This window comes from Pseudomonas morbosilactucae (assembly GCF_023241665.1).
Taxonomy (GTDB): Bacteria; Pseudomonadota; Gammaproteobacteria; order Pseudomonadales; family Pseudomonadaceae; genus Aquipseudomonas; species Aquipseudomonas morbosilactucae.
In genome coordinates, this window is sequence record NZ_JALQCX010000003.1 from 1 (window position 1) to 102,820 (window position 102,820).

The window sequence follows — 102,820 nt, forward strand, 5'->3', positions numbered from 1 at the left end:
TGGCCAACCGTCTTAAAGCCTTCCTTGCCGACGAAAGCGGCGTGACCGCCATCGAATACGGCATTCTCGCTGCCGCCATGGCCGCTGCTATCGGCGTGATCTTCGGCTCTGAAGGGGTGTTCGTGACTGCCCTCAAGGAACGCTTCGCCACCATCGCCGACCAGATCACCAACACCAACAACCCCGGCAGCACCAAGTAAGCGCAGCACGGCGGAGATCAGTCATGCCTTCGACCCTCGCCATGCTCGTGCTGGTGCCTGCCCTGAGCTGGGTCATCTGCAGCGACCTGCTGTACCGGCGCATTCACAACACCCTGATCCTGACCCTGATCGCGCTGTGGCTGGCATTGCCGCTGATGGCGCTGCTGGGCCAGGGCCCTTGGGCGGCGTTGCAGCAGGGGCAGATTGTCCATGAAGTGTCCGGTTCCCTGACTGGCGCCGTGCTGGTGCTGCTGGTGGGCTACGGCCTGTTCAGCCTGGGCCGGGTCGGTGCCGGCGACGTCAAGCTGATGGCCGTGATGTGCCTGTGGATCGACTGCGACGACCTGATGGCGTTCCTGATCGTCACCGCCCTGGCCGGCGGCATGCTGGCCCTGGCGCTGCCCGCCCTGACCCTGGTGGAAAACGCCTGCGCCCAGGGCTGGTTGAAACTCGGCCTGCGCTACCCGCGGCTGAACATTCCAGTGCCCACCGTGCTGACAGCGGAGCGCCCACAAGGCATTCCCTACGGCCTGGCCATCGCCAGCGGCGCCTTCTACACCCTGCTCTTCCCTATTCACTCCTGACCCAGGGCCGACCCCATGAAAACCCCTTCCATTCTTCTGCTCGCCGGTGCCCTGGTAGTGGCCGGCGGTGCCGCGCTGCTGGCCCGTGCCCTGCTGGCCACGCCGCCGGCCCCGGTGGTGGTGCAGGTCGCGCCGCCCGTCGAAGTCGCCCCGCCCAAGCAGGCGATCCTGGTGACCTCGCGAGACCTCAAGCCTGGCGAATTCCTCGACTACAGCGCCGTGCAGTGGCTTGAGGTCGACACCCAGCATTCGCCGCTGCTGTACTTCCTGCGGGACCAGGACAGCGTGGACCTGGTGCTCGGTGCCACCGTGCGCCAGCCCATCGCCCAGGGCCAGCCCCTGCTCAACAACCTGGTGGTCCACGCCGGCGAGCCCGGTTTCGTCGCCGCGGTGCTCAAGCCCGGCATGCGCGCCATTGCCGTGCCGACCAACGCCGTGGCCAGCAACTCCGGCCTGGTGTCCGCCGGCGACCGGGTCGATGTGATCCTCAGCCTCAACCGCTCCCAGGAAGAAAACCGCGGCGGCGTGTCGTCCGGCAGCTTGCCGCCGGTGGCCTCCCAGACCTTGCTCCGTGATGTGCGGGTGCTGGCCTTGAACAACGTGGCCCGCAGTGACTTGCGCCTGCGCGAAAGCGCCGCTGACCAGGCGGCGAAAAAGAAGCAGCGCCGCGATAACGAGTTCTACGAAACCGTGACCCTCGAAGTGCCGCCGCAACAGGCTGAACGCCTGGCCGTCGCCCGCGAGATCGGCACCTTGCAACTGGTCTTGCGCGGCCTGGCCGAACCCAGCAGCGGCCACCCCCTGGATGGCAACCGCCAAGCCACCACCCTGCATGACGCCACCAGCATCTACAACTCGCTGGGCCGACCGGTACACACCTACCAAGGCAAGGACATGCAAGTGGTCAAGGTCAAACAGTAACGCTTTCACCCCTATTCACCGCCAGCACAGAACTGGCCGCACTCGCCCACTCGGAACCCAACACAATGAAGTTCGCCTCGAAGACTCCGGCGTTGACGCTGGCGTGCGCCCTGAGCGCCAGTACGGCCTGGCCGCTGATCGCCCTTGCTGAAGAACCCGTCCAGGATTACCCCGAAGACCAGATCATCGGCCCGGTCCATGAAGACGTGGCCCCCACCCCGGAAGCGGAGTTCTACAGCCCGCCGGTCAAACGCCCGAAACTGCCGGCCAAGCTGACCCAGGTCAAAGAGACCGAAGACATCCAGCTGTTGGTCAAGCAAGGCCGCCTGTTGCAACTGCCCCGTGCCGCCGCCAAGGTGCTGGTGGCCGATCCTCGGGTCGCCAGCTTCCAGATGCCGTCCAGCAGCAGCGTGTTCCTGTTTGCCGAAGGCGCCGGCACCACCACCCTGTACGCCCTTGACGACAACGACGACGTGATCGTGGCGATCCGCCTGGTGGCCAACCATGACCTGGCGGCCCTGAGCCAACAGATCAACAACGAAATCCCCGGGGCCCACGTGGAATTTGGCCCCTCCTCGGGCAACGGCCTGATCGTGCGTGGCCAGGTGCGGACCCCGCAACAGGCCAAGCAAGTGATCAGCAGCGTCCAGGCCTACCTGGGTTCCAGCGACGACAAGAACGGCGGCCAGGGCGGCGGCGGTGGCGGTGCGGGCGGCGGTGACGCGCCTCCGCCACGGGTGATCAACCAGCTCAAGGTCGAGCTCTCGGCCCAGGTCAACATCAGCGTGCGCATCGTCGAGGTGTCCCGCAGCCTGAGCAGCGAACTGGGCATGAACTGGGAAGCCACCCTGAAGAACAACAACTACTTCTTCAGCAATGCCAGCAGCCTGTTCACCGCCACCAACACCGGCATCACCCCGTTGCGCACCGCCACCAATGCGGTGGCCGGCGGCTCCCATACCCGGGGCTCGACCAGCGTCGCCGGCTTGCTCACCGCGCTGTCCGAAGACGGCCTGGCCACGGTGCTGGCGGAACCCAACCTGACCGCCATGTCCGGTGAGACCGCCGGTTTCGCCGCCGGCGGCGAGGTGCCGATCGTGATCATCACCAACAACAACGTGAGCATCGAATACAAGCAATACGGGGTCATCATGCGCATGACCCCCACCCTGCTCTCGCCCAACCGCATCAGCCTGCACGTGGCCCCGGAAGTCAGCGACCTCTCCGACGAGGGCGCCGTGACCCTGGAAGGCAACGTGATCCCGGCGTTCAAAGTGCGCCGCGCCGACACCACCGTGGAACTGGCCAGCGGCCAGAGTTTCGCCCTGGCCGGCATGCTGCGCAGCAACATCAACCAGAGCATCAGCGGGGTTCCCGGGCTCAAGGACATCCCCGGCCTGGGCCGCCTGTTCGAGACCGAGAAAAACGATCAGGCCGACACCGAGCTGGTGATCATCGCCACCGCCTACGTGGTCGAGCCCACCAGCCCTGGCGACTTGCAGGTCCCTGGCCGCGGCATTCGCGCCCTGGACACCCAACTGCCAAGCCAGGCATCCGCCGGCTACCTGTACTGAGTCACGGAGAGATGCCCATGCCTGCGATCAAACCCCTTCTGCCCCTGCTGGCCGCCACCCTGTTGCTCGGCGGCTGCGACCACCAGGTGCACAACCTCCGCGAAAGCCGTTTCGCCCCTTACGTCCAGGCCCAGGACGCGGTGGTCAAACCCTCGGCGCTGATGGCCGCGTTGCACGCCAGCGACAGCGGCAGCCTGACCCCGGACTCCCTGGCCAACCTCAACACCTTGCTGCGCAGCCAGGGCCGCCTGCGTAACCAGACCCTGACCCTGCGCCCCTTCACCCCCGCCGGGGAAACCCTGGCCCGGCGCCTGGCCAGTGTGCTGCAGGAACTCGGCACCCCGGCCCACCAGGTGATCCTGGCGCCGGTGCAACTGAGCGCCGCCGGGGGCAACAACGAAGACCTGCAGGTGGTCTCCGAAGCCATGGTGGTCAGCGTGCCCGACTGCGCGGTCGCCGATGGCGGCAACTGGACGGTCAAGCCGTTCCAGGCCACCGGCACCCTGGGCTGCGCCAACCGCGCCAACATCGCGCGCATGGTCGCCGACCCACGCGACCTGACCCGGGCCCAGGCCCTGGACAGCGGCGACGGCACCGCCGCAGTCAACAGTGTGACCCGCTACTACGACGACGAGCCGCGCGAGCTGCTCGACATCGACTTCAGCAAAAACTGACCCCCGGGAGCCTCGCCATGAACGACCATTCGGTACCCCTGTCGAAGACCCCCGGCCAGCTGCCGGAACTGATGCTGTTCGCCTCCACCGCCGAGCAAGCCAAACTCTACGGCGAGCACCTGGCGCGCCTCGGCTACCTGGCCGAACGGGCCCTGCCCGGTGGCATTGCCGCGGCCATCCAGTGGACCCGCACGCACCCGGTTCCGGCGCTGTTGCTGGTGGATCTGGACGGCGAAGCCCTGCCCTTGCAGGCCATCAACGAGCTCAACCAGAGCTGTGATCCGGCGTGCCAGATCATCGCCCTGGGCAGCCGCCAGGACGTCAACCTGTACCGCACCCTGCTGCACCACGGCCTGTTCGACTACCTGATCAAGCCCGTACCTCTGGATCAATTGGCCGACACCCTGACCCGTGCCGCCGGCAGCGAACAGGAAATGCCTGCCCGCACCGGGCGCACCATCGCCGTCACCGGCGCCGCTGGCGGCAGCGGCACCAGCACCGTGGTCAGCGGCCTGGCCCGGCTGCTCTCGGAACAGCGCCACACCCATTGCGCGGTGGTGGACTTCGACCGCGGCAACGGCGACCAGGCCTTGCTTCTGGGCTACGAAGGCGAAGCCGGCCTGGCCGCGGTGCTGGGCAGCGAGGAAATCGACACGCGCTTCCTGCAACGCTCCATGGGCCAGATCAACGAACGCCTGTTCCTGCTGGCCCAGGAAGCCCAACTGCACGCCCAGCCGGAACTGTCCATCGAGCAGTTGCTGAACCTGGGGGGCAACCTCTGCCACATGTTCAACCAGGTGCTCTGGGACTTGCCCGCCGGGCGCCCGCAAGGTGCCCTGGAAGTGCTGGCCAATGCCCAGACGCGGATCATCCTCACCGACCTCAACGTGCAGGACGCGCGCAACACCCTGCGCCTGCTGCGGGAGATCGGCGACGAGAGTTCCGGCCAGCAATTGCTGCTGGTGGCCAACCCGTCGCGTCAGCCCCAGGCCGGCATCGTCGAGCGTCGGCAATTCGAAGATTTCGTCGGCCGCCCCTTCGACCTGGTCCTGCCCCATGCGGGCAACGCCTTGAGCCAGAGCCTGCTGCGCGGGCCCTTGCGCCTGGACAGCACGCCGGGGTTCCAGGTCGCCCTGCTGGAGCTGGCCGACCTGGCCTGCGGGCGCCAGCCCGACAAGCGGGGCACCGCGCCCCTGAGCATCATCAACCGCTTGAAGCACGCCCTGGGGCGCAGCCGTTCAGCGGCCTGAGTCAAGGAAACCAGCATGCTCATCCGTCAACCGAAAAAGCCCCAGGCACGGCCCGCGCCAAGCCCGGCGGCACAAGCCCCAAGCCAGCAGGAAGTGCGCGCCACCAGCGTCCAGCGCAACCCGACGAGCAAGGCCATGGACCCCGCCGCCGCGCACAATCGGCGGCTGATCCGCAGCCAGCTGTACGATCAGATCGACCCGCTGAAAGCCGCCAGCCTGGGCCGCGACAAACTGCGGATACAGATCGAGTCGGTGATCCGCCGCATCTGCGACGACAGCCGCCTGCAGCTGTCGCGCCAGGAAGAAGAAAGCATCGCCGAGGAGATGCTCAACGAAATGGTCGGCATCGGGCCGATCCAGCCGCTGTTGGCCGACGACTCGGTGAACGACATCCTGGTCAACGGTGCAGGCCAAGTGTTCGTCGAGCGCTTCGGCAAGTTGGAGCTGTCACCGATCACCTTTATCGATGAAGAGCATGTGTTCAACACCGCCCAGCGCATTGCAGCGGCCGTGGGCCGGCGCATCGACGAAAGCCACCCAATGGTCGATGCGCGCCTGGCCGACGGCAGCCGGGTCAACGTCATCACCTACCCGCTGGCCATCGACGGCACCACCATCTCGATCCGTAAGTTCATGCGCCGCAACATGTCCCTGGAAATCCTCGCCGAGCGCGGGGCCATGTCCATGGAAATGGCCGAGGTGCTGCAACGGGCCATGCTGGCCAAGCTCAACATCATCGTGTCCGGCGGCACCGGCGCGGGCAAGACCACCCTGCTCAACGCCCTGTCGCAAAAGATCAGCGACGCCGACCGCATCATCACCATCGAAGACGCCGCCGAACTGCAACTGCAACAGGTCCACGTGGTACGCCTGGAAACCCGACCGGTCAGCGCCGAAGGCACCGGCAAGGTCGACCAGCGCGACCTGGTGCGCAACGCCCTGCGGATGCGCCCGGACCGCATCATCCTCGGCGAGGTGCGGGGCGGTGAAAGCTTCGACATGCTCCAGGCCATGAACACCGGCCACGACGGTTCGCTGTGCACCGTGCACTCCAACACCCCGCGCGACGCCATCATGCGGATGGAGAACATGGTGATGATGGCCAGCATGCAACTGCCCCTGGAAGCCATCCGCCGGCAGATCGCCAGTGCGGTGAACCTTATCGTGCAGATCGAGCGGATGCGCGACGGCGCCCGGCGCGTGGTCTCCATCACCGAGATCTGCGGCATGGAAAACGACGTGATCCAGACCCAGGAACTGTTCGGCTTCAAGACCAGCAGCGTCGACGCCAAGGGCCACCTGATCGGCCAGTTCGTCGCCAGCGGCCAGCGCCCGCAGTTCTACACCAGCCACGCTCACCTGTTCGAAGGGCAGCACTGATGGACGCCCTTCTCGATCTGTTCACCCTGCTGGTGTTTGCCCTGGTGCTGCTGGTGTTCTTCATCGCCCGCAGCCTCAACGGCCGGCGCCGACGCGAGCAGGACACGGCGCTGCGCATGAGCCAGCTCAAGACCCTGCTGGAAGACCGCGACACCACCAGCGCCAAGCCGAGCGGCGCGCTGGGCGACGCCCAGGACGTGCTGCGCCAACTGGAAAACCCGCCCCTGGGCACGCTGCCGCTGGTGGGCCCGGCCTTTGCCCGTCTGTGGCTCAACCTGCGGGTGCTGGGCTGGCACAAGACCCTGCGCATGCGCCTGACCCTGCTAGGCATGGCCAGCCTGATGATTGCCGTGCTGCTGGGCCGCGACACGCCGATGCCGTTGCTGTTCGGCAGCCTGTTCGGTCTGCTGGCGTTCTTCGGCATCGGCAACCTGCTGTACCGCAGTGCCCTGGCCAAGCACCTCAAGGAGCTCAAGCTGAGCCTGCCCCAGGCCATCGATGCCATCACCCGCACCGCACGTGCCGGGGTGCCCATCAGTAACGCCTTTACCCTGGTGGCGGAAAACATTCCCGGGCCCCTGGCCGTGGAGTTCGCCCTGATCGACAACTGGCTGCGCCTGGGGGTGCCGCTGCGCCAGGTGATGCAGGACTCGACCCTGCGCGTACCGCTCAACGAGTACCGCTTCTTCGCGGTGATCCTGATCATCAACCAGGAAGCCGGTGGGCGCCTCGGGGAAACCCTCGACCGCTTGTCCGCAACCCTGCGTGAGCGCCACGAGCTGCAACTGAAGATCCAGGCCAAGACCTCGGAAGCCCGCGCCTCGGCGAAAATCGTCGGAGCCCTGGTGCCGCTGTCCCTGGGCTACATGTACCTCAACTCGCCCAAGGACTTTCACTTCCTGCTCAACGATCCCACCGGCAACAGCGTGCTGTTCTACGCCTTTGGCAGCGTCACCCTGGGCCTGCTGATCACCCACCTGATGGTAAGGAGAGTGCTATGAGCCTGCTGGACGATCCCCTGGCCCAGGCCGCCCTCGGCCTGCTGTTGTGCGGGCTGGGCATGGCCCTGATCGGCCTGTACCAGCGGCAGCGCCCGGCGGGCCTGGCCCTGCGCCTGGGCGGCAAACCCGCCGCCGAAGCCCAGGCCAAGGGCGACGACAACATCCTCCGCGGCCAGGGCTTGCAACTCTCGCCGCGCCTGCAAGCGCTGCTGCTGCCCATCGCCCAACTGGGCAATGGCCTGGCCGGCACCGCCAGCGACCGTGCGCAGTTGCAGCGCCTGCTGTCCATGGCCGGCTTTCGCAGCCGCGAAGCCCTCGGCCTGCTGATGAGCGGCAAGTACGCCCTGGGCCTGTCGTTGCTGCTGGGGGTGCTGTTCGGGGTCCTGGAGCCGGGTTCGCGCATGAGCCTCAACGGCATTGCCGGCGGCCTGATCGCATTGTTTGTCGGCACCACCCTGCCGGAGCTCTGGCTCAAGGTGCGTGCCGCCAAGCGCGGCGGCCGCCTGGACCGTAGCCTGCCGGACGCCCTCGACCTGATGGTGATCTGCGCCGAGGCCGGCCTGCCCTTGGGCCGGGTGCTGCAAGTGGTGGCCAAGGAAATGAGCCTGTCCGCCGTGGAGATGGCCGACGAGCTGCGCTACACCCAGGCCGAATTGCAGATCCTCAGCGACCGCCCCAAGGCCCTGCTCAACCTGGCCGAACGCACCGGGGTGCGCAGCATTGAAACCATGGTCGCGACCCTGATCCAGGCCGAGCGCTACGGTACGCCCCTGTCCCAGGCCCTGCGAACCATCGCGGATGAAAGCCGCAAGACCCTGATCCTCAATCTCGAAGAAAAGGCCGGCAAGCTGCCGGCCCAACTCAGCGTGCCGCTGATGACCCTGATCCTGCCGCCGATCATCGCAATGATGGGCGCCCCGGCCATGGTGCGGATTGTCCGCCTGCTGGGCAGTTGAACCCCTTTTTTCCTTTTTCGGAGCCCGAATACCATGCCTCGTTACCTGCCCTCCCTGCTCTTGCTTGGCCTGCTCACCCTCGGCGGCTGCAGCAGCCTGCCGGCCCTCGGCCCAGCGGACAACGGCGTTGCCGCCCTCACCGGCAAAGAAGCCAAGGAAGCCCTGCGCCTGGCCCGGGTCCTGCGGGACAACGGGCGCCTCAGCGGGGCCTATGAAATCTACGAGCGCATGGACCAGCGTCAGCAACTCAAGGGCGTGTACCTGATTGAGTTCGCCAGCGTCGCGGCCCAGGTCCGCTCGCCCCGGGAAACTTTCGCCCTGTACAACCGCGCCCGCGAAGAACTGGGCGGCAACCTGCAAGCCATGGCCACCCCCCAGCGCCTGGCCCTGTGCAGCGGCCTGGCCCGATCACGCCTGGCCATGGGCGGCGCGGAACTGGCCGCGCGGGACTTCCAGTGCGCCCTGGACGTCGAGCCGAACAACCCGCAGAACCTGAACGGTCTGGGGGTTGCCCTGAACATCCAGGGGCAGAACCAAGCCGCCCGCGAAGCCTTTGAAAAAGCCCTGGCCATCGACCCGGCCAATGCCGCCGCCACCAACAACCTGGCCTTGAGCTGGCTGGCCAGCGGCGACAGCGCCCGGGCCATCGGCCTGCTCAACCAGCCCCGGGAAGACCGCGAAGCCTCGCTGCAGTTGAACCTGGCCCTGGCCTACGTGCTCGACGGCCACGACGACACCGCGCGCCGGGTGCTCCTGCAAACCCTCGACCCGAGCTACGCCGAGCCGATCCTGCGGGACTTCCAGGCCACCCGTGAACGCATTGCCAACGGCGCGCCCCTGGCCAGTGAGCTGCTGGCCGCCAGCCAGCGCCCGCTGGCCCTGGCCGAGCACAACTGAGCCCCGCCCATGCCCGCACCTTCAAGCCTTTCACCCCTGCGTCGCCTGTGGCGCGACCAGCAGGCCGTCACCGCCACCGAAACCGCGTTCATCCTGCCGGTGCTGCTGTTCGCGGTGATGATCCTTTTCGAGCTGGCGCGCATCGCCATGATGATCGGCATCGGCAGCCTGGCCCTGGAACACGCGGTGCAGGATTTCCGCCGTGAAAAAAGCTTCTACCAGAAGAGCCCCGACCTCCTGCAGGCCGACATCGAGACCCGCATGCTGGAGTACAGCTACGGCTTTCTGACCGAGGACAACCTGGAGATCGATGTCCTGCCGTTCGACAACCTGCACCTGTTCGGCCAGGACCGTAAAGAGGCCACGCCCGCGGAGAAGGAGCAGCAAGCCCAGAGTTTCAAGTCGCCGCCGATCCTCAGCGTGACCGTGGACCTGACCCAGACCTTTATCACCCCGTTGCCAGCCCTGTTCGGCCTGGGCAACGGTTTCCAGTACCAATACCGCCACCTGCTCGGCAACCTGCCCAGCGAAGACCCCAGCGAGGACGACGCCTGATGCGCAACCTGCCCCGCCGCCAACGCGGCAACGCCCTGCTGGAAACGGCGCTGGTCATGCCCCTGCTGGTGGGCACCGCTCTGGTCAGCGCCGACCTGTACAACGTCAGTCAGGCCCGGGCTACATGGAGCAGTCGGCCCACAACGTCGCCTCGGTGCTGGCCGCCCAGCCGACCCTGGACGCCGACGGCCTCGACGCCCTGGTGCGCCAGGCCGCTTCGCCCAAGGTCCTGGGGGACTACGAGATGGTCATCAGCAAGGTCTCCCTGGACCGCAGCATGACCTGGAAGCCCCTGCAACGGGGCAGCGTCACCGGCATCTGTCCCAGCTACAGCCAGGGCCGGCAGTACGTCGGCGGCCTGCCCGAGGAAGAGACCCAGGACGCCGACAAAGACGAAGACGGCGTCAGCCAGCGTTCGGTGATCGTCGTGCAACTGTGCCGCAACAGCAGCGCGCTGCTGCTGGGCAGCGCCTTGCTGATGGATAAAGAGATGGAGGCCCTGGCCTTCAGCCGCATGCTCTATGACGAGCCCGAACTGGATAAACAGCTGTCCCGGGAAGCCGGCATTGAGGCCGAAGAAAAGGACGACGCCGGTTAAGGCCTTTATTAAGGCTTCTTAACTGGTGCGCGGGCGGCATCTGACTTTTACTGCGGACCCTCGCCGCCGTTGCCGCCAGAGCCTGTCATGCCCGCCAAACCCGTGGTTGCCCCTGTCCCCGCCGAACCCCTGCCCGCCGCCCCCAGTCGCGGCCTGAAACGCCTGGCCTATGTCGTGCTGGCCTACGCCAGCCTGGGCTGCGGCATCCTCGGGCTGTTCGTCCCGGGGCTGCCCACCACCGAATTCATCCTGCTCAGCGCCTGGGCCGCCAGTCGCGGTTCACCGCGCCTGAATCGCTGGCTGCTGCAACACCGGGTGTTCGGCACATTGCTGCGCAACTGGCGCGACGGCGGGGTCATCGAGCGCAAGAACAAACTCTACGCCAGCCTCAGCATGCTGCTGTGCCTCGGCCTGCTGCTGTGGCACGCACCGCCCTTGTGGCTGTTGCTCCTGGCCGGCGGCGGTATGGCGGTGGGTGCGGGCTGGATCTGGTCGCGCCCGGAGCGCCGGGCCGGCTGCTGAGGCGTATTAAGCATTCTTAATGAACCGGCGATTGCCTGATATTGGGAATTATTCTTATCTTTGCCGCCACCTGCCGAGCAGCGGATGCCCCTCCCGCTCGGCCTGATCCCCCGGCAACGATGAGCCCCGTCATGACATTCCCGCTTTCCCGGTTACCCGTCCAACTGCTGCGCCAGCTGCACGCCTGCGCCGGCCAGCAACGGGTGCCGCTGCTGCTGTTGCTGGTCAACGCGGGCCTGGCCTACGAGGGCCTGTACATCCCCTACGACACGCTGCTGCCGAGCAAACAGCCATGACGCGCCGCTACCAGCGTCTGGTGGCCGGCCTGCGCCGCCAGGCCGCGCGCCTGGCGGTCGAAGAGCACGGCGGCGTGGCACCGTTCATGGTCCTGGCCATTGGCGGCGCCCTGCTCGCCACCGCCTACGCCATCGACCTGGCGCGCATGACCAACAACGCTGCGCAAATCAAGCGTGCCACCGACGCCGCCGCCATCGCCATCGGCAACCAATTGCTGATGGACAGCCGCAGCACCCCCGAGCAACTGAGCAAAATGGCCTGGGGTTATGTGCAGAACAACCTGGGCATGGACAGCGACCTGTTTGAGCAGATCACCTACGACTCGATGAAAGTCACCCGCGGTGGTGGCGGTGACAGCCCGGTGACTCTGCGCGTGGACATCAACCTCCAGGCCCAAGCCGCGCTGATCGGCGGCGGTGCCGTGCAACAGCAGGTGCATTCGACCTCGGAAGTGCTGTCACGGCCCACCGAAGTGGCGCTGATCCTGCCCACCACCCTCTCCGAAACCGAGCCCGACCTCGCCGCCCTGCGCCGCCTGGGCAAGTCCCTGGCGGACAACCTGCTAGGGGAAGACGGCGAGCAGGACGAGAGCAACAAAGTCTGGCTGTCACTGATCCCCTACAGCCAGGCGGTGAATGTCTACGACGCCAAGGACCCGCAGCGGATCAACCGCTGGGCCGCCCCCGGGGCGTTGAACCCGGTGGAACTGCGCAGCCTGTTCCGCACCGGCTACGCCAGCCTGGCCGACCGGCGCATACCCGATCGCCGGGCCAACCTGCTGTGCATGTACCGCGGCCTGGGCCTGGGTCAGAACTACTACTGGGACCAACCGCCCGAAGGCCAATTCAAGGTCTACTACCGCCACGACCTGCCAGAGAACGGCAGCCCCGGTGCGCCGGCCATTTCCTGGCGCGGGCCCAATCCGGACTTCGGCCAGGCCGACGGCGTGGTGGACACCCGCTGGATGGTCGCCGACAAAGGCTGCCCGAATGCCGCCCTGCTGCCCCTGACCCAGGACCGGGAGAAAATCGACCAGCGCCTGGATCAACTCTCCACCCGCTTCAACACCAACTACGCGATCGCCATGGGCTGGGCCGCCATGTCCCTGTCACCGAACATGCGCGGCCTCAATGGCTGGGGCGACAGCGAGCGCCCCCTGGATTTCAACCAGGACGGCAACGCCGACAACGTCAAGATCATTGTCATGCTGGCCAACACCACCGGTAACTGGTTCGACACCGACGCGTACAACAGCGAAGTCGGCCAGGCCATCGACGGCCAGAGCAACACCACCTCGGCCAACGATGTGGCCGGTCGGCGCTTCCAGCGGCTGTGCGACAGCTTTCGCGAGCGCAACCTGAAGTTCTATTTCATCGGCGTGCGCCCCGGCGACCCCAAGGATTTCGGCCGCCAGCTGTTCGACAAGGTCGCCAGCCCCGGCCTGCGCATCTGCACCAACGGTGAACAGAACATGGTCTTCGCCGACGCCGAGAACTTCGCCGACGGCGAACGCGAGATCAACGGTTTGCTCCAGGACATCGCCGACAAGATCAAACACGAGCGCTACGCCCGCCTGATCGAGTGATTGCCCCGCTTCTTCCATTCGCCTGCCCGCCCCCTTCAACAAAGGATTCCGCCATGACTGCGCCCACTCGCTCCAACCGCCCGCGCCTTTCGACCCTGGCCCTGGCCCTCGAACCACGGATGATGTTCGATGCGGCGGCAGTCGCCACCGGCGCCGAAACCGCGGCCCAGGCCGAAGCCCAGCAAACCGGCAACCAGGCGCCGACCCTCAGCGCCGACGCCAGCCACGCCACCTATACGGTGGGCCAGTCGGACGCCACCGGGGTCGAGGTGTTCAAGAACACCAGCGCCTCGACCGTGGACAGCGGCCAGGCCTTCGACACCCTGGTGATCACCGTGGACAGCAGCAACAGCCAGGAAGCCCTGGTGATTGATGGCAAGACCATCCAGCTGACCAGCGAACTCAGTGGCGTCACCGAAAATAACGCTTACTCCTATCAGGTCAGCACGTCGGGCGGCCAGACCACGGTGTCGCTCTTCCTCTCCTCGTCCGACGCCAACAGCGCCGCCGACCTCAAGACGCTGGTCGACGGCATCCGCTACAAGGCCCTGGACACCAGCATCGACAGCGCGCGCGGACCATCACCCTGAGCAGCCTCAAGGACGACGGCGGCACCGCCGATGGCGGTACAGACACCACCGCGCTCAACCTCAGCTCCAGCATCAACCTGGTCAACGACACCAACCGCCCGCCGGTGCTGGTGGACGCCGGGGTGCCCGACCTGGCCCAGGCGCAAAACATCAAGGACCTGGGCACCAGCAAGGAAGTGGTGTACTCCGCCGACGGCAAGCACCTGTATGCCGCCGGCGCCAACGGCACCCTGGTGACCTTCGCCGTGGACGAACACGGCAACCTGACCACCGAACAGGTGCTGAAGAACGTCACCGACCTGGGCACCCTCAACGACCTGACCCTGAGCGCCGACGGCAAGTCGCTGTACGCCTTGTCCGGCAGCAAGATCATCACCCTCAATGTCGCCGGCGACGGCCAGCTCAGCTACGCCGCCAGCACCTCCGCCGGTGGCAACCTGATCAGCCTGGCACTGTCCGAGGACGGCAAGCAGCTCTATGTCACCAACCAGTACGACGGCCTGGCGGTGTTCGAACGCAACACCGAGACCGGGGCCCTGGGCACCACCGCCGTGCAGCGCCTCAATGAAGGCGCCCTGGGCGGGGGCCGTTCGCGCACCGTGCTCAGCGTGGGCGACTACGTGTACGTGGTCTCCAACACCAGCGTGGTGACCCTGGAACGGGGCAGCGACGGCAAGCTCACCAAGCTCCTCGACGGCACCCTCAGCGTGGGCATCAGCAGCAGTACGCCGACCACCCTGACCGCCTCCGCCGACGGCCGTTTCGTCTACCTCAGTGACGCCAGCAACGGCGTGATCAAGGTGCTCGAATTGCGTGACAGCAGCGACGGCAAGGAACTGGTGCTGGTGGACAGCACCCTGCTCGGCGGGGTCAGCAGCCTGGCCCTGTCCAGCGACGGCCAGCGCTTGTTCGCCACGTCCAGCAGCGGCGGCACCCTGAGCGTGTACCGGGTCGGCAGCGACGGCCGCCTGACCCTCACCGGCACCCTCAGCGACGTGCCCGGCGCCGTCACCGTCAGTACCTCCCCCGATGGCCAGTCGGTGGTGGTAGGCGGCACCGGCCTGAACCGCTTCAGCGACGTGCAGACCTACATCAGCGGCAGTGACAGCACAGTCGCCAGCGGCGTGACCCTGAGCGACGTCAACCTCGACAAACTCAACGCCGGCCAGGGCAACTACCAGGGCGCCAGCGTCACCCTCGAACGTACCGGTGGTGCCTCCAGCGACGACAGCTTTGGTTTCAAGACCGGCAGCGGCCTGAGCCTGTCCGGCGACAAGGTGCTGAAGAACGGCGTGGAAATCGGCACCTTCAACCAGAGTGGCGGCACCCTCACGATCACCTTCAGCACCCAGCTCACCAGCGCCGAGGCCAATGCCGTGCTGCACCAGGTGACCTACCACAACAGCACCTCGCCCGACGGCACCCTGATCAGCCTGAACCTGGTGGCCAACGACGGCGAACTGAACAGCCAGGCCCTGGTCCTGACCTTGCTGCTGAGCAATAACAGTGCGCCGACCCTGACCACCACCGTGGTCAGCCACACCCCCTACGACACCGCCACGGTGCAGACCCCACTGTTCAGCGACACCGCGGTGAACACCGGTGAAGTCGGGCAAACCATCCTGTCCCTGGACCTCAAGGTCAGCGGCCTGGTAAACCCGGCCAACGAATTCCTGATAGTCGACGGCACCCGCATCGACCTGTCCCAGTCCGGCAGCGGCACCACGGCCAGCGGTTACAGCTACAGCTATGTGCGCGACGGCAGCACTGCCACCCTGCACATCAGCCGCGACAGCGGCATCAGCAGCACCGCCGTGCAGAACCTGGTCAACGGCATCGCCTACGTCAATGACAGCGCCAGCGCGGTCAGCGGCAGCCGCACCTTCACCCTGGCCACCCTGCGCGACGACGGCGGCACCGCCAACGGCAGCAGCGACAGCCGCGACCTGAACATCAGCACCACCCTGGCCATCGCCGTGAACAACGCGCCCCAGGCCCAGGTCGACGTCAGCGTGGACACCAACCTCTACTACTTCAACGGCAGCCTCAGCGGCTACACCGACTACGTCAGCGGCGTGACCCTGTCCAGCGACGGCAAGACCCTGCTGGTGATCGGCAACAGCGGCAGCAACACCAGCGGCATCAGCTACCTGCGGGTCTACAGCCGCGACCCGCTGACCGGCGCCCTGAGCCTGACCCAGAGTTTTACCCAAGGCAGCGTGGACAACCCGGACACGGTGGCCATCGAAGTCAACGGCCTGAACACCATCAGCACCGTCACGGTTTCCGCGGACGGCAGCCTGGTCTACGTGGCCGGCTACAGCACCGCCAACTCGGTGACCAGCGCCAGCCTGCTGCTGTTCAAGCGTGACGCCAACGGCACCCTGACCTTCGATTCGGTGGCGGCCAGCGGCACCAGCGGCCTCAATGCACCGATCAGCGAAATCGTGCTGTCCGCCGACGGTCAATCGCTGTACACCATCAACGGCGTCAACCCCCACGACGTCAGCACCGGCAAGAGCGAAGTGGCGATGTTCAGCCGCGACCCGAACAGCGGCGCCCTGACCTTTATCGGCTCCTATGTCGGCGGCAGCGCGGCCCTGGGGCTCAACGTGCCCACCGGCATCGTGGTGTCCGGCGATGGCCGGTCGGTGTACATCAGCAACGCCAGCAGCGCCATGATCACCGTGCTCTCCCGGGACCCGGCCAGCGGCGTCCTGACCTACGTCAGCGCGATCACCCAGGCCAGCATCGCCGCCAGCGCCGACGCGGCCAACCAGCCCACCGACCTGCGCTACCTGCAGAACCTGCAAGACATCGTGATTTCGCCCGACAACAACTTCGTCTACGTGTCCTCGGGCAGCTACGCCTTTGTCTCGATCTTCCAACGCCAGGCCGACGGCAGCCTCAGCTACGTCGGCTCGGTGGACACCTACAACACTAAATACTCCAACTCCCTGGCCCTGCGGGAAATGGCCCTGTCTGCCGACGGTAAGACCCTGTACGTCAGCACCTACGGCGGCCAGTCGCTGTTGGTGTTCAGCCGCGACCTCAGCACCGGCAAGCTGACCTTCGTCGAGAACCTCAAGGGCAACAAGAACTACAACCACCTGACGGTCAGCAGCGACGGCCTCAACCTGTACACCGGCACCTCCAGCTTCATCAGCGGCCTGGACATCTTCTCGGCCAAGGCAACGGCGACTACAGCGAACAACAGCCGACGGTCTTCGCCGAACACCTGGACTTTTCCGACATCGACCTCGATGCCCTCGACAACTACCAGGGCGCGAGCATCACCGTGGTGCGCAACGGCGGCGCCAACAGCAACGACCTGTTCGGCTTCAGCACCGGCAATGGCCTGAGCCTGGAAGGCGGCCAGATCCTCCTCGACAACCAGCCGATCGCCGAGGTCAGCAACAGCGGCGGCACCCTCAAGGTGACCTTCAGCGCCGAGGTCACACAGGAGCAGGTCAACCAGGTCCTGCATCAGCTCACCTACGCCAACGGCGCCGACAGCCAGCCGGCCCGGGTCGACCTGCAAATCAGCTTCAGCGACGGCAGCAAAAGCGTCAGCAGCGGCCTGACCCTGCTGCTCAACCAAGCCCCGGAGGTTGGCAACCCGGGCTACAGCCTGCCGGCCGCCACCGGCAACAGCCCCTACACCGTGACCCTGCCCAGCGACCTGTTCAGCGACGCCGAGGGCGACAGCCTGACCTGGGACCTCAGCGGCCTGCCCACCGGGCTGAGCTTCGACGCCGCCACCCTGACCCTGTCCGGCACCCCATCAGGGTTGGGTGTGGGCGAGCATCTGCTGACCCTGAGCGTGGTCGACAGCCTGGGCAATGCCACCGAACGACAGATCAGCCTGCAGGTCACCGCCGACCCCAGCCAGGTGCCGAGCCTGGGTGGCGACTCCAGTTCCCTGGAGTACGGCGGCAACACCGATGGCAACGTCCCCGGCAGCGACGGCAGCGTGCTGGCCGGGGCCAAGGACACGGTGGTGTCCGGGGACGGCAAGTACCTCTACGTGGTGAGCATTTCGCCGGACGGCCCGTCCTCGGTGAGCGTCTTCAGCCGCGCCGCCGACGGCAGCCTGACCTGGGTCCAGAGCCTGTCCGACAGTGCCATCGCCGGCCTGGCCGGCGCCCTGAAAGTCGTGGTCAGCGCCGACCAGAAATCCCTCTATGTGATCGGCAGCGACGCCAACAGCCTGCTGGTATTCAGCCGTGACAGCGACAGCGGCCAACTGACCCTGCGCTCGACACTGGCCGGCCCGGCCGACAGCAGCATCACCGCCGTCGCCAGCCACGGCGACCAGGTCTATGTGGCCAGCGGCGACAGCGTGCGGGTCTACCAGCAACAGAGCGACGGCCAACTGACCCTGCTGCGCACCTATCAGGACGGCGTCGGCGGCATCGACGGCCTGCAAGGGGTGCAGCACCTGCTGGTGTCCGCCGACGGTCGCTTCCTGTTTATCGGCGCCTCGGGCGACAACAGCATCGCCACGGCCATGGCCATCAACAACGACGGCAGCCTGACCCTGATCAACACCCTGGTGGGCGGCAGCGCCGACAGCACTTTCTTCATCCAGGCCTTGAGCGTATCGGCCGACGGCAAGACCCTCTACGCCCTGAACAACGATACCCAGCAGACCCTGGAAATCCTCGCCATCGGCGCCGACGGGCGCTTGAGCCTGGTCAGCAGCCTGGCGCTGGACGGCAGCGTCACCGACATCCAGGTGGCCGCCGACGGCAGCGCGGTGTTCGTGATCGGCAGCGAGATTCAGGTGTTCAAACGCGACAGCGGCGGCCAACTGACCCTGCAAGGCAGCTTCGACCGCTGGGACAACCCCTGGGGCATCGGCTTTGCCGACCTCACCAGCGTGTCCCTGAGCCCGGACGGCAAGCAGCTGTACATCAGCGGCTCGGTGGACTGGAACGAAACCTTGCTGGTGCTCAACATCGGCCTGCCGGAAGTCACCTACACCGAAGGCGACGCCGCCATCGCCCTGTTGCCCAGCGGCACCCTGAGCGACCCGCAACTGGATGCGGCCGGCGACTACAACGGCGCCAGCCTGACCATCGGTCGCGACGGCGGCAGCAACGCTGCCGACACCTACGGGTTCATCGCCGACAACGGCCTGACTCTGAGCAACGGGCAGATCTTCAAGAACGGTGTGGCGATCGCCAACTTCGTGGACAACAACGGTGTGCTGACGGTGACCTTTATTGCCGCCACCAGCCCGGCGGATGCGCGCAACGTGCTGCGCCAGATCGCTTACCGCAACAGCAGCCAGGACCCCACCGCCCAGGGCGCCGGGCCGAAGTTCGCGATCCAGCTCAACGACGGCGACAACAACAGCGCCAGCGTGCGGGTCAAGGTCAACCTGGTGGGGGTCAACGATCCGGCGATCCTCGACAGCACCGTGCTCAACCCGACCCTGGCCGAGGACAACGAGTTCGTCAGCCTGTTCAAGGACACGCAGATCGACACCATCGAGGCCGAGCAGAAAATCTGGCACGTGGTGCTGACCCTGGACGCCGCCAACGCCCACGACTTGCTGCGGGTCGGCGGCGACAAGATCGTCCTCGACAGTGCCACCAGCGGCACCGCCCAGACCGCCAGCGGCCTGAGCTACAGCGTGTCCATCAGCGGCGGCGTGACCACCGTGACCCTGTACCTGATGCGTTCCGCCGAGCAGACCGCGGCCCTGATCGACGGCATCGGCTACAACAACAGCGGCAGCGGCCTGAGCGGCACCCGCACCATCGGCCTGAGCATCAATGAATACACCGATGGCCAGAGCGGCGAGACCCGCACCCCCCTGGCCGAGTCGGTCAAGGTCACCCTGACCGGCCCCAGCGAGCCCAACAGCCCACCGGTGCTGGACGGCGGCGCCACTGTGGACTACACCGAGCGCAGCGAACCGGTGCTGATCGCCCCGGGCGTCGTGGTCCAGGACGCGCAGATGGACCGTTTCAACAACGGCCTGGGCAACTACAACGGCGCCACCCTGACCATCACCCTGGGCAGCGGCAGCACCCACCTCGACCACCTGGGCTTCAACGCCGGCAACGGCCTGACCCTCAATGGCACCGCGCTGCAGAAAGACGGCGTGACCATCGGCCAGTTGAGCAACGCCGACGGCGTGCTGAGCATTCGCTTCAACGACGACGCCGGGACCATTCCCACCACCGCCGACGTGCAGAACGCCCTGCGCCAGATCACCTACGCCAACGACAGCCACACCCCGGTCGCCAACGTCGCCATCAGCGTGATCCTTGCCGACCGCAGCCTGGCTTCCAGCACCCTCGACCTGACCATCACCATCACCGCGATCAACGACCTGCCCGTGCTGACCCAGGACCCACTGCTGTCCCAGGGCGACCTGGCGATCCTGCAGAACCTGACCCAGGTCCCGGGGCTGGGAGCCCTGACCCAGGTCAGCCTCTCCACGGACGGGCGCAGCGTCTACGTCAGCGATGGCAGCGGCGCCATCGCCCAACTGTCCCGGGACCCGCTGACCGGCCAACTGAGCTACGTGAAAACCCTGGCTGCCACCGGCCTGGAGTCGATCCAGCAACTGCTGGTGTCCCAGGACGGCAGCCAGGTCTACGCGGTAGGCGGCAGTGGCGAGAACGTCATTGTGGTGCTGCAGCGCGACCCGGCCACCGGAGCCTTGAGTGTCGGCCAGAGCCTGATCAACGAGGACAGCAACAACTATTCGCTGTTCAACCCCATCAGCCTGCAGGAGTCGGCAGACGGCAAGCACCTGTACCTGCTCACCGACAATGGCATCACCGTGCTCAACCGCAGCAACGGCCAGTTGAGCTACCTGGAGAACCTGGGCAACGACGCCTGGTCCGCGCCTTACCAGCACCAACCGGTGGCCCTGGTGGTGGCCGGCGACTATGTGTTCGTGGTCACCGACCCGGCCTCAAGCAACTTCGCCAACACCCTGATCGCCTACAAGCGCGGGGCTGATGGCAGCCTGAGCGTGGCCGGCTATGTGCGCGACACGCAAACCGACAGCGGCGGCAAGACCGTGTCCATGGCCGATCCGAAACACCTGGCGGCCTCCGCCGACGGGCAACTGATCTACGTGGCCGGGACGAATTCGGTGCAGGTGCTGCGCTTCAACGCTGCCGACGGCAGCTTCACCGACCTGGGGATCCTCGCCAGCGGCCTGGGCAACGTCAGCGACATGGCCCTGTCGGCCGACGGCCAGTTGCTCTACGTCAGCAGCAGCGACGGCAGCTTGCAGCGCTACAGCACCGCCAACCAGCAACTGACCCTGGTGGACACCCTGCGCGGCAGCGATGCAGCGGCCCTGGTCAACGCCGGGCAGATCAGCCTCAGCAACGACGGCGGCGTGGTGGTGCTGGGAATCGGCCTGGCCGTGCTGCAAGCCGAGGCCATGGACCCGGTGCAGTACGAATTGGGCGCCGAGCCGGTGCCCTTTGCCGACCACCTGACCCTGTCCGACGCCGAGTTGGACGCGGCCAACAACGGCGCCGGCGACTATCAGGGGGCGAGCATCAGCGTCAGCCGCAGCCCGGTGCCGTCCAGCGACGACCACTTCGGTTTTGTCGATGGCAACGGCATTCGCCTGGTGGACGGCCAGTTGCTGCGCGGCAATGAGGTGATCGGCACCTTCGTCGACAACGGCGGCCAACTGACCCTGACCTTCAGCGCCAGCGTCAGCACCCTGGAAGCCCGCACGATCCTGCGCCAACTGACCTACGCCAACAGCGCCGAGGATGTACCCAGCGTCAGCCTGAGCCTGAGCGTGGTGCTCAATGACGGCCAGGTCGACAGCCCCGCCCAGGCGGTGGCCCTGGACGTGCACGGCGTCGAACCCAACCTGCCACCGGTGGTCAGCCCCGGCAACTATGTGCCGCCGAGCGCGGTGGTCGGCCAGCCGTATCAGGTGGTACTGCCGGCCAACCTGTTCAGCGACCCCAATGGCGACCCGCTGACCCTGAGCCTGGACAACCTGCCCGACGGCCTGAGCTTCGACTCGGCCACCCGCACCCTGTCCGGCACCCTGGAGAGCGTCGGCCGCCTGACCCTGACCCTGGTGGCCACGGATCCGTCGGGGGACAGCGTGTCCCGCGAGCTGACCCTCAACGTCAAGGCTGTCGCCGTGACCAGCAGCGCTGTCGACAGCACCACCCCGGTGGTACCGCGCGACGGCCAGGGTTGGAGCGCCCCAGCCCCTGTGGCCGGGCGCGACCAATCGATGGGCGGCTTTGCCCCGACCCCGGTGTGGAGCAGCCCGCTGTCCAGCGGCAGCGCCAGTACCAGCGCCAACTGGCTGGGCCTGGGCAGCCTCAATGGCCTGCCGGACGATCAGGACCTGAGCGGCCTCAATCGCGGCCTGTCGTCACTGGAGGACTACAGCGGTCGCCTGGTGCGCCTGAACGATGATTCAAGCAGTGGCCTGAGCGCCACCCGCAGCAGCCTCGGCGCCCTGCTGAGCGTCGAGCAAGGCAGCCTGCTGACCCGTTTCCAGTTGCCCGACGGCTTGTTCAGCCACGCCGGCGGACCACTGGAAATCAGCCTGCACCAGGCCAACGGCCAGCCCCTGCCCGGCTGGATTCGCTTCGATGGGCGCAGTGGCCTGATCCAGGTCGAAAGCCGGCAACTGGCGGAACTGCAACGCTTGCAGCTGCGGCTGGTGGCCCGTGATGCCGCCGGGCATCGGGTGGAAATCCCGGTGCGCCTGCAGGTCAGCGAGGATGGCGCCGCCACCCTCCAGGCCAGCCCCGCCGAAGCGCCGGCCAGCGAGAGCCAGGCCGCGAGCCAGGCGGCCCTCGACAGCCATCTGCAAGCCAGTGGCCAGAGCGGCGTGTTGGCGCGCGGCCAGGCACTGTTGCAAGCACTGTTCGGCACGGCCTCGGGCGACGATAAAAACGCCGCCTGAGCCCCCGCCCCGCCTACGCCCGGGTTCATTAAGGATTCTTAATGAACCCGGGATTGCCCGATAGTGAGAATTATTCTTATCTTTGCCGCCACTCGGCCCAGCCACGCCAAGAGGGCGGCCCGCTCCAGCCTTTTTTCAGGGGAATACATGTGATCAAGCAGCAACCGCCCGTCACCGCCAAACGCCTGCCGCTGCGCCTCGCCGTCGGCCTGGCCGCGTTCACCTTGAGTGCCTGCGCGGTGAAGCCGGAACCGGTGAGCCTGGACCAGCAGATGGCCCAGGCCAGCGCCGACCGGGCCTCGATGTTCGACGGCCAGGAGCCGGTGACCCGCCCCATCAGCCTCGAAGAAGCCATGGCCCGGGCGGTCAAGTACAACCTGCAACAACGCCTGGGGCTGATGGAACGCGCCCTGGAAGACAACCTGTTGGACGTACAGAACCTCGACATGCTGCCCAAGCTCGCCGCCCGCGCCGGCTGGCGTGGCCGGGACAACATCTCGGCTTCCTCCAGCCAGTCGATCCGCACCGGCAACCAGTCCCTGGAGCCGTCCACCAGCCAGGACCGCGGCACCCGCAGCGCCGACCTGCAAATGTCCTGGAACGTGCTGGACTTCGGTCTCGGCTACTTCAGTGCCAAGGCCCAGGCCAACAAGAGCCTGGCCGCCGAGGAGCGTCGTCGGCGGATCGTCGCCGACATCATTGCCCAGGTACGCAGCGCCTACTGGGAAGCCGCCACCGCCGAACGCCTGAAGCCGGACGTGCAACGGGCCCTGGTGGAAGCCCGCGGGGCGCTGGCCCATGCCCGGCAGACCGAGCAGCAACGCCTGCTGGCGCCGCTGGACGCCCTGCGTTTCCAGAAAGGCCTGCTGGAAATGGTCCGCCAACTGGAGGCCGTGGACGGTGAACTGGCCAATGCCAAATCCCGCCTGGCGGCGCTGATGAACCTGCCACCGGCCAGCGACTATCGCCTGGTCCTGCCCAGCGAGCAGCAGTTGAACCAGCCGACCCTGGCTTACCGCCTGGATGACCTGGAAGCCATGGCCATGGTCAAGCGTCCGGAAGTGCGTGAAGAGAGCTACCTGGCGCGCAACGCCGTGCTGGAGACCCGCTCCGCCCTGCTGCGCCTGTTGCCCGGGGCTTCGCTGTTCGTCGGCACCAATTACGACAGCAACAGCTACACGGTGAACAACCACTGGGCCGACGCCGGTGTCCAGGTCAGCTGGAACCTGATGAGCGTGCTCTCCTACCCGGCCATCGTCCGCGCTGGCGAAGCCCGCTCGGCCGTCGCCGATGTGCGCCGCCAGGCCCTGCGTATGGCGGTGCTGACCCAGGTCAACGTGGCCTGGCAGCAGTACCAGCAAGCCAGCGTGCTGTTCGACCGTTCCAATGAGTTGCAACGCATCCAGCGCGGCATCCTGACCCAGACCGAAAGCGCGGTGCAAAGCGACGCCCAAACCCTGGTGGAACGGGTGCGTACGCGCACCGAGACCGTGCTTGCCACACGCATTCGCGACCGCAGCTATGCCCAACTGCAGAGCGCCTACGGCGCGGTGTACCAGGCCGCCGGCCTCGACCCGCTGCCCGAGCGCCTGAGTGGCGACAGCATCGCCAGCCTGAGCCAGGCGATCCTCGACAACAGCCTGGCCCTGGCCCAAGGCAAGGCACCGGTGCCGCCCCTGCCCGCCAGCCAGCCGCGCCCTGTCGCCAGTGTGTTCCCGGTGGCCCAACCGTCGCGCCCGGTGAGCGCCCCGGTGCAACAGGTGGACCTGTGGAACAGCCTCGGTTCCCTGCAAGGCGCGCCCCTGCTGCCAGTGGCCGCACCGACCCGCCAACGTTGACCTTCACCCCGGCCGGCCCTGAACGGCCGGGGTTCTGCCGTTATTCCCGAGATCCACTCCAGCATGCCTAGCCTTCGCCTTATCGCCCCGCCCCTGTGCCTGTTGCTGGCCGTCGCCAGCGCCACGGCCCAGGCCGAAGAACCCGCGCCCCTGGCGCCACCGCCCAGCCTGGGCAGCAGCCTGGTGGACAGCCAGCCGCAACTGCGGGTGCAGCTCAGCGCCAGCCGGCGCACGGTGCTGTCCAGCGAACTGTCGGGGAAGATTCTCGAACTCAACGTCAAGGAAGGCGCGAGCTTCACCAAGGGCCAGCGCCTGGTGACCTTCGACTGCGCCGTGCACCGCGCGCAATTGACCCACTCGGTGGCCGCCGAGGCTGCCGCGAGTAAAAAGCTCGAAGTCGCCAAGCGCCTCGACAAGCTGCAATCGATCAGCGTTTCCGACCTGTCCCAGGCCCAGGCCGAAGCCAACATGGCCCGGGCCCAAAGCGGCGTGGGCCAGGTCATGGTGCAGCGCTGCGCGATCAACGCACCGTTTTCCGGGCGGGTGGCCGAACGCAAGGCGCAGCCTGGGGAATACGTGGCCGAAGGCAAAGAGCTGCTGGCGATCTATGACGACAGCGCCTTTGAAGTGGAACTGATCGTACCCTCGCGCTGGATGGCCTGGCTCAAGCCCGGCCACCCGTTCAAGGTGCGCCTGGAAGAAACCGCCGGTGAATACCCCGCCGAAGTCACCCGCCTGGGCTCGGTGATCGACCCCATCAGCCAGTCGATCAAGGTCTTCGCGCGCATCACCAACAACGACCCGCACCTGCTGCCGGGCATGAGCGGCAACGCCCTGTTGACGCCACCCGACGCCCCCCAATCATGAGTGCCGCCCAGCCCCTGCCGGCCAACAATGTGCTGGCCGAGCTGCTGCAACTGGAGCAGCGCCTACGGGCCGCCGCCAGCTTCGAAGAGCTGGGTTTTATCCTGGTCAACGACAGCCGCCTGCTGCTGGACTATCGCCAGGCGCTGCTCTGGCGCTGCGACGAACAGCGCCTGCAAGCCCTGTCCGGCCTGGCCCTGGTGGAGCGCGATGCGCCCTTCAGCACCTGGCTCAACGGCCTGTGCCGGCAATGGCAGGCGGCGGATAACGCGCAGTCGATCAACGCCATCGACAGCCGCGACCTGGCCGCCGCCGACGCGCCGCTGTGGGCCGAACACTTTCCCCGGCTGCTGCTGTGGTTACCGATCAAGGGCCGCGACGGCCAATTGCTGGGGGCCTTGCTGCTGGCCCGGGAGCAAGCCCTGAGCAATGCCCAGCAGCAGTTGCTGACGTTGTGGCTGGACGCTGCCGGGCATGCCTGGCAGGCCTTGCTCAAACCGGCCAGCGGCGCCCTGGGGAGACCCGCCCTGAACCGGCGCAACCTGCTGATCGGCCTGGGCCTGCTCCTGGCCCTGCTGCTGGTGCCGATTCGCCAGTCGGTGCTGGCCCCGGCGGAGATCGTCGCCCTGCACCCCAGCGTGCTGCGCGCACCCATGCAAGGGGTGGTGGAGCGCATCCTGGTGCAGCCCAACCAGGCGGTCAGCGCCGGCCAGGCCCTGGTGCAACTGGACGCCCGCGAACTGCAAAGCCGCCTGGAGGCCTCGCGCCAGGCGTTGTCCATCAGCGACGCCGAGTTCCGCCAGGCCCAGCAGCAAGCCCTCAGCGACGAGCGCAGCAAGGCCAGCCTGGCGGTGTTGCAAGGCCGTCGCGAACAGGCCCTGAGCGACGTCGCCTACCTGCAGGAAAACCTCAAACGCACCCTGATCACGGCACCCCGCGCCGGGGTCGCGGTGTTCGACGACCCCAGCGATTGGATCGGCCGCCCGGTGTCCCTGGGCGAGCGCATCATGTCGGTGGCCGAACCGCAGCAGGCGCAGCTGGAAATCCAATTGCCGGTGGGCGACGCCATCGAGCTGGCGCCCGGTGCCCAGACTTTGCTGTTTCTCAACACCGACCCTTCGGCGCCGCTGCCGGCGACCTTGCAGCGCCTGTCCTATCGCGCCAGCCCCAGCGCCGACGGCAGCATGGCCTATCGCCTCAAGGCCGAGTTCGATGAAACCGACCCACGGATCCGCGTCGGCCTCAAGGGCACGGCCAAGGTCTATGCCGGTCGCGCCAGCCTGATCTACTACCTGCTGCGCCGGCCCCTGGCCACCGCGCGCATCTGGCTGGCCCTGTGAGCGCAGCGCCAAGCCTGCCGGCCCTGCGCCAGGAACTGCTGCTGCACGACGGCCCGCAACACCGCGACGGCTCGCCCTCCTGGACCCTGGAAGACCCGGCCCGGGGGCAGTTCTTTCGCCTGGGCTGGGTCGAGGTGGAGATCCTCGGCCGCTGGGGCCTGGGCCAGCCCGAGGCGATTGCCCAGGCCATCAGCCAGTCCACCACCCTGGAGGTGGAGAAGGACGACGTCGAGCAGTTCAAGGGCTTCCTGCACAGCAACCAGCTGTTGCAGTGCCAGGGCCAGGAGGACAACGCCCGACTGGCGCGGATCGCCGCCGGGCAGAAAACCGGCTGGGGCCGCTGGCTACTGAAAAACTACCTGTTCGTGCGCATCCCACTGCTGCGCCCAGACCGTTTTCTGGAGCGCAGCCTGCCCTGGGTCGAGCCCTTCTACAGCCGGCGCTTTCTCCAGCTGACCCTGGGCGCCGGCCTGCTGGGCCTGTTCCTGGTGGCCCGGCAATGGGACAGTTTCCTGCACACTTTCCTGCACTTCTTCACCCTGGAAGGCGCGGCCCTGGCCGGCCTGACCCTGTTTCTGACCAAGGTCCTGCACGAGCTGGGGCACGCCTACACCTGCAAGCGTTTTGGCGGACGGGTGGCGACCATGGGCGTGGCCCTGCTGGTGATGTGGCCCGTGCTCTACACCGACACTTCGGGGGCCTGGCGCCTGCGCCGACAGCAGCAGCGCCTGGCCATCGGCGCCGCCGGCATGCTCACCGAACTGGCACTGGCGGCCTGGGCCACCCTGCTCTGGAGTTTCTTGCCGGACGGCATGTTGCGCAGCGCAGCGTTCATGCTCGCCACCACCACCTGGATCCTCACCCTGGCGATCAACCTCAGCCCCTTCATGCGCTTTGACGGCTACTTCCTGCTGTCGGACCTGCTGGAGGTGCCGAACCTGCAACAACGGGCCTTCCGCCTGACCCGCTGGCGCGTGCGCGAATGGCTGTTCGCCTTTGACGAGCCGCGCCCGGAGCGCTTCGAACCCTGGCTGGAACGGACATTGGTGGCGTACTCCATCGGCACCTGGATCTACCGCTTCTTCCTGTTCCTGGGGATCGCCCTGCTGGTCTACCACTTCGCCTTCAAGCTGCTGGGCATCGCCCTGTTCGTGGTGGAAATCCTCTACTTCCTGCTGATGCCCATCGTCAACGAACTGCGCGAGTGGTACGCCCGGCGCAAGGACTACCGAATGAATCGCCATAGCCTGAGCACCCTGCTCGTCGTCGCCGGCCTGCTATTGCTGGCGTGCATTCCCTGGAGCGGCAGCGTGCATGCCCCGGCGTTGCTGCGGGCCGAACAGCAGGCCGTGCTGTATGTGCCGGTGGCGGCACGCCTGGAGCGCATCGAGGTGACGCCAGGGCAATCGGTCAAGGCCGGCCAGGCGTTGTTCCGCCTCGACGCCCCGGACCTGCGCCAGGAACTGCAAAGCCTCGACCGGCGGATCCTGACCCTGCAATGGCAGAACAGCTTCCAGGTGCTCAACCGGGAAACCGCGGCCAACCTGCTGGTGGTGCGCCAGGAACTGGCCGCCGCCCAGGAACGCCAGCGCCTGTTGCGCCAGCAGATGCAGCAACTCACGGTGTACGCGGCCTTCGACGGGGTGCTGGCGGACCTGGCCGAACCCCTGGAGCCTGGAGAATGGCTGGCCGCCGGTGAATGGCTGGGCACCTTGGTCGGCACGCAAGGAGCGCGGGTCGAAGCCTTTGTCGAAGAGCAGGACCTGGCACGTCTGGAGCCCGGCAGCCGCGCGCGCTTCTACCCGGAAAGCCTGTCCCGCGCGCCCGTCGACCTGCGCCTGGAAAGCCTCGGGCAAACCGCCGTGCGACGCCTGACCTCGACCCCGGAGCTGGCGTCGGTGTACCAGGGGGCGATTGCCGCGACCCTGGATCACGAACGGGTGCCGCAGCCGGAGAAAGCCCTGTACCGTGCTCTGCTACGCCCGGACCCGAACACCCCGAGCCCGACCCTCAGCCTGCGCGGCACCGTGCTGCTGGAGGGGCAGGCACAAAGCCTGGCGATGCGCGTCTGGCGCAGTGTGCTGGCCATCCTGATTCGCGAATCGGCGTTTTGAGCGGCGCGACCCTCACGCCAACATGAAGCCTTCTTAATGGTTTGGCGATTGTCCGCAAGGCGCGGCTGTCGCCATCATGAACCCCTCTTTTTGATCAGCGCTGCGGAGCCGTTTTCCATGACCACGCCCACCCTTGAGGCCCCGGAATTGTCCCGGGCCAAACGCCTGAAAGCCGCCACCCGTCGCGACCACGACAGCGTCGACAGCCTGGTGATGCAAGCCCGGCCCTTTGAAAGCCGTGAACGCTACGCCCAATTCCTGCGTTTGCAGCACGGTTTCCATGGCGCCATTGATGCCCTGTACCACGACCCCGAGCTGAACCGCCGGCTGCCCGGCCTGGCACAACTGCCGCGCTTCGAAGCGGTCAAGCGCGACCTCAGCGACCTCGGCCTCGAGGTGCCGGCCAGCCCGGCTCCGGCACCGGTCAACGGGCCCTTCGAAGCCCTTGGCTGGCTGTACTGCAGCGAAGGCTCGAACCTCGGTGCGGCCTTCCTGTTCAAGGAAACCCAGCAACTGGGCCTGGACCAGGACCAGGGCGCCAGCCACCTCGCCGCCCACCCGGACGGCGCGGCCTGCACTGGCGGCAATTCGTCGCCCTGCTCGACAGCCAGGAGCTGAACGAACAGCAGGAACGCCAGGCCATCCAGGGCGCCATCGACGCCTTCGATTTCTACCGCGACACCCTGCGTCGGATCTTCTACTGACGCCTGTCAGTCGACAAAGGCCAGGCTCGCCCGGGCTCCGCGCACGCCCTGCAAGGCCTGCCCGGCCCGGGGCAGCAGGTAGCTGAAGAAGAACCCCGCCGTTTCCCACTTCAGCGACCGTTGCGGATCATCCGCCGCCAGCGCCCCGGCCACCCGCGCACTGCGGGCCCAGGCAAAGGCCAGCAAGGCCTGGGCACACAGGCCGAGAAAGTCGCCCGCCGCCCGATAGGGGTACTCGGGGTCTTGCCGGGTGTATTCGGCGACCTCGGCGTACAGCGGCCGCAACTGCCCACAAAGCTCCGCCAACTGCCCGGCAAAGCCTGCACACTCGGGCCAGTCACTGCCCTCCACAGCTTCCTGCTCCAACACCTCCAGCAACAGCCCAAAGGCCCGGCCCTGGTCCCCCAAAACCTTGCGCAGCAGCAAGTCATTGGCCTGAATTTCGTTGCTGCCTTCGTAAATCATGGCGATGCGGCTATCACGCAAGGTCTGTTCGATGGCGAACTCGCTGACGTAGCCGTAACCACCAAAGACCTGCAAGGCCTTGCTCGCCAGGACAAAGCCCTGCTCGGTGAAAAACGCCTTGATCACCGGAGTCAGCAGTTCACTCAACTGCCCGGCACGCTCACGGGCTTGCGCCTCGGCACCGTGCTCGGCCTCATCCAGCAGGTGCGCGGCCCAATAGCCGATGGCGCGCATGCCTTCGCTGAGGGCGCGCAACTCCAGCAAGGTGCGGCGCATGGCCGGGTGAAAGTGGATCGGGTCGGCCGCCTCGGCCGCCACCCCTGAAGGACGGAGCGGCGCACGCATCTGCCGGCGCTCCCGGGCATAGCTGGCAGCGTTTTGCCAGGCCGCCTCGGCATGCCCCAGACCTTGTAGGCCGACATGCAAACGCGCCGAATTCATCATCACGAACATCGCCGCCAAACCGCGATTGACCTCGCCGATCAACCAGCCCCGGGCCCCTTCGAACACCAGGGAACAGGTGGCGCTGCCCTTGATCCCCAGCTTGTGTTCGAGGCCGTCGCAGGTCACGCCGTTGGCCTCGCCCTGCTCCCCGAGCTTGGGCACCAGGAACAGGGAAATACCCCGGCTGCCAGCAGGCGCCCCCGGCACCCGAGCCAGCACCAGATGGACAATATTCGCCGTCAGGTCGTGCTCGCCGCCGGAGATAAACAGCTTGTTGCCCGTAAGCCGATAACTGCCATCGTCCCGGGGTTCGGCACGGCAACGCAGCAGGCCGACATCACTGCCGGCCTGGGGCTCGGTCAGGCACATGGTGGGCAGGGTTTCGCCACTGACGATCCCCGGCAGATAACGCGCTTGCAGCCACGGCGCACCGTGGCTCTTGAGGCACAGGTAGGCGCCGTGGGCGATGCCGGTGTACATGGCCCAGCCGTGGTTGCTGGCGTAGAGCATTTCTTGCAGCGCCGCGTCCAGCACCTGGGGCAGGCCCTGGCCACCCAGGGCTTCGGCACAGGCCAGGGCCGGCCAGCCGCCTTCGACATAGGCCCGATAGGCCTCGGCAAAACCGTCCGGGGTGCTGACCCGGCCCTCGCTCAAACGGCAACCCTGGCGGTCGCCGCTGGCGTTCAAGGGCGCCAGCACGCCGCTGCTGAAACGCCCGGCCTCCTCCAGCACCTGCAGCGCCAGGGGCAGGTCCAGGCTGTCGAAGGCCGGGCTGCGGCCCCAGGCCTCGGGGGCCTGCAACCAGTGTTCAAGGACAAATTGCATATCGCGCAGGGGCGCCTGATAGCTCCACATGGGCAACCTCATCGACGGGTAGATAGGGAATGAAACAGCGCCGGGCCCGCCACGTGGGACGGGGCCGACCCTTCAGCCGCGCCAGGCCGGGTTCTCGATCAACAAGGCCATGCCCTGGCCGCCGCCGACACAGGCAGCGGCGATGCCGTAGCGCAGGTTGTCCTCGCGCAACTGCCGGGCCAGGGTCAGCACCAGGCGCAAGCCGCTAGCGGCCAAGGGGTGGCCGAGGGCGATGGAACCGCCACGCGGGTTAAGCCGATCGAGGTCCAATTCCAGGGCCTGGGCCACGGCCAGCACCTGAGCGGATTGCGCCTCGTTGATTTCCACCCGGCCGATATCGCCCAGGCTCAGGCCGCTGCGCTGCAACAGCAACTGGATCGCCGGGGCCGGGCCGATGCCCATGAACTCCGGTGCCACGCCCACTACTGCGCTGGCCAGCAGATGCGCCAACACCGGGCGGCGGGCTGAAGACGCGCGCCCGACCAGGGCCGCCGCCGCACCATCGACCACCGCGCAGCTGTTGCCGGCGGTCTGCACCCCGCCCTCATGCACCGCCCGCAGGCGCGCCAGGGCGGCCATGTCCGTGGGCCGGGGGTGACTGTCGACACTCACCGCGTCCACGCCCCGTGGCAGGCGGATGCCCCGCGAGGCATAGCCCGGCAACTCGAACGTCTGCGCCTTGACCGCCACCAGTTCCGGGGCGAACCAGCCGTCGGCCTGGGCCTTGAGGGCCCGCTGATGACTGTCCAGGGCGTATTGGTCCACCGCCGCGCGGCTCAGCCCATGGCGCCGCGCCAGGTTGTCGGCGGTGGTGATCATGTCCACGGCAGGCGCCGGATCGTAGAGCGCCTCCCAGAGAAAGTCCTTGAACTCCACACCCGCCCCCAGGCGAAAACCGCCGCGGTGGGTGTAGGCGGCAATCGGGTTGCGCGACATCGACTCGGCAGCCACACACAGCGCCAGTTGCACGCCGTCATCCAGTTGCCTGGCGGCCTGGCGCAGGAGTTCGAAACCGGTGGCGCAGATGCGCTGCACCCCCAATGCCGGAACCCCCTGCGCCACGCCACTGTAAAGGCCGATATGCCGCGGTAGCAGGTAAGCGTCGAAACTGGCCTGGGCCATGGAGCCGGCGAGCACGCTGTCCACGCCGGCCGGGTCCAGGGCGGCCCGGGCCAGGACCTCGCGCCCGACCTTGATCCCCAAGTCGATGGGCGACACCTGGGCCAGCGCCCCGCCCAGGTCGACCCAGGGCGTGCGCACGGCGTCCAGCAGTGCGGCATCGGCGAAGGCCGAGTACTGGCCGCCCGGGTTCATGGCCGTGGCCCGGCACGCAGGATCGACGGCTCCAGGCCGCGATACAGCGCCTCGACTTTGTCCGCGCGCCACTGCAACACCGCCCGCTGGTTGATCGATCCCTTGTCGGTGATCTCGCCACGGTCGATGGACGCCGGCTCGTCGAGCAAGGCAATCCATTCCAGGCGGCTGGCGTTGCCATTGGCATCGCGATTCAGGCGTTGCAGCCACTCGGCGAACCACTGGCGCACCGGCACGCTGGCCAGAACCTGGGCATCGCTGGCCTCGGCTCCAAGGCCCGACAGGCGTCGGCACTCGAACAGCCGTGGGAACACCAGGGCGCCCAGGCATTCACGGTCCGGCGCCGCGACCACCAGGTCCTGCACATAGGGCGAACCTTCCAGCACCGCGCGATTACGCAGCGGGCCGACACTGACAAACACCCCGGAAGACAGTTTGAAGTCCTCGGCAATGCGCCCGTCGAACATCAGGCCCAGCTGTGGGTCCCGGGGGTCGGCGAGCTTCAGGGCATCGCCGGAGCAGTAGAAACCCTGCTCGTCGAACACCTCAGCGGTCTGCTGCGGCGCACGCCAGTAGCCGGGCATGATGTGCGGCCCGCGAAAACGCCCTTCGAGCTTGCCGTCCACCGGCACCAGGCGCACTTCGCAGCCCGGCGCAGGCAGACCGATGTAACCGGCCATGGACAACGGCCCGGTGGTGAAGGTGCACGACGGCGAGGCTTCGGTCATGCCCAGCCCGGCCATCATGCGGATGCGTTCACCACAGTGCTGTTCGGCGACCCGATCGAGGCGGTCCCAGATGCTCTGGGACAGGCCGGCGGCAGCGAAGAAGAACAGGCTGATCCGGGCAAAAAAGCGCTCCCGCAGCTCGGCGTCCTGCTCCAGGGCATTGACCAACTCTTCCCAGCCTTTGGGCACGGTGAGGTACGCGGTGGGCGACACCTCCTTGAGGTTGCGCAGGGTTTCGGCGAAGCCCTGGGCCGTGGGCTTGCCGTCGTCCAGGTAAAAGGTCCCGCCGTTGTAGAGCACGATGCCGACGTTGTGGCTGCCGCCAAAGGTGTGGTTCCACGGCAGCCAGTCCACCAGCACCGGCGGTGCTTCACCGAACACCGGGAAGGTCTGCAACAGCATCTGCTGGTTGGCGCAGAGCATGCGCTGGGTGGTGACCACCGCCTTGGGCAGCTTGGTCGAGCCCGAGGTGAAGAGGAACTTGGCGATGCTGTCCGGGCCGGTGGCGGCAAAGGCCGCTTCCGCCTCGGCCGCACCGGGTTGTTCGAGCAGGCTGGCGAAACTGGCCTGGGTGCGCCCGGCGATCTGCCCGCGCAGGGTAATCAACGGCGTCTCGGCCGGCAGCACTGCGTTGATCGCACGCTCGAAGGCGGCCGCCTCGCTGACGTAGACCAGCCCCGGCTGCAACAGATCGCAGACATGGCGCAGCTTGGCGAAATCCTGGGACAGCAGCGAATAGGCCGGCGACACCGGGCAATAGGGAATCCCGGCGTACATGGCGCCCAGGGCCATCTGCAGGTGTTCGATGTCATTGCCCGAGAGCAAGGCCAGGGGCCGTTCTGCGGACAAGCCGTAACTCAACAGGCTTTGGGCAATGGCGCGGACACTGTCGAGCATCTCGGCGTAACTGACCCGGCGCCAGTCACCGTCGGCCTGGCGGGCAGCAATAAAAGTCTGTTGCGGGCGCACCTGGGCCCAATGCAGCAAGCGGTCCAGCAGGCGCTTGGGCAATTCACCCAAGGCTTCCTGGGAGCGCATGTGCAACACGCCCTGCTCTTCGGTGACCTCGACCGTCGCGCGACCGATGGACACCTGGCGATAGCGCGGGGCGCTGGCCGGGGTGTGGGATGGCGATCTGAATTCGGAACTCACGTGCTTGTCCTCCATCAAGGCACGCCGGCGCCAAGCCGCACGGGGCGACGGGCTGTCCTGGCGTGGCAGCCGGTGGCTGCAGCCTTGTTATTGTTATTTCTGCCTTGCACGGGGGCGACGGGCTATTTAGCCAGCCCGTGCCCAACGCGGCGACGCCTGCTCAGATCGGGTAATGCCGTGGGCCGTTCTGCAACGTCACCCAGCGCAACTGAGTGAAGTGCTCGATGGACGCCTTGCCGCCAAAACTGCCGTAACCACTGGACTTGACGCCGCCAAAAGGCATTTGCGCCTCGTCGTGCACGGTGGGGCCGTTGATGTGGCAGATGCCCGACTCGACCCGCTGCGCCAACGCCAGGGCCCGTCCGGTGTCACGGCTGAAGATCGCCGCCGACAGGCCGAACTCGGAATCGTTGGCCAGGCGCAGCAGCTCTTCATCACCCTCGCCACGCAGCACCACTGCCACCGGGCCGAAGGACTCTTCGCGGTACAGGCGCATCTCTGGGGTCACGCCGTCCAGCAGAGTCGCTTGCAGGATGCTGCCAGCCAACTGCCCGCCAGCCACCAGGATTGCGCCTTTGCCGACGGCATCGTCGATCAGCAACTTGATCCGCTCACCGGCGTGGCTGTCCACCAGGGAACCCAGCACCGAGCCTTCGGCGTTGGGGTTACCGGCGGGCAAGGTGGCGATTTTCGCCGCCAGCTTGGCGACAAAGGCATCGGCCACCTGGGCATCGACGATCAGGCGCTCGGTGGACATGCAAATCTGCCCCTGATTGAAGTAAGCGCCAAAAGCCGCGGCCTCCACGGCCGCGTCCAGATCGGCGTCCGCTAGCACCAGGAACGGCGCCTTGCCCCCCAGCTCCAGCAGGGCTGGTTTCAGGTGGCGGGCCGAGAGTTCACCGACAATCCGCCCGACATGGGTCGAGCCGGTGAAGTTGACCCGGCGCACTGCCGGGTTGGCGATCAGCCGCTCGACAATCGCCGGGGCGTCCTTGGGGTCGTTGCTGATGACGTTGACCACGCCGTCACCCAGGCCGGCGTCTTGCAGCACCTGGCCGATCAGGCGGTGCACCGCCGGGCTCAATTCCGACGCCTTGAGCACCACCGTATTGCCACAGGCCAGGGGCATGGCGATGGCACGGGTGGCAAGGATCACCGGGGCGTTCCACGGGGCGATACCCAGCACCACACCGCAGGGTTGGCGCAGGGCCATGGCAAAGCTGCCCGGCACATCGGAAGGAATGACTTCGCCATTGATCTGGGTGGTCATGGAGGCCGCTTCACGCAGCATGTTGGCCGCCAAATGCACGTTGAAGCCATACCAGTTGGCCATGGCGCCGGTCTCGCCGGCGGCGGCGATGAATTCGCCGCTGCGGGCCTGCAATTGTTCGGCGGCACGCAACAAACGGGTGCGCCGCTCATTGGGCGCCAAGGCGGCCCAGGCGGGGAACGCCGCTTGCGCAGCGGCCACCGCGGCATCGGCATCGTCCAGGGTGGCCGCGGCGACCCGCGACACCACTTCACCGGTCACCGGGTTACGCCGTTCAAAGGTTCGACCGTCGCGGGCGGGGCACGACTGGCCGCCGATCAACAGGGGCACGTCCAGCATGGTGATTCCTCTTTATTGTCTTTATCGGGAATTCGTTCGAGGGGCTCACAGTAGCGCCAAGGCACGGGGGCGAACAGCCGGCGCCCCTCGAGGTTCACCGGCGCGCCCCGCTCGGTCTCAGCGCTTGTAGGCCTGCAAGCCGGGCTTGATGCTCTTGTCGTCGAGGAACTGCTTCATGCCCTGTTCGCGACCGCCTTCGGTGTCCAGCAAACGCGACTGATCGAGCTTGGCGTACAGGTAGTCTTCGTTCTGCTCCCAGGTCAGCTCGCGGCAGCGCTTGAAGCCGTGCTTGGCGGCACGCAGCACCACCGGGTTTTTCTCCAGCAGGTTGCGCGCCAGGTCGATGGTCACGTCCCGCAGTTGGGCCAGAGGCACGCTCTCGTTGACCAGGCCCATCTCGGCGGCTTTCTGCCCGCCAAAGGTCTTGCCGGTCATGATGTAGTACAGCGACTGGCGGTGGCCCACGGTGTCGGCCATGGCCTTGCTCACCAGGTTGCCCGGCGGGATGCCCCAGTTGATTTCCGACAGGCCGAAAGTGGCCTCGTCGGCGCAGATCGCCAGGTCGCAAGCCACCAGCGGGCTGAAACCGCCACCGAAGCACCAGCCGTTGACCATGGCGATGGTGGGCTTGGCGTACATGCGCAGCAGTTTCCACTGCCACTGGGAGGCTTCGCGGCGGATTTTTTCCTGGAGGATTTCCGGGCCGGCGTCGACTTCACGGAAGTATTCCTTGAGGTCCATGCCCGCGGTCCAGGATTCACCGGCACCGGTCAGCACCAGCACGCCGGCGTCCGCGTCCTGCTCCAGGGTTTCCAGCACGTCGATCATTTCCCGGTTCAGGGTCGGGCTCATGGCGTTGCGTTTTTCCGGGCGATTGAGGATCACCCAGGCAATGCCTTCCTCGAGTTCGACTTTGACGGTGCTCCAGCGGCCTTCGTATTTGCTCATGGTGTGTGCTCTCTTGTTCTTGGCTTGACGATGGGTAAAAACTAAACCGGCGAATTAGTTATGTCAATTAACTATTAATCAAATTAACCAAATATTTTCAGCCACCGGATCACGTGAAGAGCAGATGGATGTGCGACAAGCCGTAGCTATCGCCGAGCAACCTCGGCAAACTAGATAGCCTTGTTAACCGCCCACCTGAGGATTACCCCCGCAATGGCCAAGTCTCCAAGCTCGTCGCCCCCACCGAAGCCCTCGCCGTCGCCGTCGCCGCCGACACCCAGGCGCCGCTGGACTCCGCGCTGGACGACCTGATCGGCTACGCCATGCGCCGGGCCCAACTGAAGCTGTTCCAGAACCTCATCAGCCGCCTGTCCGCCCACGACCTGCGCCCCGCACAGTTCTCGGCCCTGGCGATCATCGAGCAGAACCCGGGGCTGATGCAGGCGGACCTGGCCCGGGCGCTGGCCATCGAGCCGCCCCAGGTGGTGCCGCTGCTGAACAAACTGGAAGAACGGGCGCTGGCGGTCCGCGTGCGCTGCAAGCCGGACAAACGCTCCTACGGGATTTTCCTCAGCAAGACCGGCGAGACCCTGCTCAAGGAACTCAAACAGATCGCCGCCCAGAGCGACCTGGACGCCACGGCCGCCCTCGACGAGCAAGAGCGCGAGCAACTGCTGCGGCTGTTGAAGAAGGTCTATCAGGACTGAAGCGCGAGGCCGGCACGCCCCTGACGGAGCGGCCGGCCCCCTGCCTTACCAGATCGGCAGGCTGTAGGTCACCAGGAAACGGGTCTGGTTTTCATCGCGAAAGGCCGCACCGGCCGGGAAGTCATTGCGGTAGATCGACTTGCGCGCCACCAGCCCGACGTTTTTCAGCGGGCCACTCTGCACCACATACCCCAACTCCATCTGGAACTCCCGCTCCTTGCGGTCCTCGGCGTTCAACGACGCCAGCTCGATGTGATCGCCGCGCACATAGCGCAGGCGGCTCTTGAGCCCGGGCACCCCGGCGGCGGCAAAGTCGTAGTCGTAGATGGCCTGCCAGGTGCGCTCCTTGGCGTTGAGAAAGTCCGAACTCATGGTCAGTTCGCTCATGCCCATCAACTCGGTGCCGGACACATAAGGCGTGGCCGTGTCACCGCTGGCGTGCATGTAGCCCAGGCTCAGCCGGTGGCCGCCGAAGCGGTAGCCGAACAGCGCGGAGAGGTTGCGGTTGTCCACCTTGCCGGCCTTGGCGCTGCCGTCCTCGTCACTGAAAAAGCTGCGCAAGTCGGTGGTCAGCACGCCGTCGCCGAGCTTGAGGTTATGCAGCAGGGCCAGGGTGTTCTGCTGGTACAGATCCGCCACTTCAGCGTGGTAGGCGCGCAGGCTGAGGTCCGGGTTTACCTGGTAATCCCCCCCCAGGTAGGCCATGTGCGAGGTGGTCGCCGTGGCCTTGAAACGCCCGTTGGGCGAGGCAATGCTCATGGGCTGGTAGTCGGTGGAATCGCGCTTGTTGATGCGGTCGATGTAGCCGGCGTTGAGGGTCAGCCCTTCGATGTCCTTGGAACTGAGGATGGTCCCGCGAAAGGTCTGGGGCAGCAGGCGTGAGGGGCTGGCAAAGGCAAACGGCAGGAAGATCGACACGTCGCCGGTCTTTACCGTGGTCTGGGCCAGGCGCACCTTGGCGGTCAGGCCCAGGCGCGAGTATTCGTCGGCGGCGCGCTTATCGCTCTTGCCCACCGGCAGCAACTCGGTGCCGCTGCGGTCCGGCGAGGAGTCCAGCTTGAGCCCCATCAGCCCCCGGGCATCAAGACCAAACCCCAGGGTGCCCTCGGTGTAGCCCGATTCCATGTTGAAGATAAAACCCTGGGCCCATTCCCGGGCGGCGGTCTTGGCGCCATCGTCCTTGTAGTCACGGTCCAGGTAGTAATTGCGCAGCGTCAGGGTGCCGTGGCTGTCATCGATAAAGCCGGCGGCCAGCAACTGCGGGGAACACAGGCTCAAGCCGAGCAAGGCCAGGCAAGGGGCGCGTAGAGGGATGGCGAAGGGCGCCGCGAGGGCGTCCTGAGGGAGTCTTGGCATGTTCGATGTCCATTTATTGTTGTTGTTTTTCGCTCGGTCCCGGCCTGGGTCGGGCCGATCCGTGTACAGAGAATGGAAACAGCCGGGGGATGTCGTCAATCGCCAGTAGCCGATAATCGAACATTAATATTGTTATCTATTTAACAAATATATTTCATACAGATACTCAACCTACTGATTTACATGGGTTTAACACGCAATATTAGACATCAAATAGATTCTGTTCTTTTTTTAGTTATCTTTGTTAATCTTAATTTCGACCTGTCACGGCGCCCGTTCGCCCCAGGCCCAGCACCACAACAAAAACAATAACGAGGTTCCGCCATGGATCACCCATCACGTCGTACGACGCTGACTATCGCTTTGTGTTTTATCGTCGCGCTGATCGAAGGTTTTGACCTGCAAGCCGCCGGCACGGCGCCGCGGGCCTGCGCCAGACCTTTGCCCTGGACCCGAAAATGATGGGCTGGGTGTTCAGCGCCGGGATCATCGGCCTGCTCCCCGGGGCCTTCTTCGGCGGCTGGATCGCCGACCGTATCGGACGCAAGAAAATCCTCGTGGGCGCCGTGTTGCTGTTTGGCGTGTTCTCCCTATGCACCGCCTATGTCGGCAGCTACTCGGGCCTGTTGCTGGTGCGCTTCATGACCGGCCTGGGCCTGGGCGCCGCCCTGCCCAACCTGATCGCCCTGTGCGCCGAAGCGGTGGGCGAGCAACGCCGCGGCACTGCCATCAGCATCATGTACGCCGGGGTGCCCCTGGGCGGTGCCCTGGCTGCCGTGGTGGCCATGCTGTTCACCGATCATTGGCAAGCGACCTTCATCATCGGCGGCCTCGCGCCCCTGCTGGTGGCGCCGCTGATGATCCTGCTGCTGCCCGAGTCCAGCGCCTTTCGCCAGCAACAGGGCAACCCCGGCGTGGCCCGCAGTTCCACCGGCCAGGCGCTGTTCGGCGAAGGCCGGGCACGCACCACGCTGGCGTTGTGGATGAGCTACTTCTTCACCCTGACCGTGATGTACATGCTGCTCAACTGGCTGCCGTCGCTGCTGCTGGAGCAAGGCTTCAGCAAGCCCCAGGCGGGCATGGTGCAGATGTTGTTCAACATCGGCGGCACCCTGGGCTCATTGCTGGGCGGCCTGCTGCTGGACCGCTGCAACGCCATCAAGGTGGTGCTGTTCGTTTACGCCGGCCTGCTCGCCGCCCTGGCCGGGGTCGGGCTGTCGGTGGGTATTGTGCCGATGGCCAGCGCAGGCTTTGCCGCCGGCCTGTTCGTCATGGCCGCGCAACTGGTGCTGTACGCCCTGGCACCACCGTCCTACCCCACCGCTGTGCGGGCTACCGGGGTGGGCGCGGCAGTCGCCATCGGCCGCCTGGGTTCGGTGGCCGGGCCCCTGGCGGCCGGGCAAATCCTCGCGGCGGGCGCCGGCACCACCGGCGTGCTGCTGGCCACCTCCCCCGGCCTGGTCATCGCCGCCCTGGCCGTGATCACCGTGATTGCCCAGCCACAGGCCAGTCGTCCGGCCAGCGCCAACACCACCGGCTGATCCTCAGCCCCGCAGTCCCTGCCCAGGCCCGAAGGGTGCCTGGCGCACGGCCTGGGTCAACGCTCCCTGCTCCAACTGGGCAAAGGTGCGGCGCAATAGCCACCCGGCCAACCAGTCGGGCATCAGGCGCATGCTCAGGTTACGCAGGTGCCAACTGCGTCGGGTCAGCGGCACATACCAACCGGCCATGCGTGGGGCCAGGGCCTGGAGGATGTCGATGTCCGGGCGCAGGCGTGCGTCGTAACGGGCCAGGGCCGCGGGGTCGTAGCTGCGGCTCAGTTCCTCGGCCAGCAGCCAGGCGCCGGTCAAGGCCATGCTCGCACCCCGACCCGAGGCCAGGGTCAGGCAATGGGCGGCGTCCCCCAGCAATACCAGGCGCCCCTGATGCCAACGCGGCAAATGCACTTGCATCAGGTGGTCCAGGTAAAACTCCTCGGGCTGGGCGGCCAGGGCCTGCTGGATGTCCTCATGGGCATGGGCAAAGGTCTCGCGCAACCACTGCGAACGCTGCGCCCGAGGAACCCGCTGCAGCGCTTCGCTGCGCCAGACAAACAACGCCGCCAACAGGTCGCTGCGCATGCGGTACAACTCAACCGTGTAGCCGGGTTCGGAGAACGACACGTGACGCTCACCGGCGCAGGCCTGGACGCCTTGCAGGGTGAAGGCGGCCGCGCTGTAGCCCAGGGAGCGCAGGCACTGTTGGTCGCTGGCGAAGTAGCGCTGGCGCAGGCTGGAGAAACAGCCGTCTGCCGCCACCACAAAATCGAATCGCTGGCATTGCCCGTCGCTGAACTGCACCTCGACCCCGTCGTCCCGCTGTTCGAGTTGCTGCACCTGGGTGCCGAAATGAATCGGCACCTCATCCGCCAGTGCCCGATGCAGGGCCAACACCAGATCGTCCCGGCACACGGGCAGCAGGTTGGTCTGGCGCAGGTGACGACGGTGATCGATCAGCAGCACATCGCGGCCATGCCGATCACGAAACTGGGTACGTCCCAACTCCACGCCCTTGGCCGCCAGCCCCTCGACGATGCCCATGCGCTCGGCCACCTGGTAACCGCTGCCGCCCAGGCTCAAGACAAAACCGTCGCAGCGCAGGTCCTCGGCCTTTTCCACGATCATGGGCACAAAACCCCGTCGCTTGAGCCACCAGGCCGTGGCCAGGCCGGCGATGCCGGCACCCTGAACAAGGATCTTCGCTGCCACTCTCTACGCTCCCGTCGGGCCCTCGGCCCTGCTGCCTGATCAAGGGCGCCAGCCTGCAACAGCGGCGACGATGAGGCGCGCGCGATCAGGTTCGGGACGCGCGTGATCAGCGCTTTTAATGATAAGAATTATCATTTAGCATGGCGCGCAAGGAGCCCTCCCGCCCATGTCCATCAATCAGTATTTCGCCGACCACCCGCTCGCCCCCTGCTTCGCCAACCTCGCCGATGAGGAGCTGGATATACGGGTCCTGGACCTGTATCAGCCGGAGCAATGCCGGATCCAGGCCAGCAGCCAGCCCTCGCTGTCCATCAGCTATTACGCTGAAGGTGGCGGCTGGCGGCAGTTCGCCGATACCCCATTGATGCTCCTGGGCCCGGACACCTGCTGCCTCTACCACGGCACCGTAGCGGTCAGCGGCGAAGGCGTGTTGCCGGCCAACACCCGGGTGCGCGGGGTCAATATCAGTTTTGCCCCGCAAGTGCTGAGCCGTATCGGCCTGGACCAGACGTGGCTGGAACAGACCGGCCCCTGGGAACGCCAGGCCTCCAGCGATGGCCAGGCGCGCCTGGTGCAGTTTCGCGCCCCGGCGGTGCTGCGCAGGGTCGGCCTGGCGATGCTGGAATGCCCGCTGCAGGGTGTGGCCCGAGAGATCTTCCTGCGCGGCAAGGCCTTTGAAATGCTCGGCGAGATGGTCGGCTACCTGCAAAGCGACCAGAGCCAGCAGAGCCTCGGTGCCCGCGATCGGCAGCGCATCGAACAGGCCTATGCCCTGCTCAAGCAACAACCCGCCGAACCCTGGACCCTGGACGCCCTGGCCAATGCCGTGGCGCTGAACGTCGGCAAACTCAAGTCGGGGTTCCGCCAGCTGTACGGCAAAGGGGCCTATGCCCTGCTCCAGGACCTGCGCATGCAGCAGGCCGCCGAGCGCCTGCAAGCCGGTGCGCGGGTGGTGGATGCGGCCCTGGAGGTCGGCTATTCGAACCCCAGCCACTTCGCCAAGCTGTTTCGCCGTCACCACGGCATCGCTCCCAAGGATTACCGCGACAGCCTGGACCTGGGCCCCGCGCCGACGCCGCAGTCACACACCCAACACCTGAGAATCGGCCGCAACTGATAATCACTATCAACAAATCCACCGATCGCGCGCATGGGCACCCTGATCACGCGCGCAAGCACAACGCCATGTCGCGACCATCTGGCCATTCCAATTCCCTCAGGGTCATTCCATGCAACGTACTCTTCTCAGCCTGGCCGTCGTGCTCGCCTTCATCCCCGCTGCCTGGGCCGACAACGCCCTGACCCTGCCGGAGCTGCAAGTCACCGCTGGCAAGCGCCAGCAGAGCCTGGGCCAGACCGACCTGGCGCTGTCGGTGGCCAATGCCGCCGACCTGGAGCAGGCCAATGTCTACCGCAGCGACGAGCTGGAGCGGGTGTTTCCCGAGCTGCTGGTGCGTGACACCGGCGCCGACCTGTTCCCCAGCCTGAGCCTGCGCGGCATCTCGTCCTCGGACCCGTACAACGCCCCGGTGGGCATCTACGTGGATGGTGTGCCCCAGTACCTGGGCACCTTCAACCAGCAGTTGCTGGACATCCAGCACATCGAATTGCTCAAGGGCCCGCAAGGTACCCTGTACGGTCGCAACGCCCATGCCGGCGCCTTGAGCATCATCACCCGCCAGCCGGACGACACCCCCAGCGCCACCCTGCAAAGCCGCGTCAGCAACCTGCACCAGCAAGTGGCCGCCAGTGGCTCGGCGCCCCTGGTGAGCGAGCGTCTCTTTGTGCAGGGGGCGATCTACCACGACGACACCGACGGCGAACTGACCCGGAGCGAGCACCACGGTGACAGCGACAATGGCGGCGGCCGCGTGGCCCTGCTGTTTACCCCCAACGACGACCTGAGCCTGCGCCTGGCCTATGCCCGGGACCGGCTGACCGCCTACAACGAGCAGTACCTGGCCGACGCCACCTATGAACAACGCCGGGCCAGCGTGCCGCTGCAAGAGTCGGTGTATGTACGCCGGGTCGAAAGCAGCAGCGCGACCCTGGACTGGAGCCTCAACGACGCGTGGCGCCTGACCTCCATCAGCGCCCTGCAGAACTACCGGCACGAGCGACTGTTTGGCGACCTGGGCTTTCTCTGGCCGGAAACCCAGCGCACCCTGAGCCAGGAACTGCGCCTGTCGACCCAGGGCCAAGGGCGCGCCTGGGACCTGGTCAGCGGCCTCTACTGGCAGAACAGCAAAAGCCACTCGCAACGCGAACCTGACAGCAGCGCGCCGCTGTTCGGCAACTACGGCGCGGCCGACAGCCGCATCGACACCACCGAGAAGGCCGTGTTCGGCGAATTCACCTGGCACCTGGCGCCACGTTGGGACCTGACCCTGGGCGCCCGCCACAGCCAGGAGCAGGCCGAGACCCGTTACCAGCAGCAAGACGCCGCTTTCACCCCGGGCTTCAGCTTCCGTGGCCACGACACCTTCACCAGCACCACGCCGAAAATCGCCCTGGGCTTCCAGGCTACGCCGGACGCGCGCCTGTATACCTCCCTGAGCAAAGGCTTCAAGGCCGGCGGCTACAACCGCATCGGCGCGGTCACCGCAGACGCGGTGGCCTATTCCCCGGAGAAGTCGCTGAACATGGAACTGGGGGTCAAGGCCAGCCTGCTGGACAAGCGGGTGTGGCTGAACGCTGCGCTGTACCGCATCGACATCGACGATGTGCAGCAATTCATCGGCGACGCCGGCACCGGCACCCAATCCCTGAGCAACATCGGCAAGGCCCGCAGCGAAGGCGCCGAACTGTCCCTGGACTGGCAGGCCAGCGACGCGACCCGCTTGCGCCTGGCCGGCACCCTGAACCGTAACCGCCTGCTGGACTCAACGCGCCAGGGCAACCACCTGGCCTTTACCCCGCAACGCACCTTGCGGGTTTCGGCCGAGCACAGCCTGTACTTCGACACCCTGGGCGAACTGCGCCCCAGCGTCGGCCTGAGCTACACCGGCCAGCACTACTTCGACGTCGACAACCAGGTCTCGCAAGGCGGCTATAGCCTGCTGGACGCACGCCTGGCCTGGCTGCCCACGCCGGACCTGGAGCTGGCCCTGTACGGCAACAACCTGGGCAACAAGGACTACCGCACCTATGCCTATCAGTCCGCGCCCGGGGTGCAGTTCGCCCAACCGGGCAACAGCCGCGAACTGGGCCTGAGCGCCAAGGTGAGCTTCTGATATGCGCCGCTACCTGCCCTATTGGTGCTACTACCTGCACCAAGGCATGCTCACCGCCCTGATGCTCCAGGGGGTGGTGGCGTACTTCCGCCACCAGGGCCTGGACCTGGCCAGCTTGAGCCTGCTGTCGCTGTGCTTTGTGCCCTGGATCGGCAAGTTCCTCTGGGCGCCCTGGTGCGAGCGGCACTGCCTGGCCCTGCGGGGCAACCCCTACCTGGGCAGCCTGGTGCTGCTGCAACTGGGCATGGCCTTGGTGCTGCTGGTGATCAGCCGCCTGGCCCCGGAACATTCGCTGTACCCGATTCTCGCCGCCTTGATGCTGCTGGCCCTGCTGTCGGCGAGCCACGATGTGTACGCCGATGCCATCACCATCACCACCTGCGCTGCCCACGAACGCCCGCTGGCCAATGCCGCCCAAGTGGGCGGCAGCTACCTGGGGGTGCTGCTGGGTTCCTTGGCCTTTCTCTACCTGGCCCAACGCTGGGGCTGGCGCGGCGGTTTTATCGGCATGGCCTTGGTGTCGTTGCTGCTGCTCGTGCCCCTGGGCCTGCTGCCCACCAGCCGCAACCCGCGCCCGCCACTGGCGACGGCGCGCCTCGACCGCAGCAGTTTCAGCAGCCTGTGGCCGGCCCTGTGCCTGACCGCAATCTACTACCTGGCGATGCGCGGCCTGATGGCCATCCAGGCGGTGCTGCTGCTCGATCGCGGCCTGGACCTGGACAGCCTGGGGCTGGTCACTACCCTGTACAGCACCATATGCAGCGCCCTGGGCATTGCCCTGGGCAGCTGGCTTGCACGGCGCTTCAGCCCCCAGCGCAGCCTGCTGCTGCCGATGCGGGTGCACGCCATGTTGGCAGTGCTTGCCGCATTCAGCGCCAACAGCCTGCCGTTGCACCTGTGGCTGGCGCTGTTTGCCCTGGTCAACGTCGCGGCGGCCATGGGCTTCGTCACCCTCTACAACCTGCTGATGGGCCAGGTCCGGCCGCACCAACCGGCCTCGGATTACGCCCTGCTGCAATCCACCGACGCCGCCGTGGCCATGCTCGCGTCCCTGGCGGCCTTGCAGATCGCCCATCACCTCGGTTATCCGCGGCTGCTGGAACTGCTGGCCGGCATTGCCTGCCTGTGCCTGTGGCCGGCCTATCGCCTGTGCCGACGCTTGACCGCCGCCCCGTCGAGCCCGTGAATATCGGCGTCACCTGAGGCGTAAAGACGGAACGAGAAGCAGCGGTGGCGTGATGCAGGGCGGGTTACTGGGAATCACCCGCCCACAGCCAATTCCACAGCCCCGGTAGGTGCACGCTTTGCCCGCTGTTGCGCACGGTGCGGGCCATGGCGGCGCGTTGCAGTTGGGCGGTGTCGTCGTAGAAGGGTTTGGCGGCGGTGGTCACGCCGGTGGCACGGGCACTGTCCATAAGGATCTGCAAATACTCCTGCAGATGCCGGGCGGTGTAGCGGTTCAGGTCATGAAAGGTCACCACCACTGGAATCACCCCGTCCACCTCCGGCAAGGCGCCGACGGCGATCTGCTCGCGCACCTCGGACAGTTGCCGCAGCAGGTTGGCGCGGCGGCGCGGGCTGGCGGTGATGCCCCAGACCTTGCCGTCATTGGCACTCAAGTCGGTCAGCAACACGTGCAGCCCATGGCGCTGGTAGGCGGCAAAGGTGCGCTTGTCGTAATTCCAGAACGGCGGGCGCAGCAGGCTCGGCGGCGCGCCGGTGATCGCTGCAAGGTCGCCAGTGCCATCGCTCAGCGACTGTTCGAGTTGCTGCGGGTTCAAGGAGCGGTGGTTGCTGTGCCACGGGGTGGCGGTGTGGAACCCCAACAGGTGCCCGTCCGCATGTTCCCGGGCCATCAGTGCCCGCCCGATTTCGCTGCCACCGGCACGCGGGGCGCGGGTCTGGAGGAAAAACACCGCCTTGATCCCCGGCAACAAGGGGTTGTGCGCCAGGTCGTTGAGAACCGACTCGGTCGGGTTGAACAGGCTGGAGGCGCTGGGGCCATCATCGAAGGTCAGCAAAAAACGGATCGGCGGTTGCGCCTGCAAGCGTTGCTGGGTTTGCGCGGTCAACTCGATCGGCGCGCTGATGCAACCGCCCAGGCCCACGGCGATGGCCAATGCCCCTAACAGGGCGACAAGGTGTTTCATGGTGGTGGCGTCAATCCGGAGCGAGTACGACACCCGATGCAACGCCGGCGTGGCGTTGTGGCCCGGACGGGTGCCAGGTCGGCACCCTGCTCCGTCGCTCGCGACGGTCACTCAAGGTGCGGTATCACTCTCTCCTTGAGCGGGGCCAACAGTGTATGTGTGCAATGACGCTTGAGCCCCAGGGCCCAATGAGCAAGCCCTGCGCGAGCGATAGGACTGGCGCCCGGGCCCGGAGTTCAACGGGCCCGGGCACTCATTCAAACCCGGCCAGCAGGCCCGGCTGTATAAATTTCCTACAAGGCTTACAGAATCATCTGACTTGCCTCTCCAGCCCCTCAACGACATAGTCTCGCGGGCCTCAATGGCGGCTGTACGCGGGGGATCCTTGGATCTGCCCAGGTGGCTAGGCGAGGCGGTTCGCCTACCTGCGTACAGCGCCACCCTACAGCTTCACCACACCGCGATATGGGAGTCCGCCCGCGGTTCGGTGCCACCGCACAGCACGCCGCTGACCGGGTCGCGCAGGATGATCTGCCCGCGGCCGTAGTCGGTCAAGTCGCTGGCGATTTCCACGTGGTGCCCACGCCGCGCCAGGGCGTTGGCCAAGTCCCGGGAAGCCCCCTGCTCGATCCCGACTTTCATCCCCCCCAACCATTGCCAGCGTGGCGCATCCAGCGCCGCTTGCGGGTTGAGGCCGAAGTCCACCAGGTTCATCACCATCTGCACGTGGCCCTGGGGCTGCATGTAGCCGCCCATGACCCCGAACGGCCCGAGGGGCTCGCCGCCTTGGCTGAGGAAGCCGGGGATGATGGTATGGAAGGTCTTTTTCCCCGGGGCCAGGCAATTGGCGTGGGCCGGGTCGAGGCTGAATTCCTGGCCGCGGTTCTGCAAGGCGATGCCGCTGTCGGGCAGCACCACGCCGGAACCGAAACCGTGGTAGTTGCTCTGGATAAACGACACCATATTGCCCTCGGCGTCGGCGGTGGCCAGGTACACCGTGCCGCTGGCGTGGGGGTCGCCGGGTTGCGGCGCTTGCGCCTGTTCACCGATCTGCTCGCGACGCCGGGTGCTGTAGGCCTCGCTGAGCAAGTCAGCCACGGCCACCCGCATGTGCTGCGGGTCGGTGATGTGGTGCAGGCCGTCGCTGTAGGCCAGCTTCATGGCCTCCAGTTGGCGGTGCCAGGTTTGTTGGCTGTCACGGTGGTCGAAGTCGAAGCCCTGGAGAATCTGCAAGGTCATCAGCGCCACCAGCCCCTGCCCGCTCGGGGGAATTTCCCAGACGTCGTAGCCCCGGTAATTGATGCTGATGGGGTCCACCCACTGGGCGCGATAATCCTGCAAATCGCTGGCCCGCAGGTAACCGCCAGTGGCTCGGGAGTGGGCGTCCAGGCGCTGGGCCAGGGCGCCGCGATACAGGCTTTCGCAAGCGGTGGCGGCCAGTTCTTCCAGGGTCCGGGCCTGGGCCGGGTTGCGAAACAGCTCACCGGCCTTGGGCGCACGGCCGTCGATCAGGAAGGTCTCGAACCAGGCCTCCAGCACCGGATCACGGTGGGGGCTGAATTCATCCAGGGCAATCTGCCATTGATGGGCGACCACCGGCGACAGCGGAAAACCGTCCCGGGCCAGGCTGATGGCCGGTTGCAACAGGTCGGCAAACGGCAACCTGCCAAAGCGCCGGGACAACTCGGCCCAGGCCGATGGACAGCCCGGCACGGTGACCGGGGTCCAACCGTAGAGCGGCATCTGTTCATGCCCGGCAGCCTTGACCGCCTCGATGCTCAGGGCCGCCGGCGCCTGGCCATTGGCGTTCAAACCGTGCAAACGGCCTTGGCTCCAGACCAGGGCAAAGGCATCACCGCCCAGACCGCAGCCGGTGGGTTCGACCACGGTCAGGGCCGCCGCCGTGGCAATTGCCGCGTCGATGGCATTGCCGCCCTGGCGCATGATTTCAATGCCGGCCTCGGCCGCCAGTGGCTGGGACGCGGCGACCATGCCACGGCGCGCGAACACGCTCTGGCGCTGGGACGGATAGGGGTATTCGTGGGCAGAAAATTTCAACATGGCAAACACTCGTCCATTCATTGGCCAGATTTAATGCGATTCCACTCGCGGGTGATCAGGCGCTGGATGTTGTCCGGCAAATCGGCGGACACAAAGGTGTGGCTGATCACCTCGTCGCTGGGGTAGATGCCCGGGTTGCCGCTGACCTTGGGGTCCATCAGCGCGGTGGCATCCTTGTTCGGGTTGGCGTAGCCCACGTAGTCGCTGACCGGGGCAATCACCTCGGGGCGCAGCAGGTAGTCGATCAGCTTATGGGCATTGGCCGCGTTGCCGGCATCCTTGGGGATGGCCAGCATGTCGAACCACAGGTTCACCCCCTCCTTGGGAATCAGGTAGCGGATGTCGATGTTCTTTCCGGCTTCCCGCGCCCGGGTCTGGGCCTGCATCACGTCGCCGGAATAACCGATGGCCACGCAGATATCACCGTTGGCCAGGTCGGCGGTGTATTTCGACGAGTTGAAGTAAGTCACCGACGGCTTGAGCTGGGTCAGCAGCGCCGAGGCTTTTTTATAGTCCTCGGGGCGGGTGCTGTTGGGGTCCAGCCCGAGGTAGAGCAAGGCCTGGGGAATGATCTTCACCGGCGCATCGAGAAACGCCACGCCGCAGCCCTTGAGCTTGGCCAGGTTGGCCGGGTCGAAGACCATGGACCAGGAATCGAGCAGCGCATCCTTGCCCAGCACCGCGCGGACTTTGGCCTCGTTGTAGCCGATGCCCACGGTGCCCCACATGTAGGGCACGGCGTACCGATTGCCCGGGTCGGCGGCTTCCAGGCGCTGCATCAGGCGCGGGTCCAGGTGCTGCCAGTTGCCCAGCAGGTTACGCTGCAACGGTTGGTAGGCGCCGGCGCGGATCTGCTTCGACAGAAACTGGCTGGAGGGCACCACCAGGTCATACCCCGAGTGCCCGGAGAGCAGCTTGGCTTCAAGCATTTCATTGGTGTCGAAGATGTCGTACTGGACCTTGATCGCGCTGTCTTGCTCGAAGTTTTTCAAGGTATCCGGGGCGATGTAGTCGGACCAGTTGTACATTTTCACCACCGCGTCGGCGGCCTGCACCTGGGGCAACACGGCGGCCATGCACAAGGCCGCGGCAAGACTGGATACACGCATGGTCAACTCCCTGATAACGATCACAGCACACGGCTGAGAAAAGCTTGAGTACGGGGATGGCTGGGGCGGCTGAAGATTTGCTCCGGCGGCCCCTGTTCGATCAACTCGCCCTGGTCGAGCACCACCACGCGGTCCGCCACTTCCCGGGCAAAGCCCATTTCGTGGGTGACCACGACCATGGTCATGCCCTCCTCGGCCAGCTCTTTCATGACCTGCAGCACCTCGCCCACGGTTTCCGGGTCCAGGGCGCTGGTGGGTTCGTCGAACAACATGGCTTGCGGCTTCATCGCCAACGCCCGGGCAATCGCCACCCGTTGCTGCTGGCCGCCGGAAAGCATCGACGGGTAATGCCCGGCCTTGTCCGCCAGACCCACCCGCGCCAGCAAGCCACGGGCCTGTTCCAGGGCCTCGGCCCGAGGCACACCGAGCACCTGGATCGGCGCTTCGATGATGTTTTCCAGGGCGGTCATGTGGGGGAACAGGTTGAAGCGCTGGAACACCATGCCGATGTCCCGGCGCTGGCGGGCGATGTTGCGTTCCGAGTCGCGCACCAGGCGACCGTCGGCGCGCTCGCGGTAGCCCATGGCCCGGCCGTTGACGCGGATGCGCCCGCCCTGGATGTCTTCCAGCAGGTTGATGCAGCGGATAAAGGTGGTCTTGCCCGAGCCCGAGGCCCCGATCAGCACCACCACTTCACCGCGCCGCACTTGCAGGGAAATACCCTTGAGAATCTGCAGTTCGCCAAAGGACTTGTGAATGTCCTGGGCATCAATGATCAGCTCTTCACTCTTGTGCGCCATGCTTAGCGTCCCCGCAGCAGTTTCAGGGTGTGGCGGCCGAACATGCGGCTGCTGGCCAGCGGTGGCGTGGGCCGGTCCGACTGGCCGAAGCGCTGTTCCAGCCAGCGCTGGAAGAAGCCCCAGAGCGTGGTCAACAACAGAAAATAGAGCGCCACCACCAGGTACAACTCGAACACACGGAAGGTCGCCGAGGTCACCATCTGCGTGCTCAGCAGCAACTCCTGCACGCCGATCACGCTGACCAAGGTGGTGTTCTTGAGCATCACGTTGAATTCATTGCCCAGGGGCGGAACGATCACACGGAAGGCCTGGGGCAGTACGATGCGCCGCATCAGCTTGCCGAAGGTCATGCCCAGGGAACGCCCGGCCTCGTACTGGCCCTTGTCCACGGCGCCAATGCCGGCGCGGATAATCTCCGACATGTAGGCGCCTTCATTCAGGCCCAGGGCGATGATCGCCGCCTGGATATTGCCCGGCACCACCAGCCCAAACAGCTCCAGGTCTTCGAAGCGGAAAATCCCGCCGGCCGCCAGGGCGGTGTAGAGAAAGACGATCTGCACCAGCAGCGGCGTGCCGCGCATCAGCCACACATAAAAACGCACCGGCCAGTTGAGCAAAGGGTTGCGCGACAGGCGCATAAGCGCCGCCGCCAGACCCAGGGCGCAGCCCATCAACATCGCCAGCACACTGATCAGGCAAGTCAGCCAGAGCCCGGTGAGGTACACGCCGCTGGGCTGCAACAGGTACTGCCAGAACACATCCCAATTGAAGTTCATCAGGGGCCCGCCTCAGTCGAGTGTGTCGCTGGCCACGTGCCATTTGGCGAGCAACTGGGCATAGCTGCCGTCGCCGCGCATGTCGCTGACAATCTGCTGCACAGCCGCCGTTAGTTGTGGGTCGTCCTTGCGAATGCCCAGCCCGGTGAGAATCCGACTGAAGGCTGGCACCCCTTCTTCGAACAACTCGGGGGCCATGGCCGCGTAATAGCCGGCGGTTTCCACCGTGGTGCCGTAGGCGTCAACCTGGCTGATGCGCAGGGCCTGAAAGGCGTCGGTGTCGGTGTTGTAGACCACCAGCTTCATGGGCGGCTTGCCGGCTTTGGCCAGGGTTTCGTTCTGCGCATCGAGCAAGGTTTTGATGGTCGAACCGTTGAGCACCGCGACCTTGTGCCCGGAGAGGCTGTCCAGGGTCTTGATGCCTTTCGGGTTGCCCTTGGGCACCACCACCGACTGGCTGGAATACATGTAATTGACGATGTCGATCACCTCGCGGCGCTCGGGCTTGTCAAACAGTTGGTCGACGATCATGTCGCACTGCTGGGCGAGCAACGCCGGCAGCAACCCGGAGAACGGAATCACCCGCCACTGCACCTGTTTGTTGCCCAGGCGCTTGGCGATTTCCAGGCCCAGGTCGACGGTCAGGCCCTTGGGTTTCTGCGCCTCGTCAAAGGACACCAGGGGCGGTGAATCCATGCCCGAGCAATAGGTGAGCTTGTCGACCTTTTGCAGCCGCTCCGGCACCACGGGCGCGGCAAGCGCCCACTGTGCGCAAAGGCCTAGGGATAGCGCAGCCAGCAAGGCGCTTGGTTTATGCATGACCAGACACTCCAGTTCGTTGATTAACGGGGGCAGTACTCAAAGTCACAACACCGTCGGGCTCGGGCCCGCTTCTAGATCTACTTTTTTTCGCTTTGCAGAAACTTGATCAGCTCCGGCACCGTGCCTTCGATGTGCTCACGCACCACCGCCTCGGCCCGCTCGGCATGGCCGGCACGAATGGCGTCGAGGATCACCGCGTGCTCTTGGCGCGCGCTCATGGGCTTGTCGACGTGTTGCAGCCACAGGCGCATGGGCGCCTCGATCAGCGAGTACAGGGCCGAGATCTGCTTGAGCAACCGTGGCCGGCCGCTGAGGCTGCACAGGTATTCGTGGAACTTGCGGTGGCGGCTGACCCACTCGGCGCTTTCGTCGCGGTAGTCATCCATTTCGTCGAGCAAGCGCTCCAGGGCCGCCAACTGGCGCTCGCCGATGTGGGCCACCGCCACCCGCACCGCCAGCCCTTCCAGGGCGCTGCGCATCTCGAACACTTCGTGCAATTCGTCGATGTCCAAGCCACTGACAATCGCCCCGCGGTTGGGCCGCAGCGTCACTAGGCCCTGGGCATCAAGACGGCGAAAGGCTTCACGCACCGGCATCCGGCTCATGCCGATTTCCCCGGCAATATCTTCGGCAATCAGCCGATCGCCCTTGCAATAACGGCCGCAGCAAATGGCCTCCAACAGAAAGTTGTAAGCCTCCTCCTCGGCAGTCAGGGGCTGACGTTCAACGTAAGCGGGAGCGAATTGCATGGGCAGCACCTTTTGAATTTTTGTATCCAATTATCCATAAATTCAAAAATGCAGAAGCCGTGCCAGGTTTGCGCACTCACACTCAAGTGATTGATTCAGAACGAACAACCACTCAAACCCAGGCGAGGTCGCCTGAAAGCAGGTGCGCGAAGGCTGGGGGGACTGCTACCAAATGGCTCAGTGGAAGGCCCATAACGGTGCAGCATGGGGGTTGGGTAACAGTGAGTGATCACAGGGACTCGCCGTAAGGCCGACACCCTGGGCAGCGATTACCGCAGCAATGGATAGGGACACCCGCGATTATTTTCAACGCAGGTGCCAGCGTGATCGCTGGCAAGCCAGCGCCTACAGAAGCCAGCGTCTATGGGGCGCAACGGGGTGATCGGCGCCGTGGGTGGCGGCGCCCGGGTGGGGAGCTAGAGGTGGGAAGGTAGGCAGGCATTCACCGGGGGTAGCCGGTGGCGCCAGGGCCGGGCTTGTTCCAGTTGCGCGGCCAGGGCCAGCAATGTGTGTTCCTCGCCAAACCGCCCGGCAAAGTGCGCGCCCATGGGCAGGCCGTTATCGCTCCAATACAGAGGCACAGACATCGCCGGTTGGCCGCTGGCGTTGAATAAAGCGGTAAAGGGCGAGTAGCTGTGGAAGCACTCAATCAGTTGCTCAAGGCTCAGGCTGTCGTCTTGCAGGTCCAGCTCGCCGATGGCCACCGGCTCGCGGGCCAGGGTGGGGCTCAGGATCAGGTCGTAATCCTGCATAAACACCGCCAGTTGACGACCCAGGGCATGGATCCACTCCACCGCCGCCGCGTACTGCGCGCCACTGACCTGGCCCTTGTCGCGCAGGATGATACGGGTGCGGGCTTCCAGCTCCTCGGGCTGCACCGCAACACCGCGCATCTGCCCCAGCAAGTCCAGGTAGTTGCGTGTGCTGGCGCCGATGATGGTGAACACCTGGTCGAGAAACGCCGGCAGGTGCACCGGCAACTGCGCCGGCTCGACCCGGTGCCCCAGGCTTGCGCACAGCCGTGCGGCATCGCGCACCGACTCCAGGGCTTGCCCGGAGGTGGGCCAAGGGCCCAGTTGCTCCACCAGGGCGATGCGCAGGGGTTTGGGCGGGCGTTGCACAGCGCTGCTGTAAGACGTGGCCGCCAGCGGCGCGGCATAGGGCGCGCCGAGGTCGATGCCGGCGGTGGCGTCGAGCAAGGCGGCGCTGTCACGCACCGACAAGGTGATGGCGTGGGGCGTGCCCATGCCGGCCCAGCCCTCGCCCACCATCGGCCCGGACGGCAACAGGCCACGGCTCGGCTTGAGACCGAACACCCCGCAGCAGGACGCCGGCACCCGCAACGAGCCGCCACCGTCATTGCCGTGGGCAAAGGGCGTCACTCGCGCCGCCACCAGGGACGCCGCACCACCGCTGGAACCGCCGGCGCTGTGCGCGGTGTTCCAAGGGTTACGGGTGGCGCCGAAACGTCGCGACTCGGTGGAGTACGAGGTGCCGAACTCCGGCGACGTGCTGGTGCCGAGAATCAGGCAGCCGGCGCGGCGCAGGCGGCTCACCACTTCGCATTCAAAATCCGCGCGGAACGGTCCCAGGGCCAATGAACCATTGGTCATGGCCGCGCCCTGGACCGGGGAAAACAGATCCTTGATCAGGGTCGGCACCCCGGCAAACACGCCGCTGCGCGCCTGCGGATCGAGGGCGGCTGCGCGGGCCGGTGCATACAGGCGCTCGGCCAGCGCATTGAGTTGCGGTTCGACCTGTTCCAGGCGAGCGATGACCCCGTCCAGCAGTTCCACCGGCTGCACCTCGCCCCGGCGGACAAACCCGGCCAGGCCGGTGGCGTCTTGTTGATCCAACAGGTGCTGGATGTCTTGCATGGCGATTACTCCAACGCTACTTCAACGACGAATAAGGGGATGGCGCAACGGGTTTGAACCGACGCTGCACCGCGGCCAGCACCCACAGCAGCCCGGCACCGACACTGGCCAGGGCCAGCCAGGCAATGGCGTGGCGCAGGTCACCGGCCAGCGCGGTGGCGGCGGCCACCACCAAGGGGCTGACGAACTGGCCGAAATACAGGCAGGCGGTAAACCCACCCAGGCCGCGACCCCGGGTGCGGGCGGTCAAGGCCTCCATCACCGGGGCCATGACGTTGGGCACCAGCAGCCCGGCGCCCAGGCCGTGGATCAGCACCGCGGGCAATACCTCGGCGTAGCTCTGCCCGCGCATCAGCAACCACAGGCCCAGGCCCAGCAGGAACAGCAGCAGCGCGTTGGTGCCGGCGCCGCCCAGGCGTCGGCGCAACAAGGGCCAGGCCAGGGAGCCGCCCAGGGTCGCCAGCAGGCTGAGGCCGGCGGACAAGCCGATCAGGGTGCTGGAGGTGACGCCCAGGCTGACCAGCAGGATCGGCGTCTGCACCGGCACCACAAAGCTCAAAACCATGCCGCCGAGGATCAAGCCATAGCCCAGCAGCAAGGGCAGCAGCGCCACCCGCTCCGGGCGCTGTTCAGACACCTGTTCCGCGACCTGGAGTGGGTCGCGCTGGGGCTCCCACAGCACCTTGACCATCGCCGGCACCAACAGCAGCGGCAGCAGGTAGAGGAAGAATGGCAAGCGCCAGGAGTGCTCGCCCAGGGCCCCGCCAATGATGAAAAACAACGCGCCCACCAGGCCGATGGTCACCACCTGCCGGTTGATGTAGCGCAAGCGTTCCTCGCCCTGCCAGTAGTCGGCGATCAAGGTGGCGCAGCAGGTCATCACCGCCGCCTCCGCCACCCCGAACAGCAAACGCACCAAGACGATCGACGACAAATCACCCAGCAGCGCCGGCACCGCGCCGAGCAAGGCATACAGCACCGTGGCGATCACCAGCAGCGCCTTACGCCCGACCCGGTCGGCCAGCCAGCCGGCCAACGGTGCGCACAGGGCAATGGCCAGGGCCGGGCCGGTGACCGCCAGGGGCACCAGCAGGTCGGCCTGGGGCGTGATCGGGCCGAACTCGGCGCCGAGCTTGGGCAGGATCGGCGCGATCATCACCGAGCCCATGATGGTCAGGCTGCTGCCCAGCATCAGCACCAGCCCCTCTCGACGCCCGGTCGCCTGGCGCGCAGCCGCCGGCGCCACATGGGCAGTGGAATGCACAGAAGTCATGGTGAGTTCCTCAGAAACTTTGCGAGACGCGCAAGGCCACGGTGTAGCCCTCGGCCCGGTTACTGGCGTCGGTCTCTTTGTAGGCATGCAGCCAGATCGGTGGCAGCCCCGGCTTGAAGTAGCTCAGGGCCGGGCCCACCGCCAACACCCGGGCGCGGTTGCCGCTGGTCAGCCCCGGCGCGTCATCGTCACTGAACTGGCGGTAGTAGTAGCCACCGATGCCCGCCGTCCAGGGGCCGAAGTGCTGGCCCACGGCGAACTCGTGGCGATACTCCACGCCATTCTTGTAGTCGGTGTCCGGGTTGCGGGTGTTGATGTCCACTTCAAAGCTCGACGACACCTCGAAGCCGCTGTCGCTGATCCAGGTGGCGTTGAAGATGGGCGAGAAGGTCCAGTGGTTGAGCCCCGGGGAAATCAACCGGTTCTTGTCGTAGTCGCCGGTTGGCGCCTGGATCTGCAACTGGGTGTTGACGAACAGGTTGGGCGACAGCGTCCATTGCAGGATCACCGGCAACAACTGCACGTCGGCCAGGCGGAACGGGTCGGCCTCCAGCTTGAGCGGCCCGCCCGGGGTCGGCACCTCCACCGAGGCGTCCATCTTGAAGAACGGCACCACGGTGCCGAAGCCGTACTTGGCGCCGAAGATTTCGTGGTCGGTCATGCGCATGTAGGCCAGGCCGATGGACAGCACGTCCAGGGAGAAATGGTTGTCCAGGGACCGGCCGTGACGGTCCTTCTGCACGTTGGCCGAGTAGAACGCCGTGCGCAGGCCCAAGGTGCCGAATGGCGTGGCCGGCGGCATCATCCCGGCGCCGAAGTCGTAGACCCCAACGGCGGTGGTCGGCGCGCCATTTTCAGTGGCCTGCGCCGTGGCGCACAGGCCCAGGCACAACAGGCTGAAACAACCGATGCGGCTCAGGTTGGAATTATTCTTGTCGTTCATCGAAGGCCCCTCCCAATCAAGTGGTGTGGGCCATCCTAGTAACGCCCCCGGTCGGCGGGTTATCCGTTTTCAGCACAGTTAGCGACGGTGCAGGGTCTGCGACGGGGTCTCGCCAAACAGGGTGCGGTAATCGCTGGCAAAACGGCTCAAATGCCAGAACCCCCAGCGCGCCGCCACCTCTTGCACCCCGTGTTCGCGGGTACTGTCGCGCAGTTCGCGACGCACTGCATTGAGGCGCAGCGCCCGCAAATACGCCACTGGGTTGATGCCCAGGGTTTCCTGGAAGCAGTACTGGAGTTTGCGCCGGCTGGCGCCGATGTGGTTGCACAGGTCGAGGATCGACAGCGGCTGGTCCAGGTGCCCCAGGGCGTATTCCCGGGCGCGGTCGACCATGCGTTTGCGCGCCGTAGGGTTCAGCGGAGGCGCCTGGTCCGGCGCCACCAGCTCCAGCAACTGCACCATCACCGCATCACGAATGCCGTGGCGGATCGCCTCGTAACCCAGGAGGTTGGTCCGGTCCTGGTCGGCGCCGGCCAGTTCATCGAACAGCGCGCTCAGCTCGGCTTGCACCGAAGAACCCGCGAGGCGGTAACACTTGGGAAGATCGGTAATTCGAAACGCCGCGCCCTGGCGCTCCAACAAATGGGCCAGGGCCTGCTCCTCCACTGCCACACCCAGCAAGTCCAGGTGCTCGGGCGTGCGCAGGTCCGGCAGGTTATTGCCGTGAGCTACGAGCAGGCTGGGCTCATGAATCGGGTGCCCGGAACAGAACACCGGGCCCTGGGCGCTCAAGGGCACGCTGAAGGTAATGGCGCCCTCCCAGGCGGCGCCACTCTTGAGCATGGCCTGATTAGAGCGGTCGCGGACCAATTGCATCCAGTCGGCCCGCAACTCGATCAGCTCACCGTCGAAACGCCCGGGGCTGAGTTGGTCATAACGCACCTGCCAGCCGCCCATGTTCTGCGCGTGCTGGTCGATGTCGCTGGTGTGGAAACGCTGCAACGGCGCGGTCATCAACGCCGCGCTGGCGGGCGCCGCAACGGCGCAAAAAGAACGGTTCATCGAGCTGTCCTGTAAGGCCCGCAAGGCTGACTGGGGCTGCAAGACGCAAATTCCATTCCGCCGCACCCGCTGTCGGCACAATTGTGCCGAAAACGGCTAGCCGGGCAGCCATGCCGCGCCGCCCGACCGTTGCGCCCTAGAACTTGTGCAACAGGTTAAACACCAGCTTGTTGCCCTCGGTGCGGTTCTCGGCCTGCTGTTCAAAGTAGGCGTTGACCGACAGTACGTTTTCCTTGCTGAAGGCGTAGAGCACGCCCGGGCCGATGGCCCAGACTTTTTCCCGGCGGCCACTGACGGTGTGACCGTCGACTTCGGTGTCGGTGATCTGCTTGAGCCAGTAGCCGTTGAGCCCGGCGCTGAATTGCTCGCTGAAGGCGTATTGCAGGGTCAGGTTGGCGTGCAGGGCCTGGCCGGCCTGGGTGTCGCTGACGTCGCCAAAACCGGCTGCCGGGTCGTCGTTCTTGCCGTTCCACAGGTACATGAACCGGCCGCTGGCCGACCACTTCGGGCTGAACCAATAGGTGGCGGCGTAATAAGGGTTGAACGACCAGAAGTTGCTGCCGGGGTTGATCGAACGGTTGCGGTCGTAGGCGCCGACCGGCACCGAGACATCGGCCTCGACGCGCTGGGTCAGCAGCGGGCTGCCATCGGCGCGGATCAGGGTTGGCAGTTGCAGAAAGGCGCCAAGGATCACGTCGCCAAACCCGGCGCGTGAACTCAAGGCGGCGTTGTTCAGGCCATCGTCGACATCGACATGGGCCAGGGAGGTGTTGATCAGGGTGAAGCCGGGCATGGCGCCATTGGCCAGGGGCTGGCCGACGTAAATGATCTGGGTGGTGGGCGCCACCACTTCCAGTTGCTGCTTGGGCAACGCCAGCTTGTTGCCGTTGGCGTCGTTGAAGCGGTTGGCCCGGGAATAGGTCAGGTATTCCTCCAGGTACCAGCCCGGCCCGGCCGGTGCCGGTGAGCCGTCGTAGAAACTGGTACTGCCCAGGTTCAGGCCCGGCAGGTCATAGGCCTGGGCGTTGGCGCACAGGGCAACGGAAATCGCGGCCGCAGCGGTCCGCAAGCATGGCTTGAGCATCGTGAAAGTCCTGTATTTTTGTTGTTGTTCAAGACCCCCGGCGCGGTGAGCCCGCGACCGGGGTTTAACGCCAGTGCGACCTTTACACGTAGGTCGCGGCCAGGCCGCCGTCCACCGGCAGGTTGACGCCGTTGACCCAGCGCGCTGCATCCGAGCAGAGGAAGGCAATCACCGCCGCCACCTCGTCGGCCAGGGCCGGACGCTTCATGCGCACGCTGTCGCGGGCCACCCGTTCCTCCCCCAGCATGCTCACGAAATCCCCGAGGATCGGCGTCAGCACCGGCCCTGGTGCCACGCAGTTGACCCGCACCGAATGGTCGCGGAACCAGCTGTGGGATTGCTGATAACTCCAGACGATCAGCGCTTCCTTGAAGTACTGGTAGCAACTGCCCTGGGGCACCGGGTTGGCCGCCAGCCACTGTTGCCCCGCCGCATAGGATTCAGTGGACGCCAGGGCCTTGTGCAGCGCCAGGCGTTCCGGCCACTGGGCGCCCAGGATCGACGCCACATTGACGATGCTGCCCCCCGGGGTCATGCGCGGCAGCAACCCCTCGCTGAGGTGGCGCAGGCCCAGGTAGTTGACCTGGGCCACCGCCTGCACCGGCGCGGTGCCGGGGACGCCGGCGACGTTGCACAGGGCGTCGATACGTTCCGGCAGGCGTGCCACCAAATCATCGATGCTGGCCGGGTCGCCCAGGTCAGCCTGGAAGAAGCCGTCCAGGGTCAGTTGCGGTTCGTGGCGATCGATGCCGATCACCCTCGCCCCCTGGAACTGCGCCAGGCGCGCCAGTTCAGCGCCGATACCGGAAGCGGCACCAGTGACCACCAGGGTTTTGTTATGCAGGTTCATGTTCAAGCCCTCTTATTCTTGTCTAGGCAGGGTTGTGGTGCAGGCATGCGCGATGGTGAACGTCAGAACGGATAGGCCGGCGGAGTGTTTTTCACCGTGACCCATTGCCATTGGCTGTACTCGTCCCAGTCCGCCGGGCCGCCGACGCTGCCGCCATTGCCCGAGGCGCCACGCCCGCCGAAGGGGTTGACGCACTCGTCGGCAACGGTCTGGTCGTTGATGTGCAGCAACCCGCACTGCAGGCGTTCGCCGATGGCCATGGCGCGGCCCACCGACGGCGAAATCACCGCGGCAGCCAGGCCGTATTCAGTGCGGTTGGCCAACTCGATGGCTTCTTCATCGCTGGCAAAACTCACCACCGTGGCCACCGGGCCGAACACTTCGTCTTCGAAGGCGCGCATGCCCGGGCGCACACCGCTGAGCACCGTCGGCTGATAGAACAGGCCGTGGGACTCGCCCCCCGCTTCCAGGCGCGCGCCGGCGTCCAGGGTGTCCCTGACAATCTGCTCCACCCGCTGCAACTGCCGGGCGTTGATCAACGGCCCCAGGGCGGCCTCGCCCCGGGCGGCATTGCCCACGGTCAGGGCCCGGGCCTTGTCCACCAGCTTGCGCGTCAGGGCGGCGGCGATGGATTCATGCACCAGGATCAAGCCACTGGCCATGCAGATCTGCCCCTGGTGCAGCCAGGCGCCCCAGGCGGCATTGCTGGCGGCCAGGTCCAGGTCGGCGTCTTCAAGAATGATCAGCGGGTTCTTGCCGCCCAACTCCAGGGCGACCTTTTTCAGATGCCGCCCGGCCACCTCGGCCACTTTGCGCCCGGCGCCGGTGGAGCCGGTAAAGGCGATCATCCGCACATTGGGGTCACGACACAGCGCCTCGCCGGCATCCGCGGCCCCCGGCAACACCTGCAACAGGCCCTTGGGCAAGCCGGCGGCCTCGAATAAACGGGCAATCAGCAAGCCGCCGCTGATGGGGGTCTGCGGGTCGGGTTTGAGCACCACTGCATTGCCCGCCGCCAGGGCCGGGGCCACCGAACGCAAGGACAGGATCAGCGGGAAATTGAACGGCGAGATCACCCCGACCACGCCGTGGGGCTGGCGCCGCGCATAGGACAAGCGCCCCGCTTCGCTGGGCAACACCAAGCCGTGGGGCTGGGACAGCAACCCTGCCGCCTGGTGCAGCAACACAATGGCTTCGCGCACTTCATGCTCACCCTTGAACAGCGCGCCGCCGGTTTCCCGAGCGACATACAGAGCCAGTTCGTCGAAAGATTGCTGGGCCCAGCCAGCCGCTTTGCGGAATACCTCGGCACGCTGACGTGGTCCCAGGGCCGCCCAGGCCGGCTGAGCCAGGGACGCTGCACGGCAAGCGGCAGCAATATCGGCCGGGTCGGCCATGGCGCTGTGCATCAGCACCTCGCCGGTCGCCGGCTCGATCACCGCTTGCACCGGGGCCGACCCGGGCACCCAGTCACCATTGAACAGGCATTGGGACTCAAGGGCCCGCCGCAGAAATTGAGGGGTTTCAGACACAGACATTGCACACTCCCGGTTCTTGTAATTGTCTTCGTCGTCGCGGCCCCAAGGGCTCACACAACGCCGTACCAGGCCTTGAGCAAGGGCTGTGCCGGTTTCGCCACGGCGCTTGCAGATGACACGCCGACCGCTCTAGCTCAAGCCTTTGCACGATGGAACCAGTGACTCATCGCCCGTCCCGGGTGGCCCCTGCGACGGCCGCGCTTGTTCAATTGATAAAGTTATGTTTAATAACTATCTCGCCAATTGCTCATATCGATCACTGCGTTCCAGGGGCATCACAATGACAACTCCCCACTGCCCGCTGCCCGACCACCAGGTGGCCAGCGAACCCTACCGCCCACGGGGCGACAGCAGCGAACTCAGCGCCAGCAGCTCACCGACACCGGCCGAACTCAATGACTGCCTGTTTTTCTCCCCCGACGACGGGCGCATCTGGCTCAACGACCAGCGCATGCTGTTGCTGCACAGCTCCTCCTTTGGCGCCCTGCGCCGGGAGATCATCGAGCGCCAAGGCTTGGAGCAGGCGCGCGGGCTGTTCACCCGCACCGGTTATGCTTCCGGGGCGCGGGATGCGCGGCTGATCCGTGAGCGCTGGCCCCAGGCCGATGCGGCGGCGGTGTTTCGCGCCGGCACCCACCTGCACAGCCTGGAAGGCATGACCAAGGTCGAGCCGCTGCACTTCAAGTTCGACGCCGACTCGGGCTTCTACGAAGGCGAGTTCCTCTGGCACCACTCCTGCGAAGCCGACGAACACGTGGCCGCCTACGGCATCGGCCAGGACCCGGTGTGCTGGACCGAGTTGGGCTACGCCATCGGTTTCGTCAGTTGCCTGTTTGGCCAGATGGTGATTTTCCGCGAGGTGGAATGCCGCGGCATGGGCCACGCCAACTGCCGGGTGCTGGGCAAGACTGCCGCCCAGTGGGGCGACGTCGAGCAGGACCTCAGCTACCTGAATGTCTCGCCGCTGCCGGCGCTGGCCGCCCCGGTCCCAGCGGCCAAACCGTCCGCCGTCATCGCCCCGGCCTCCAGCCAGCAGCCGCTGATCGGCACCAGCGCAGCGTTCAATGCCGCCACCCAAGCCCTGCAGCGCGTGGCGGCGACCCCGGCCACGGTGCTGATCAGCGGCGAATCGGGCGTGGGCAAGGAACTCTTCGCCCGCCAACTGCACCAACTCAGTCAGCGCCGGGCCGGGCCCTTTATCGCCCTTAACTGTGCGGCGATCCCCGACAACCTGATGGAAGCCGAGCTGTTCGGCGTCGAGCGCGGCGCCTTCACCGGCGCCACCCACTCGCGGCCCGGGCGCTTTGAGCGGGCCCAGGGCGGCACCCTGTTCCTGGATGAAATCACCTGCCTGAGCCTGGCCGGTCAAGGCAAGCTGCTGCGTGCCCTGCAAGAGCGGGAAATCGAACGGGTCGGCGGCGGCCACGGGATTGCCGTGGACGTGCGGGTGGTGGCGGCCACCAACATTGATTTGCGTAAAGCGGTGGCCGACGGCGAGTTTCGCGCCGACCTGTTCTACCGCCTCAATGTCTACCCCATCGCCCTGCCGCCCCTGCGCGAGCGCCGCGATGACATTCCGCTGCTGATCAACGCCTTTCTCCAGCGCTATTGCCACGAGTACGCGCGCACCCCGGCCGGGCTGACCATGCGTGCCCTGAAGGTGCTGCTGCGTTATGACTTTGCCGGCAACGTGCGGGAACTGCAGAACCTGATCGAACGGGGCCTGATCGCCAGCGAAGACGGCCAGGCGATTGATCTGGTGCACCTGTTTCGCAATGAATCTTTACCCGAAGAGGCTTACTCCCTGGATGATCATGGCAGCCTGTCCCTGACCCAAGGGGCAAGCGATCAGGCCCAGGCGACGCTGCTCGACAGCCTGAATCAGCGCGACCCGGACTTCTCCATCGACGGCCTGGAGTCACGGCTGATCAACGAGGCCCTGGAAAAAAGCGCCGGCAACCTGGCCGCCGCCGCCCGTTTGCTGGGGCTGAGCCGGGCGCAGTTTGCCTACCGCTTGAAGAAGCACCAGCGCGCCGAAGCCTGAAGCGTTGGCCGGGCCTGGCGCCCGGCCATGAGGCAGGGTTTAGAAGCTCAGGCAGATTTTCCCCAGGTGCGCCCCCGAGGCTTCATGGGCGAAGGCCTTGGCGATGTCGTCGAGGGCAAAGGTGCTGTCGATCACCGGCTTGATGCCGGTGGCCTCCAGCCCACGAATCATCTCCAACTGGTGCTGGCGGCTGCCGACAATCAGCCCTTGCAGGCGTTGTTGCTTGGCCATCAGCGCTGCGGTGGGCACCGGACCGGCCCAGCCGGTGAGCACGCCGATCAGGGCAATGTGCCCGCCGATGCGGCACGCCGTGATGGACTGCGGCAGGGTGCCCGGGCCACCGACCTCCACCACATGATCGACGCCCCGGCCGCCTGTGAGTTTCAGCACTTCGGCGCCCCACTCCGGCTGCTGGCGGTAGTTGATCGTGTGGTCAGCCCCCAACTCACGCACCCGCGCCAGCTTCTCATCGGAGGACGAGGTGGCGATCACCGTCGCCCCCATGGCCTTGGCCAATTGCAGGGCGAAGATCGACACCCCGCCGGTGCCCAGCACCAACACGCTGTCCCCGGCCTTGAGGCCGCCGTCCACCACCAAAGCGCGCCAAGCGGTGAGCCCGGCGGTGGTCAGGGTCGCGGCCTCGGCGTGGCTGTAGCCGGCCGGCGCGCGGGTGAACCAGTGGCTGGCCTGCACCACCACTTCCCGGGCGTAACCGTCAACGCCGTCGCCCGGGGTGGTGCTGAAGTCGGCAATGGCCGCACCGCCGTCATGCCAATGCGGGAAGAAACACGACACCACGTGGTCACCCACCTGAAACTCGCTGACACCCGCGCCCACGGCTTCCACCACCCCGGCGCCGTCCGCCATGGGAATGCGGCCATCAGCGGTGGGCAGGGCCCCGGTCACCACCGCGTAATCGTGGAAGTTCAGCGAACAGGCATGCAGGCGCACACGGATCTGCCCGGCACCGGGTTGGCCCGGGTCGGGCAGCTCGACGCTGTGCAGGTTGTCCAGGGTCGCGGGCAAGCTGAGCTTGATGGCTTTCATAAGAAGGGTCTCCGGCAGGCTGAAATAAAACCGGCGTCCAGCATAAGAGCGCGTCCGCTCCAGTGCAAAGACGCCGGCCTTGAAGGCGGGTCAGGCCATCAACCGCGCAGGGCGACGGCCACCGCGTCGGCGATCGGTGTGGTCGCACGACCGATCAAGCGGCTCAGTTGCCGGCCTTCATCGAACAAGGCGCCATGGGCGGCAGCGGCATCCGAATCGGCCAGCAACTCGGCCACGAACCCCGGCAATCCTAGGCCCAGCAGCGCCGCCTGGAAATCATCCTTTGGCAGGTCCTGGTAAACCACCGGCCGGCCTGATTGACGGGCCACTTCGGCGGCGAGTTCGCTGAGGGTGTAGGCGCTGTCACCGGCCAACTCATGGACCTGGCCGGCCTGGTCGTCGCGGGTCAGAACCACGGCGGCGGCCTCGGCGTAATCGGCGCGGCTGGCCGAAGCAATGCGCCCATTGCCGGCACTGCCCATCAGCGCCCCATGCTCCACCGCCGGGCCTACCCCCGCGGTGTAGTTCTCGTGGTACCAGCCATTGCGCAGCAGCACGTAATCCAGGCCCGACGCCGCCAGGGCCTGTTCGGTCTGCACGTGTTCGGCGGCCAGGCCCAGGCTCGAGGTGTCGGCGCGCAGCACGCTGGTGTAGGCCAGCAGTTGCACCCCGGCCGCCTTGGCGGCGTCGATCACCACCTGGTGCTGGGCCAAGCGCTGGCCGATGGCATTGGAGGAAATCAGCAGCAAGCGCTCAACCCCCTGCAAGGCACTGGCCCAACTCTGTGGCTGGTCGTAATCGGCCTGGCGCACGGTCACGCCTTTGGCTTGCAGGTCCTGGGCCTTCAACGGGTCACGCACCAGGGCCAACAGCTCACTGGCCGGCACCCGTTGCAGCAGCGCCTCGACCACCAGACGGCCCAATTGGCCGGTTGCACCTGTTATCGCAATCATCGGAAAAATCCTTGCCTGTAAAAGAATGAGCGCTCACCCTAGCGCTCTAACTAACTTTTAGTAAGTACGTACAAAAAGGTAAGTGTCATGACCCTCCCCCAAGCCCCTGCCTCGCCCTTGTCCGCCAAATTACGCCGCGGCGAGCTGCTGGATGCGCACTGCCCCTCCCGTGAAGTGCTCAAGCACATGACCAATCGCTGGGGCGTACTGGTGCTGGTCATCCTCATCAGCGGCACCCAGCGTTTCAGCGACCTGCGGCGCAAGATCGGCGGCGTCAGCGAGAAAATGCTCGCCCAGACCCTGCAAGGCCTGGAAGGGGATGGGCTGATCCATCGCGAGTCGCTGCCGGTGGTGCCGCCCCACGTGCAGTACAGCCTCACGCCCCTGGGCCGGGAAGCCGCGGTGCGGGTCGAAGCCCTGGTGGACTGGATCGAAGAACAACTGCCGGCCATCATGCAGATCCGCCGCGACAAGGCCCTGGTTCAGTCGTAGGCACCGCGGCAAGGGCTCAAGCACGGGCTTTACAGAGACCGGCGCCTGGGCCAAAGTTCGCCACCGCGCGCGACGCAGCGCCTGCCCCCTGCTTGCCAAGGATGCCCCCATGGACTGGAACGACCTGCAAAACGCCCTGTTCGACAGCGCCCGAGCGGCCCTCGACACCCTGCTGGAGCAGGGCATCCCCGCGCCCTACGCCGTGGCGTTCCATGCCAGCTACCGCGAAGAAGAGCGGGTGATCGACCTGCCCTCCCTCGCCGTCAGCAGCGCCGCGACCCTGGAGGACGATCACGGCCCGGAACAGCCCGGGGACATCAGCGGCGTACGCTGGAACCCTGCCGATTGGCGCTGGGACTGGGAACTGGATGACTACGCCAACCCGGCGCTACAGGCCTGGGACTTGCCTTTGCAGAACGAGGCCAACCGCGCCGGCCCGCAGCATTGGCAGGCGGTCGAAGCGCAGTTCGTCGATTGCGTGGTCCAGGCCGCACGGGCCTTGCGCGAGCACTTCAAGAACGATCCCCGGGTGGATCCGCACTTTGTGGCCCTGTTCCATGACTTCAATGATGAGGTGGGCCTGGCCCGGGCCAGCCTGACCGCTGAACTCTTTGCCTGGCACTTCCCCGAAGAAGTCGCCAAAGACCGCCTGCGCGAAGAAATCGCCGCCTTGCCCCACGCCGAACAGGTGAGCTTTTACCTGGACCGCCTGCAACGTGTGCACAGCATCAGCTCCGAAGAAGCCGAGGCCTGGTTGATCGCCCAGGGCGCCGCCGCCAGCAGCGCCTTGATCGAACGGCTGCACACGGTCAAGGACGCCTACGCTATCGCACGCATCCTCGGCCTGGCCGGGCATGCCGACGCAGCAGTAATCGAGGCGCTGCGCCAGCGCCTGGGCAACGCCAAGGAACAACCGACCCGCCATTGGTGCGCCCGGGCCCTGGCCTGTCTGGGTGATGTGGCGTGGTTGCTGGGGCAAGCCGATGACGTCGCGGTCCAAGGGCTGTGTGCGCCCCTGAAGGCCCTCAGTGATCAGCGTGCCCAGCCGGCGCCCCTGGACTACGGCGCACTGATCACCCTGCTCGAACAACGCCCGGGCCTCACCGCTGACGTGGAGGAAGCACTCAAGCCCGGCCGTTCGTTCATCACGATCAACGATCAGGACCTGCCCCAGGCCCTGCTCGGCCTGACATCACCGCACCGGGTGATCCGGCGCCACGCCGCCTGCGTGCTGGATAACCGCTGGCTCAGCGAGGCTGCCCAGGCCGAGGCCATCCAGGGCTTGCTACGGGCCTTGCAGGATGAAGACGTGCGGGTTCGCGAACTGGCGCAGTTGAGCCTCGAAGGCTTGCGTCACTGCTGAACGGCTGCTCAAACGGGGCCGGGGCGCACAAAGCACTGCTCGATCACCGGTGCGCCCCACTGCTCCCCGGGCTGTTCCTGCACCAGGCCGAAGCCATTGGCTTCATACAACCGACGCGCCACGTCCAGGCCCTTGAAGGTCCACAAACGCGTTGCCACAAAACCCTGTTGGTCACAGAACGCCAGCGCCTCGGCCAACAGACGCTTGCCCAGCCCCCGGCCGTGGGCCGACTCATCGAGAATAAAGAAGCGCAGCGTCGCCTCCCCACCCTCGCCTTCACCGTCAATGGCAATCGAACCCAGCACCTGCTCGCCGTCCAGGGCCAACCACACCTGGTTGCGCGGGTTGTCGAGGCGCCCCGTCAATTGCGCCAGGCCTGTTGCCACCAGGCTTTCAAAAGGCTGTCCGAAACCGGCCTTGCGGGCGTAGTACGCGGCATGCATCTGGGTGATGTGGCCGACGATGCCCGGTCGATAACCGGCGACGATCTGCGCGGTCTCGGTACCCGGCAGGCCTTGCCCCAGACGCTGGGCCTGCAACGCTTCGGCGTAATCGGCGATGCCCGTGCGCACCCGGTGTTGTTGCGCAGTGGTCAGGTGTTCCAGGGCGGCGCTGACCTGGGCCCGGGCAAACGCCTGGATCCCGTCCAGGGTGCCGCGACCACTCGGCGTCAGGCGCAAGGTCTTGGAGCGTGCGTCGTCCGGGTGGGGGATTTCCTCGATTTCACCGGCCTCCACCAGCTTGCGCAGCAGGCGACTGACGCTGGATTTTTCCAGCCCTAGCAACTGCGCCAACTCGCCGCCGGTCAAGGTGCCGCGCTCGCCTACCTCCACCAGGGCATGCACCGCCGACGGCGGGTAGTCGGTGGCCGCCAGGGTGCTGCGCATAAACCCCAGCTCGCGCACCATCAAACGCGACGCCGAACGCAGTTGGTCGATCACAGCGTAAGGATGACTGGGCATGGCTGACACCTCGTAAAAATGATGATTAGTTGTACCGTGCAACCATATAGCCGTCAACCGCCCAGCATTTTGTAAAACATCCGCGCCCGCCCGCCGACGAAATCCATACGCGCGACGCTGACAGTTCTGTTAAAACGCGACATTGATCCCCGGTGGTGACCCTCTTCATGACTGCACCTTCATGACTGCCTCCCTACTCAAGCGTGCCGGCCGGCGCTGGCTCTCCCTGTTGTGCATGGCCGCCTTGCTGGTCGGCCTGCCCGTGGGTTGCGCGGTGCTGCAACACAAGGAGCGCGAACTGCTGTTTCGCATCGAGCCCGGCACCGCCGGCTGGTACCGCGGCCTGCCCAAGAGCGTCCAGGAACTGGAGCTGACGCCGAAAAGCCTCAAGGCCGGGCAGAACATTCACGCCTGGTGGTGGCCCGCCGCCCGCGCCGACGCACCGGCCATCCTCTACTTGCACGGGGTGCGCTGGAACCTCACCGGGCAGCTGTTTCGCATCGAACAACTGCATGCCCTGGGCTACTCGGTGCTGGCCATCGATTACCGCGGCTTTGGCAAGAGCCACGGCGACCTGCCCTCGGAACGCACCGTCTACGAAGACGCACGCATCGCCTGGGAACGCTTCCAGCAACTGCAGCCCAACCCGGAGAAACGCCTGATCTACGGCCACTCCCTGGGCGGCGCCGTGGCCGTGGACCTGGCCGCCGAACTGGGCAACAAGGCGCGCCAGCAAGGCACGCCCATCCCAGCCCGCGGGCTGATCATCGAGTCCACCTTCACCTCCCTGGGGGACGCCGCCGCAGCCGTGGCCAAAACGTCGCTGCCGGTGCGCTGGCTGCTGTCGCAGAAATTCGACTCCCTGGACAAGATCCGCGACATCGGCATGCCGCTGCTGGTGGTCCACGGCCTGGACGACCGCTACGTACCCTCGCGCTTCAGTCAGCAACTGTTCAACGCCGCCCTGGAACCGAAAAAACTCCTGCTGGTGCCCGGCGCCACCCACAACAACAGCATGAACCTGGCGGGCAGCAGTTATCGACAGGCCATCGACGCGCTGTTGCGGGCACGCCCCGCTAAAGTCGCGGGCCCCTCTGCGGTGCTGGCTCCAACCGGCTAAGGCGTCAGCCGCCCCGACGCCATCCCACCCAGGCGCCTCGCCCCGGTCACGCGACCGGGCGCGCGCTTAAGCGTTCGTACCTTCGCACAAGCCACCCCGGCGGATTCTGCGCTAAGCACAATTGCCCGGCCGCGCCCTGCCCGCGCACAGTCAGCCTTCGATCAACAGCAATGGGCACGACGATGAAGCGGTCACTCTGGCTCCAGGAAATAGCCGATGAACTGACGCCGGCACCGGCACTTGAGGGTCAGCACTCGGTCGACATCGCCATTCTCGGCGGCGGTTTTGTCGGGCTGTGGACCGCCTTGCGCATCCGTGAACTGGCCCCGGAAAAGACCGTGGCGATCCTCGAACAGGACATCTGCGGTGGCGGCGCCTCGGGGCGCAACGGCGGCTTTGTCATGTCCTGGTGGCCGAAGATCAGCTCCCTCACGGCCCTCTGCGGGCGCGAAGAAGCCTTGCGCCTGGCCCGGGCGTCGGTGCAAGCGATCGATGAGATCGAAGGGTTTTGCCAGGCCCATGGCATCGACGCGCACTTTCGCCGTGCCGGTTGGCTCTGGACCGCCACCAGCGAGGCCCAGCGCGGCGCCTGGGAAGGTGTGCGGCGCACCTGCGGGCAACTGGGTGAACAGGTGTTCAGCCCCCTGGACAGCGCCGACGTGGCTCGCCGCAGCGGTTCATCCCGGCACCTGGAGGGGGTGCTGGAAGCCAGCAACGCCACGGTACAGCCCGCGCGCCTGGTGCGCGGCCTGCGGCGGGTGGCCCTGGAACAAGGGGTTCGGATTTTCGAGAACAGCCGGGTCAGCAAGATGGAACCCGGCCAACCCACCCGGCTGCACACCGAGCACGGCCAGTTACAGGCGCAGCGCGTGGTCCTGGCCACCAACGCCTGGGCCGCCGAGCTGCCGGAACTGCGCCGCAGCCTGTTGCCGGTGAGCAGCACCATCATCGCCACGGCCCCCATCCCCCAGCGCCTTCAAGAGATTGGCTGGACCGGTGGCGAGGCAATCACCGACTCGCAACTGATGGTCGACTATTACCGCACCACCCGCGACGGGCGCATCGTCTTCGGCAAGGGCACCGGGCTGATGTCCTTTGCCAGCCGGGTCGGCCAGCGCTATGACCAATTGCCGCAACTGCACGCCGAGGTCGAAACCGACTTTCGCCGCACCTACCCGCAACTGGCGGACGTGGCCATCGAGCACAGCTGGTCGGGGCCGATCGATCGCACCTACGACAGCCTGCCGATCTTCGGCCAGTTGAAAAGCTGCCCGGGGGTGGTCTATGGCCTGGGCTGGAGCGGCAACGGCGTCGGCCCCAGCCGCCTCGGCGGGCGCATCCTGGCCAGCCTGGCCCTGGGCCTGGACGATGCCTGGAGCCACTGCGGCCTGGTCAATCGCCCGGTGCGCCACTTCCCCCCGGAGCCCCTGCGCTACTGCGGCGGGCAACTGGTGCGCAACGCAGTGCAACGCAAGGAGCGGGCCGAAGCCCAAGGCCGCGCGCCCTCGTGGCTCGACCGCAGCCTGGCGAGCCTGGCCCCCTCGGGCCTCGAAGACAAAGCCATCTGACCCCGGAGAAACACCATGCCCTCACCCATTCTGTTCAGCGACACCGCGCACCTGCCCCTGGGCCGGCCCGAACCGGTCAAGGAGCCCCTCGGCACGCCCGTTGCCGAAACCCGCCTGCTGGCCCAGGACGCCGGCCAGTCACTGCTGACCGGGGTCTGGGAATGTTCCCCCGGACGCTGGCGCCGCCAAGTGCTGGAGCGTGAGTTCAGCCACATCATCGCCGGTCATTGCCGGTTCATTCCCGATGACGGCCCGGCCCTGGAGCTGCGTGCCGGGGATGCCGTGCTGTTTCCGGCCAACTGCCAGGGCATCTGGGAGGTGCGGGAAACCCTGCGCAAGAGCTTTGTGATCATTCCTTGAGTGTCACGGCGCCCGGCTCGATGCCCGCAACCTCGGCGCTGCGCAGGGCGAACCAGAGAATCGCCACGTCCTCGGTGGTGTCCAGGGAGCGCCCAGTGATTTCCTCGATGCGGCGGATGCGATAAACCAGGGTCTGCTTGTGCACGTGCAGCTCCCGGGCCGCGCTCAACCAGGAGCGGTTGTGCTCCAAGAACACCCGCAAGGTGCGCAATAGCGGCGCGCCTTGCTGCTGGTCGTAATCCGCCAGGCGCCCCAGGACCCGGCGAAAAGTCTGCACCGCGCCGTCCAGGCTTTGGGCCAGCCACGGCGCCGTGGCGCCCATGTGTTCGTAACGTGCCAGGGGCTGCTCGGCACAGGCATGGGCCAACGCCAGACGCGCCTCACGCAGGGCCTCCAGGCAACGTTCGGCATGCCCCAGGGGATTGCTCAGCCCCAGCCAGCTCTGCAACCGCGCCTGGACCTGGGCCGGGGCCGACTCCTGCCAGAGCAAGACCATCAGTTCCTCACCCTGGACCCGCAGCAGCGCCTGCACACCGTCGCGACACAGCCGGTCATCCAGTTCGCTAAGCTCGCGCCCGGCCCGCGGCGCCACTGCCACCCGCAGGTTCTGCAACTCGGCACCAAAGGACGCCAGGCGCTCGCTCACCTGACGCGCCGACAAGCGTTGCTGGAACAGGTCGTCGAGCAGCTCCGAGGCCAGGCGCAGATGACGTTCGCGTTCCACCTGCAAACGCGCCAACTCCATGCCCAGTACCGCCACCACATGGTGCAACAGGCCGTAATCCGGCAGGTCCGCGCCCTGGGCCACCAGCACACAGGGACGGCGGCTGGGCACCGCCATCGACAAGCCTTCAGCCTCGGCACCGCGCCAGCGTTGCACCACCGGCACGCTGCCCGGCGTGTCCAGGCGCCCGCGCAAGGCCTCGCGATCAGCCGTGGCCAATCCTTCCAGGCCGGGCAACCAGGGTTCCAGGGTCAGCGGATCGAGCAGTGTCAGCCGCGCCCGCAGGTCTTTTTCCAGGCGTTGCAACAGCGCTTCCAGGCCCAGCCCCTGAATGCCCATGCGCGCCGTTTCATACACCCGGCTGATGGCTTGCCGACGCTCAGCTTCCTGCTGCTGGTTGGCCTCGATGATGGCCCGGGTCACCGAAGAAAACGGCACGCCGTACTCGGTCATCAGCAAGGGAAAGCCCAAGGCCTCGGCCGCCTCCCGCAAGCCCTGCAAGTCGGCCGGGGCCTGCATGCCCTCGCCGATCATCAACCCGGCCAGCCCCGCTTCCTGCAAGTCGCGCACATAACGGCGCTGCTCCTCGAGCGCCACCGGGATACCGATACCGGTGCTCATCAGCAAATCCCCCGGGCCGAGCCACTGGGCCGGGTCAGCCAACTCGCAGACATGGGCCCAGCGCGCAGTACGCCCGCGCCCCTCGGCGCCGCTGATCAGCCGCGTGCGCAATTCAGGGGTTTCGACAAGGTCGCTGATGGTCAGGGGCATGGGTTGTTTCCAGGGTGGCCAGGGTGCCGGGGCGAGCAGAATGCCATCGCCGCAGCGGCCCGCACAGCCCCTCATACGGAGGTACTAAGGCCGCCTGCGGAATCTTAACTTGGTCTGATTGCCGCCCCAGCCCCACACCCCGGAGACTCCAAGCCGCAGGACCACACTGCCTGCCAGGCCTGCGTCGCGCCCTTCTGGAGATCTCAATAATGAATAAGAAACTGACTCTGCCCCTCATGCTGTTGGCCTCGGCCCTCGGCTGCACCTCGGCCCTGGCCGACCTCACCGTGGTGTCCCATGGCGGCGCCAACAAGGACGCCCAGGTGGCGGCCTTCTACAAGAGCTACGAAGCCGAGCATGGCACCCGGATCATCGCCGGTGAATTCAACGGCGAGCTGGCCAAGATCAAGGTCATGGTCGACACCGCCAGCGTCTCCTGGGACGTGGTGGAAATGGAGCTGCCGGAACTGGCCCGGGCCTGCGACGAAGGCTTGCTGGAAGAATTCAGTGTCGACCCGCAACTGGCCGCCCAGTTGCTGCCCGGCGCGGCCCAGACCTGCGGCGTGGGCTTCTTCGTCTGGTCCACGGTGCTGGCCTACAACGCCGACAAACTGCAGGGCACGCCCCAGGGCTGGGCGGATTTCTGGGACCTGAAGAAATTCCCCGGCAAACGCGGCCTGCGCAAAGGCGCGATGTACACGATGGAGTTCGCCCTGTTGGCCGACGGCGTACCCAGCCAGGAGGTGTACCAGGTGCTGGGCACCCCCGAGGGCCAGGACCGGGCCTTTCGCAAGCTGGACCAGATCAAGTCGAGCATCCAGTGGTGGGAAGCCGGCGCCCAGCCGCCGCAGTACCTGGCCTCCGGGGACGTGGTCATGAGTTCCGCCTACAGCGGGCGGATCAGCGCGGTGCAAGCCCAGAGCAACCTGCGCATCGTCTGGGACGGCGGCCTGTATGACATGGACGCCTGGGCCATTCCCCGGGGCGCGAAGAACCGCGCCGAGAGCCTGAAATTCATCACCCACAGCCTGCAGCCGCAACAGCAGAAAGCCTACGCCGAGCACATCGCCTACGCCCCGGTGAACCAGCAGGCCAACGCCCTGTTGGGCGAACAACGGCTAAACGTACTGCCCGACCTGACCCACCAACTGGCAATGAACCCCGGCTTCTGGGCCGACCATGGCGAACAATTGGAACAGCGCTTCAACGCCTGGGCGGCCCGCTAGGAACCGGCTTGCCAGCGCCTACGAGCAGCAAGATGCCGCGTGAAATCCTGTAGGAGCCGGCTTGCCGGCGATGGCGGTCTTGCAGGCCTCACCGCTGGCACGCCAGCGCCTAGGGAACGGTGGTGCGATTCAAGGCGCCGTCACCCGCCGTACCGTGCGAAAGCCCACGTGGGCGGTGGCCATATCGGCCTCCTGGCGTTCCCGCGCAGCGACTCGGTAACGTTGGCAGTAATTGGCCGCGCAGAGGAACGAGCCGCCTTTGATCACCTGCCGTGGCGGGCCCTGGATCGGCAGGCGGCGCAGCAGGCCCGGGTCGCCGTTGGCGTGGTTCTGCAGCGGACCGCTGTACTGGTCGCCGGTCCATTCCCAGAGGTTGCCGATCATGTCGAACAGGCCGTAGCCGTTGGCGGCGAAACACCCCACCGGGGCCACGCCGGCGTACCCGTCCTCGGCACTGTCGACCAACGGAAACACCCCTTGCCAATAATTGGCGGTCGGCCGGCCCTGGTCATCCACCGGGGTTTCGTCCAGGGCCTGGCCCTGGCGCCCGCCCCGTGCGGCGTATTCCCATTCGGCTTCGCTGGGCAGGTCGTTGCCGCGCCATTGGGCGTAGGCCCGGGCATCGGCCAGGGTCACCAGGGCCACCGGCAGATTGCCAGCGACGCGTGCAGAACCTGGCCCTTGGGGCTGGCGCCAGTTGGCCCCGGCGACGAGGTGCCACCATGCCAGAGGCAGGCTGCTGAGCGCGTCCTGGCTCGGCACCTGGAACAGCGCTGCACCGCCCTCACGTTCGGCGTCGGTGAGGTAACCGGTGGCGGCAACAAAAGCAGCGAACTGGGCCTGGGTCACCTCGGTACGGTCGATCCAGAAATCCCCCACCTGCACCGGGCCCATCGGCCGCTCATCCGGGTAGCCCCGCTCACTGCCGGGGGTGTACTGCCCGCCCGTGATGCGCAGCATGCCCGCCAGCGGGTCCGTGCCCCAATTCGGCGGCAAGCCACCATAGGCGGCGCAACCCCGAGCATCCCCGAGGCGCGCCAGGGCCGGCGCGGGCTGCCAGCGGGCCAGGCCGATGCCCCAGGCGAGCAACAGCACGCCACCCAGCAGCAGCGCCAGGTGCCCACGCCTCATGGTTGCCGCGGCGCCGGCGGTGCGACCACCCCCACTTGCCGCGCATAGCCCTGCCAGGCCTGGCGCAGGCGCTCCACCGTGGCCGGTTGGCTGGCGGCCAGGTCATGGCCTTCGCCACGATCCCGAGCCAGGTCGAACAGTTGCCAGTTCAGCGGCTGCGGCCCATCGCCAAAGCCCACCTGCCCGCGCATGCCCAGCAACTTCAGGTTGCCCTCGCGGTAGTAGAGGTTGCCGAACAGCTCACCGGCCAACACCGGCTGCGCGCCATGAATCGCCGCTCCCTGTTGCAACAGCGGCAGCATCGACTGCCCGGTGATCGGGTGCTTGGGCTGGCCGGCATAACGATCCCCCGGGTCAGGGATAGCCGCCAGAGCGAGAAAGGTCGGCGCCAGATCGTCGACCCGTGCCACACCCCGTTCCAGGCCCTGGCGCCGCAACGCCTGGGGCAGTTGGACCAGCGCCGGGACGCTGATCCCGCCTTCCGCCGGGGTGCCCTTGAACAGGCGGAACGGTGCCGCGCTGACCTCGGCCCAACGGGCGCCGTAGTCAATCTGCGAGCCACGCTTGCCGAGGTTGGCCAGGCGGTTATCGGTGTTCGGGCCCTTGGGGTAGAACTGCTCATGACGCTCGCCGGCCGCGCCGTTGTCGGACATGAACACCACCAGGGTGTTGTCCAGTTGCCCGCTGGCCTTGAGGTACTCCAGCAGGCGCCCGACGTTGTGGTCGAGGTTGTCGACCATGGCCGCGTAGATTTCCATCTTGCGCGCTTCATAGGCACGGCCCTCGGCGTCGAGTTGGTCCCAGGACGGCAATTGCGGATTGGCCGGCAAGGTGGCTGCCGGGACAAAATCGGCGCTGATCAGCCCGCGCTGCTTGAGCCGCTCGATGCGCGCCAAACGTACCGCGTCGTAGCCCTGGTCATAGCGCCCACGGTACTTGTCCAGGTAGGCCGCCGGTGCCTGCAACGGCCAATGGGGCGACGTGAAGGCGGCGTAGGCAAAAAACGGCTGCCCCGCGGCCCGCGGCTGGCTGAGGTAGCTGATCAGCTTGTCGGTATAGAAATCCGTGGAGTAGAAGTCCTCGGGCAAGGTCACCGGCTGGCCGTTCTCCCGGTAATGCACTTGCTCGATCTTGGTCGGCTCGACGTCGGCAGACTTGAAGTGCGAGGCGCCGCCCTCCAGCAGGGTAAAAGACTGCTGGAAGCCGCGGCGATCCGGGCCCTGGTCCGGCTCCAGGCCCAAGTGCCATTTGCCCACCATGCTGGTGCGGTAACCGCCATCCTGAAGCAACTGGGCGATGGAGTGCACCTGCTGGTTGAGGTAGCCCTCGTACCCCGGCTTGCCACGCTGGAAGGGTTGCAAGCCTTCGGCCATGCTGCCCAGCCCCGCCAGGTGGTTGTCGGTGCCCGACATCAGCATCGAGCGGGTCGGCGAACAGGTGGGCGCCGCATACATGTTGGTCAGTTGCAGGCCGTTGGCCGCCAACTGGTCGAGGTTGGGCGTGTGAATCTCGCCCCCGAACGCACCGAGGTCGGAATAGCCCAGGTCATCGGCAACGATCAGCAGGATATTCGGCCGCGGCGCCTCGGCGGCCAACACACCCTGGCTGGCCAGGGCTAGCAAGGCCCACAGCGGGGCCACAACAGACAAGCACTTGAACACGGCTCACTCCTCGAAAATAGCCACGGCCCGCACGAACCCCGCCGAGGCCCGGCGGATCTTGTAGGGAAAGCACGACACGGTGAACCCGGTGGCCGGCAGGCTTTCCAGGTTGGCCAGTTTCTCCATCTGGCCGTAGCCGATATCGCGCCCGGCCTTGTGCCCTTCCCAGATGATCGAGGCATCGCCGCTGGCATTGAAGCGCTCGCGGGTGTACTTGAACGGCGCGTCCCAGCTCCAGGCATCGGTGCCCACCACCCGCACCCCACGTTCCAGCAGGTACATCGTCGCCTCGCGGCCCATGCCGATGCCGGCGTCGAGGTAGCCCGGCTGGCCGAACAGGGCCCCGGCCCGGGTGTTGACCAGGACGATGTCCAACGGCTGCAACTCATGTCCGATGCGCGCCAGTTCGTCGGCGACTTGCTGCGCAGTCACCACGTGGCCATCAGGCAGGTGGCGGAAGTCCAGCTTGACCCCCGCTTGCAGGCACCACTCCAGCGGCAGTTCATCGATGCCGAAGGCCGGCTGGCCGCCGTCGGTGGTGGATGCGTAGTGCCAGGGCGCATCCATGTGGGTGCCGCTGTGGGTGGTGATCTGCAAGCGCTCGGCGGCCCAGGATTCGTCCCCCGGCAAGTCGGACTTGTTCAGCCCCGGGAACATCGCGGCCATCTCCGGCCAACCTTGCTGGTGGTCGCTGTATTCAATCTTCGGCAGCAACGGCGGCGGATCGGTGTAGGGGTTGTTTTCCAGGGTGACGGACAGGTCCACCAGGCGGCGTTTAGTCGATTTCATGGGCAGGCACTCGGGCAGCGCGGCGACGCCGCGAAGGAGAAGACAGTGGCAAGGCGTGGCGGATCAGGGCCGCCGCCGAGCCGTCATGGCGAAACCCCAGGGCACGGGCCTGGGGCGTGTGCATCGGGGGGAAACGGCCGAACAAGGCTTCCAGCTCAGGCTCGGCAGCAAAGCTGATCAGCCCGCGCCGGTCCTCGCCGTAGACCCCGGCCAAGGCATCGATGACCTGGGCGATGGACAGCCGCAGCAGGGGCAACTGCCAGGCTCGTTGCGCGCCCAGCGCCGCAGCGTCCAACTCGGCGGCGTGCAACAGATTGGCAACGCAGCAGTCCAGGGACATCCACCAAGCCGTCGCCTCGGCCGACACCGGGCAGCAGTAGGCCTGCCCACCGGCAAAGGCGTGCAGCAGGTCACTCATAAAGGCCGAGCGCAGGCCGTTGGGTTCGCTGGGGCGGGCGACGATGCCCGGCAGGCGCAGTGCACGGCCGTCGACCTCGCCACGCCGAGCCAGGTCGTCGAGGGCCACTTCCACCATGCGCTTGTGGGCGCCGTAGGACAGTTGCGGCCGCGGGCTGCGCGACTCGTCCAGCCGCGCCGGCAAGTCGCCGCCGTACACCGCCACGCTGCTGGCGTACACCAGCACCGGCGCGCCGGGCAGCTCCCGCAGTTGGTTGAGCAACTCCAGGCTGGCCAGCAAATTGACCTGATAGCCCAGTTCGTAGCGTTGTTCGGCAGCCCCCCCGGCAATGCTCACCAGGTGAAACACCACGTCGATGCCATCGGCCAATACCCGGCGCAACAAGGCCGCATCGGTGACGCTGCCGCGCTGGCGGCGCAACCGTGGGTCCTCGGGAAAACCCTGCAGGTCCTGGTCCAGCAGAATCAGCGCGCTGATCGGCCGGCCGCGCAACCGGCCCTCGGTCAGCAAGCGCTGAACCAGCGCCCGGCCGACAAACCCGTTGGCCCCGGTAATCATCACGCGCATGGCAGCACCTGCTGGTCGATGCCACCGAACAGCGACTGGCCGTCCAGGCCCAGCACCTCCATGCGCACCCGGTCGCCAAACTGCATAAACCCGGTGCGCGGCGCGCCGTGTTCGATCATCTCGATGGCCCGGCGCTCGGAAATACACGCCGAACCCACGCTGCGATCGGCATTGGAGACGGTGCCGGAACCAATCAAGGTGCCGGCGCTCAGGCGCCGGGTCAGGGCCGCGTGGGCAATCAACTGGTCAAAGCCGAAATGCATGGCGCCGCCCTGGGGCGCGCCGAACCACTGGCCGTTCCACTCCACCTGCAATGGCAGGTGCACCCGGCAGTCGTGCCAGGCCGCTCCCAGTTCATCCGGGGTAATGGCCACGGCGGCGAAGCTCGACGAAGGCTTGGCCTGCAGGAAGCCGAAACCGGTCTTCATCTCCCTAGGGGCCAGGGCCCGCAGGCTGACGTCGTTGAGTTGCAGGATCAGCTTGATATGCCCCGCCGCTTGCTGCGCCGGGCAGCCCAGCGGCACCTCGTCCAGCAGCACCGCGAACTCGCCTTCAAAGTCGATGCCGTGCTGTTCACTGGGCAGGCGCAGCGGGTCGCGACCGCCCTGGAAATCATCACCAGCACCCTGGTAGATCAACGGAATGCGCTCGGCGTCGTCGATGGGGTCCAGGGCAAAGGCTTTCTGCATCAACGCGCCGTGGCTCAGGAATGCCGAGCCATCCAGCCATTGCCAGGCCCGAGGCAAGGGCGCGGCGGCCTGGGCCGGGTCGAAGGCAAAGGCGCCCTCGGCACGACCGGCGTTCAACTCGTCAGACAAGGCCTGCAACGCGGGTTCGACCCGGGGCCAGTCCTCGATGGCCTGCTGCAGGGTCGGGGCAATCGCTGCCACGTCCAGGGCCTGACGCAAGTCGCGGGACACCAGCACCAGGCGGCCGTCGCGCTGGGTGTTTTTCAGGGTGGCCAGTTTCATACCTGCACCCCCTGCACAGCTTCGGCGTAACGCCCGTCAAGGAGGATAAAGACCATGCGCGCCATCTGTTCGGTGCGGTTGCTCCAGGCGTGATTGGTGCCGCGTTGCACCACCACGTCGCCGCGTTTGAGGTGCACTTCTTCCTGGTCCAGCACCAGCCACACCTCGCCCTCGGTAACGATGCCGTAGTCCAGGGTCTGGGTGCGGTGCATGAGTTTGTGCCGCGACTCAGTGTTACCAGTGCCGGCGTGGGCCTGGCCGATTTCGGCGAAGGCCGCGGCGGCATCGGCGGCGCTGACCTGGTTCTGCACGCTGTCCGGTGGAATGTCCACCACCCGGATCACGCTGCCCTGGGCGCCGGGGCTCAGTTGCAACGGCTGGTCGGTGGGGTCGGCGCCGTTGTCCAGCACGGCCGGGCTGCCGAGGCTGTTCCACACCTCATAAAACACCGTGCCGGGGACCGCCTTGAGCGGGAAAACATTCGGCGTCGGGCCCGCCGAGGCGACCTGCGCCTGGCCGTGTGCGTCATGGCCGGTGACCACTCGCTTGAAACCGGGAAGTGCTTGCATGTGTGACTCCTTGCTCAATTGCCGTCGCCGATGGTGGTGCCACCGTCGACGATCAGATTCTGTCCGCTGATAAAACCGCCGCCCGCTGCTGCCAAAAGCAGGGCCAGGGCCGCCACCTCGTCGGCCGTGCCGACCCGGCGCAGGGGCGTGAGGGCCAGGCGCCGTTGCATTACCTCGGGTTGCTCGGTGAGGGGCCGGGCAAATTCGGTGTGGATCACCCCGGGGCTGATGGCGTTGACCGTAATGTTCGACGGCCCCCACTCCACCGCCAGGTTGCGCGCCAGTTGCGCCAGGGCCGCCTTGGACAGGCCGTACAGGCCCAGCCCGCGATTGCCCCGGACCCCGGCGATGCTGGCCATCAACAGCACCCGGCCGCCGCCCCGGGCGGCCATGGCCGGCAGCAGGCGGTTGCTCAGCCACACCGCGCTGTGCAGGTTGAGATCGAAAGTCAGTTGCCACTGTTCGGCGCTGGCGCTGGCCAGGGGGCCCATGTGCGGGGCCACGCCGGCGTTGCACACCAGCACGTCCACTGCGCCGAACTGTTGCAGCACATCATCGGCCAGGGCCTCGACCTGGGCCTGCTGGCTCAAGTCGGCGGCGGCCGCCACGGCATCATGGCCCGCCTCCCGCAGTTGGCTCGCCACGCGCTCGCAGTCCTCGCCGTTCTCGCTGCAGATCAACACCCGGGCGCCGGCCTCGCCGTAGAGCCGGGCAATCGCCAGGCCGATGCCGCGGGTGGCACCAGTCACCAGCGCCACCTTGCCGGACAGGTCGAACAAGGGCCCGTTCATGAGCCGCTGCTCGCGACTGCCGGCGTGGCGGCGAGTGCCCGCCCCGCCAGGCGCTGCAGCCCCAGGCAGGACAGGGCCACCAGCAGTTGCAGGCCGGCCACCACCCCCAGGGCCAGGGGCAAGGTGCCGCCCAGGGCGCCGCTGATACCCAACACCACCAGCGGGCTGATGAATTCACCGGCGAAGATCGCCGCAGTGAAACCACCGGCGGCACGGCCCCGCTGGGTCACGTCCACCTGGGCCATGATCCAAGTGATCAAGGTCGGCAACATCAAGCCGATCCCCAAACCATTGAGGGACACCGCCAGCACCACCTGAGCGTGACTGTCGGCGCCGGCCATCAACGCCCCGCCGCCACCGGCCAAGACAAAGGCCAGGGCCAGCAGGTAATGCCGACGCCAGCCACTGAGCAGACGAAAGCCCAACGCCCCGGCCAGCACCCCCAGTTGATTGGCGCCCATGGTCATGCCGATCTGTTGCGGCCCGTCGATGTGCAGCAGGTTAAGCAAGTAACCGGCCTGCACCGGCACCACGAACAGGCTCAACCCCGCCAGCAGCGCCAGGGCGTACAACGGCATCAGGCTGGCCCAGGGAAAACCCGCGTTCAGCGGTGCCTCGACGTCGGGCTGACGCTGGGCCAGGGGTTCCCACAGACAGCGCGCCATCAACGGCAGGAACACCAGGCCGACCACGTACAGGGCAAAGGGCGTGCGCCAGCCGCTTTCCCCCAGGGCCCCGCCCACCGCCATGAACAGCGCGGCCGACAGCGAGGTGGCGACCATCTGCAGGGCGAACAGGCGTTCACGGCGGGCGCCTTGGTAGTAGTCGCCCATCAGGGTGGTGCAGCAGGTCATGATCGCCGCCTCGGCCAGGCCGATCCCGGCGCGGCTGAGGACGATCGCCGGCAACGACTCCAGCCACAGCGGCAAGACCCCGCACAGGCTGTAGAGCAACATCGCCCACAACAACAGGGCCTTGCGCCCTACCCGGTCGGCGATGATCCCGGCGAACGGCGCCAACAGGGCAATCACCAGCGCCGGCAATGTCAGGGCAATGGGCACCAGCACCGTGGCGCCCGGGGTCTCGGCGAAGTGCTGCTGCATGCGCGGCAGCACCGGCGCCAGCAGCACCGCACCGAGCACCGGCAGGCAACTGCCGAACAACAGCAACAGCGATTGCGGCAAGCCCGCCTGGCGCTCAAGGCTCATGGCGCGACTCCTGGGTGGGCAACGAACACAAGGCTTCGCCGTAGGCGCTCAGGCCCTGCAGCAGGCCCAGCCAGATCGGTTGGAAAAACACAAAGGCGGCATTCATGGAGCGGTCCTCTCTTATTGTTCTGGCAAGGGCTGTTTCAATGGCGGTAGCTGGCACTCAAGGCTGGGGTCCGGGCGCTGCGCCACAGCTCGGCATCGGCGCCTTGCTCGCGAGTGGCCGGCACGCTCGGAGCCAGGGCTTCGGGAACACCCTGGCGGCTGACCGGCAACAGGAAGTAGGCCAGGGCCGGCAGCAGCACCAGGGCACCGACCATGTTCCAGACGAACATGAAGGCCAGCAGCACGCCCATGTCGGCCTGGAACTTGATGGGCGAGAAGATCCAGGTGGCCACACCGATGGCCAGGGTGATGCCGGTGAGCATCACCACCTTGCCGGTGGACACCAGGGCCCGGTAATAGGCCTCGGACAGGCTGCTGCCCTGGCGCAGGTGGCCGAGCATGATGCTCATCACGTACAGCGCGTAATCCACGCCGATGCCGACGCCCAGGGCGATCACCGGCAAGGTGGCGACCTTGACCCCGATGTCCAGCCCGACCATCAGCGCCTCGCAAAGGATCGAGGTGAGCATCAGCGGGATCACTGCGCACAGGGTCGCGCGCCAGGAACGGAAGGTAATCAGGCACAACAGGATCACCGCGCCATAGACCCAGAACAGCATCTCGTGGCTGGCCTGCTTGACCACGATATTGGTCGCGGCCTCGATCCCGGCGTTGCCGGCGGCGAGGAGGAATTGCACCTCATCGTTATTGTTGGCAGCGGCAAACTGCTCCACATGCTGCACCAGGCGGTTGAGGGTCGCAGCCTTGTGGTCAGTGAGGTAGGCGTAGAGGGTCAGCAGGCTGCAGTTTTCGTTGTACAGGCCGCGGGGCGCACCGGCGGTGATCATGTTGAGCATGGCCTGGTTGTTCTGCAGCTCGTACCACTTGGGGTTGCCTTCGCTGAGGCCCACCAGCATGCGCCGGTTGAGCAGCGCCAGGGAGTTGGTCGAATCCACCCCCGGCAGGCCCCGCAGTTCCCAGTCCAGGGCATCCACCTTGCGCAGGATGTCGTAGCGCGCACAGGCCCCGGCTGGAGTCTTGATCATCACCGCGAACAGGTCGCTGCTGGCACCGTAGTGCCGAGTCATAAAGCCGTCGTCACGGTTGTAGCGCGAGTCGGCGCGCAGCTCCGGGGCGCCGGCATCAAGGTCACCGATGTTCAATTGCAGGCTGACGATAAACCCCAGCACCGCCAGGGCCAGGCTCACGGCGATGCACAGCGCGGCCCAGCGACGGTGGGTGAACAGGTCGAGAAAGCGCCAGAAACCGTGACGCCGCTGCCCGGTCAAGTCGGCGCGCTCGCTCTTCAAGCTCAGTTGTGCCGCGCGACCACTGACGCCCACGTAGGACAGCAGCACCGGCAGCAGGATCAGGTTGGTGAAAATCAGCACCGCCACACCGATGCTGGCGATCACCGCCAGGTCCTGGATCACCTGGATCTGGATAATCATCAGCACCGCGAACCCCACGGCATCGCAGAGCAAGGCGGTGAGCCCGGCGAGGAACAGCCGGCGGAAGGTGAAGCGCGCCGCCACCGTGCGATGCATGCCACGGCCGATGTCCTGCATGATGCCGTTCATCTTTTGCGCGCCGTGGCTCATGCCGATGGCGAACACCAGGAACGGCACCAGCACCGAATACGGGTCCAGTTGGTAGTCGAGCAACGGCAGCAGCCCCAGTTGCCAGACCACCGCCACCAGGGAGCAAAACACCACCAGCAAGGTGCTGCGCACGCAGCGGGTGTACCAGTAGAGCACCAACGTGGTGATCAGGATTGCCACGGCAAAGAACAGCAGGATCTGCTTCAGGCCGGCAATCAGGTCGCCCATTTTCTTGGCGAAACCGGTGATGTGGATGTCGATCTTGTCGCTTTGGTACTGGCTGCGCAGGGCCTCCAGTTGCTCGGACAATTGGCTGTAGTCCAGGGCTTTGCCATCGGCGGTACGGGCCAGCAACGGCACCTGGATGATGCTCGATTGCTGGTCGAAAGCCACCAGTTGGCCGATCTCGTTGGACAGCTGCACGTTGCGCCGCAACTGGGCCAGGCTATTGGCATCGCCGTTGTAGTCGTCGGGGATCACCGGGCCGCCGTCCAGGCCCTCCTCGGTCACCGCCACCCAGCGCGTGGCCGGGGTCCACAGGGACTTCATAAAGGCCCGGTCCACCCCCGGCAGCAGGTAGATGCGGTCACTCAGGGCCTGCAGGGTATTGAGGTAATCGGCGTCGTAGATATCGCCCTGGCGCTGGCTCACAGCGATGCGCACGGCGTTACCCAGGCCCGAAACTTCCTGCTGGTGAGCCAGGTAGTTGGCGATGTAGGGATGCTGGGTGGGGATCATCTTTTCAAAACTGGCGTTGAGCTCCACGCGGCTCGATTGCGCGCCCAGGAACAGGGTCAGCACCAGGCACACCAGCAGTACCCATAGCCGGTGGTTGAACAACAGGCGCTCGATCAGCGAACCCGAACGCGGGTCGAACGGCGCCGAGGCCTGCCCGGCCGCGCCGGAAAAATGCTCAGAGGACTTCATAACCTCACTCCGCTTGTGCAGGGGAAGGTTGCGGCAAGCGCAGCAACCCGGTGAATCCGGCCAGCACCAGGCTGCCGTCCGCGGCCTGGATCAACCCGGCGACAGGACGCCCCAGGGGCTGGGCAAACGGCTGCAGAGGTGCCCCGCCGGGGCCGTCGCCGAGGAACAGCGCACCGCCCTGGTTAACCAGCAAGGCGCGGCCATCGGCCAGTCGCGTGGCGGCGCTGAACGACACCGGTTGCGCCACCGGTAGCGACTGGAAGCTGTCGCCGCCGTCGCTGGAAACAAAGGCGTGGCCCTTGAGCCCGGCCACCAGCAAGGCGCCGTCGGCCCGCAGTTGCAGGGCGAAGAAGCTGCCGGCATAGGGGCTGTCGAGTGCGACAAAGGACTGGCCGTCATCCTCGGAACGGGCCAGGTAGCCTTGCTCGCCGCCGAGGAACCAGCGCGGGCCCTGATGGGCGATGGCGTACAAATGGGCACCGCCGGGGTTGTCGATCTGCCCCATCAGCGACTGCCACGTGGCGCCGCCGTCCAGGGTCTGCAAGGCCAGGCCATAGGCCCCCACCACCAGGCCGCGGCGGGCGTCGACAAACTGCAGCGCCAGCAGCGGCTTGTCGGCGCCTTCGGCCAGCAAGCGTTCGGCGCTCTGCACCCGGGCCTGGGCGCTGTCGGCATCCGCCGCGTTGTCCAGGGCCTGGCGTGCAGCGGCCAGTTCGATCTGCGCGGCCTGATGCCCGTCCAGTTGCAGGGTCCAGTGTTCACCGCCGTCCACCGACTTGAGCACCACCCCGGCGTGCCCCACCGCCCAGCCCTGGCGCGGGTCGACAAACTGCACCGCAGTCAGGCTCACCGACACCGGCACTTGGGCCTGGCGCCAGTGTTGGCCGTTGTCGTCAGAGAGCAGCACCAAGCCGCGTTCCCCGACCGCCACCAGGCGTTCTCCGGCGCGAGCCAGGGCGGTCATGACCGCTTGCTCGGCGCGGGCCACCTGCAACGCCGGGGTGTCCAGCACCTCCCCCACCGGCGCCGTTTGGGCCTGGCACAAGCCGGCGCTGACGGGCAAGGCCAGGGCCATTAACCAACGGCCGGCCTGATGAATTCTGTTCATTGCGTACCTCGGCAAATCCTGCGTTACCCATGGCTGGCCACGGCGTGGCCAGCCCTGCCCGAAGGCGACTCAGCGCACCCCTTGACCGGCCATGGCCGCCGGCGAGAACTCGGACTTCTTGTAGCGATCCACCACCCCGTATTGCTCAGGCAGGCCGGTGTAGACGTTCTGGATAAACCAGGCGCCGGAAGTCAGGTCGTAGAACCCCGACGACAAGGTGGCGTGGGCCGGCAGGTCAGGCATCACCGCTGGCAGCGCCCACAGGGTCTTGGCCAGTTGGCCGTTGGCGTCCCAGCGATCGCCCAGCAGCGCTTGCCAGGTGTCTTCGTCGAAGTAGTAACGGCCCTTGGGCAACTGGTGGCGCTTGCCCGGTGCCAGGTCGGCTTCCACCACCCACACGCGGTGCAGTTCCCAACGCAGGTAGTCGGGGTTCATGTGGTGCTTGGCGAACAAGTCCTCGGGCTTGCCGGCGGTCAGCAGTTTGTTGGTGTTGTAGGGCACGTAGATTTCCTGCTTGCCCACCAGCTTCCAGTTGAAGCGGTCCATGCGGCCCTGGAACACGCTGAGCTCGTCGAAGCTCATGACCCCGGCGGTGGCCGGTGTCGGCGTGTCGCAGCAAGCGTTGGGCAACTTGCGCACGCGGCGCTGGCCGGTCAGGTAGACATGGGCCTGGGAGGTGTCGCCGTTGTAGTTGGTGCGGCCCATGATCTGCTCGCCGGCACGCAGCGGCGGGCCAACGTTGAGCAGGCGGAACAGCCAGTAGTCACCGTCGAAACCGGCCGCGCTGCCCTCGGGGTAGTAGTAGGGCATTTCCTGGATCGCCTTGCCGTCGGTGGTCATCACCTGGCTGCCGTCGGCGGTCATCAGGTAGTGCCGGAAATGCATGGCCACCGAAGTGCCGCGCCAGTTCAGCAGGTGGTTCCACATCACCTCGGCGCCGTTCTGCGGCAAGGGGAATGGAATGCCGCCGTAGGCGCCTTCCGGCACCGGCCCGGCCGTGCTTTCCACCAGCTTGGCGTTGAGCGCGTTTTTCGCCGTGTTGTCGTACACCCATTGCGGCGCCGCGGCGCTGCGGCGGGTCGGGTAAATATCCAGGCGATAGGTCTCGGGGTAGCGCTTGAACATGGCCTTGGTGCCGTCGCTGAGCTTGTCGGCGTACTGCGCCAGGTTTTTGCTGGTGATGCTGAACAACGGCTTGTCGCTGGCGAACGGGTCACCCCGCTTGCCGCCGGCCTTGTAGGCCGGGTCGACCTGGGTGTAGCCGCCGGTCCAGGCCGGGATGCTGCCGTCGGCATTGCCGGCGCGCTCGCCACCCAGCGGGGTCAGGCTCTTGCCGAGTTTGGCGGCGTCTTCGGCGCTGGCGGCCTGGGCCAGGCCGCTGGTCAGGGCAACGGCGGCCAACAGGGCACAGCACAGGGTCTTGAGTGCAAATGGGCGCTTCATGGGCATGTCCTCTTAGAAGGTGCTCTTGACGGAGAAGGCCAGGTAATCCCGATCTTTCAGCGACTGCTTGTAGGTGAACTGGGAAGCCGCGTTGAGGTTGGTGTCCTCGGGGCCGTAGTAGTGGGTGTACGTCAGGCCGAGGGTGACCCGGTCCTTGTAGGTGGCGCTGACGCCGATGTTCATGTCACCGCCCTTGTCCGGACCGAAGGAGCCGATGGCCGCCGACTTGCCCAGGGGGAAGTAGCTGATGCCCAGGGGCACGCTGAGGTCGACGCCGGCAAACACCTGGCGATAGGTCGGGGTGTACACCAGCTTCATGCCCAGGCCGTCGTCGGTGGCGCCGGGGTCCAGGGCTTCGCGGTTCTTGGTGACGTTGAGCACGCGGTTCCACGCGACCTCGGCGGCCAGGCTGGCCTCGCGGGCGACAAAGGACGGGCCGAACGAAGCCAGGGTGTTGAGGTTGATGTGCGCCGTGCGGCCCACCGCGTACAGCGGGTGGTTGTCGTTGTCGGCATCGACCCCGGCGAGCACCGTCTGGCCGTTGGACACCAGGGGCATGTTCCAGCGCATCGAGGCTTCGCCGGCGAAGTTGTAGGCGCCCACGGTGGTGGAGAAACTGGCGCCCAGGGCACGAATGTCCTCGGGGTAGACCCAGTAGTAATCGCCGATCTGCCCGGTGCTGAAGTTGGGCTGGCCGGCCACCGGTTTCAGGTACAGCTTGCCGACCTTGTCGTGGTACTGGATGGCGTACAGGCCGTAGTCGGCCTCGGCCCCCGAGTAGCGCAGCTGCAAGCCACCCTGCCCCGAGTCGCGGGCTTTCTTGTCCTTGCCGTGGAAAAACGCCGCCGGGCTGTCGGCATTGCCACCGAGGAACGCCGGGAATGGCGCGCCGACGATCAGCCGCTCGTTGCCCTCGCCGATGGTGTCGCTGACCGAGAAATAACTGCCCACGCCCGGCAGGCGTGTCTCTTCCCATTCCAACTGGTAGAAGGCCCCGAGGGACAGGTCCTGGGTCAGTTGATAGGTGGCCGACAGCTGATTGACCGGGCGGGTGATTTCCTTGAACTGGGTGTTGGGCACCGACTGCGCCTTGACCACGTCCACCGGGGCCATGCCGCCGGCAATGCCGTTGCCGCCGAAGAACAGGCTTTCGCCCCAGATCAGGCCATGGCGACCCAGACGCACGGACATCGAGCGCTCCGCCAGCTCACCGTTCCAGTAGACAAAGGCATCCAGCAGTTCGCCGTCGCCGCCGTGCAGGTGCCGGGTGTCATCGGTGAACTCGTCGTAGGCCACCGAGCGCTGGTTGGCCCGGGTCGGGTTGTTGTCGTTGCTGCGCTGGTACTGGGTGTCGTACCAGGCGGCGCCGCTGACCCGGGCGCCGACGTTCTGGTAGCCGATGTCCATCTCCGAGAGGATGTCCAGGCGGTTGGAGATCAGGCCCTTTTCGAAGTTGCGGTCACCGTCGTCCTGGTTGCGCGAGGTGGTGCCGTCGCTGAGCTTGCTGCTGCGGTCCTTGAGGCGCCAGGCCGAGCTGTATTTCAGGGTGTTGTCCCAGCGCAGGCTGAGGTCGGGCACGCCGGTGTCGATATCGAATGCCTGGACCGCCGGGGCACCCAGGGCCATGGCCACCGCCAGGGACAGCGGTACGCGGCGCGATGGGGAAGACTTGCGAGTAGTCATCAATGCAACCCTCTTTATTATTGTTGTGTGTCAGTAGCGGTTGAAAACGTGGTGCTGGAGCCAGTCGCTCTTGCACAAGCCCCCCGTCCTCAAGCAAGGCACGCTGTGACGGGAGTGGGTCGAGCGGTGATCGGGCGCACCGGCCGGGCCTGGGCCGAGCCGGTGGCGCCGGGGTCAGATCGGCTGCGCGGTCCGCTGCAGCATCTGCCGTACCAGGCCGATGCGGTCGAAGCTGTGGTCGCGCTGCATTTCCTTGTCGCCGGCCAGCACCGAGCTTTCGCTGATGAACTGGCAGCGGTCGAAACGCCGGGCCATAAAGCGCTGCAGTTGTTCGTGCAGGCTGCCGCCGGCGGTGAGTTCTTCGCCCAGGACCACGGCGTCTTCGATGGCCATGCCAGCGCCCTGCCCCAGGTGCGGGGTGGTGGCGTGGGCGGCATCGCCGATCAGCAGCACCCGGCCGTTGAACCAGGGCTCATCGACGAACACCACTTCCATGGGCTTGTAGACCACCTGGCTGCTGTCGGTGATTTGCTCGCGCAGCTCGCCGATCAGCCCGGTGAAACCTTGCAGGCGTTCGCGCATCGTGGCGGCCAGGGACGCTGGATCCATCCACGGATTGCTCGGTTCATGGGAGGTCAGGAACAGGTACATCAGGTCACCGGCCAGGGGCACCAGGCCGGCATTGCCGTCGGGGCCCTGGAAGTTGGCTAGGTGATCGATGCCGGGGTGACGGGGGAAGTTGTAGCGCCACACGGCCTGGCCGGTGAAGCGCGGCTGATAGGCGTCGCCAAACAGCAGGCTGCGGACTTTCGAATACAGGCCGTCGGCCCCCACCACCAGGTCGTAGCGTGCCCGGGTGGCGTCGGTGAACAGCACGTCAACGCCGTCGACGTCCTGATCCAGGTTGTCCACGCTGAGCCCCAGGCGCACCTGGGTGCCCAGTTCGATGGCGGTTTCACTCAGGACCTGGTGCAGGGCGAGCCTCGAGATGCCGACGTTGGCCGGGTACTCCGGGCCAGCCAGGCGCTGGCCGGGGATCCGCGCCAGTTGGGTGCCTTGCAGGTCATAGATGGCCACATCCTCAAAGGCGTAGGCGGCGTCCAGGTAGCCGTCGAGCACACCGAGCTTGGCCATCTCGCGCACCACATTGCTCTGCTGGATGATACCCACGCCGTAGACCGTCCATTGCGCCTTGAGCTCCACCAGATCCACTGCAATACCACGGCGTCGCAGGGCAATGGCGGCACACAGGCCACCGATACCACCGCCGACGATTAACACCTTGTTGACTGCGCTCATTTCAAGCCTCACTTCTTATTGTTATTCGCGAGTGCCGAGGGCTGAACCCGGATGCCTTGCAGCTTCTCGCCTAACGATGGATTTGACTAATTGCATGATCAGATGCGACCTATCACGCCACGCGATACCTCGATCAACCGCCCGCACCCTGTAGCAGCGCCGCCTCGACCCACAGCCAACCGTCCCGTTCCTGCCACGCCACGGCGCTCAAGTGCTGCCCCAGACAGGGGCCGTACACGCACTGGCCGCTGTCGGCGAGGAACTGCGCGCCGTGGGCGTAACAGATGATTCGCTGGCCGTCAGCGCTCAAGTAGCGGTCCTTGCGATACGGCAAGGGCACGTCCAGGTGCGGGCAACGGTTGCGGTAGAGCCGCACCTGCCCCTGGTGGCGCAGACCGAACAGGCTGTCGGCGCCGCCATGCAGCGGGTCGAAGCCCTTTGACTGGCCTTCCAGCAGCTCGTCGGGGCGGCACAGCTTGAGCCAGGGCTCCACGCTTGCCACCCGGCTCACCCCTGCTTTGGCGGTGGTCCGCCGGGGGCCCATTTGTCCCGGGAGTTGAACAGGAACAGCTGCGAGTTATCCGCCGACATCGGCGCCTGGCGTGCGGCCCAAGCGTCGTCATGCTTGTCCATGTCGGCGTCGTATTCGATGTGGCAACCCAGCGGGCTGTTGAAGTACCAGAACCAGTTGGAACCGAACAGATGACGGCCCGGGCCCCAGAAGCTGGTCCAGCCGTTCTGCTCGAACCGCCGCCCTGCCAGCAGCACTTCGGTGCCGCTGCCCATGTGGAACGTGAAGTGCTCGCAGCCCTTCATGTGCGGCGGGGTCTGGATCATGAACAGGCAGTGGTGATCGTCCGAACCGCTGGGGCGCATAAAGGGCCCGACGCCGATAAAGGTGTCGGTGGTCTTGAAGCCCAGGCGCTCGGCGTAGAAGGCTTCGGCCTTGGCCGAGTCGGGCACGAAATACACCACGTGGGACAGGGTGCGCGGCACGGCTGCCATATCGAGGCTGATGCCGGCCTGGTTCAGTGGCCGCTGGGGCGCGCTGCCCGGGGCGTTGGTCAGGTCCGCCGGGGCGCTGTAGGGGCGGCGCACGCTGACCTGGAAGGCGATGGCAAAACCCATGTCGTCGACACTGTGCAAGGCGCCCTGCTCGTCCCAGGTCACGGCACGGTCACGGGCCAGTTCCTGACCGATGGCGTCGAGGGTCGCGGCGTCGGCCACGCCGTACACGGTCTCACGCAGGGACGGTGCCGGGCCGATGGCCGGCGGCAACTGCGGATGGTCGGCCGGACGGATGATGATCGCCGTGCCGTCGAGGGCTTCGAAACGCCCGCCCTGCGGGTCCAGCGCTACCGGCGTCAAGCCGTAGTCCCGCAGGCAATCGCTGCAGGCCTGGATGTCATCGACGCCAAACACCAGCGCGTCAAGGCCAAGGATATTCATGGCAAACCACTCCATTGTCATTATGTGACGCAGGCCGCGCGCTTCTGGACGAAACCGGGGCGCCGGGCTGCGCTGGTGGTGCCGGACAGCGCAAATGTCTGGTCGGCTGGCGCCAGAGATTGCCGCCGGCCCGCGGCCCTGACTAATCGCTTGTGGGGATGTGACGTATCGGCAAACGCAATACGTGGTGCAAACATCCAGCGCTCCGGGCGATGGCTGCTTCAGCCCGTCGTCCGAGCAATAAGGGGATTGACGCGGCGATGCCAACGCCGGAAGGTATCGACAAAATAAATACAACAAGCGATGAGCCTGCCATGCGTTTCAATCACCTCGACCTGAACCTCCTGGTGGCCCTGGATGTGCTGCTCGAAGAGCAAAACATCACCCGCGCCGCCGAACGCCTGCACCTGACCCAATCCGCCACCAGCGGTGTATTGGGCCGCCTGCGCACCTATTTCGAAGACGAGCTGCTGGTCCAGGTGGGGCGCAAGATGCAGCCCACGCCCTACGCCCTGGAGCTGGCCAAGCCGGTGCGCGAGGTGCTGCTGACGATCCAGTCGTCGATCACCGCCAAGCCGGTGTTCGACCCCGCCACCAGCAAGCGCCACTTTCGCCTGATCACCTCGGACTACCTGATCAGCGTGCTGTTTGCCCGGGTGATCCAGAAAATCCACCACCTGGCGCCCCTGATCACCTTCGAGATGCTCGGCCCCGGCGACAACTCCGGCGACCTGCTGGTGCGCGGCGAGGTGGACCTGATGATCGTGCCCGAGCGCTACATCATCGAAGGCCACCCGGCGCAATTGCTGTTCGAGGAAGAGCAGGTGTGCGTGGTGTGGAAAGACCACCCCCACGTCGGCGCCAGCCTGACCCTGGAGCAGTACATGGACATGGGGCATATCTCGGTGGGGTTCGGGCGCAACCGGCACCTGAGCATCGAGGACTGGTTCATGAACCAGTACGGCTTCAACCGCCGCCTGGAAGTCATCACCAACGACTTCAACACCCTGCCGCAACTGATCGTCGGCACCCAGCGCATCGCCACCATGCACCGGCGCCTGGCCGAGCTGTACGCCGAACACCTGCCGCTGCGCCTGCTGCCGGCACCGGTGAAGCTGCCGGTGATGCGCGAGCACATGCTCTGGCACCGCAGCATGGACGGCGACCCGATGCACCGCTGGCTGCGCGAGCGCATCAGCGAATTCACCCAGAGCCTGGACCAGCGCGTCGCCGCGTGAGTGAGGGCCGGGGCCGACAGGGTCCCGGCCTCGGCGTGTTCAGTCCGCGCAGCGGGTGGCGTGGAACGAGGCAATCTGCCATCCCTGCCGGCCCCGTACCCAGACCTGGGTGGCAAACCCCTCGGCCCTGATGCTCTGCTCGCCGCCGCGCTTGCACAGGGTGTTGCTCTGGGGGCCGGTCATCAGTGCCAGGTCCTCGCCATACAAGCGCACCTGCAAGTCGCCACGCTCGATAGCCAGGTAGCGCACCGCGCTGCGGGCGTACTCCAGGTAGTCGGCCTTGCCCTGCACCAGGCCGGTGGTGTGCACGTAGACCAGGTCATCGGCAAAAATTTCGGCGGCCAGGGCGTGGTCTTCTTCCACCAGCGCCCGGCGGCGCGCCTGCTCCCGCTCCAGCAGTTGTTGTTCGATCAGTTGAATGCTCATGGCAAGTTCCTTTTCGGGGCACCGTCGGACTGACGGCGGCACACCCTAGGCAAGCCGCCCCCGCCAGGAACAGTGACTAATCCCGATGCCTGGCATTGACCATCACGATGCCTGGGCCCAGCCCTTCCCCGCCCCTCGCCCGACCCTGTCGGCACGGGCCTTGGCCCCAGGTATCGACGCCGTCGATGGCCGGCCATCGATGCAATCTGCTGGTCGCCCCCCGCCCTTGCGCCCTAGCCTCGTGCCCCATTGCCCACAACAAGAAGACCGACCATGAGTAGCCTGCACCTGCACTGCCAGACCTTGTACGACGGCACCGGCCTGGACACCCGCCAGCAACAGACCCTGGTGATCGAGAATGGCCTGATCCGCCATGTCGGCCCCCGAGCCCAGGCCCCGGCGCCCCAACCCGGCGACCAGGTGATCGACAGCGGCGACGGTTTTGTCATGCCCGGCCTGGTGGACGTGCACACCCACCTGGCCTTCGGCAACGCCCAGAGCGAAGAAGACATCGACCTATGGACCAGCGACGAATTCCGCGCCCTGCGCGGCATGTTTTTCGCCCGCCATGTGCTGTCCGCCGGGGTCACCAGCATGGTCTGCCCCGGCGACAGCGGCCAGCTCAGCATCTCGGTGCGCAACGCCATCGCCGCCGGCATGTTCGAAGGCCCGCGCATCGCCGCCAGCAGCCGGGTCATCACCAACCGTCAGAGCCTCAACGACTGGTTTCCCAGTCGCATCGGCACCCCGGAGTACTTCACCGCACGCCTGGTCACCAGCCGCAGCGAAGCCCTGGCGGAAATCCGCACCCAGGCCAAGGACGGCGTGGACCTGATCAAGATCGCCATGGACGGTACCCACCGTCGGCCCAACGGCGAAATCATCGCCGCCTTCACCGCCGACGAAACCCGGGAAATGGTCGAGGAAGCCCACCGCCTGGGCTGCAAGGTGGCCACCCACGCCTACGGTCGCGAAGCGGTGATGTACGCCGCCCAGGCCGGCGTCGACCTGCTGTTCCATGGGTTCTACATGGACGATGCGTGCATCGAAGCCTTGCTGGAGGCCGGCACCATCCTCGCGCCCACCATGACCTTTCCGCAGAACACCGTGGACTTCTGCCAGCCCCATGACCCGGCCATCAGCACCGGTTACGCCGGCTACTGCGCGCGCACGCTGGAAGTGGGCTCGGCGGTGCTCAAACGGGCCAAGGCCGCCGGCGTGCCCTTTGCCTGCGGCAGCGACAGCGGCTTTGCCGTGACCCCTTACGGCGAATGGCACGCCCGGGAGCTGGAACTGCTGGTCAGCCGCCTCGGCTTCACCCCGGCCGAAGCCCTGTACGCCGCCACCGCCGTGGGTGCGCGCTGCATGCCCCGGGGCGAAACCCTGGGCAGCCTGGAAGTGGGCAAGCAGGCCGACTTGCTGATCCTCGACGGCTCGCCCCTGGAGGACATCCGCCTGCTTCAGGACCGCAGCAAGTTCAAGGCGGTGTACAAGGCCGGGCAACCGGTGAACCTGGAGCGCCAAGCCTACAACCCGAAACAGGTGTCGGACTTCAACAGCCTGAAATGGACCGACCTCTACACCCGCGACCGGGTCGCGGCCCTTGGCAAATGGAGCCTTTGAACATGACCTTGTATGCACTTGACCTGGACACCGCCACCCGCATCGCCCGCACCGCCATCACCAGCGCCCGGGAACTGGGCTTTCGCCCCCTGGCCGCCGCGGTGCTGGACCCGGCCGGCCATCCTCTGGCGGTGCTGCGCGACCCCGAGGCCAGCTTCCTGCGGCCACAGATCGCCACTGGCAAGGCCCGTGGCTGCCTGGGCATGGGCCTGGGTGGTCGTGAATTGGCGCGTCGGGCCCAGGCCATGCCGGCGTTCTTTTCCGCCATCAACAGCCTGACCGCAGGCGAAGTGATTCCAGTGGCCGGCGGCGTACTGATCCGCAATCAGGCGGGTGAGTTGCTGGGGGCCATCGGCATCAGTGGCGACACCTCGGACAATGACGAGCGCTGCGCCTTGCTGGCGATTGGCGAAGCCGGGCTGCTGGCCGACACTGGCGACCCTCAGGCGCCGGCGTGATCCAGACCCGCTGCCTGCTCCAGGAGCAACTGGCGGAACCAGACCAGGGCCGGATCGCGGTCCTGGTACGGGTGCCACTGCAGCACCTGCACGGCCTCGGGAAAGGCCAGGGGCGCCGGATGGATGCGCAGGCGATAACGCCGGGCCAGGGACTCGGCCTGGCGCCGAAACAGCGTGGCCACCCGACCACTGCCGACAATAAACGCCGGCATCAGGGCAAAGCTTTCCAAGGCCACCGCCACCTGCCGTTCGATGCCCAGCTCGGCCAGGTGGGCGGCGTCCAGGGCCAGGTTGCGGCCGTCGCTGAACTCGCGCACCACGTGCTCGGCCTGGCAATAGTCGGACAGGCTCAAGGCCTCGGCGTAGGGCGAATGCTCGGCGCAGACCACGCAGCAGAGCCGGTCGCGCAGCAGCGGCAATTGCGGGTACGCCGGATTGAGCCGGCCCTGGGGCACGATCAAGCAATCGCTGCGCCGGTACTCCAGGGCTTCGCTGACCACATCGCCGTCCCGGGGCATGGGCAAGTCGCGCAGGCTCAGGCGCATGCCCGGGGCGCGCCGTGCCAGCTCACGACTGACCGCTGGCATCAGCACCGCTGCGATGTAGTCGGAAGCCACCAGGGTCAGGCGCCGCTCACAGGAGGCCGGGTCAAAACCAGCGGGGGCATCGACAATCTCCCGGGTCAATGCCAAGGCCTCGCGCACCTTGGGCAACAGCGCCAGGCCCAGGGCCGTGGGCTGCAATTGGCGACCCACCGGGGCCAGCAGCGGGTCATTAAAATGCTCCCGCAGACGACCCAGGGCGGCGCTGGTCGCGGATTGCCCCAGGTGCAGGCGCTCGGCGGCGCGGCTGACGCTGCGCTCGCCCAGCAGCGCTTCCAGGGCCACCAACAGATTCAGATCCAGACGACGGTAACGCATGCACGGCTCCTGTCAGCCACGGCGCCTGGCGCGCACGTGACGCTGGCGAGGGTAAGCCCGGCAACGGGCCGCGACCAATCGCCATGGGCACTGCCTGGTATCGGGAAAAACCATGGCTGGCTGGCCGCCGGCCTATCGCCCGGCGCGATACCAGGCATCCGGACTCACGATTGGCTAAATGCCTGGGCGCTGCTTAACGTTCCCAGCATCACGCCTTCTGCCCTAATAAAAACCACAGGAAGAGAGAAACCATGTTCCGTTACTTCCCCACCAACTACGTCTGGAACCTGTCCGTCGACCTGGCCATTGAAATGGGCGCCAGGATGGGCGAAATCGAATCCATGTGCGCGCCCCTGCAAGAGGCCGCCAAGCAACCGGACGCCGCCGGCACCCAAGCCTTCCGGGAAACCTGGGAGAAGATGGCCGACAAACTCTGCGGCCTCGCCGAAGAGGACGAAAGCGCCGGCCGGCTGTTTTCCGCCGGCGAAAAATACAACCGCGCCGCCACCTACTACCTGACCTGCGAACGCCTCCAGGCCCACGGCGCCGCCGGACGCCTGGCGCTGTACCAACGCTTTTTGCAGACCTTCGCCCGGGGCCTCGAACTGACCGGGGAAAACTGCCAGCGGGTGGAAATCCCCTACGCCGGCAAAGTCATCAGCGGCCTCTATGTGCGGGCCGAAGGCGTCGAAGGCCCGGCGCCGATCCTGGTCCAGGTCAACGGCCTGGATTCCACCAAGGAAATGAAATACCGGGTCGGCCTGCCGATGTGGCTGGCCAAGCGGGGCGTGGCCTCGCTGATCATCGACCAGCCAGGCACTGGCGAGGCCTTGCGCCTGCACGGCCTGACCGCGCGCTTTGACAGCGAGCACTGGGCCAGCGTGGTGGTGGACTGGCTGGAAACCCGCAGCGACATCGATGCCAAGCGCATCGGCCTGGAAGGCGTGTCCCTGGGTGGCTACTACTGCCCACGGGCAGTGGCCTTCGAACCGCGCTTCGCCTGCGGCGTGGTGTGGGGCGCCAACCACGACTGGCGTGACGTGCAAAAACGTCGCCTGGAAAAGGAAGGCAGCTTCCCGGTGCCCCATTACTGGTCCCACGTGTGCTGGGTCTGGGGCGCCAAGGACATCGACGATTTCATGGCCCTGGCCGAGCAGGTGCACCTGGACGGCGTGCTGGATCGCATCCGCGTGCCCTTCCTGGTGACCCACGGCGAGCAGGATTCACAGATCCCGCTGAAGTGGGCCCATCGCACCTACGAGCAACTGGTCAACAGCCCCCGGCGCGAGCTGAAAATCTTCACCGAACGTGAAGGCGGCGTGCAGCACTCCAGCTTCGACAACAGCATCAATGCCGGCCACTACATCGCCGACTGGGTCGCCGAAGCCCTGGGCGGCAAGACCGCCTGATCGCCCGTCCCGGCGCCCAGCGCGGCGCCGGGGCAGGCCCCTTTCAATCGCCATGCCGCTCCACCGCCATGGGCATTAGCGCCCCATCGCCCTCGTGCCCTTCCTGGGGGCGCATTAGATGCCGTCACCCCCCGCCAATACGAAACAATGCGCTTTGCCGCGGTGCATTTGTGCGCCCTTGCTTTGGCGGCACGACGGTACATTGGAAAGACTCAGGTCCCGCAGAATGACCGGTATCACACGACCCTGGTTGCCCTGTCCCTCTGCCAACCATCAGGAGTTTTTCCATGACCCAAGCGCCTATCCGTACCCTGCAATTGGCCGGTTTCATGTTGCTGGGGCTAAGCGCTGCCAGTGCGCTGGCCGAAGACATTACCTTCGTCTCCCAAGGCGGTGCCTATCAGGAAGCCCAGAGCAAGGCGATCCTCGAACCGGCAGCGAAGAAGCTCGGCCTGACCTTGAAGCAGGACAGTTCGCCCAAGGCTTACCCGATTATCAAGACCCAGGTGGAAAGCGGAAAAGTCAGCTGGGACGTGGTGGATTTGCCCACGGGCGATTGCATCCGCGGCGAGCAGGAAGGCCTGTTCGAGAAGCTCGACCTGGCGCTGATTCCCAACGCCGTCCAGTTGCCCGCCGAGTTGAAGGACGACTACAGCGTCGGCTACATCAGTTACTCCACAGTGATGGCTTATCGCACCGACGCCTTCAAGGGCGACAAGGTGCCGAAGACCTGGGCCGATTTCTGGGACACGGAAACGTTTCCCGGCCAGCGCTCCCTGCGCAACCTGCCGCGCCCGACCCTGGAAATTGCCCTGATGGCCGACGGCGTGCCGCCCGACCAGCTGTACCCGCTGGACGTCGAGCGGGCATTCAAGAAGCTGGAACAGATCAAGCCCCATATCGCCACCTGGTGGACCTCCGGCGGCCAGTCCGCGCAGTTGATCAGCGACGGTGAGGTGGACCTGATCCAGGCCTGGAACGGTCGCATCAGCGCGGTCCAGGCCGACGGTGCGCCGGTGGCTTTCGACTACAACCAGGGGGTGCTGGAAACCAATTCGCTGTGCGTGCTCAAGGGCTCGGCGCACAAGGTCGCAGCGATGAAGTTCGTCAACGAGGCGATCGACGCCAAGCTGCAGGCCGCCCTGCCGCTGATCATCGACTACGGCCCACTCAACCCAGAAGCGTTCAAGGTTGGCATGATCCCCGCCGAACGTGGGGCCAAGCTGCCCTCTTCCCCCGAGAACATCAGCCGTCAGGCGCTGCTGTCGTCCAAGTGGTGGGCCTCCGCCGAGGGCGTGAAAGCCGAAGAACGCTGGCTGGCCTTCGTGCAGAAGAAATAACCCGGCTACCGCCCCCGGCCCGCCCTTGGACACAAGGCCGCGCGCCGGGCGCAGGACATGCCGCCGGCCCTGGCAAATTCGCAATAAAGCACTTTACCGCCGCCTATTTGTAGGCGCTTGCTCCGTTGCCCTGGCCGTACAGTAGAAACATCGCCGGCCAAGGTGCCCCCCCCTGACAGCAACCCCCGAACAATAACGACCGGCTGCAACACGAACTCAGCACCTGCCCCTCTTTGCCAGCCCCTCTTTGGGAGTCCTCGCATGACCCGATTCCAGTACCCCACACGGCGGCCCACCGCAATCGTTCAAGCTCAGCGGACCGGCCCAGCCGGCCACGGAGGCCAGCATGTCTAACGCCTACCTGGCCAAATCCATGCCCGACGCCGGCGACGGCCCGCAACCGTCCGCCAGCAGCCTGCAAGCCATTGCCCGCGAGGAGCGCAAGGAAAACACCTCGATGCTGCTCCTGCTGGCCCCGGCCCTGGTGATGGTGGTGGTGTTGCTGATCCTGCCGCTGTGCTGGCTGGCCCTGCAGTCGGTGCAGACCGAGGAAGGCTTCTCCCTGGCCAACTACCTGCGGATCTTCCAGGAACGCATCTACTGGGACACCTTCAGCCTGACGTTCAAGATCAGTTTCATGGTCACCGTGCTGTCGATTTTCCTCGGTTTCCCCATTGCCTACGCCGCCTCGCGGCTCCAGGGTTTCTGGGCCAACCTGATCCTGATCTGCGTGATCATCCCGTTCTGGACCAGCGTGCTGGTGCGCTCCTACGCCTGGCTGGTGCTGTTGCAGCGTCGCGGCCTGGTCAACCAGACCCTGCTGGACCTGGGGATCATCGACCAGCCGCTGAACCTGATGCACAACACCACCGGCACGGTGATCGGCACCCTGCACGTGATGCTGCCGTTCATGGTCCTGCCCCTGTACTCGGTGATGCGCAAGATCCCCCAGGACCTGCTACAAGCCTCCGAAAGCCTCGGCGCCAAGCCGTTCTACACCTTCCGCCGAGTGTTCCTGCCCATGGCGGCGCCCGGGGTCATGGCCGGGTCGATCCTGGTGTTCGTGATCTGCCTGGGCTTCTTCATCACCCCGGAACTGCTGGGCGGCGGGCGCACCATCCTGGTGTCGATGCTGGTGCAACGCAACGTCGAGCTGTACCACGCCTGGGGCGCGGCCAGTGCCGTGGGCCTGGTGTTGCTGCTGGTGGTGTTCCTGATCTTCTGGGGCATCAACCGCTTTATTCCCATCGAACGCATTCTGGGAGCGCGCTGAATGAACTGGCTAGCCAACTTGCGGCGCGTGCGCCTGTCCCACCTGGCCTTCACCGTGCTGGTGGCAGCGATCCTGCTGTACCTGATCCTGCCGGTGCTGATCGTGGTGCCGATGTCGTTTTCCGAAGCGCGCTTCTTGCAGTTCCCGCCCAAGGAATGGTCCCTGCGCTGGTACGAGGCGTTCTTCACCAGTGCCGAGTGGATGTCGGCGGCGCGGGTCAGCCTGATCACCGCGCTGGTGACCACCCTGGTCAGCCTGCCGGTGGGCATGGCCGCGGCCTACGCCATCAACAGTTCCAGCCTGCGGGTGGTGCGCACCCTGCAAATCATCCTGCTGTTGCCGATGATGGTGCCGATCATCCTGATCGCCGCCGGGGTGTTTTTCGTCTACGCCCGGGTCGGCCTGATCAGCACCCTCAGCGGCCTGATCCTGGCGCACATCATGCTGGCCCTGCCCTACGTGATCATCGCCTTGCTGGCGGGCCTGCGGAACTTCGACATGTCTCAGGAAATGGTCGCCCGCAGCCTGGGCATGAACCGCTTCCGCGCCTTTATGGCGGTGACCCTGCCGCAGATCAAACCGAGCCTGGTCTCGGCCACCCTGTTCGCCTTTATCACCTCCCTGGATGAAACCGTGGTGGCGCTGTTTATCTCCGGCGGCGACAACCAGACCCTGACCAAGCGCATGTTCACCGCCTTGCGCGATGAGATCGACCCGACCATCGCCGCCATCAGTTCCCTGCTGATCCTGGCGTCCTTGCTGCTGGTGGTGATTGCCGGCCGCAACAAGCCTTCCTGAGTCGGCGGCCGTCACCGCGAGCCCTGTTCGCGGTGACGGCAGATCCTGCCGGCAAACGGCGCAATTGAGCAGCAACCACCCATTCCACAGGCCAGCTCGGCATCGGCCGCCGGCCGGCCTTTTTTACAATCGGTCCTATCGTCCGGACCTTCAAAAGCACTTTTTATTCAAGGGCAATTGCCATGTTAAAAAACACCCTGCGTGACCCTTCCCTGCTCGTCGAGCGCGCCTACGTCAACGGTGCCTGGATCGAGGCCGACGACGGCGCCACCCTCGCCGTGACCAACCCCGCCGACGGTAGCCTGATCGCCCGGGTACCGGCCCTGCAAGCCACCGAAACCCGGCGCGCCATTGAAGCCGCCGAGCAGCGTTTCGAGACCTGGCGCGAAGTGCCCGCAGCGGAGCGTGCACGGCTGCTGGAAACCTGGCACCGGCTGATCCTGGAGAACCAGGAAGACCTGGCCCTGATCATGACCGCCGAGCAAGGCAAACCCCTGAGTGAATCCCGTGGCGAGATCGGCTACGGCGCCACCTTCGTCAAATGGTTCGCTGAAGAAGCCCGGCGCATCTACGGCGACACCATCCCGGCACCCACTGCTGACCGCCGTATCCTGGTGATCAAGCAACCGGTGGGCGTGGTGGCGGCCATCACCCCGTGGAACTTCCCCAATGCCATGATCACCCGCAAGTGCGCACCGGCCCTGGCTGCCGGGTGCACGGTGCTGGTCAAACCCTCGGAGCTGACCCCGCTGTCGGCCCTGGCGTTGGCGGTGCTGGCCGAACGCGCCGGCATTCCGGCCGGGGTGTTCAACGTGCTCACCGGCTTGCCGGCCGGCGTCGGGGGCGAGATGACCGGCAACCCCTCGGTGCGCAAACTGTCGTTCACCGGCTCGACCCGGGTCGGCCAGTTGTTGATGAGCCAGTGCGCCAGCAGCATCAAGCGCCTGAGCCTGGAACTGGGGG

General features: G+C 66.3%; 82 protein-coding genes and 3 pseudogenes. 43 read left to right on the top strand and 42 right to left on the bottom strand.

Annotated elements, in window-relative coordinates; translation table 11 throughout:
* The 23 genes and pseudogenes from M1B35_RS00490 to M1B35_RS00600 all read left to right on the top strand — a co-directional run.
* A partial coding sequence (locus tag M1B35_RS00490; protein ID WP_268260896.1) for a Flp family type IVb pilin occupies positions 1-200 on the top strand: 200 nt, incomplete at its 5' end.
* 23 nt (positions 201-223) lie between these two features.
* The gene (locus tag M1B35_RS00495; protein WP_268260897.1) at positions 224-784 is read left to right on the top strand and encodes an A24 family peptidase; all 561 of its coding nucleotides are present in this window, start codon (positions 224-226) and stop codon (positions 782-784) included.
* Positions 785-799: 15 nt separating this feature from the next.
* Positions 800-1,705 (top strand): Flp pilus assembly protein CpaB, encoded by a 906-nt coding sequence (gene cpaB / locus M1B35_RS00500; RefSeq protein ID WP_123333586.1) that lies wholly within the window; start codon positions 800-802, stop codon positions 1,703-1,705.
* A 65-nt stretch (positions 1,706-1,770) separates the two neighbouring features.
* A complete protein-coding gene (locus M1B35_RS00505; RefSeq protein WP_268260898.1) occupies positions 1,771-3,279 on the top strand; it encodes a type II and III secretion system protein family protein in 1,509 nt (502 codons plus the stop codon).
* Between the two features lie 17 nt (positions 3,280-3,296).
* Entirely contained in the window at positions 3,297-3,953 is a 657-nt protein-coding gene (locus M1B35_RS00510) for a CpaD family pilus assembly lipoprotein (protein WP_268260899.1), read from the top strand.
* A gap of 17 nt (positions 3,954-3,970) precedes the next feature.
* Entirely contained in the window at positions 3,971-5,203 is a 1,233-nt protein-coding gene (locus M1B35_RS00515; protein WP_268260900.1) for a CpaE/TadZ family protein, read from the top strand.
* Between the two features lie 15 nt (positions 5,204-5,218).
* A complete protein-coding gene (locus M1B35_RS00520) occupies positions 5,219-6,583 on the top strand; it encodes a TadA family conjugal transfer-associated ATPase (protein ID WP_123333594.1) in 1,365 nt (454 codons plus the stop codon).
* Positions 6,583-7,584, top strand: coding sequence for a type II secretion system F family protein (locus M1B35_RS00525; RefSeq protein WP_268260901.1), 1,002 nt, complete (start codon positions 6,583-6,585; stop codon positions 7,582-7,584). Before M1B35_RS00520 ends, M1B35_RS00525 begins: the two co-directional genes overlap by 1 nt.
* Positions 7,581-8,540 carry a type II secretion system F family protein gene (locus M1B35_RS00530; protein WP_268260902.1) on the top strand — a complete coding sequence of 320 codons (960 nt, stop codon included), beginning with the start codon at positions 7,581-7,583 and terminating at the stop codon, positions 8,538-8,540. The genes M1B35_RS00525 and M1B35_RS00530 overlap by 4 nt, the downstream gene beginning before the upstream one ends.
* A gap of 33 nt (positions 8,541-8,573) precedes the next feature.
* Positions 8,574-9,437 (top strand): tetratricopeptide repeat protein, encoded by an 864-nt coding sequence (locus tag M1B35_RS00535; RefSeq protein ID WP_268260903.1) that lies wholly within the window; start codon positions 8,574-8,576, stop codon positions 9,435-9,437.
* 9 nt (positions 9,438-9,446) lie between these two features.
* Positions 9,447-9,992, top strand: coding sequence for a TadE/TadG family type IV pilus assembly protein (locus M1B35_RS00540; RefSeq protein WP_268260904.1), 546 nt, complete (start codon positions 9,447-9,449; stop codon positions 9,990-9,992).
* Positions 9,993-10,116: 124 nt separating this feature from the next.
* Positions 10,117-10,590 carry a hypothetical protein gene (locus tag M1B35_RS00545; RefSeq protein WP_268260905.1) on the top strand — a complete coding sequence of 158 codons (474 nt, stop codon included), beginning with the start codon at positions 10,117-10,119 and terminating at the stop codon, positions 10,588-10,590.
* 87 nt (positions 10,591-10,677) lie between these two features.
* Positions 10,678-11,112 (top strand): YbaN family protein, encoded by a 435-nt coding sequence (locus M1B35_RS00550; RefSeq protein ID WP_268260906.1) that lies wholly within the window; start codon positions 10,678-10,680, stop codon positions 11,110-11,112.
* A gap of 131 nt (positions 11,113-11,243) precedes the next feature.
* Positions 11,244-11,408 carry a hypothetical protein gene (locus M1B35_RS00555; protein WP_185039256.1) on the top strand — a complete coding sequence of 55 codons (165 nt, stop codon included), beginning with the start codon at positions 11,244-11,246 and terminating at the stop codon, positions 11,406-11,408.
* On the top strand, positions 11,405-12,994 hold the full coding sequence (locus tag M1B35_RS00560) for a hypothetical protein (protein ID WP_268260907.1): 1,590 nt from the start codon (positions 11,405-11,407) through the stop codon (positions 12,992-12,994). The genes M1B35_RS00555 and M1B35_RS00560 overlap by 4 nt, the downstream gene beginning before the upstream one ends.
* Before the next feature lie 53 nt (positions 12,995-13,047).
* Positions 13,048-13,584, top strand: coding sequence for a hypothetical protein (locus M1B35_RS00565; protein ID WP_268260908.1), 537 nt, complete (start codon positions 13,048-13,050; stop codon positions 13,582-13,584).
* A gap of 122 nt (positions 13,585-13,706) precedes the next feature.
* Positions 13,707-16,946 (top strand): beta-propeller fold lactonase family protein, encoded by a 3,240-nt coding sequence (locus M1B35_RS00570; protein ID WP_268260909.1) that lies wholly within the window; start codon positions 13,707-13,709, stop codon positions 16,944-16,946.
* Positions 16,883-22,510, top strand: a complete 5,628-nt coding sequence (locus M1B35_RS00575) for a putative Ig domain-containing protein (protein ID WP_268260910.1) — start codon at positions 16,883-16,885, stop codon at positions 22,508-22,510. Before M1B35_RS00570 ends, M1B35_RS00575 begins: the two co-directional genes overlap by 64 nt.
* Before the next feature lie 149 nt (positions 22,511-22,659).
* Positions 22,660-24,348: a TolC family protein gene (locus M1B35_RS00580; RefSeq protein ID WP_268260911.1), complete on the top strand. Its 1,689-nt coding sequence runs from the start codon at positions 22,660-22,662 to the stop codon at positions 24,346-24,348.
* A 63-nt stretch (positions 24,349-24,411) separates the two neighbouring features.
* A complete protein-coding gene (locus M1B35_RS00585) occupies positions 24,412-25,215 on the top strand; it encodes an efflux RND transporter periplasmic adaptor subunit (protein WP_268260912.1) in 804 nt (267 codons plus the stop codon).
* Complete coding sequence (locus tag M1B35_RS00590) at positions 25,212-26,552, top strand: efflux RND transporter periplasmic adaptor subunit (RefSeq protein ID WP_268260913.1); 1,341 nt, start codon at positions 25,212-25,214, stop codon at positions 26,550-26,552. The genes M1B35_RS00585 and M1B35_RS00590 overlap by 4 nt, the downstream gene beginning before the upstream one ends.
* A complete protein-coding gene (locus M1B35_RS32010; RefSeq protein ID WP_268260914.1) occupies positions 26,549-28,666 on the top strand; it encodes an HlyD family efflux transporter periplasmic adaptor subunit in 2,118 nt (705 codons plus the stop codon). The genes M1B35_RS00590 and M1B35_RS32010 overlap by 4 nt, the downstream gene beginning before the upstream one ends.
* A gap of 117 nt (positions 28,667-28,783) precedes the next feature.
* Positions 28,784-29,370 (top strand): annotated as a pseudogene (locus M1B35_RS00600) (biliverdin-producing heme oxygenase).
* A 6-nt stretch (positions 29,371-29,376) separates the two neighbouring features.
* Here the strand turns inward: M1B35_RS00600 and M1B35_RS00605 are convergent.
* The 5 genes from M1B35_RS00605 to M1B35_RS00625 form a co-directional block, all read right to left on the bottom strand.
* The gene (locus tag M1B35_RS00605) at positions 29,377-31,134 is read right to left on the bottom strand and encodes an acyl-CoA dehydrogenase (RefSeq protein WP_268260915.1); all 1,758 of its coding nucleotides are present in this window, start codon (positions 31,132-31,134) and stop codon (positions 29,377-29,379) included.
* A 72-nt stretch (positions 31,135-31,206) separates the two neighbouring features.
* Positions 31,207-32,448 carry a thiolase family protein gene (locus M1B35_RS00610; RefSeq protein ID WP_268260916.1) on the bottom strand — a complete coding sequence of 414 codons (1,242 nt, stop codon included), beginning with the start codon at positions 32,446-32,448 and terminating at the stop codon, positions 31,207-31,209.
* Positions 32,445-34,328: a feruloyl-CoA synthase gene (locus M1B35_RS00615; RefSeq protein WP_268260917.1), complete on the bottom strand. Its 1,884-nt coding sequence runs from the start codon at positions 34,326-34,328 to the stop codon at positions 32,445-32,447. The genes M1B35_RS00610 and M1B35_RS00615 overlap by 4 nt, the downstream gene beginning before the upstream one ends.
* Positions 34,329-34,488: 160 nt before the next feature.
* The gene (locus tag M1B35_RS00620; protein ID WP_268260918.1) at positions 34,489-35,937 is read right to left on the bottom strand and encodes an aldehyde dehydrogenase; all 1,449 of its coding nucleotides are present in this window, start codon (positions 35,935-35,937) and stop codon (positions 34,489-34,491) included.
* A 117-nt stretch (positions 35,938-36,054) separates the two neighbouring features.
* Positions 36,055-36,885 (bottom strand): p-hydroxycinnamoyl CoA hydratase/lyase, encoded by an 831-nt coding sequence (locus M1B35_RS00625; protein ID WP_268260919.1) that lies wholly within the window; start codon positions 36,883-36,885, stop codon positions 36,055-36,057.
* A gap of 272 nt (positions 36,886-37,157) precedes the next feature.
* Here M1B35_RS00625 and M1B35_RS00630 point away from each other — a divergent pair.
* Positions 37,158-37,592 (top strand): annotated as a pseudogene (locus tag M1B35_RS00630) (MarR family winged helix-turn-helix transcriptional regulator); the annotation flags it as partial.
* Between the two features lie 45 nt (positions 37,593-37,637).
* Here the strand turns inward: M1B35_RS00630 and M1B35_RS00635 are convergent.
* Positions 37,638-38,948: an OprD family porin gene (locus M1B35_RS00635; protein ID WP_268260921.1), complete on the bottom strand. Its 1,311-nt coding sequence runs from the start codon at positions 38,946-38,948 to the stop codon at positions 37,638-37,640.
* A 324-nt stretch (positions 38,949-39,272) separates the two neighbouring features.
* Here M1B35_RS00635 and mhpT point away from each other — a divergent pair.
* Positions 39,273-40,489: pseudogene (gene mhpT, locus M1B35_RS00640) on the top strand (3-(3-hydroxy-phenyl)propionate transporter MhpT).
* A 3-nt stretch (positions 40,490-40,492) separates the two neighbouring features.
* Here the strand turns inward: mhpT and M1B35_RS00645 are convergent.
* Positions 40,493-41,695, bottom strand: a complete 1,203-nt coding sequence (locus M1B35_RS00645) for an FAD-dependent monooxygenase (RefSeq protein ID WP_268260922.1) — start codon at positions 41,693-41,695, stop codon at positions 40,493-40,495.
* A gap of 166 nt (positions 41,696-41,861) precedes the next feature.
* Between M1B35_RS00645 and M1B35_RS00650 the strand changes: the two genes are divergently transcribed.
* From M1B35_RS00650 to M1B35_RS00660, 3 genes are all read left to right on the top strand, one after another.
* Entirely contained in the window at positions 41,862-42,812 is a 951-nt protein-coding gene (locus M1B35_RS00650) for a helix-turn-helix transcriptional regulator (RefSeq protein WP_268260923.1), read from the top strand.
* 112 nt (positions 42,813-42,924) lie between these two features.
* Positions 42,925-44,928, top strand: coding sequence for a TonB-dependent receptor (locus M1B35_RS00655; protein WP_268260924.1), 2,004 nt, complete (start codon positions 42,925-42,927; stop codon positions 44,926-44,928).
* A 1-nt stretch (position 44,929) separates the two neighbouring features.
* Positions 44,930-46,114: an MFS transporter gene (locus M1B35_RS00660; protein ID WP_268260925.1), complete on the top strand. Its 1,185-nt coding sequence runs from the start codon at positions 44,930-44,932 to the stop codon at positions 46,112-46,114.
* Positions 46,115-46,178: 64 nt separating this feature from the next.
* Here M1B35_RS00660 and M1B35_RS00665 read toward each other — a convergent pair whose 3' ends face one another.
* The 14 genes from M1B35_RS00665 to M1B35_RS00730 all read right to left on the bottom strand — a co-directional run bounded on the left by M1B35_RS00665 (position 46,179) and on the right by M1B35_RS00730 (position 62,022).
* On the bottom strand, positions 46,179-47,078 hold the full coding sequence (locus M1B35_RS00665) for a polysaccharide deacetylase family protein (RefSeq protein WP_268260926.1): 900 nt from the start codon (positions 47,076-47,078) through the stop codon (positions 46,179-46,181).
* Between the two features lie 450 nt (positions 47,079-47,528).
* A complete protein-coding gene (locus tag M1B35_RS00670; protein WP_268260927.1) occupies positions 47,529-49,139 on the bottom strand; it encodes a gamma-glutamyltransferase family protein in 1,611 nt (536 codons plus the stop codon).
* Between the two features lie 17 nt (positions 49,140-49,156).
* The gene (locus M1B35_RS00675; protein WP_123333632.1) at positions 49,157-50,248 is read right to left on the bottom strand and encodes a polyamine ABC transporter substrate-binding protein; all 1,092 of its coding nucleotides are present in this window, start codon (positions 50,246-50,248) and stop codon (positions 49,157-49,159) included.
* A 20-nt stretch (positions 50,249-50,268) separates the two neighbouring features.
* Positions 50,269-51,048: an amino acid ABC transporter ATP-binding protein gene (locus M1B35_RS00680; RefSeq protein WP_268260928.1), complete on the bottom strand. Its 780-nt coding sequence runs from the start codon at positions 51,046-51,048 to the stop codon at positions 50,269-50,271.
* A gap of 2 nt (positions 51,049-51,050) precedes the next feature.
* Complete coding sequence (locus tag M1B35_RS00685; RefSeq protein ID WP_268260929.1) at positions 51,051-51,824, bottom strand: amino acid ABC transporter permease; 774 nt, start codon at positions 51,822-51,824, stop codon at positions 51,051-51,053.
* 12 nt (positions 51,825-51,836) lie between these two features.
* Positions 51,837-52,643 carry an ABC transporter substrate-binding protein gene (locus M1B35_RS00690; RefSeq protein ID WP_268260930.1) on the bottom strand — a complete coding sequence of 269 codons (807 nt, stop codon included), beginning with the start codon at positions 52,641-52,643 and terminating at the stop codon, positions 51,837-51,839.
* Between the two features lie 80 nt (positions 52,644-52,723).
* Complete coding sequence (locus tag M1B35_RS00695; protein WP_123333640.1) at positions 52,724-53,395, bottom strand: GntR family transcriptional regulator; 672 nt, start codon at positions 53,393-53,395, stop codon at positions 52,724-52,726.
* Between the two features lie 416 nt (positions 53,396-53,811).
* Positions 53,812-55,272: an amidase gene (locus tag M1B35_RS00700; RefSeq protein WP_268260931.1), complete on the bottom strand. Its 1,461-nt coding sequence runs from the start codon at positions 55,270-55,272 to the stop codon at positions 53,812-53,814.
* Between the two features lie 16 nt (positions 55,273-55,288).
* Positions 55,289-56,545 carry an MFS transporter gene (locus tag M1B35_RS00705; protein ID WP_268260932.1) on the bottom strand — a complete coding sequence of 419 codons (1,257 nt, stop codon included), beginning with the start codon at positions 56,543-56,545 and terminating at the stop codon, positions 55,289-55,291.
* Between the two features lie 10 nt (positions 56,546-56,555).
* Positions 56,556-57,488 carry a SphA family protein gene (locus M1B35_RS00710; protein WP_123333646.1) on the bottom strand — a complete coding sequence of 311 codons (933 nt, stop codon included), beginning with the start codon at positions 57,486-57,488 and terminating at the stop codon, positions 56,556-56,558.
* 78 nt (positions 57,489-57,566) lie between these two features.
* Positions 57,567-58,502 carry a helix-turn-helix domain-containing protein gene (locus M1B35_RS00715; protein WP_425273375.1) on the bottom strand — a complete coding sequence of 312 codons (936 nt, stop codon included), beginning with the start codon at positions 58,500-58,502 and terminating at the stop codon, positions 57,567-57,569.
* Positions 58,503-58,686: 184 nt separating this feature from the next.
* Positions 58,687-59,634, bottom strand: a complete 948-nt coding sequence (locus M1B35_RS00720; RefSeq protein WP_123333650.1) for a SphA family protein — start codon at positions 59,632-59,634, stop codon at positions 58,687-58,689.
* Positions 59,635-59,716: 82 nt separating this feature from the next.
* Positions 59,717-60,484: a coniferyl-alcohol dehydrogenase gene (locus M1B35_RS00725; protein ID WP_268260934.1), complete on the bottom strand. Its 768-nt coding sequence runs from the start codon at positions 60,482-60,484 to the stop codon at positions 59,717-59,719.
* A 62-nt stretch (positions 60,485-60,546) separates the two neighbouring features.
* Positions 60,547-62,022, bottom strand: a complete 1,476-nt coding sequence (locus M1B35_RS00730) for a benzaldehyde dehydrogenase (RefSeq protein WP_123333654.1) — start codon at positions 62,020-62,022, stop codon at positions 60,547-60,549.
* 280 nt (positions 62,023-62,302) lie between these two features.
* On the opposite strand from M1B35_RS00730, the gene M1B35_RS00735 reads away from it, so the two are divergent.
* Entirely contained in the window at positions 62,303-64,066 is a 1,764-nt protein-coding gene (locus M1B35_RS00735) for a sigma-54-dependent Fis family transcriptional regulator (protein ID WP_268260935.1), read from the top strand.
* Positions 64,067-64,105: 39 nt separating this feature from the next.
* On the opposite strand, the gene M1B35_RS00740 is transcribed toward M1B35_RS00735, so the two are convergent.
* Positions 64,106-65,113 (bottom strand): zinc-dependent alcohol dehydrogenase family protein, encoded by a 1,008-nt coding sequence (locus M1B35_RS00740; protein ID WP_123333658.1) that lies wholly within the window; start codon positions 65,111-65,113, stop codon positions 64,106-64,108.
* 98 nt (positions 65,114-65,211) lie between these two features.
* Complete coding sequence (locus M1B35_RS00745) at positions 65,212-66,066, bottom strand: SDR family oxidoreductase (RefSeq protein ID WP_123333660.1); 855 nt, start codon at positions 66,064-66,066, stop codon at positions 65,212-65,214.
* Between the two features lie 87 nt (positions 66,067-66,153).
* On the opposite strand from M1B35_RS00745, the gene M1B35_RS00750 reads away from it, so the two are divergent.
* Both M1B35_RS00750 and M1B35_RS00755 read left to right on the top strand, forming a co-directional pair.
* A complete protein-coding gene (locus M1B35_RS00750; RefSeq protein WP_123333662.1) occupies positions 66,154-66,558 on the top strand; it encodes a winged helix-turn-helix transcriptional regulator in 405 nt (134 codons plus the stop codon).
* Between the two features lie 109 nt (positions 66,559-66,667).
* Positions 66,668-67,921, top strand: coding sequence for a DUF4303 domain-containing protein (locus M1B35_RS00755; RefSeq protein ID WP_268260936.1), 1,254 nt, complete (start codon positions 66,668-66,670; stop codon positions 67,919-67,921).
* Positions 67,922-67,929: 8 nt separating this feature from the next.
* On the opposite strand, the gene M1B35_RS00760 is transcribed toward M1B35_RS00755, so the two are convergent.
* The gene (locus tag M1B35_RS00760) at positions 67,930-68,883 is read right to left on the bottom strand and encodes a bifunctional helix-turn-helix transcriptional regulator/GNAT family N-acetyltransferase (protein WP_268260937.1); all 954 of its coding nucleotides are present in this window, start codon (positions 68,881-68,883) and stop codon (positions 67,930-67,932) included.
* Between the two features lie 181 nt (positions 68,884-69,064).
* Between M1B35_RS00760 and M1B35_RS00765 the strand changes: the two genes are divergently transcribed.
* The 3 genes from M1B35_RS00765 (at position 69,065) to M1B35_RS00775 (ending at position 71,931) form a co-directional block, all read left to right on the top strand.
* Positions 69,065-70,003, top strand: a complete 939-nt coding sequence (locus M1B35_RS00765; protein ID WP_123333668.1) for an alpha/beta hydrolase — start codon at positions 69,065-69,067, stop codon at positions 70,001-70,003.
* Between the two features lie 182 nt (positions 70,004-70,185).
* On the top strand, positions 70,186-71,571 hold the full coding sequence (locus tag M1B35_RS00770) for an FAD-dependent oxidoreductase (RefSeq protein ID WP_268260938.1): 1,386 nt from the start codon (positions 70,186-70,188) through the stop codon (positions 71,569-71,571).
* A 15-nt stretch (positions 71,572-71,586) separates the two neighbouring features.
* Complete coding sequence (locus M1B35_RS00775; RefSeq protein WP_268260939.1) at positions 71,587-71,931, top strand: cupin domain-containing protein; 345 nt, start codon at positions 71,587-71,589, stop codon at positions 71,929-71,931.
* Here the strand turns inward: M1B35_RS00775 and M1B35_RS00780 are convergent.
* The gene (locus tag M1B35_RS00780; RefSeq protein WP_268260940.1) at positions 71,921-73,426 is read right to left on the bottom strand and encodes a PucR family transcriptional regulator; all 1,506 of its coding nucleotides are present in this window, start codon (positions 73,424-73,426) and stop codon (positions 71,921-71,923) included. The two genes, M1B35_RS00775 and M1B35_RS00780, sit on opposite strands and share 11 nt — an antisense overlap.
* Positions 73,427-73,635: 209 nt before the next feature.
* Here M1B35_RS00780 and M1B35_RS00785 point away from each other — a divergent pair, with 209 nt between their 5' ends.
* Entirely contained in the window at positions 73,636-74,652 is a 1,017-nt protein-coding gene (locus M1B35_RS00785; RefSeq protein WP_123333676.1) for an ABC transporter substrate-binding protein, read from the top strand.
* Between the two features lie 129 nt (positions 74,653-74,781).
* On the opposite strand, the gene M1B35_RS00790 is transcribed toward M1B35_RS00785, so the two are convergent.
* The 15 genes from M1B35_RS00790 to M1B35_RS00860 all read right to left on the bottom strand — a co-directional run bounded on the left by M1B35_RS00790 (position 74,782) and on the right by M1B35_RS00860 (position 92,372).
* Complete coding sequence (locus M1B35_RS00790) at positions 74,782-75,783, bottom strand: SUMF1/EgtB/PvdO family nonheme iron enzyme (RefSeq protein ID WP_268260941.1); 1,002 nt, start codon at positions 75,781-75,783, stop codon at positions 74,782-74,784.
* Positions 75,780-77,444 carry an arylsulfatase gene (locus M1B35_RS00795; RefSeq protein WP_425273374.1) on the bottom strand — a complete coding sequence of 555 codons (1,665 nt, stop codon included), beginning with the start codon at positions 77,442-77,444 and terminating at the stop codon, positions 75,780-75,782. The genes M1B35_RS00790 and M1B35_RS00795 overlap by 4 nt, the downstream gene beginning before the upstream one ends.
* 3 nt (positions 77,445-77,447) lie before the next feature.
* Positions 77,448-78,233, bottom strand: coding sequence for a cyclase family protein (locus M1B35_RS00800; RefSeq protein WP_268260942.1), 786 nt, complete (start codon positions 78,231-78,233; stop codon positions 77,448-77,450).
* Positions 78,220-79,218 (bottom strand): NAD-dependent epimerase/dehydratase family protein, encoded by a 999-nt coding sequence (locus M1B35_RS00805; RefSeq protein ID WP_268260943.1) that lies wholly within the window; start codon positions 79,216-79,218, stop codon positions 78,220-78,222. Before M1B35_RS00805 ends, M1B35_RS00800 begins: the two co-directional genes overlap by 14 nt.
* On the bottom strand, positions 79,209-80,189 hold the full coding sequence (locus tag M1B35_RS00810) for a fumarylacetoacetate hydrolase family protein (RefSeq protein WP_268260944.1): 981 nt from the start codon (positions 80,187-80,189) through the stop codon (positions 79,209-79,211). The genes M1B35_RS00805 and M1B35_RS00810 overlap by 10 nt, the downstream gene beginning before the upstream one ends.
* On the bottom strand, positions 80,186-80,758 hold the full coding sequence (locus tag M1B35_RS00815; protein WP_123333686.1) for a cupin domain-containing protein: 573 nt from the start codon (positions 80,756-80,758) through the stop codon (positions 80,186-80,188). The genes M1B35_RS00810 and M1B35_RS00815 overlap by 4 nt, the downstream gene beginning before the upstream one ends.
* A gap of 14 nt (positions 80,759-80,772) precedes the next feature.
* Positions 80,773-81,549: an SDR family NAD(P)-dependent oxidoreductase gene (locus tag M1B35_RS00820; protein WP_123333688.1), complete on the bottom strand. Its 777-nt coding sequence runs from the start codon at positions 81,547-81,549 to the stop codon at positions 80,773-80,775.
* On the bottom strand, positions 81,546-82,757 hold the full coding sequence (locus tag M1B35_RS00825; RefSeq protein WP_123333690.1) for an MFS transporter: 1,212 nt from the start codon (positions 82,755-82,757) through the stop codon (positions 81,546-81,548). Before M1B35_RS00825 ends, M1B35_RS00820 begins: the two co-directional genes overlap by 4 nt.
* A 143-nt stretch (positions 82,758-82,900) precedes the next feature.
* Positions 82,901-85,390: an efflux RND transporter permease subunit gene (locus M1B35_RS00830; RefSeq protein WP_268260945.1), complete on the bottom strand. Its 2,490-nt coding sequence runs from the start codon at positions 85,388-85,390 to the stop codon at positions 82,901-82,903.
* A 4-nt stretch (positions 85,391-85,394) separates the two neighbouring features.
* Positions 85,395-86,498 carry a WD40/YVTN/BNR-like repeat-containing protein gene (locus M1B35_RS00835; RefSeq protein ID WP_268260946.1) on the bottom strand — a complete coding sequence of 368 codons (1,104 nt, stop codon included), beginning with the start codon at positions 86,496-86,498 and terminating at the stop codon, positions 85,395-85,397.
* Between the two features lie 69 nt (positions 86,499-86,567).
* A complete protein-coding gene (locus tag M1B35_RS00840) occupies positions 86,568-87,941 on the bottom strand; it encodes a DUF1329 domain-containing protein (RefSeq protein ID WP_268260947.1) in 1,374 nt (457 codons plus the stop codon).
* 12 nt (positions 87,942-87,953) lie between these two features.
* A complete protein-coding gene (locus tag M1B35_RS00845; RefSeq protein ID WP_123333698.1) occupies positions 87,954-89,624 on the bottom strand; it encodes a DUF1302 domain-containing protein in 1,671 nt (556 codons plus the stop codon).
* 174 nt (positions 89,625-89,798) lie between these two features.
* Positions 89,799-90,923 (bottom strand): FAD-dependent oxidoreductase, encoded by a 1,125-nt coding sequence (locus M1B35_RS00850; protein ID WP_123333700.1) that lies wholly within the window; start codon positions 90,921-90,923, stop codon positions 89,799-89,801.
* 133 nt (positions 90,924-91,056) lie between these two features.
* Entirely contained in the window at positions 91,057-91,425 is a 369-nt protein-coding gene (locus M1B35_RS00855; protein ID WP_268260948.1) for a Rieske (2Fe-2S) protein, read from the bottom strand.
* Between the two features lie 5 nt (positions 91,426-91,430).
* A complete protein-coding gene (locus M1B35_RS00860; protein WP_268260949.1) occupies positions 91,431-92,372 on the bottom strand; it encodes a VOC family protein in 942 nt (313 codons plus the stop codon).
* 314 nt (positions 92,373-92,686) lie between these two features.
* Here M1B35_RS00860 and M1B35_RS00865 point away from each other — a divergent pair, with 314 nt between their 5' ends.
* Positions 92,687-93,610, top strand: a complete 924-nt coding sequence (locus M1B35_RS00865) for a LysR family transcriptional regulator (protein ID WP_123333706.1) — start codon at positions 92,687-92,689, stop codon at positions 93,608-93,610.
* Positions 93,611-93,649: 39 nt separating this feature from the next.
* Here the strand turns inward: M1B35_RS00865 and M1B35_RS00870 are convergent, their stop codons facing one another.
* Complete coding sequence (locus tag M1B35_RS00870; protein WP_123333707.1) at positions 93,650-94,036, bottom strand: nuclear transport factor 2 family protein; 387 nt, start codon at positions 94,034-94,036, stop codon at positions 93,650-93,652.
* Between the two features lie 273 nt (positions 94,037-94,309).
* Here M1B35_RS00870 and M1B35_RS00875 point away from each other — a divergent pair, with 273 nt between their 5' ends.
* Positions 94,310-95,659: a metal-dependent hydrolase family protein gene (locus M1B35_RS00875; RefSeq protein WP_268260950.1), complete on the top strand. Its 1,350-nt coding sequence runs from the start codon at positions 94,310-94,312 to the stop codon at positions 95,657-95,659.
* 8 nt (positions 95,660-95,667) lie between these two features.
* Positions 95,668-96,117, top strand: coding sequence for a GlcG/HbpS family heme-binding protein (locus M1B35_RS00880; protein WP_268260956.1), 450 nt, complete (start codon positions 95,668-95,670; stop codon positions 96,115-96,117).
* Here M1B35_RS00880 and M1B35_RS00885 read toward each other — a convergent pair.
* The gene (locus M1B35_RS00885; RefSeq protein ID WP_268260951.1) at positions 96,102-97,037 is read right to left on the bottom strand and encodes a LysR family transcriptional regulator; all 936 of its coding nucleotides are present in this window, start codon (positions 97,035-97,037) and stop codon (positions 96,102-96,104) included. The two genes, M1B35_RS00880 and M1B35_RS00885, sit on opposite strands and share 16 nt — an antisense overlap.
* A 251-nt stretch (positions 97,038-97,288) precedes the next feature.
* On the opposite strand from M1B35_RS00885, the gene M1B35_RS00890 reads away from it, so the two are divergent.
* The 5 genes from M1B35_RS00890 to M1B35_RS00910 all read left to right on the top strand — a co-directional run.
* Positions 97,289-98,446 (top strand): alpha/beta hydrolase family protein, encoded by a 1,158-nt coding sequence (locus M1B35_RS00890; protein ID WP_268260952.1) that lies wholly within the window; start codon positions 97,289-97,291, stop codon positions 98,444-98,446.
* Between the two features lie 287 nt (positions 98,447-98,733).
* The gene (locus M1B35_RS00895; RefSeq protein WP_268260953.1) at positions 98,734-99,786 is read left to right on the top strand and encodes an ABC transporter substrate-binding protein; all 1,053 of its coding nucleotides are present in this window, start codon (positions 98,734-98,736) and stop codon (positions 99,784-99,786) included.
* 346 nt (positions 99,787-100,132) lie between these two features.
* Complete coding sequence (locus M1B35_RS00900; protein WP_123333717.1) at positions 100,133-101,059, top strand: ABC transporter permease; 927 nt, start codon at positions 100,133-100,135, stop codon at positions 101,057-101,059.
* Positions 101,060-101,857 (top strand): ABC transporter permease, encoded by a 798-nt coding sequence (locus M1B35_RS00905; RefSeq protein WP_123333719.1) that lies wholly within the window; start codon positions 101,060-101,062, stop codon positions 101,855-101,857.
* 182 nt (positions 101,858-102,039) lie between these two features.
* The coding region (locus tag M1B35_RS00910) for an aldehyde dehydrogenase family protein (RefSeq protein ID WP_268260954.1) at positions 102,040-102,820 on the top strand (781 nt) is incomplete at its 3' end.

Bases quoted from the DNA above. Each gene is read 5' to 3' on its own strand.
- M1B35_RS00625 (WP_268260919.1), bottom strand. From the start codon at position 36,885: ATGAGCAAATACGAAGGCCGCTGGAGCACCGTCAAAGTCGAACTCGAG.
- M1B35_RS00865 (WP_123333706.1), top strand. From the start codon at position 92,687: ATGCGTTTCAATCACCTCGACCTGAACCTCCTGGTGGCCCTGGATGTG.
- M1B35_RS00870 (WP_123333707.1), bottom strand. From the start codon at position 94,036: ATGAGCATTCAACTGATCGAACAACAACTGCTGGAGCGGGAGCAGGCG.
- M1B35_RS00700 (WP_268260931.1), bottom strand. From the start codon at position 55,272: ATGCAAGACATCCAGCACCTGTTGGATCAACAAGACGCCACCGGCCTG.
- M1B35_RS00895 (WP_268260953.1), top strand. From the start codon at position 98,734: ATGACCCAAGCGCCTATCCGTACCCTGCAATTGGCCGGTTTCATGTTG.
- cpaB (WP_123333586.1), top strand. From the start codon at position 800: ATGAAAACCCCTTCCATTCTTCTGCTCGCCGGTGCCCTGGTAGTGGCC.
- M1B35_RS00530 (WP_268260902.1), top strand. From the start codon at position 7,581: ATGAGCCTGCTGGACGATCCCCTGGCCCAGGCCGCCCTCGGCCTGCTG.
- M1B35_RS00680 (WP_268260928.1), bottom strand. From the start codon at position 51,048: ATGGCGCACAAGAGTGAAGAGCTGATCATTGATGCCCAGGACATTCAC.
- M1B35_RS00810 (WP_268260944.1), bottom strand. From the start codon at position 80,189: ATGAAACTGGCCACCCTGAAAAACACCCAGCGCGACGGCCGCCTGGTG.
- M1B35_RS00685 (WP_268260929.1), bottom strand. From the start codon at position 51,824: ATGAACTTCAATTGGGATGTGTTCTGGCAGTACCTGTTGCAGCCCAGC.
- M1B35_RS00545 (WP_268260905.1), top strand. From the start codon at position 10,117: ATGGAGCAGTCGGCCCACAACGTCGCCTCGGTGCTGGCCGCCCAGCCG.
- M1B35_RS00590 (WP_268260913.1), top strand. From the start codon at position 25,212: ATGAGTGCCGCCCAGCCCCTGCCGGCCAACAATGTGCTGGCCGAGCTG.
- M1B35_RS00565 (WP_268260908.1), top strand. From the start codon at position 13,048: ATGACTGCGCCCACTCGCTCCAACCGCCCGCGCCTTTCGACCCTGGCC.
- M1B35_RS00755 (WP_268260936.1), top strand. From the start codon at position 66,668: ATGGACTGGAACGACCTGCAAAACGCCCTGTTCGACAGCGCCCGAGCG.
- M1B35_RS00840 (WP_268260947.1), bottom strand. From the start codon at position 87,941: ATGAAGCGCCCATTTGCACTCAAGACCCTGTGCTGTGCCCTGTTGGCC.
- M1B35_RS00620 (WP_268260918.1), bottom strand. From the start codon at position 35,937: ATGCTGGACGTGCCCCTGTTGATCGGCGGCCAGTCGTGCCCCGCCCGC.
- M1B35_RS00815 (WP_123333686.1), bottom strand. From the start codon at position 80,758: ATGCAAGCACTTCCCGGTTTCAAGCGAGTGGTCACCGGCCATGACGCA.
- M1B35_RS00900 (WP_123333717.1), top strand. From the start codon at position 100,133: ATGTCTAACGCCTACCTGGCCAAATCCATGCCCGACGCCGGCGACGGC.
- M1B35_RS00535 (WP_268260903.1), top strand. From the start codon at position 8,574: ATGCCTCGTTACCTGCCCTCCCTGCTCTTGCTTGGCCTGCTCACCCTC.
- M1B35_RS00525 (WP_268260901.1), top strand. From the start codon at position 6,583: ATGGACGCCCTTCTCGATCTGTTCACCCTGCTGGTGTTTGCCCTGGTG.
- M1B35_RS00835 (WP_268260946.1), bottom strand. From the start codon at position 86,498: ATGAACAGAATTCATCAGGCCGGCCGTTGGTTAATGGCCCTGGCCTTG.
- M1B35_RS00730 (WP_123333654.1), bottom strand. From the start codon at position 62,022: ATGTCTGTGTCTGAAACCCCTCAATTTCTGCGGCGGGCCCTTGAGTCC.
- M1B35_RS00740 (WP_123333658.1), bottom strand. From the start codon at position 65,113: ATGAAAGCCATCAAGCTCAGCTTGCCCGCGACCCTGGACAACCTGCAC.
- M1B35_RS00695 (WP_123333640.1), bottom strand. From the start codon at position 53,395: ATGCAATTCGCTCCCGCTTACGTTGAACGTCAGCCCCTGACTGCCGAG.
- M1B35_RS00505 (WP_268260898.1), top strand. From the start codon at position 1,771: ATGAAGTTCGCCTCGAAGACTCCGGCGTTGACGCTGGCGTGCGCCCTG.
- M1B35_RS00750 (WP_123333662.1), top strand. From the start codon at position 66,154: ATGACCCTCCCCCAAGCCCCTGCCTCGCCCTTGTCCGCCAAATTACGC.
- M1B35_RS00705 (WP_268260932.1), bottom strand. From the start codon at position 56,545: ATGACTTCTGTGCATTCCACTGCCCATGTGGCGCCGGCGGCTGCGCGC.
- M1B35_RS00765 (WP_123333668.1), top strand. From the start codon at position 69,065: ATGACTGCCTCCCTACTCAAGCGTGCCGGCCGGCGCTGGCTCTCCCTG.
- M1B35_RS00675 (WP_123333632.1), bottom strand. From the start codon at position 50,248: ATGCGTGTATCCAGTCTTGCCGCGGCCTTGTGCATGGCCGCCGTGTTG.
- M1B35_RS00820 (WP_123333688.1), bottom strand. From the start codon at position 81,549: ATGAACGGGCCCTTGTTCGACCTGTCCGGCAAGGTGGCGCTGGTGACT.
- M1B35_RS00780 (WP_268260940.1), bottom strand. From the start codon at position 73,426: ATGCCCCTGACCATCAGCGACCTTGTCGAAACCCCTGAATTGCGCACG.
- M1B35_RS00605 (WP_268260915.1), bottom strand. From the start codon at position 31,134: ATGTGGAGCTATCAGGCGCCCCTGCGCGATATGCAATTTGTCCTTGAA.
- M1B35_RS00710 (WP_123333646.1), bottom strand. From the start codon at position 57,488: ATGAACGACAAGAATAATTCCAACCTGAGCCGCATCGGTTGTTTCAGC.
- M1B35_RS00770 (WP_268260938.1), top strand. From the start codon at position 70,186: ATGAAGCGGTCACTCTGGCTCCAGGAAATAGCCGATGAACTGACGCCG.
- M1B35_RS00585 (WP_268260912.1), top strand. From the start codon at position 24,412: ATGCCTAGCCTTCGCCTTATCGCCCCGCCCCTGTGCCTGTTGCTGGCC.
- M1B35_RS00790 (WP_268260941.1), bottom strand. From the start codon at position 75,783: ATGAGGCGTGGGCACCTGGCGCTGCTGCTGGGTGGCGTGCTGTTGCTC.
- M1B35_RS00660 (WP_268260925.1), top strand. From the start codon at position 44,930: ATGCGCCGCTACCTGCCCTATTGGTGCTACTACCTGCACCAAGGCATG.
- M1B35_RS00515 (WP_268260900.1), top strand. From the start codon at position 3,971: ATGAACGACCATTCGGTACCCCTGTCGAAGACCCCCGGCCAGCTGCCG.
- M1B35_RS00720 (WP_123333650.1), bottom strand. From the start codon at position 59,634: ATGCTCAAGCCATGCTTGCGGACCGCTGCGGCCGCGATTTCCGTTGCC.
- M1B35_RS00845 (WP_123333698.1), bottom strand. From the start codon at position 89,624: ATGACTACTCGCAAGTCTTCCCCATCGCGCCGCGTACCGCTGTCCCTG.
- M1B35_RS00800 (WP_268260942.1), bottom strand. From the start codon at position 78,233: ATGAAATCGACTAAACGCCGCCTGGTGGACCTGTCCGTCACCCTGGAA.
- M1B35_RS00725 (WP_268260934.1), bottom strand. From the start codon at position 60,484: ATGAACCTGCATAACAAAACCCTGGTGGTCACTGGTGCCGCTTCCGGT.
- M1B35_RS00885 (WP_268260951.1), bottom strand. From the start codon at position 97,037: ATGCGTTACCGTCGTCTGGATCTGAATCTGTTGGTGGCCCTGGAAGCG.
- M1B35_RS00825 (WP_123333690.1), bottom strand. From the start codon at position 82,757: ATGAGCCTTGAGCGCCAGGCGGGCTTGCCGCAATCGCTGTTGCTGTTG.
- M1B35_RS00510 (WP_268260899.1), top strand. From the start codon at position 3,297: ATGCCTGCGATCAAACCCCTTCTGCCCCTGCTGGCCGCCACCCTGTTG.
- M1B35_RS00635 (WP_268260921.1), bottom strand. From the start codon at position 38,948: ATGCCAAGACTCCCTCAGGACGCCCTCGCGGCGCCCTTCGCCATCCCT.
- M1B35_RS00550 (WP_268260906.1), top strand. From the start codon at position 10,678: ATGCCCGCCAAACCCGTGGTTGCCCCTGTCCCCGCCGAACCCCTGCCC.
- M1B35_RS00805 (WP_268260943.1), bottom strand. From the start codon at position 79,218: ATGCGCGTGATGATTACCGGGGCCAACGGGTTTGTCGGCCGGGCGCTG.
- M1B35_RS00690 (WP_268260930.1), bottom strand. From the start codon at position 52,643: ATGCATAAACCAAGCGCCTTGCTGGCTGCGCTATCCCTAGGCCTTTGC.
- M1B35_RS00715 (WP_425273375.1), bottom strand. From the start codon at position 58,502: ATGACCGCGCCGTTGCAGCGTTTCCACACCAGCGACATCGACCAGCAC.
- M1B35_RS00735 (WP_268260935.1), top strand. From the start codon at position 62,303: ATGACAACTCCCCACTGCCCGCTGCCCGACCACCAGGTGGCCAGCGAA.
- M1B35_RS00785 (WP_123333676.1), top strand. From the start codon at position 73,636: ATGAATAAGAAACTGACTCTGCCCCTCATGCTGTTGGCCTCGGCCCTC.
- M1B35_RS00665 (WP_268260926.1), bottom strand. From the start codon at position 47,078: ATGAAACACCTTGTCGCCCTGTTAGGGGCATTGGCCATCGCCGTGGGC.
- M1B35_RS00540 (WP_268260904.1), top strand. From the start codon at position 9,447: ATGCCCGCACCTTCAAGCCTTTCACCCCTGCGTCGCCTGTGGCGCGAC.
- M1B35_RS00650 (WP_268260923.1), top strand. From the start codon at position 41,862: ATGTCCATCAATCAGTATTTCGCCGACCACCCGCTCGCCCCCTGCTTC.
- M1B35_RS00775 (WP_268260939.1), top strand. From the start codon at position 71,587: ATGCCCTCACCCATTCTGTTCAGCGACACCGCGCACCTGCCCCTGGGC.
- M1B35_RS00495 (WP_268260897.1), top strand. From the start codon at position 224: ATGCCTTCGACCCTCGCCATGCTCGTGCTGGTGCCTGCCCTGAGCTGG.
- M1B35_RS00760 (WP_268260937.1), bottom strand. From the start codon at position 68,883: ATGCCCAGTCATCCTTACGCTGTGATCGACCAACTGCGTTCGGCGTCG.
- M1B35_RS00850 (WP_123333700.1), bottom strand. From the start codon at position 90,923: ATGAGCGCAGTCAACAAGGTGTTAATCGTCGGCGGTGGTATCGGTGGC.
- M1B35_RS00655 (WP_268260924.1), top strand. From the start codon at position 42,925: ATGCAACGTACTCTTCTCAGCCTGGCCGTCGTGCTCGCCTTCATCCCC.
- M1B35_RS00610 (WP_268260916.1), bottom strand. From the start codon at position 32,448: ATGAACCCGGGCGGCCAGTACTCGGCCTTCGCCGATGCCGCACTGCTG.
- M1B35_RS00905 (WP_123333719.1), top strand. From the start codon at position 101,060: ATGAACTGGCTAGCCAACTTGCGGCGCGTGCGCCTGTCCCACCTGGCC.
- M1B35_RS00670 (WP_268260927.1), bottom strand. From the start codon at position 49,139: ATGTTGAAATTTTCTGCCCACGAATACCCCTATCCGTCCCAGCGCCAG.
- M1B35_RS00520 (WP_123333594.1), top strand. From the start codon at position 5,219: ATGCTCATCCGTCAACCGAAAAAGCCCCAGGCACGGCCCGCGCCAAGC.
- M1B35_RS00890 (WP_268260952.1), top strand. From the start codon at position 97,289: ATGTTCCGTTACTTCCCCACCAACTACGTCTGGAACCTGTCCGTCGAC.
- M1B35_RS00860 (WP_268260949.1), bottom strand. From the start codon at position 92,372: ATGAATATCCTTGGCCTTGACGCGCTGGTGTTTGGCGTCGATGACATC.
- M1B35_RS00555 (WP_185039256.1), top strand. From the start codon at position 11,244: ATGACATTCCCGCTTTCCCGGTTACCCGTCCAACTGCTGCGCCAGCTG.
- M1B35_RS00745 (WP_123333660.1), bottom strand. From the start codon at position 66,066: ATGATTGCGATAACAGGTGCAACCGGCCAATTGGGCCGTCTGGTGGTC.
- M1B35_RS00875 (WP_268260950.1), top strand. From the start codon at position 94,310: ATGAGTAGCCTGCACCTGCACTGCCAGACCTTGTACGACGGCACCGGC.
- M1B35_RS00560 (WP_268260907.1), top strand. From the start codon at position 11,405: ATGACGCGCCGCTACCAGCGTCTGGTGGCCGGCCTGCGCCGCCAGGCC.
- M1B35_RS00830 (WP_268260945.1), bottom strand. From the start codon at position 85,390: ATGAAGTCCTCTGAGCATTTTTCCGGCGCGGCCGGGCAGGCCTCGGCG.